This window comes from Paenibacillus sp. J22P90 (assembly GCF_059692195.1).
This window is the reverse complement of sequence record NZ_JCAUAY010000004.1, coordinates 57,672-173,014: the sequence shown is the minus strand read 5'-3', so window position 1 is coordinate 173,014 and position 115,343 is coordinate 57,672. Positions and strand designations below refer to the sequence as shown.

The following is a 115,343-nucleotide window of genomic DNA, read 5'->3' as shown; positions in this document are numbered from 1 at the left end:
GCCGCTGCCAATTGACCACCTCTACCGGTCACTTCCGAATCTTCTCGCAACACCGCATATCGGCTATGTTTCGCAAGCGAATTATGAAGCTTTTTATAGAGATATCATTGAAGATATTGAGGCATTTATTGCAGGATCGCCAGTTCGCACGCTGATTTGAGCACTCCACCGTTGGCTTTCATTAAACAAAAAGAGATACCTCCAACTTACGGGGTATCTCTTTTTCATTATTCCAAAGCATTTTCAAGATTCTTAAATTGATTCGAAAACATCCGAGAATACGTGCCGTCCTTACTCATCAACGAACTGTGATTGCCTTGTTCAGCGATCTCGCCGCGATCAATGACCATGATGGTATCTGCATCCCGAATTGTATTCAAACGATGTGCAATGATGAAGCTTGTGCGCTCCTTCATGATGGCGAGGAGGGCTTGCTGTATATGAAGCTCCGTCCGTGTATCAATGCTACTGGTTGCCTCATCCAGAATGAGAATGGAAGGATCTGCAAGGATGACACGCGCGATGGCAAGCAATTGGCGCTGCCCTTGACTTAGATTTCCGCCATTCTCGGAAAGCGGTGTATCATATCGCTTGGGCAGCCGCGAGATGAAAGTGTCTGCATTCGCAAGCTTTGCCGCTGCAACGACCTCAGCATCTGTCGCATCTGGCTTGCCATATTTAATGTTTTCTTTGATCGTCCCCGAAAACAAAAACGTATCCTGCAGCACGATGCCAAAGCTGCGGCGCAAGCTATCGCGCGTATAGGATTTGATATCCCGCCCGTCAATCATGATTGTGCCGCTAGTCGCATCATAGAACCGGGTCACGAGATTCACGATGGTCGTCTTGCCTGCGCCTGTGGGACCGACGAGTGCAAGGCTGCTGCCTGCCGGCACCTCAAAGCTAACCTGCTTCAGAATCGGCATATCCGGCCGATAACCAAAAGTGACATCTTGGAAGGTTACTTGTCCAATTGGCTTCTGAAGCTCGATGGCGCCAGGTTCGTCTTCGACTTCCTCAGATTCATCTAACACCTGGAAAGCACGTTCAGCTCCTGCAACCCCAGATTGCAGAACGTTATAGGTGTTTGCGATTTCATTGAGAGGCCTTACAAATTGGCGAGAGTAGCTTAGGAAGCTCGCGATGACACCGACGGTGATGTGACCTTTAACAGCCAGGACGCCACCGACAATGGCAACAGAGGAAAAGCCAATGTTATTGATGACGCTGAGCAATGGCATGAGAAAACCTGACCAGATTTGTGCTTTCAAGCCAACCTCATACAATTTTTCATTCACGCTATTGAACTCATCGATCGCTTTCTTTTCGCGATTAAATGCTTTGACAACGAGAAGGCCAGTAATGGTTTCCTCGATATGTCCGTTCAGCTTACCAAGCTGGGCTTGTTGTTCTTTGAAAAGAACGCTTGTACGCTTCGTTATCGTTCTTGCAAGCAAGAACACCAACGGAACGGTAATGAGACTCGCCAGAGTCAATGTAGGAGATAGAATCAACATCATCACTAAGGATCCGACAATCGCGATTGAGCCAGTCATCAATTGTGTTGTTGCTTGGGATATCGAGTTGCTTACGTTGTCAATATCGTTAGACAGCCGACTCATAATATCCCCATGAGATCGTCCATCGAAAAACGCAAGCGGCAGCTTCTGCAGCTTCGCAAACATCGTTTGCCGAAGCTTTTTCACAACACGTTGAGAAAGTCCGGCCATGACCCAGCTTTGCAGGAAGGTAAGTCCGCCATCGGCAATGTACGTCGAAATCAGAACGATCAATACCACATCCAGGACTCGATAGTCAACTCGGCTTCCTGTCATCGCGTCAACGGCTACACCTATGAGATAAGGGCCAGCAAGCGTCAAAACGGAATCTACAAGTATAAAAAGAAAAACAATGGTCAACCATTTTCGTTCATTGCTTAAATAAGACCAGAGCCGACGTAATGTACCTTTAAAATTTTTCGGCTTTACGGCCGGCGCGCGCCCACCGCGAGCAAGAGGGCCTGTGATCATCGGAACGTCCGGGGCTTGTTGACGTGATCCTTCATTCGGCTTCGACATGGTGAGGCAGCTCCTTTCCGAATTGGGATTGGAATATTTCGACATAGACCCGACAGCTCTTCAATAATGTCTCGTGGGTGCCAACACCGACAATTTCACCGTTGTCCATGACTACAATTTTATCCGCATCCATAACGGAGGTAATGCGCTGTGCAATAATCAAGCAAGTGACACCAGAGGAGAATGCCTTGAGCGCTGCTTTAATTTTCGTCTCAGTCGCCGTATCAAGTGCGCTTGTACAATCGTCGAGAATCAAAATGTCTGGTTTCCGAACGAGAGCACGTGCGATAGAGAGACGCTGCTTCTGGCCGCCGGACAAGTTCACGCCGCGCTGACCTAATCTTGTTGCATACCCTTCGGGGTAACCTGCAATAAAGCTATGTGCCTCTGCCATCGTAGCGGCGTGCACAATCTCTTCTTGTGTTGCTTGCTCATGACCCCAAAGCAAGTTCTCTTCAATTGTACCGCTGAATAAAATCGTTTTCTGCGGGACAATGGCAATGCGATCACGCAGCTTGACAGGGTCCAACTGACGGATATCCACACCATCTACGCTGATTGAGCCAGAGCTTGTATCATAGAAACGGGAAACGAGACTCACGAGGCTGCTTTTGCCAGATCCCGTAGAGCCAATAATTCCAATTGTTTCACCAGGAAGGCAGGTCAAATTAATATTTCTGAGCACAGGTTCTCCTGCAGCCCCTTCATAGGCAAATGACACATTCTCAAAATCGATTCGACCTCCTGGACGTTGAGCAGGTAGATCGGCATTAACATCCCATGTCATTTCATTTACTCGATTAAATACTTCGCCAATCCGATTGGCCGATGCTTTCGCGCGAACAAACATATTGAACACCATGGAGATGGTCATCAAGGCAAACAAAATTTGCGTCATGTAGTTAACGAACGCAACGATATGCCCAACCTGCATCTGTTGGTGATCAACTCGCCAAGCGCCAAGCCAAAGCACGGCAACGATTCCGAAATTAACCGTCAATAGAATAGAGGGATTAAATATTGATAGCAGCCTCGACACTTGAATCGATTTATCTTGGTAATCGGTATTGGCCTTTTGAAACTTATTAGCCTCGTATCCAAAACGATTGAACGCTTTGACAACGCGAACGCCAGACAAATACTCCCGCATAACCCGATTGACGCCATCCAGCGCCTTTTGTACACCAACAAATCGGGCAAAGCCTACTTTCAAGTTCAGTGCCACGAGCACGCCGACAATTGGAACGACGATAAGAAGCACAACCGAGAGTTGCGGATTGAGACGCACAGCCATGATCAAACTCCCAATACAGAGGAGGGGGGCTTTAACGAAGATGCGCATTAGACCATTTACAAAGTTTTGCACCTGTGACACGTCATTCGTTAAACGTGTAATTAATGAGGCGCGCTCGAATTGATCAAGGTTCGTAAAGGAGAGTGCTTGAATTTTTTCAAACAAATCTCTTCGAAGCTCCGTACCGAATTTCTGAGAGACATGGCTAGCTACAATATTTCGAAGCGATGCAGAAACAGCCCCGAACGCGGTAATTAGCAGCATCACACCACCCATCCGAAGTACATAATCAAGTCGTTTCTCTGCAACACCTACGTCCAAAATGTGAGACATCATCGTCGGTTGAAGCAAATCGGCAAACGCTTCCATACTGACAAAAAAGACAGCAACCAGAAATAGCTTCCAGTGCTTACTGGCGTATTTCTTCATAAAACCCATCGCGTACACTCCTTTTTCCGTGGTCAACCTCTCACATTGAACGATACTCCGATTTGAGTAATTTGTCATCCATAAATGATGAGAAAGGGAGCGGCAAATTAGTAATTCAACCTCACTGATGTACAACTAATCATAGACATGGTAAAATAATACACAATAAATTGAATTTTTAAATCGGATATAAATTGGTAGTCAGGGGGAATTTGAGGTTGGTTAAAGGTCGTAAGTCATTTCGAGATCGCTTAAATGAGATGGTAGGTACGCTTCGTAAAGAAATTATGCAGGGCACGCTGCAAGCTGGTGATTTTTTGCCCAGTGAAATAGATCTATCGAAAAAGTTCGACTTGAGTAATCTGTCTGTCCGAAAAGGGCTGCAAACGCTTGTAGAGGAAGGCTATATCACGAAAATTCCATCTGTAGGCAATCAGGTCATTGAGCATTTTAAACAACAGGGAAGCCAGATCCGATTTGTTTATCCTGCAGATTTGGAAGAATCGATTCAAATTTCTGCGCTTTTAGATCAATTTGAAGCACGATATCCGCATATTGGAGTTCAGCGCATTGCAGAAAGCAGTGACTATACATCCGTTCTTCGTTCTCGACTGCAGGAAGGGCAAGTGGATGTAGCCTTGTTAAGTGACTCTGTCTTCTACAGCCTAACCTCAGAGCAAGATGCAGCCCATTATTTTGCCCCAACGCCTCCACTGGAAGGACAATATCGCATGCTGGCGCAGAGCTTTAGCAACGAAGGAAGCTTATATGCGTCTCCGTTTGCGTTCTCACCATTAGTGCTTTGTTACAACAAAGCTCATTTCCGGGAGATGTCGCTTTCCATGCCGGATTCAAGCTGGACATGGTCTGATCTAGCAGAGAACGCTAAGCTGCTTACACAGCCGAATACGAAATTTGGTTTCTATTTCTACACGAGGTCTCGCAACCGCTGGCCTTTATTTTTGATGCAAAATGGGGTTGAAGCACCAAGCGATCAAGAAGGATCTATCCAGCGTTGTGTCGATCAAATCAAAGAGGGGCTTCACGAGTACCGTCGTGTATTGGACGGACCCATGATGTTCCCGCATTTTCTAGCCAATGCACCGTTACCGCTTACGCCTGAAGCGCTCTTCGCCCAAGGGAAGCTATCGATGATTATTACGTCATATTTTCATCTCAACCGCTTGCTGGATCTAAAGGGCATCGACTTTGATATTGCACCTATTCCTCGCGGCAAAGAGGCGAAGACACTGCTTATTACGTTCGGATTTGGGATTTCGAATCGTTCGCAAAATAAAGACGAAGCCGCCCTGTTGGTGCAATTTTTAACATCATATGAATCGCAAATCAAGCTTCGGCTGCACACAACGAGCATTCCTGCCCTGCGCAGTGCAGCAGAGTTAGAGGGAGCGGAAATGGCATTCAGTCGCTATACCATGTATCGGGATATCGTGCCAACCTATACCTCGATTAAAGAGATGGGTCTATCATCCGAAAAGCTGGATAAGATCATGGAGGCCGCACAACTCAATTGGTCGATGCTTGAGGATGAGGCGATGTTAAATCAGCGATTAACAGACATTTTGAAACAAATGTAATGCAGTTTATATCCAATTTATATTTATGTTGACATTACAAATAGATTGGTGTAATTTATGGATTAAGAAGTAAATATAAATTACATGTAAATCGGAAGGGGGATTACATGAAACGTCCGATGTCGAGCCGTCTCTTCGACTGGATGAATGTTTGGCTATTGGCCGTGATTTCGGTGACGATGTTATTTCCGTTTTTCTACATCTTCTCGGTTTCATTCACGACACTGGAGGAATATTTGCACAGTGAAGTGCTGCTTTTGCCACGGGTATGGGTGACGGATGCGTATCAGTATATTTTAGGCTCAGATACATTCCTTCATGCCATGTGGATTACAATTATCGTTACGGTGATCGGAACGGTAATTAATTTATTGTTCACCTGCACATTTGCTTACGCGTTAACAAGGAACATGTATGGACAAAAGGTGATGCTGCTGCTAATCCTTTTTACCTTACTGTTCTCTGCAGGCATTATTCCAACTTATCTTGTTGTGAAGGCAACTGGGCTATTAGATTCAATATGGTCCTTAATCTTGCCGGTCGCGATCGCCCCGTTTAATCTGATTGTCGTTCGTCAATTCTTCCTCAATATTCCTAATGAATTGCATGAAGCGGCGGTCATAGATGGGGCGAATGATTTAACCATTTTCAGCAAAATTGTGTTACCTCTATCTAAGCCAGCTTTAGCTGCATTTTGCTTATTCTACGCAGTCACCCATTGGAACAACTACTTCACAGGCATCCTCTACATCAATAATCCTTTTTACTGGCCCATTCAGGTTATCCTACGTCAACTTGTCGTTCAAAGCGATTCCAAAGCATTAACAGGAATGGATCTCGCGATGGTTGAAAATCCACCACCTCCCGAAACGATTCAAATGGCGGCTATACTCGTTGCTACGCTGCCGATTCTGCTTGTTTATCCATTTCTGCAAAAGCACTTTGCAAAAGGCGTCATGCTAGGCTCAGTTAAGGGCTAGCTTCCATTCGTTAATATAAAAAGGGGACGTGACCAATGAATCGTAAAAAGATATTTGTCGTGTTATTGACTACAAGTGTATCGCTTGCAGTAACTGCCTGTTCCTCCACTTCAACGCCATCCACTACTACAGCGCCTGCTGCTTCACCAGCAAATAATAGCCCAGCGCCTACTCAAGCAACAGCGAAGAAAATTACCATTACTACCATGAAGTTGATTAATGGCGATGTTCCACCACAAAACAGCAAAGCCATTCAAAAAATTAACGAGAAATTTAACGTTGATTATCAACCAGCACTGGTGCCAAGCGGTTCCTACGCTGAAAAGTTGAATGTAACGTTAGCGTCAGGCAGTCTTCCTGATGCCACATTGCTGCCTACGGCTGATTTAACAGATCGATATAGCAAATTCGCGAAGCAAGGTGCATTCTTAGCGTTGGATGACTACATTAAAAACTATCCATCCTTTAAACTTGTTCCGGACTATGTGTGGGATCAATTCAGAGTTAATGGAAAGGTGTATGCGATACCGGGCTATAATCCTAATTTCGGTTTTACGGTTGTCGTGCGAAAGGATTGGCTGGACAGCTTAGGTTTAAAGGCACCGACTTCTTACGAGGAGCTTAAGAAAGTTGCGATTGCTTTTACCAAGAACGATCCAGATAAGAACGGCAAAAATGATACATACGGACTCGCGATCGGGAAAGATATCAATTGGCCAATTCCGATGGGCGCCTATTGGGATCCTGATGCATGGTACCACAAAGACGATAAGGGACGTTTCATTCCAGGCATCGTTGCTGATGCACGCAAAGAAATGATTCAATGGTTCAGTGACCTTTATAAAGAAGGGGCCATGACCAAGGACTTTATAACTTTGGATTGGGCAGCGACGAATAAAGAGTTTTATTCTGGTAAAGCAGGGATTTTCATTGGAACTCCTCGCGGGATGTCCGAGCAATATATGGATGGTTTGCTGAAGATTGAGCCGAAAGCACAATTCCTGCCATTAGAGCCGTTCACAGCGCCAGACGGGTCGAAAGGCTTTACCGCCAGCCGTGGTTTTGCGAATATGACTGTCATTTCTGCGCAAGCTGGTAAAGATCCAGATAAGGTTAACCGTATTCTAAGCATGTTGGACTTCAGCCGTAAATATTATCCGAATGACCAAAAGAACGAGAAAAACAAAGATTTTGATTTCTTGAGCGGCGGAATTGGTGAAGGTTATGATCTCGCAGATGGCGTTGGTGTCGTAAAACCAGCATCGATTACACAGGGACTTGTGCCTGTAACATACTTGCTCGATGGTGTTATGGTTCCGGTGAAGGATACGGATGTGGACTATCCTGCCCAATACAAACTTCCTCAGCTTAAAGAATTAACTTCGACGATTTCCAAATCGTATGCACAATTAAAGTTCTATCAAAACCCTAACTATTCGGTCATTTCACCCACAGAGATTTCGAAAGGTGCAGAAATGAAGAAATATCTACTTGATGAGCAGTCAAAAATGATTGCCGGCGTTCGTCCTATTGCAGATTGGAGCAAAATGGTCGAAGAATGGAAAACTAAAGGCGGAGAAGCCATGATTACGGAAATCAACGCTGGCATTAAAATCAAAGATGCAAAAGAAGCCTGGAAATGAGGAAATTAGGCGTCGCTCCATGCGGCGCCTGTTCCTACCATCAACTATTATGGAGGGCTAGCCGTGTACACTTCTCTGGGTCGTCCTTGTAGAAATTTTAATATTTTAGCTAAAACCGTCATGATTGATCCAAAGGATGGAAGAGAAAAGCTGGTACTTTCCAACTTTGTTGCTGGGGGCACTGGATCGCTCATTCTCATCGACACCGAAAGTCACACACATGAAGTTATTCCTCTGCCTGGCGATGAGGGGGCTTGGGGTCTTGTCAATTGGAAGAATGAAAAGCTGATCGTGGGAACTTGCCCGAATTATGCATATCTGCATTGCCTTGATTTGCAAACCCGTGAATGGGCGACACCGTTATCAGACCCAGATGAGAAGTATTTCTGGGATTTAACAGTTGGCTCAGATGGCAATGTATATGGAGGAACCTGGCCAGGGTGCCGGTTGCTTCGTTACGATCCGAACATTCATGAATTGCACAATCTCGGCCGGGTGTCAGAGAACACTAACAATCATTACAGCCGTCCTGTATATGGCGGTCTGCCCGGTACAATCTTTGTTGGCGGCGGCTACAGCGAATCTTTCTTAAAGGCTTATGATATACAAAAGGGTACTTTTCAGCCCATCGATGCACCTGGCTTTGCCGTTCGGGAAGCGAACAGCGAATTCATTTGCTTGGAGAAAGAGAAAGAATTGCAATGGTATGATGCAACTACTTTTACGCGTATAGCGGATCTTGATCCAGAGCGATTAACTCAAAATGCGATCATACTTCCGAACGGTCAAACGTGTTTAGTCATCGCGTTGGCCAATGGACGGTACGCCGGTGTTCGGGGCCAAGATTATTTTATACTTGAAACACGTTCGGATACGCCTATTTTACAACGGATACCTTCTGAGCCTACGCCAACGCGCATATTCACGCTAATGACAGATGCACATGATCGAGTCTGGGGAGCCAGCGGATTCGGTCAAACGATTTTCCGGTATGATCCAGTAAAGGATGAAGCTTGGAACTCGGCAACCGTCTGTAATGCAGGTGGTGAAGTGTATGGCATGGTAGCTCTAGGAGAGCAGCTTTATTTATCTGCGTATGTCGGTGGAGATCACATCATTTACAACCCTGAGCAGCCATGGGACCAATTGAATAATCATAATCCGAAAATGTTAAAAGCAGCCTCACCAGACTATATCAGGCCGGAGGGGCGCAGCGTCATGGGCCCAGATGGCGGCATCTGGACAGGATGGTCAGCCCGATATGGTCAATATGGCGGTGCTTTGAGTCGAATCGATCCAAACACGCAAGAGGTGCACATTTGGGGAGAACCCCTGAGCAACGGACAGCAAGTTTGTGGACTTGCAGCCGATGCTCGCTATCTATATTTGGTAACGAATGGCGGGGCGAGTGGACTTCCGTTTCGTGAAGTCACCTGTGGCTTCGGCGTCTGGGAGCCAGGAGTTGGTCTTGTTCATCAAGCCACTTTCGCAGAAGAGGAGCAAGTCGGTAATGCGATTGCAGCCGGAAGTTTGTACGTTTTCGTTCGAGCTGGCAAATCGATCCATGTCTTTGACCCGAATACATTAGACTTCGTCAATCAGATTCCGACAGAGGAACCGTGCAGTTGGCTGATCCAAGGGGATGGAGAGCATATCCTTGCGTTTTGTGGAAATGAGGCGCTATGGATCAATGAGCGCACGTCACAGATTGTGAAGAGAGATCAACTGCCGGGATCCGTACGGGCAGCTGCTCGCGCTTCATCGGGCGTTATCTATTTTGCCATAGGAGACACATTATACAGCTTAAGAAACACGATAGGGAGGGACACCTCTGTTGACACAATCATTACGCAGAAGACTGTATAAAGATCGATACCTCTTTCTGCTTGCGCTGCCCGGCATTCTTTATTTTCTCATATATAAGTATCTGCCTATGGCAGGCATTGTGATCGCTTTTCAGGAGTATAGTCCCTTTCTAGGCTTTATGAAGAGCCCATGGGTTGGCTTCGATCATTTCCAAGCATTATTTGCTGATAAAGAAATGACGAAGGTGATGTGGAATACGTTGGTTCTGTCCGTTATGCAAATCGCGTTTGCCTTTCCGGCACCTATTTTGCTAGCGTTGATGTTAAATGAACTGCGGAATGATTTGTATAAACGATTCATTCAAACGGTGGTTTATTTGCCTCACTTTTTATCCTGGGTATTCGTCGTAGGTATCTTTATTATCTTTCTGCGTGGCGAGGGACTCATTAACAATTTTCTGGAAGTTTACGCGAATCAATCAGAACCGATTGGCTTTCTTTCGAGCCCAGCCTTCTTCAGACCATTGATCGTGTTGCAAGTCATCTGGAAAGAGGTAGGATGGGGGACGATTTTATTTTTAGCGGCGTTAGCTGGTATTAATCCTGATCTGTACGAAGCTGCCACAATGGATGGCGCGAGTCGCTGGCGTAAAATTTGGCATGTTACATTGCCTGGTATTCGCAGTACGATCATCATTTTGCTCATTATACGATTAGGTCACGTGATGGATAGCGGATTTGAACAGCTGTTCCTCATGCGGAACGCCTACAATAAAGAAATTGCTGAGGTTTTGGATACCTATGTCTACTATAAAGGGATTGACCAATCCAATTATAGCTTTGCTACGGCAGTAGGTTTGTTTAAAGGGGTTATCGGTTGTATTCTCGTGCTCGGCGCAAATCGTATTGCCAAAAAATACGGCGAACAGGGGATATATTAGGAGGGACAAACAGAGATGAACATGGTGAAGCTAGGAATCCTTAAGGATGAGGCTGCGGTTAGGCGCAGGCTAAGTTATGGTCTCAACTGCTATGGCAATTATATGGCAGAGATCCTTTCCCATGCAGGGATTCCCTACGAGTGGGTGGATGTAGCGACGACGAAATTTCTCTCATCCTTCGATATGTTGATTGAAGCTCATCTGGATGAGGAAGCTCATCCTTTTGATGAAGAATTATGGGCCTTTGTAGCACGAGGAGGAAGACTGATCTCTTTCGGAGGCTTGAATAAATGGGCAAAAAGATTAGGTTGTCTGCGAACTCCCCATTTGCCAGTTGGTTATGCTCATGTAGGGTCTGCTCAAAATGCGGGAGAATTGCTGCGTTTTATCAGTGCTAACCCTTGGGCGATTGTGGATGCTCATACGGTAATAGAGTCAAGTGGATCCGTTAAGGCTTACACACCAGATGGGAAAGATGATGGCTATCTGTATTTAAAGTTCGCCGTTGGGCAGGGCGCGATTGAGCGTTGGAGTGTTGACATACCAAAAACGGTTGTCAGTCTTCAGCAAGGAGAGGAACCGATACTCGGAGATGGCGTACCCGCTGCGGATGGGACTGGCAATGTTGACGAGGGGATTCTGAAGGCGGATGATGGCAGCGCTCTCCATTGGGAGTATGATCGTCAAATGACCGAAACTGGCGGGAAGTATTTTGCTAAACCGTATGGGGATCTATGGCGGGAAGCCATCATATCTCGTTTGATCAGCTCTGCGCTGCAGATGGGGAAGACATTGCCTTTTGTCGATATGTGGCCAGATGGCATTGATCATGTATTAACGATTTCCCATGATAGTGATGGCAATCTCACGTCCCAAGCGACGGCAGCCTTAGAATTATTGAGAGAATTAGGCATTCGTTCAACATGGTGTATGTTGGAGCCGGGATATTCAGACGAGATTTATCGTCAAATTAAAGAAGATGGGCATGAACTTGCCTTTCATTATAATGCGCTGGACTCCCAGCGAAGTGAAGCCTCAATACAAGGCAAAACGTGGAATGAGGCTGAATTTGACAGGCAGCTTCAACTATTGAAGCGAACGGCAGTTCTTTCCTCCGTTGTCACGAATAAAAATCACTATACACGGTTCGAGGGCTGGGGCGAGTTGTTCGAATGGTGTGAAAACCAGGGGATTGAAATCGATCAAACCCGTGGACCGAGTAAACCTGGCAACGTTGGTTTTGCCTTTGGAACCTGTCATCCTTACTTCCCAATAGCCAGAAGTCAGGATCAGAATCGCTTCTACAATGTGCTGGAGCTTGGCTTCCTAACACAAGATATGGATTTGAAAGGTTGGGCGGACAGCTCAATCATAATGCCATTCCTAGAGGAAGTAGCCCGCGTGCGTGGAGTAGCTCATTTTCTCATCCATCAGCTGCACATTGAGGCACAGCCTCTTGTTCGCGACTCTTTCCGAAAGTTAGTTAAGGAAGCCCGTAAACGTGGATTTGTTAGCATGACAAGTGAAGAGATTAATGCTTGGGAACGGAAACGGCGCAAAATTGTTATTCATGGATTTGATGCTAAAAATGAGCTTATGGTCGAAGGCGCAATGACGGAAGCTGTCATTTGTGTTCCGATTGCGACTGAAGCTACAAATGTGGACGTACAAAGCGGTTCCATCATTCAGCGATATGGTCATCCCTGTTATAGAAAAATTGGGATCGGAATGGTCGGCGTTTAACGAGGAGGACTAAAAACGAATGCAAACATTTATGGCAAACGTACTAAATATCCTATCCGACGTTATGCTCACGCAGGCAGATGCCATGAAGCGTGGGGCAGAGGTGTTAGCCAATGCATTGGTAGCCAGTCGGCGTATCTATGTTTTCGGCACGGGTCATTCTCATATGTTAGCGGAGGAAGCCTTTTATCGTGCGGGTGGGCTCAAAGATATCATACCCATTCTGGAAACCGGCCTCATGCTGCATGAAGGAGGAACGAAAAGTACAAAGCTTGAAAGACTGGAGGGGTATGCCTCGGTCTTATTAGATACCTATCAGGTTTCGCAGGGTGACGTGCTGATCGTGGCTTCGAACTCGGGCCTTAATGCGGTCCCCGTGGAAATGGTGTTAGGCGCGAAAGAACGCGGGGCAACCGTGATCACGATAACCAATTTAAAGCAATCCATGCAAGAATCGCCAAGGCATTCCAGCCAAAAGCGTGTGTGCGAAATAGCGGATATTGTCATCGATAACTGTGGCGTGATTGGCGATGCCTCTGTGTTTATCGAGGGGCTGCAGCAGTATGTAGGTCCTACCTCCACAATTATTGGGGCATTTATCATGAATGCCATCATCGTTCAAACCGTAACCAATTGTCTGGAACAAGGCTTTGTCCCGGAGGTGTATGTTAGTGCCAATATTGCAAAAGGTGATGCACATAACGCTTCACTTTCAGATCAGCCGTCGGCTGGTAAGGTCGACATATGATGAAGTCGTATGTGGCTGGCATTGACGGTGGGGGTTCCAAAACCGAAGCACTGCTTGTAGATCTACAAACGGGAGAAACGAAACGGTTTCTTAGCGGTGGCATGAACGCACTGACTGATGATATCGAAGTCGCACAGACTCATCTGCAAGAAATCATACGGGAGATGGCAGCCTGGGTTCAACAGAACCATGGAACTCTCCAGCATATTTGCATCGGCTCAGCTTCTATGATTCATGAGGAAGAGCCGGATTGGTCCGTGAATCAACTGGCGGGGTACTTTCCTCAGACGAAGATTAAAGGTGTAACAGATGGTCGTATTGCATTAACGGGCGCTTTAGATGGTTCGCCAGGGGTTATTGTGGTCGCAGGTACGGGTTCTGTGGCCTATTCCTTGGATGCGACGGGGACGCTCAAGCGAAGTGGAGGCTTTGGTCCAATCTTCGGCGATGAAGGCAGCGGCTATGCAATTGGCCGAGATGCGCTGCAGGCGGTTGCCATGGCGATGGATGGCAGAGGAGAATCGACGCTGTTAACGGAGCGACTGCAGCAACTGCTATCTTTTCATAATGAAGCTACGTTGATCGAAAAAGTATATGGCGGGATGACTAGAAAGCAGATTGCTGCACTTGCGCAAGAAGTCGGTAGCTGTGCTCAGGAGAATGATCAGGTTTCTCTTCGGATACTCGGTCTTGCGGCCCAGCAATTGGCCATCCATTATTTACGCTTAATTGAACAATCTCACTGGCCACAGCCCCCTAAGTTGTCCTATGCAGGTGGTGTTTTCTGCATGGGCGCAAGCATATTGAAACCTCTCTGCGATTACCTCGGCACATGGGCAAAGCTCTTAGTGCCTCCGGAGCATGCACCTGTTGTTGGGGCTGTTATGCTGGCTAAGCGGGAATTGGGGGATGCGGGATGAAAATAGGTTTTGCCAAAATGGATATTACACCATCGCTCCCAGTTACGCTCGGGGGCTATGAACATCGGCAACGCCAAGCAGATGGCGTGCATTCGAGACTATATGCGCGTTGCATGGCAGGTGAGTCGGATGGCTTAAGATTCGCACTAGTAAGCCTAGATTTGCTTGGTGTTGATCAAACATTGCGCGAGGCGGTTTGTCGGTTAGCCGCTGAGCGCCTCCATATTTCCCCGCATCAGATTAGCTTAATTGCAACGCACACGCACTCTGCGATCGACGGTCTCCCCGATGTGCTGCACAAAGGGTTATGGACGACTGAATCAGCTCACGTTCCAACCGCTTATAGACAATGGCTAGTCTACTTAATTGTGAATGGGATTAAAAAGGCTCTGGGAACAAGTAGAGAAGTGACTATGCAATGGTCCGTATCTACATGCGAAGGCATCGCTTCAAACCGTCGGGATGCATCCGTGGAGGCCGATTCTGACGTTCATCTATTAAAGGTGTTTGATTCTCAATCACAAGAAACATTGGGTGGACTTCTCCATTTTACGTGTCATCCAACGGTTATTGGTCCAGCAGAAGCTGTGATTTCAACAGACTATCCAGGCGTGGCCATTTCAAATTTAGAACACGCTTATGATGATAGTATTTTCTTATTTGCCAATGGAGCTGCGGGGGATATTTCAACTAGATTTACACGACAAGGAGCAGATGCAGAAGAAGCAGAACGGATGGGCAAAAGGCTTTACAACAGCTTGCAAACAAGCCATCCTATTGCAACCACGATAAGTTATGTCAACTTAAAGAATGAAAGTATGCAAATGAAAGACCAACGTACAGGAGAGATGCTGCTAGCCTATCTTCAGTGGATTGATCTAGGCGGGATGCGACTTTGGCTAATTCCGGGTGAAATTTTCTCCAGTTATGCAAGGGTAGCGAAACAACATCGTCAATTAATTGTTGGTTATGCCAATGGATATATCGGGTATATTCCAGATGAGAAGGCATGGGAGCAGGCCGGGTACGAAGTTGATGTATGCCGATTATCTCAAGATGATTGCGAGCTCTTTGTTCACTATGCAAAAGAGTCGTTTTAGGATGTTATGAAGATGCCTAGTAGCTTGAGAGGGGGGATGTCACAGTACATTGTACACATCACCAAGATGAGACTGTCACGTCGTTAGGTCTTATTCGGTTATGGATTACAATCGCTCAAAGGAGGTTATGAAGAATGAATCGAAAGGTAAGCGCGTCCGTTATTATGCTTTTTATCGTGTCATTGGTATTTGCGGTTTTCCCGGCATCGGCAGCCGATATGTTAATCACGAATTACAGTTTTGAAAGCGGGACGTCCAGCTGGACACAAGCCTACGGCACGACTGGTATAACAGCAAGCACTGAGCAAGAATACACAGGGACGCAAAGCGCCAAGATTGTGGACACGAGTTCAACGGCAAATTTGGGACTTGAAAGTGTGAAGCTAGATGCGACAGCGGGAACGACTTACCTTGCTTATGCAAAAGTTTATGTCGCCAGCGGTAACGTTGACCTGTATTTACGATTTTGGAATAGCAGTGGTTCGGTGATCGGAAACGGGATCGTCAACGTATCGTCGCCAACGAATCAATGGACGACTGCGCAAGTGAAATATACGGCGCCCGCCAATACGACTAAAGTTTCCGTACTGCTTTACTCAGGTATAGCGTCCGTCTCGACTGCGTATTGGGATGATGTTTTGATAACCAAAGAATTTACGAATCTAGGTAATCAAGTTGTTCATACATCAACGCTTGGAACGACTTTCGGTATCAACACAAGCCAAGATAAGATCTATACCGTCGGATCAGGTTCAGCTGGAAGCGATGCGATGATGTCCATCATCGATGCGGATACGAGCGCTGTGGTTGCCAATTATCCACTTACTGGTGCGCTTGGCGCATGGGGGGCGACAACCGCAACCGATGGTAAGATTTATTTCGGGGGTTACTCCAATGGTCACGTCTACCGGTATTCACCAGGCGGTACATCGGTAACTGATCTCGGTTTATCCTACACGGGCGGCGAGAACATCTACGCGGTAACTGCAGGGACAAACGGCAAAATTTATGGCGGTGGGTTTGGGGACGCAGGCTTTTTTAAATATGAACCGAGCACTGGTTTCTCCATGATTAATACGAAGCCTATTTGGGCGAGTGAAGAATATGTGCGAAGCCTAGCCTATGATGCTGCTAACAACGTAACGTATATCGGTACAGGCACGAACGGTGCTTTAGTTCGATTTGATAACACGACCGGCGCGAAAACAAACATTTTACCATCGGCCTATGCGGGTGAAACATTTGTCTATGAGTTGAACTTTACAGGCGGAAAGCTGTTTGCAGGGTTGCGCCCAAGTGGAACGGTATTGGCTTTGAGCATTGATGCGAGCGGAAATGCGACCTTGGACGCGACACTGCCTGCACTCCCATCTCCAGCCAATAACGGAATCTCCTACTATGTGTTCGGCGGTCAATTGTACGCGTATGACCTTGCAGCAAAAACGTCGACCAACCTTGGTGTGACAGCTGATCTTGGTGCCAATAAATATGGCTGGGTTCAACTGGCTGACCAGACGAATTATCCAGGCACCTCACTTGTGGTGTACGGGTCAAAAGATGGCCGCATGAGCCTGTTTAAGTACAACCTTCAAACTGGCAATTCAAGCATTGCTGTTGTCAGCGGGATGCCGGAGCTTACGACGATTATTAATCAAATTGGGGGAGGTTCTGACGGCAAAATCTTCTCGGGTGGATACTTGGATGGCGGTATTGGCCGATATACGCCGATGCGAGGCGATGCCAACGAAGGTTACCCTGACGAAAACTATGCAGCACCTTTTCAAACATACAGCTTCTTAGCGTTAAATGGTTTGACGTATTTTGCTTCTTATGGAAGTGCGAAGCTGTGGAAGTTCGACCCCACGTTGAGTTGGTCCACCACCAATCCGACCCTGCTTTTTGATCAAAAAGCTGATGGCATGGATCGTCCTGTGGTTATGATCAGCGGTGGTGGTAAAATTTTCATGGGCAATGTAGCCGAGTATGGCAGCTTGAAGGGTGGATTAACGATCTATGACCCCGTTAGCGGCACGCGTACTTTGAAAAAAGATATCGTCACGGATCAAAGTGTAACTGCTCTGGCTTATCATAACGGTAAGATCTACGGAGGGACGTCGATTAAAGGCGGCAATGGTGTACCTCCAACGCAAACGCAAGCGAAGCTTTTCGTGTACGATGTGGCTACCGCAACGAAAAGTGCTGAATACACGCTCCCAGTTTCCGGTTTGACAGGCATCACGGGTATGAACACAGTCGACGGCAAAATATGGGGCATGGCTGAAGGGTATTTATTCATCTTCAATCCTACCACGAATACGTTTGACTACTTCCAACAAAAGTTCCCAAGTGTGGATTATAACGGAGCAGGTACGTGGGTGGATGCCACATTGCTCACTGTCTCCAAAGATCCTAGTTACGTATACGGCACGATCAATGGAACTTACCTGTTCAAAATCAATCGTTCCACGAAGGCCGTAACGACGATTAGCAGCAGTGGCGCCTATTTCTTGGCTGCTGATGCGTATGAGAACTTGTATTATCTGTTGCCTGGCCATACGGAATTGATGAGATACGCTTATTAGAAGAAACCTAAGCAGTTCCCACGGTTGATGTGGGCTGCTTAGGTTTTTATTTTGTGGGTGATCGTGTAAAATGACAGCATATAGTTCTAACGTTGAAGGAGTCGATGACCGAGATGAAAGCTATTAAAGTACGTCCTTTTGTGCCATCAGGTGCAGATTACCCACTTGCCATTCAATTTTATTCAGACCTTGGATTCGAACAAATATACTCTGCAAATGATCTTACGATATTTAGGTTTGACGAAACCGAATTTCACTTGCAAAACTATCAAAACGTAGAATTGCAACAAAACTATATGTTGGAATTATGTGTCCAGGATTTGGATGGTTGGTGGCAGCATATTCAGAACACAGGGATCGTAGAGAAATATAAAACTAGAGTAAAGCCTCCCCAAATTCAACCCTATGGTAAGCGCGCAATTCACCTTATAGACCCTGCTGGCGTACTTTGGCATATAACGGAATAATACGAGAAAAGGCTGCCAATATGGCAGCCTTTGCGCTTGTAACGCTAGTTTTTACCTATCATTAAAATGCTCTGCAAGGGAAGAATGGCTGTCTATCTATTAGAAAAATAGCCAATAAATCAAATAGAACTAAAGGAAGAATGAAAGGGAGAAAGGAAATTTGCGCATCTTTACCTTTTCGTGCCGGCTTTAAATAGACTTGATTGCTATCTACTTTCACAATGGTTCCTTGGAATGTGCCTTGTGTCGTTCGGATCACAACTTCTCGATTGAGGTACTTTTTACACATCTTATAAGATTCTGTTCGCTTCAAAATGAAGACCCCCCTTCTAGCTTTATTATTCTAGTATATGTTCGTCCACTAGAAGGAGTGTGTGTTATATTCAACTATTCATTTCATTCCTATTTTTATATTGTTGAGGCGTCAACCCAGTCTTTATCTTAAATAATCGACTAAAATAGCGCAGATCCTGATAGCCAATCATTTCGGCTATTTCTGCACAACTTAGCAGTGAATTGCGCAGCAGATCGCAGGCACGATTCATTCGTTGCAACAGGATATATTCATAGGGAGACACTCCTAAAGTGTCGGTAAAGACAGTCCGATAATGACTAACGCTCAGATGTTCCAGGTCCGCCAGCTGATTTAATGTCAATTGTTCATGAAAATGCTCATGTGATAGGCCTTACATCCATGCGCCTTTTGCCACGGGAATTGTTTTGCCGCCGACATGAATCGTAATGTGCTCATTATCCATGTATGCGCGTTGATACAGAATGGAAGGGCGATTCACTTCGAAGCCTTGTTCCACGCGAATATCGATGGCGTCTTTGCCGAAATAACGGTGTTTGATTAAGTAGCCAGCCAAGTCCCCATTCGCACTGCCCGTTGCTGGGTCTTCAGGAGCGCCATAATAATCTCCGAAAACTCTAGAGTTTAACTGGTTGCTGCTATGATACGTTTTCGGGCAAAAGACGAGGATCATTTTAGCTGTAAGCTGCTCGATTAATTGGAAATAGAGCTCACGATTTACTTTGCACAATTTCACTGCTTCAAGATTGACTAGCGGCACGATAAGCGCAGCCAAGCCTGTTGAAACCTCTTGAATCGGAAAGCGGGTATCGATGGAAGAGAGGGGGAGGCCAAGCATACTTGCAACAATCTCTGCATCGACAATCTGACCGAAAATTGGTCTCTGTTGCTGCATCCACGCCATTCCGCTCGTATTTGTATCGAAAGTGACGGGAATTGTTCCGACTTTAAGCTTAAGTTTGATCTGATCCACTGGCTTTCCGATGATCTCATTTTGAATGACGAATGCTGTGCCTAGCGTTGGGTGACCTGCGAAGGGAACTTCCTCACTCGGTGTGAAAATACGAACTTCATAGCCTTCTTCAGAGGGCTTGTCCGACAGTATAAACGTTGTTTCCGAGTAATTTATTTCACGCGTAATCGCGAGCATTTCTTCGGAAGTTAAGTGTGCTGCATGTCTAAAGACAGCGAGTTGGTTGCCTTCATATTTATTTTCTGCAAATACATCAACAATGGAAAAGGTAAGGGGATTAACGGTCATATCCTCAGCTCCTATCTACGAAATCATATATTGAATCTAACATAAATTTGATCAAAACCCCCTAAAACTGAGAATTTCGACGAATCGTATTAAATGCTATGCAAAAGGAGTGAGTCACAATGGCGACTAATTACAAACGTTTCCTTCAACATCAAATCGAAAAAGCGAAGTCCAGCGCTTCAGAATTTATTTCTTCAAGAAGTGATGAACCTAAAGAAGGCATCATAGAACTCAATCCGCAATCTTATGTGGAGCTTCAAGCAATTGCAGACATGCAGCAAACAACGGTGGAAGCGATAGTCAACGATATCCTTGTCCAATATTTAACAAGCGCCACACACGAGTTAACTCCCATTTCAGTTGATCAAAAAGAAGAGAACCCGCTGCTATATTTGGATGCGATTTGTAAAAGACAAGATTAAGGAGATCTGACATATGAATGATCACGTGAGTACGCACGATGCTATTTTTATAGATGATACAGCTTTAGCCGCACTAATGAACCCTGAGGACCCCCGGTATTTGAAAGCTCGTTCCTTATTTCTCGATTTTCATGATCTTGAACGTAATTACGTAACGACCAATTCCATTATATTCGATCTTCATGAATGGCTTCGCAATGAGTACAGCTATGAGCAGGCGGAATATTTCTTAAACGCGATTGAAAAAGCCGTGAGTAAAGGCAAGCTTGCGGTGATCTCCAGCGGACACGAATTTGAGAGAGAATCGCGCAGACTCATTATCGATAGACCCGAGCTCCGGTTCTCGCTCAGCGAAGCCTATACAGCTGTGACGATGTCCTATTATCAAGTAAAACGCATCTTTACATTCAATCGGAATCTCAAAATGCTCGCTCAATTGGATAAAGATATTCGGATCATCCCATCTCATTAAAAGATTTGATTGACTTTACTATGTTTACCTTAAACAGATCTGTGACATTCACCTCTATTCTGAATAGTTTAGAGAAGTTGAATTCGCCCGCGAAGTGCAGCGGGTAAACCGCGAGTTTCCACATTCGTATAATTTGTTATTCGGTACGACGTGCTGTTCATGTGGCGTGGCATATGACCGTGGAAGTTTGTTGAAGTATTGATGAGAAATGTGAGAGTGCTGCCTTTTGGGCAGCACTCGTTGTGTTTGTAGTATATAGATCAACCCAACCTAACGCATTTATTCACTGCTCACCAACACTTTTTTCTCCCAGGCTCGGCTTCTCCAGCGGAAAAGTAACACAATCCCTCGCAACGCTTCGTCCAAGATGAACACACACCACATACCAACTAACCCGTATCCCAAATGCAGGCCTATCCAATATGTGAGCGGAACACATAGTCCCAGGATTAGACTACCGCCAATTAGGAGTATGAATCGCGCATCACCCGCAGCTCGCAGGGCTTCTCCTATAATAATGTTCAAGCAACGGACTGGCTCTAGAAGAAATCCAAACGTCAGCAACAGAGCACCTAATGTAATGATTTCAACGTTGTCGGTAAACATACCAATCAACTGTTTCCTAAACACTACGGTCAAAGTGACCGCGGTAAGCGAAAGAAATAGGCTAAGCAGCAAACTGCGAAACAATTGCTTGTAAGCTTCCTCTTTTTCACCTGCACCTACCAATCGACCAATGATGATTTGAGTCCCGCGACCCAAGGAAATGGCTAGCACCATAATGAACGTCATAATATTTTGCGTATAAATCCGAGTGGAAAGCATCTCAGCTCCAAGCTGAGTGATAAAATATGTCGTCATCAGTTGACTTATTGAGTAAGTGAGCTGACTTCCGGCAGTGGGAATACCGATGGATAATATTTTCTTCATTTCTGTGAATCTCGCTTTGAAAAAGTCCCTGAAGGATAAATTCAAGCGAACGATTTTTGTTAAAATCATGCTATAGATAACTAGTCCCAGCAATTGGCTGAATACTGCCGATATAGCGACACCGGGAATGCCGAGCTTTGGAAAGCCGAAAGGACCGAAAATAAATAAAATGCTGCCTGTCAAATTGATGAGATTGATTCCTAGGCTGACCGACATTGTATATCTTGTGTAACCATGCACCTGTGTTATGGCTGCAATGGTTAGATTGATGGCTTGAATAAATAAGGCACTTCCAACGATAGAAAGGTATATGCGCGCCTGCTCTAGTGTCTCTGGTTCCAGACCGAAAGGCTGGAGCAGCTGTTTGCTGAAGAAAACGATACACAAGCTAATCAATAAGCCGAAAATACTATTCAGCGTGATGGCTCCAGCGGCGAACTTTTTGACATCTTTAATTTTATTCGCGCCTAAATATTGTGAAATAACAATGGCCGATCCGGTTGAAATGACTTGGAGCAGCAAGAATAAAAAAATAATGAGCTGATTACTAACGCCTACCGCTGCAACAGCTTCATCCGACACATGACTCACGATAAACGTATCAGAGATTCGCATAAACACTTGAAGTGACGATTCAATAAATATTGGCCATGTAATCGCAAACAAGCTTAATTTCTTAGAATACGTCATGGGGGAAGGACTCCTTCGATACTACACGATATGGATCTTCTCTTTATCTTGAGGTATGACGGAACCGTTTTCATTGCAAAAGTTGGGCAAATGATTGCTTAAATTGACTCGTAATGGAAGCTTATCGAAATACAAGAAAGTCAGATGATTCATTTCCTGTTTATGGTAAGATTAAGTAACGTTAATTATGAAATGATAGATTCAAACATTAAACAAGGTAGGTGCTTTTATGCTATTGATCAAAAGAATTACGGATAGTGATATTCTAGGTTCTGAAATCCCTGAAATTTTAGATTACGTATCGCGATATGGATCTAGAGGTGTTTTAGTTGATGACAAGTTGAATGTTGCGATGATGTATATGTCAGAAATCAACTTATACAAGCTACCTGGCGGAGGGATAGATCAAGGCGAGAATAGTGAGGATGCATTTTTACGGGAAATCAAAGAAGAAACAGGGTATGAAGCTGAAATTATTCATGAATTAGGCTATATCGAGGAACATAAGAACAGAAATGATTTTATGCAGTTTTCCTACTGTTATATTGCAAAAGCGCACAATTATCTTAGTGATACAAACCTAAGTGAAAGCGAAATGCAACTTGGCATGAAGGTTGAGTGGATGACACTAAACGCTGCGTTAGAAGTGATGAATGAGTCTGCTTTAATTTGTGATGATTATTCGACTAAATTTATGATTTTACGAGAAAAAGCTATACTTGAGAGAGCGGTTGACATATTAAATGCAAAAGATAATGGGAAATAGATCATATTCGAGAGAAGGAGGTAATAAATTCTGAAGATACACGGTAGAGAAGTTGTATTCAAAGCTTTATCTGGAAGCATTAATAGAAATCTGAATGATGAAAAATCCGACAGAGATATTAAATTATTTGTTTTGCCAACATTTGAAGATCTGTATTCTGGAGTGGTCTATAAGAACTTTACTACTTCTGAATCTGAAGATGTCGAGATCCACGATGTTAGAAAGCTGGAGAAATTACTTTATAATTCCAACTTAACATTCTTAGAGCTGCTATATTCAGTAGAAATTGAGACATTCAATATATATGAAATAAATAAGATTGTTGAAATGAGAGATGAAATTTCTAGGATAAACTTAAATAATTTATTCAATAGCTGCTTTGGTATGTACCATGGACAAATGAAGGATTTACAAAATCCAAACTCGGACTTGCAGAGGGCAATTATAAATAAACATGGCTACAACACAAAGAAGGCGATGATGTCACTTCATTTTTTAAATTTTATTCAGCGTTTTTATGATACGGATTTTGCTGATTTTGCATCATCCATTTATTATGAAAATTCTGAGAGAGAATTTATGCTGAACATTAAACAAGGTGGATTAACATTTGAACAATTTTCAGGTTTGATAACAGATATGGAGAAAAAGGTTTTGCAGCTAGAGCCGCTATATACGATGCATACACCAAATGAAGAAACAAATAAGAAACTACAGCAATTACTTAGGAATTTAGTGTTGGGTCAACTTTTGACCTTTAAGGAACAAGAGGATTGTTGAATCAATTGTTGAAATAAGTAGAAGATATAAAAAAATTAGGGGTGAAGATTTGAATCCAAAATTCAATCATTCAAAGTTCGTGGTAAGAAAACAGATTCTTTCTTTAGTTGGCGCTAAAATTGATATTTTCGATATGAATGAAAGGGCAATTCTGTTCTCCAAGATGAAAGCCTTCAAGCTGAAGGAAGACATCCGTATATACGGGGATGAAACTATGCAAAAAGAGTTGATCAGCATTCAAGCGCGAAGTGTTATTGATTTCTCCTCCATCTTCGACGTAGTTGATGTTGAAACTGGTCAAAAGGTTGGTTCTTTGCGACGCAAAGGAATGAAGTCGATCTTCAAGGATGAATGGGCTATTTTTGGTCCTAATGATTCGGAGATCGGATTAATTAAGGAAGATAATGCGCTGTTTGCTCTTTTGCGAAGGTTTCTGACGAATTTGATTCCTCAAAATTACATCATAGAGATGAACGGAACTATGGTCGCGGAATTCAAACAAAATTTCAACCCGTTCGTCCAAAAGCTTGACCTTGATTTCTCCGCAGACAACAACAAGCTTGATCGTCGCTTAGGCTTAGCCGCCGCGGTGCTATTGATCGCCGTAGAGGGTAATCAGGGATAGTAGCATCCGGGAATCTATATGGATTAACATTGAAGAAGGCTGCCGAATCCATGATCGGCAGCCTTCTCAATATGTCGCCTATTTACTTAGGCAGATATTTGAATGTTTGTTTTACGTTTGCGTATTAGCATGACAACTAAATATGTGCCATAGAGCAAGTAGCAGATATTCAGCACTGAAACAACAAAAACTTCGTTTTCAGATATTGTTGGGTTCGTCAACTGGGCCATTGCATCAAACATAAAGTGAAAGATGATTAACGGGACAATGCGAGCTGTCATTTCAATCAGTAAGGCTAAAATGAGGCCGATGAGCAACGCGTTTATGATCTGGAGTAAAATCGACAACCAGTCTCGGCCATTTAAAGCGTTGGCCATATGTAGAATACCAAAGAAAATAGAAGAAAACAGGATGTAAAACAGTGAACCTTTTTCCTTTACCTTTTTCCAAATGATCCCTCGAAAGACAGACTCTTCAGTATACCCGACCACAAGAGAAAAAAGGACAATGATAACAACCTTACCTAAAGACAATTCGAAATTCAATCCGCCAATCACAGGTTGAACAAAGACAATGATACCGAGCGGAACATAGTACAGCGCCGCTTTATGGTTTCCTTCTGCCAGCCGTTTGAAGCCATAGTCGGACATCGTACTGCCTTTCCTTCGCATGTACAGTGTAACAGCGATCGCCATGATAAAGAATGCACATCCTTGGGCAACCATCATGCCAGTATCACCCAAGCCTTGAATAGTCGCTATTGCAGATGCTACAGAAATCAATAGAGTCAGCACAATGCCAAGGAAGAGCGAGAATAGTACTGGCCGACCCTTGGATGGTTGGTCAGACTTTATACGCATGCTATACACCTCTTTTATCAAAATGTAAACAATTCCCATTATACTGAGAAATGGATAAAAAAGGAATATTTAATTGGACGTTAAGGTAACTATGCTATGATTGATTTAAAAGGATTAGAGGTACCCACTAGGAAACTGAACTTTTACACATTGGAGGGGAGTAAATGTATTTTAGATACCATGTAAATTACAGTAGCCCAAAGACAAATATGCCAGTGGGCTTATTTGTTGCAGTCTGGCATTTAGTTGATAATAAAAGAATGACGGATGAAGAAATACAAATATATTGGGAACAACGTAAATACTTTGAAAAAGCGCTTCCTGTCCCACCTTTTTATTCGGATGGTAATTCCATTGGAGCAACAACTTGGTTTAAAGAAAATGATAAAGCTAAAAATTTAGTAGAGGAACTAGACTTTTATTTTAAAATGCTGAAGAAGTACAACGTTGAACTTGTTAGGACAACGAGTGCAAATCCTGGGAAAATAATTTATGAAGACGATTTTCAAGTTGGAGTGATAAAACCGGAGGGATCGTAGAGTATGCATATACCAGGTATCCGATACGAACGCTACAATGTAGAAGATTATAAAATCGCTAGAGATTTACTAAATTATGATATCGACGCTGGTGCTGACATTGTTCGATTGCTTGCTAAAGAACCGGAATTATTCATTAGCGTATTTGTAGAAGATAAGCTTGTTGGCATTGCACAAGTGAATGAGCCTTCAACACAGTCCTATTTAACTGTATTTGTTGCTCCGCAGTTTCGTAGGCAAGGGATAGGTTCTGCAACGGTCAAGTATGCTGAATCCAAGTTGCAGGCTGGTGGCACACAAAAAGTAAGGAGCTCTTACCGGGCTGGAAATCAAACATCTCTTGCGTTTGCGCGCAAGCTTGGATATGATAATTACTTTTCATCGAGTTTTATGCAACTAGCTGGCGGACCATTTCCCCTAGAGGAGCTTCCGGTGAGGCAGTACACAGACGATGACTATCTTATCAGTCAATCGCTGTATGCCACAGCATTTCATGAAATGCGCGTCCGTGTCGGGTACTTTCCTGATTCTGTGATTGCGGAGCCCAGTGAAAAAGAAAGAAGTGAATGGAAAGAGGAGGCAGGAGATCGCTTTATCTACGAATTGAATGGGGAAATTGTCGCCCTTGCCCATCTATATGGTAATGTATTAAGTAGTATTTCTGTCCGTACAGACCTTCAGGGTCTTGGAATCGGTAGAAAATTCGTTAAGTTTATATGCAACGAAATCTATCGGCGCGGGAATGAAAATGTTGACCTTTGGTGTGTTACAGGGAATTATGCTCGAAGTCTATATGACAGTCTTGGATTTAAAGAAAAGTATACTACGGAATTCTTGCGTAAAACGCTGTGATTGTTAATGGAGGAAGAACGATGACTAATACTTTAAGACCTAGAAAAATAATTTTAGATCTAGCAGTTACTTTAGATGGTTTTATTGAAGGGAAAAATGGGGAAATTGACTGGTGTATTATGGACGCTGAAATGGGATTTACTGATTTCTTAAATCAAATTGATACCATTTTATACGGAAGAAAAAGTTACGATTTATGGGGTCAATTTACTCCAAACATAGAAGATATTGATCCTGCTGAAAAAGAACTCTGGGAATTAGTACATAGTAAAGTTAAGTATGTGTTCTCTAGATCAAAACAAGCGACGGATGATAAAGCCATTTTCATAAATGATCATATTCTTGAAGAAGTGAATAAGTTAAAGATTATGCCTGGAAAAGACATGTGGCTATATGGCGGGGCAAGTCTGATTACGACTTTTATCGATTTAGGGCTTGTTGACGAATTTAGATTATCGGTTCACCCGGTTATTTTGGGAGAAGGGAAGCCTTTGTTTACGGATATCAAACAGAGATTGAATCTAAAGTTGGTGCAAACTAAACCGTATTCCTCTGGCGTTGTACAACTAATCTATCATTTGGATGGGAAATAAATAAGGGACTGGTTAACCTCACGCTTTCTTCAACTTCTGCATCCATTTCCGCTTAAACTTCAAGCGATTGTCTTCTTTCGGAGACCAAGATTTCGGATCAGAAAATGCGTCCATCATATGACCGATTTCAATGGCAGATATTCCGAGACGTTTGGCGATGAGGGGGACCATAATTCTACCCGGCACGCTGGCGCCGACCATCACAAGATCGATGTCGTTCCGGTGTTTGCTGAGTTTTTGCATCGCCGAACCGATTTCTTTATAGTGATTGAGGGGTATGGTCATTACCACGCGCATATTGTTTGAAGCTAATTGTTTGGTAGCCATGGGGGCCGCACGCCCGATAAGGGCTACACGATGATTACGAATCAATCGCTGTAAGTACCCATTTTCGTACAGTTGATCGTTGATAAATGCATCGGTCATGATCACAGGGCGCCAGCCAGATCGCTTCATGTACAATTGAATAAGTGGTATGCTAGGCCCGAAGTGGGATACGCCAACAATATCAGCATCGCGAACTGCTTGATCTAATTCCTTCAGCAATTTACGAGAAGGGGGAAGATCAACGCCTAAAAATGCTGACACTTCATTCAACGTGTTTAATTCTCTCCGTGCAAGCAGTTTCGCCACCATATCCCCGATCCGAATGATCGAAATCGGTTTTTTCAACCGAATCGATTGCTCCAGCCGCTTATACACGTAAGTAGGACCGACCGTTTTGCGCCCATAACGTGCTTCTATGATTTTTCTACGTGTTGATGCGTTATAAATCATGCCATATATTCTCCCTTTTTATTAAAATGTAACTACAGATCTATCTCTCGTATCATATGTAAATGTATTTTCCAAAGGGCAAGATACTGTCCTAACTTTAATCGTCAGTTAAGAAAATAGGTGTCGAATACTATTTCCGTATTTGGGACGGTTGCATCGATTATTTAGAAATTCAATTATCCGTATGCAAACAAAATCCCGGCGGGAGCTCCTCGCTGGGATTTTTGTGATGGCTATTTTGTTTTTTTGCGTGGGTTCTTTTTCACCAGCTTTGGCAAATGCTTAATGCTTTTGATCATGCTGCCTTTGCATAAGGGACACTCCGGATTTAACGAAGTAGCCAATTCTTCGCGCATCCATGCTTTACAGCTGTTATCTTTGCATCTCCATATGGGCATAGGGGATAATTCCGGTTTGGTTAATTCGGATTCCAATGATTGCACACCTCCTGCATGACTTAACCTACCCGAATGGAAGAATCTTCATTCAACGGAATTAACCTTATGCGCGAGTAACACTTCCGCATCACCTACAATATGATGGGTCTAGACATACATTTAGAAGAGGTGAGCCGATGGCAGTCGTAAAAGCCAGGCAGCAGGATATTGATATGTTGGCAAGGTTGCTTCGCGCCGAAGCTGTGGGCGAAGGCGAACAGGGGATGTTCCTTGTTGGCAATGTGGGCATTAATCGAATCCGAGCGAATTGCTCCGATTTTAAGAACATCCGAACCATCCCGCAGATGATCAACCAGCCGCATGCCTTCGAAGCGCTGCAGCATGGGATGTACTATCAAAATGCTAGAGAAAGAGAACGCCGTATTGCACGTCGGGCAGTAGAAGGGGAGAGGCAGTGGCCAGCGAAATTCTCACTTTGGTATTTCCGTCCGGGAACGTTCGATAATCCCGGGCCATGTCCGCCGACCTGGTACAATCAGCCACACGCGGGACGATACAAGAAGCACTGCTTTTATGAGCCAACTGCGAAAGAATGTGAAAATGTATATAACACATTTTAATCGGATTAAAGGATCAAAAAAGAATGGCATAAAAAGGGCAGCCGATCGAGTGATCTGCTGCCCTTTTTCGCTACTATTAACACCTTACATGCTTACGTTTAAAGCCAATCTGACCTTTACTTATCGCTTTTTGAATATTAGGCAAGGCATGGATAACACTGCTCTTATTACTGCTGTTCGTTGTTTCAACTTGACCTACTGCCTCAGCTGTCTCTACCGCCTTTTCATGCAACGGCGTATAGGAGGTTGCCACTGTGAAGATAAAATTATTCATCGAATATTTCGCTCTATTAGGAGCAGTGTGAATCGTATTTTTTACTAAATCAAGCATTTGGGCTAGTTTGCTTTCAGAAAACTCATGATCAGGGCGATTACCCAAAAGCCAGCAGTAACAACTCCAGCCCGCTGACATTCTCAGTTCCTCGCCGCTTGCGATCCATGCATCGGCAACTTCCTGTGCAATATCCGCTTCTGCCAAGGTTACAGATACCACATAATCAGACAGCATATAAAAATAAGCCGCATCGATCCAACGATCGAAATCTGCTTTCGTCATCGCTTTGGGATCAGCGATAATGCCTGCAAAATACATGGCATCATAGTTGCCAGTTTGGTACAATTCCTCCGCCAAAGGTTGATTTATTTTCGTTTTCTTGAAAATGGGCTTCATAGCGCCTGTGGCCACACCAAAAACCGGTTCTTGCGCGCCATTGGACATATACATTTTTTTGGTGCGTTCTTTGCCGAGAGCCTCGAGCTCTTGCATAACCGATTCTAAGTTCATTTTTACACGTCCTTCAAAGATTAAAATAATAACTCAAACGGACTAGAATTAACGATTGTTCTCATCATCATATCAAACTTCTAAATACAATAAAAGTAAGTCATGAGTCATGTGAAGAATGATATATAAGAGATATTTTCTGAAAAAATACATAACTGTCCCCTAGTAGGTGCCGCGAAAGTCTTTCTGGACTTGTGGGCACTTTTTTGTTGTATGCCTGTTTCATAACCTTGACATAACATGTTGTCTAACATATAGTTGTCTAAACAACTATTTACAAGAGAGGTTTGTACATGTCAACAGAACCCCGCAAACTGCCAATCGGATTCGCCATGGGCGTTACGCATCGGAAGCTGACCGCTCTGTTTCAACAGCGACTAAGCGAATATGGGATTACGCCTGAACAGTGGTCGGCGCTTAATCAGATCGACCGTGCTCAAGGATTAATTCAGCGAGAAATTGCCGAACGGACCAGCAAGGACAAGCCAACGACGACAAGGATTTTGGATCATTTGGAGAAGAAGGGGCTAATCTATAAAAAAGCAGGCGACCGAGACCGTCGATCGTTTCTTGTCTATAGCACGGAGCTTGGACAATCCATTATCCGCGAAACGACACCTATTGAAGACAGTGTGACTGCGGAAGTAAAAGCGTGCATATCGGATGAGGAATACGACACGATGATGGAGCTGCTTCATCGCATTCAACTTCATATTGAAGGGAAGCTTGGACAGACATATCAGGTAGAAGACTGAAATATTGATCGGAGATGAATTAACCGTGCAGCAAGAGCAACAGAACACACCTTTATGGACGAGGTCGTTCATCGCGTTAACCTTATGTTTTTTTCTATTATTTTTAAGTTTGCAAATGCTTTTATCGTCTTTCCCAGCGTATGTGAAAGATGAATTTCATGCAGGCAACATCAAGGTCAGCCTGGTGACGTCTGTATTCGCGATGGCGGCCATCGTATCGCGCTTTGCCACGGCAGCGCTCATGCAGCGTGTGTCGCGGATGAAGCTGCTGCTCGCGGGCCTTATTATCGCTGCGGCAACGACGGCGCTTTACTCCACCGCGGGCTCTTTTGCCACGTTATTGTCTCTGCGCATTGGTTACGGCATCGGTTTCGGGATGGCAAGCACGATACTGCCGACACTCGTATCCCGTATTATCCCGTTGCGCCGAATGGGCGAGGGAATCGGTTATTTCGGATTATCGACGAGTCTTGCCATGTCGATTGGCCCGTCGATTGGGCTGAATGTCATGAAACAAGCCGGATTCATGCAATTGACGATGATCGGATTGATTACATCCGTGGTGATCTTCCCGGTGTTGTGGTTGTCCCGTTCTAAACGGGAAACAATCCCTGCTGAGCAAACAGTGCCTGTTCAAGAAGTCGTGAAGCCCACTGGGGCATCGAAGCCGAGATTCAACAGGAAATTGTTATTTCCCGCAATGCTGAATGTGTTATTGTCCATTACGTATAGCGGTCTGCTTAGTTTTCTCGCATTGTTCGGCGATTATGTGCATATTGAGCAGGTCGGCTTATTCTTTTTATTCAATGCCGTCACGATTATTCTTGTTCGACCGTTCTCAGGACGTATCTTCGACCGCTTCGGTCATGCGTCAGTGCTTATTCCCGCGGGGCTGTTCGTCACAGCCAGCATGGTCGTGCTCTCGAATACACATGCCATGCCTATGCTGATCCTATCCGCGCTGCTCTATGGCGTCGGGTTCGGTGCTATTCAGCCCACGATTCAAGCCTGGATGCTGCGATCTTCCGATCCGAAACAGTATGGCATGGCAAACAGCATGTTTTACAATTCAACGGATCTCGGCGTTGCGCTCGGCGCCATTCTCCTTGGTGCTATATCATCGGTAACTAATTACTCCGTGATGTATAGATACTCGGCAGGTATCATGGCCATGTTCGTCGTGCTCGGAGCACTGCAGTATTTCATGGCGACTAGACGTGTTAGAAATAGGAGTGACGTTGTGGTTGGTTCATGAACAAATAAGGTAGTTCTCGTCCTTAGTTGGATGGGAATGCCTTTTTTTATTTATCTAGAAGAGGGATTACGAGAAGGAAATGGAAAGATATTGTAATGTAGGAAGCGAATTTTATTTGCATTTTAAAAACAATAAGAGGAGAGTACAATGTCGCAAGCAAAGAAGAGAATCATGATCATAGGATCTGGCGGGTCAGGAAAATCAACTTTTTCAACTAAACTCTCTGAAATCTTAGGATTACCTTTGTTCCATTTAGATGCTTATTATTGGAAACCGGGGTGGATCGCTACGCCCAATGACGAATGGGATGAATTTCTAAAAGAACTCATTCTGAAAGATGAATGGATTATAGATGGAAACTATAACAGAACATTAGATTTAAGAATTTCTAGAGCGGATACAATCATTTTCTTTGATTTACATCCTTTGATTACGACATATAGAGTCTTGAAACGAAGAATTAAATATCATGGAAAAACTCGACCTGATCTGAATGAGGGATGTCCGGAACAATTAGAATGGGCATTCATTAACTGGGTATGGCATTTTAGAAAGCATAGCAGACCAAAAATACTCGAAAAACTAAACCAATATGAAAAGGATAAGAACATAATCATTCTTAAAACACTACGGGAAGTTAGAAATGTAATGAGTCAATTCCAAACCTAGGAGGAGCCATGGCAGAGCCAATTATTGTTGTTCCATATAACGAAAAGTGGAAAGAGGAATTCATTCGTACTGGAAGCTTACTTAGGCAAGTATTAGGAGATATTGCGATTCGTATTGATCATATCGGCTCGACATCGATTGTTGGACTAGATGCGAAGCCGATCGTGGATATCCAAATTTCTGTTCAAGAACTTGAGCCTATGAGTTATAAATCACGCATGGAGTCGATTGGTTACGTGTATCGAGATGACAACTTAGATAAGACGAAACGTTATTTTCGTGAAAGTGACGGAATGAAGAGAACACATATACATGTACGTGAAACAGGAAGTTGGTCAGAACAATTCGCTTTATTGTTTAGAGACTTTTTACGTACGCATAAGGAATTTTGTGATCTGTATATAAAAGAGAAATACTCTTTAATGAAACGATACGGGCAAGCGCATGAGCGTCATCTATATGTTGAAGGCAAGAATCCCATTATCTGGAGGATAATGAATGAAGCAAGTCAGTGGAGCCAGAGGACTGGATGGAAACCTGGGAAAACTGATATATAAACTGTTGCCGAAATGCATACAGTTGTGATAGGATTTAACGACTGACACAGAGATAAAGAGTCGGATAAGGATTGAAGAATAGGAGATCTGCTGTCGTATGACCAAAGAAAATAAGCAGAATGTGTTTCGACTAGCTATGCTGCTAGGCATATTTTCCACACTCGGGCCTTTTACCATCGATATGTATTTACCGGCGTTTCCGGAGATTGTGAAGCAATTTGATACGACAGCTTCGCTGGTCCAGGTTAGCTTGACTGCTTGCTTACTAGGACTCGGCATCGGACAGCTCGTTATGGGGTCGTTGAGCGACGTCTATGGTAGACGCAATCCGCTCCTGATCTCCATGGCTGTCTATGCTGTTGCCTCGTTAGCTTGCGCAGTTTCGCCGAATATCGGAATGCTGATCACATTCCGCTTCGTACAGGGATTTGCCGCTTCCGCGGGCATTGTCATTTCCCGTGCGATCGCACGAGACCTTTACAGTGGTCATGAACTCACAAAATTTTTCTCATTGCTTTTGCTTGTCGGGAACTTGGGTCCACTCATGGCACCAGTTGCGGGAAGTGGGGTTCTTTCGATCACGACTTGGGTTGGTGTATTCGTATCCCTTGGACTGTTAGGGATTTTCTTATTTACGATGACCAAATGGAGGCTAAAGGAGACGTTGCCACTTGATCGCCGCAGGCCAAGTAATTTCGTGGAGCAGCTACGAAACTACGGTTCGCTTTTGCGAGATCGTCAGTTTGTGGGTTACATGCTCGCACAGGGCATTATGATCGCGGGGGTGTTCGCATACGTTTCAGGAACGCCATTTATTTATCAAAATATTTACGGGGCCTCACCGACGGTGTTTGCTCTTTTGTTCGGATCGAATGGGATTAGCCTGATCATCGGCTCTCAAATCGTCGGGCGGATGTCACATCGTGTATCGGAGCACGCTTTCCTTCTTTTGGGCTTATGGTTAGCCGCTTTGGCGAGTGTCATTGTATTAATAGTGGCCATCTTTCATGGACCGCTGTTTGCATTGGTCATTCCACTATTTTTCTTCGTGGGAGCCATCGGTATTACTTCAACGGCAGCTTTCCCGCTTGCGATGGAGAGTCAGGCTCATATGGCGGGCAGTGCTGCAGCGCTGCTCGGGGTCATACCATTTTTGCTTGGAGCGATCGTATCTCCGCTAGTCGGTATTGCAGGTGAAGATACCGCTGTTCCGCTGGGTGTAATAATTTTAATGACAAGTGCCGTTTCGATGCTGGCTTATTTCTTCTTAGTAAGAAAAGGCTCGCGTGGCGTTGCATAATGTAGGAAACAAACAACCAGTCCACCACTACATCGTGAGGGACTGGTTTTATTTTTATTGATCATAAATGATTTGATTGAAACTTGTACACTCACGCAAAAAGTCTACAGGAGGCCCGATACATGCTCGACCCGTTAAGATAATTCTAAAGTGACCTCTGGCAATTTCTCCGAATTCCATTCGTAACGACAACTCTGCAAGGAATAGACCAAATTCTCCGCCGATCGTAAGTGTTGGGTTCGTTAAACTTATCGTTCCTGAGAACACAGGAGCCCCAAACACTTTGAGCGTGATTTTAATGTTTACTGCCCTTGGATCAATATCTAATTCCAAACTTAACCCTGGAATCAAACGCACAGGAACACAAATATGACCTGTAGGACATGAAACCGGCGGTGGTTGAATTAATCCATCCACAATGCGTATGCTCAGCACAAGATTCTTTTTGATTAAATTAATTTGTTTAAGCATCAATCTGAATTGCTTTTTGGTGTTTTCATCATACATACTGCATGCAAGTAGACTCCGTATCATTTTTTGATTAAGAAGCATATTTCGGTAGATAACTTTAAGTTGATTTTTAATGACTTTCAAGGTATTTACATCGTATTTTTTGCGTGAGAGAACTAGTTTGGTTCCAATCGTGTGCTGATTAACAAGAACTCTAGTATTGATAAATTTGAGTTGTTTTCTGAGCACTAATAAAAGGCTTTTATTTCCTGATTGTCGAAATCTACGAATATTCTCTCTATTGCGAAGTACGCTATTGTTAATTGATATAAGCTGAAGTTGAATCTTTCTTAACAATGCTGCATCATTTTTGTTATTTGTCAATGATTTCACCCCCTCGCGATATATTAATGTATGTAAAGTTTCTAGTTTTGATATAGTTGAATTGCTGATATTTTAATAGGAAATATTTTCATTGCCTACCATTACACGGCACCTGTAAAATAGTCTTATAGTTTTATATATGAGAACTCATATTCATATAGGGGCCGATACCTTTAATAAAATAAAAATGTATGCTGTCCCAGGTGCCGAACAGACCATGGATCGTCTTGGGGAGCTATTGGCGAGTAAGGCTTGATTTTATATGAAGGAAAGAAGATGTGGAGGGTATTCTTTGGAAAGAAAACTATTATTCATGATCTGCTTGTTGGCTATGATGCTCCCCGTAAATTTGACATATGCTCAAACTAATTCACTCGGAAATAAGCAGATTATTCTAAAGTTGGACAGCTTTGAAGCTAAGTTGAATGGGCAAACGACTAGTTTGACAGTGCCTCCGACTCTAATCGGCAACACGACAATGGTTCCATTACGATTCGTGAGTGAAGCGCTTGGAGCCGAGGTCATTTGGAAAGAAGAGAAGCAAGAAATTACAATTATGAATCAAAAGGATCTTATTACCTTAGCGATTAATGACAAGAAAGCTACTTTTGGTGGAAAATTAGTGGGTTTGGATGAGGCACCTATCATGAAAAATGGCTCAACATTAGTTCCGTTACGATTCATTGCAGAGAGCTTGCATCAAAAGGTAGATTTCAATACAGCGACAAAAGAGATTACTTTACAAGTTCTGGCCACTGCTGCTCCAGTTACCCCTGCAAAAAAGCTGCTAGCCAAACCTTATGTTGACAATCTTAGTCAAATGTTAGAGTTTGTGGCCTATGGCGGCGGACCTGGGACGAAAACCAAAACTCTTAGTATGGTAACAACTGACGATCATCGAACTTTTGTATTAGCAAATACATTTTGTGATTCGGGAAGTTATTATTCGTATTATCACGGTAGCAGTTGCGGTTCTAGCACCTATGGCATTTATCAGTACAACGCAACTAACGATGACGGTCTGCAGATTAAAATGATTCTAAACGATAGTTTTAATTTTCAATTCTCGGACTCGGCCAATCAAAAGCATTCCATTACCTTTCCTGAGTTAATTCCAGCCAAGCTAACCTATGATGATATTGGAGAAAAGTTGTACTTGCTCTCAACTGTAAAGGGCAGCTTTGATAATGCTAAAATTACTCAAGTTGTCCATGAAATTTACCCTAATGTTGAGATGGTTGCGTATCACGCTGCAGATAGCACAAATAATCAGAATGTGAATTTTTTCGTGACGCCAGATGGTCAACATTTTTACTTCAGTGATGCGACTCAGAAAAGTATTGTCAAGGCAGACAAAGGTGGACCAGCCAATTGGATCGGAGAGCTACTTTTACCTGAGAACATTACGAAAGAAAATATCATTTCTGTGGTCAATCAAGATTCGATGTATGTACTCTATAAGGATTTGAAATCGCTGTATAAACTTCTTCCTGGCGGGTCCATGCAACTTGTATCTAAGCTTGAAATCGAAAAAATAACTTCGATAGCAGCTAGAGACGGTTATTTCTACTACTTTGCGGATAATAAACTATTTAAACTAAGCACAGATGGAACTAGCATCCAAATAGTGGATTTGTTAAAAACCACTGTGAACACAAAACTCTATAAACCATCAACAAAAACTTATGAAGAATATGGCGTCAGACTTGCTGAAGCCGTGCCTTTCAATGTGGAGTTCTTTTCTTTGGATGAGAACGGAAATGTTATGTTTATGGACGGGAATATTGGGGTTTTAAGACGAGTTAATTTGTATCAGTGATTTTGAATAATGGGGAAAGCCTGAGAGATCAGGCTTTTTTTACTAGCTATTAAGGAGGAACTATGAAAACATACATCTACATGGTGAGACATGCGGAGTCACCATTTATTGAAGGCATGGAAAGGACAAGAGGACTCTCAGACAAAGGGAAGCTAGATGCTGTTAAAATCAGTGATATTTTAAAAGATGAAGATGTTGAGATTTTTATATCTAGCCCTTATGAAAGAGCGATTCAGACGATAAAAGTTGCAGCTGCAGCAAATGAAATTGTTCTATTTGAAGACCTCAGAGAGAGGGAAATCGGTCAGATCTCGGAAATGAATTTCAAGGAAGCCAAGCGCAAAGTGTATACGGATATTCATTTTTCATTTGATGCTGGTGAATCGACTGTAACAGCACAACAAAGAGCGGTTCATGTGTTAGAAAATATTTTGAATACATATCAGGGAAAGAAAATTGTCATGGGTACGCATGGCGACATCATGACATTAATGATGAATTATTTTAATGATCGGTTTGATTTTGAATTTTGGGAATCGACGTCGATGCCAGATATTTATAGATTGGAATTTGTAGGAGATAAATTAGTTGAAGTTGTGAGACTTTGGGAAGATTAAAAGCATCTTTTAAGAGCCATTTAAAGAAAAATAATATTTTACAATGAAAGGAAAAATAATGATAGTTGAAATGATAAAATTTATCTTCCCAATTGCTTGGATTCTTTATGGGTTATTCGTAATCTTAAAATCTAAAAGTGCGTTGAAAAGACAACTAGGCGTAAATTACAAACCTAAAAGCAAAGAACATTTATGGGCAGATAAAATGATGGCTAGGGTTATAGGAGTTTTCATAGTTATTGGAGGAGTTGTAATTGCTATAGTTATGATTAGAACCATTTAAAATTTAAATGAATTGAGGTTTCATATGACAAAAGATGATTTTAATTATTTTAAAGAAGAATCGTTTGAATGGACAGGTGTAATGAAGTTCTATACAAATTCTTCATTTGAGAAAAAGAAAGGAAAATTATTCAGTATTGAAATTTTGGTTGATGCAAATTTAGAAAAAATAGATGTTCAAATGCTCCATAGCTTCGGAAGAGGTTGGACTTGGGGAGAAGACAGAAGAATAAAAGCATTCAAATTAATTAATGACATGATAAAAGAAAATCGAGTTTATTATGAATTTGAGATAATTAGGAAAAGCCAAAAATATGATGAAGTCAAATATTTTTTGTTTGATGTTGCCTCATATCTTCTCTTATCAAAATATGAAATATGCGATATTAAAGTGAAAGAGTTGGTACAGAATTAAAAATCTAATCCTCCAAATAACAGGAACATACGTTTCATTATTAGGGCGTTCGTGGTAATATATGTATATCTACTTCTTGGAGGCGACATGAATGACATCGTACAACGAAACACTTATTATCATAGATAGATACACTAATAATTGGAACGATTATGAATTTACAGATTCAAATTGGACAAGTCCAATATCGGAAGGAAAAGCAACGGCAGCAGAAATAATTGGACACTTATTGAATTGGGATAAGCTTCTAATCTCAAGTGTAATACCGTCAGTAGTAAGGGGGGGAGGAATAGAATTTCCCGAGTTTGATTCTTTTAATAAGTTAAGCTACGCGTATGCAAGAAACATGCCAAAAAATGATTTATTAAATGAATTCTTACAAACTCGCAAAGAACTACGTGAATTATTATTAGAATCTAAAGAGGCTATTGAAAGACCAACGACAGCAAATGGTGTAAGTCATTGCCCACACACTGGTAAACCTTATACTTTGATTTATATTATCGAGGAATTTATTGAACATGATGAGCATCATCGTAAACAAATTAACTCGGTAAGATAATTAAATGAGGATAAGCGTCATGAAGGGATTTACATATGGAAATTCGTAGTTTTCAATTATCAGAAATTCATTACGATTTAATAAAATATGTCGTTTTAATAGCAGAGTATAATGAAAAACTAATGATAATCAGGCATAAAGCCAGAACAATATGGGAGTTGCCTGGAGGGAAAAGAGAGGAAGATGAGCTTGTTCTAGAGGCAGCAAGTCGTGAGTTGTTTGAAGAAACAGGTGCCTTGAATTTTGAGCTAATTCCTTTCGGTATATATTTGATGAATGGTAGTTATGGTATGAATTTCTATGTGAAGATCGAGGAGTTGGGTGAGTTACCTGACTTTGAGATCGCTGAAATAAAATTAGTTAGGTCATTACCAGATGACTTGAACTATGGCGAAATATACTACAAGATGTATGCTCAATGGAAAGCGATTGCGAATAAGAACGAGTTAAAGAAGTATAGAGTGAAGTATAAAGAAGCAGAGAACAAATATGATTTTTGAGCGGTTATTTCGTCCCAAAATGAAACTTTATTCGTAATAAAGTGTCTATATCGGGAGGATGGAAATTTAACCCATAACCGATAGAGTAGGGGATTGATTGCAGCTATGGACAATTATTGGAATCACAACACAGCATTTCACCAAGAGTTAGTGGAAAGTGCAAAGGTAAGGGGCGGACGGGTGCTCGATATCGGGTGTGGTGACGGATTACTGCTTCAACGGCTCGCGCCTTTCGTCCAGCAAGTTGTCGGTATCGATCCCGATCCGAATGCTATTGCTTTTGCACAAACTCGACTTGCCACTACATCAAATGTATCCATATTAAACGATGACTTTCTCACTATGCCAGTACCTGCTCAAGAGGAGCTTTATTCAACGGTCATCTGTGTAGCAACTTTACACCATATGGATTTGAGAAGCGCATTGTTAAAAATGAAACAAGTTCTCGCACCTGGTGGTCGACTTCTTATTGTTGGTTTAGCAGCTGATAAATCTTTGATGGATTTGGTCATCTCCGGAGTTCTTCTATTCCCAATCCGTCTCATGGACCGACTTCATGGGGGGATGAAAGATCCGAATGTGCGCATTGCAGAGCCCAAAGAATCAATAAAGGAAATTCGGGTAGTGGCACGTGAAGTGCTTCCGGGGGCAAAGATTCGAAGACGGTTCTATTTCCGTTACCTTTTTTCCTGGGACAAGCCTTAATTTCAAAGGAATTTCCCCATTTCCTTGCATTTTTAACCTTCCTATCGGTAGGGAAGAAGTGGTACGTTGGTTACAAGTGACTTTCATATCATTCCTACTTGTGAGGTGCCTGCATGCCGATTCACTATGATGAAACCCATCAGTTGTTCCATCTGATAACGGAAAAAACAAGTTATGCTTTTCAAGTTACCCCATGGGGGCTGCTTGCTCACACGTACTGGGGAAAAAAAGTGCGCTCCGACTACTTGCACCGGAATTTAGTGCTTCGTGCCCGAAGTACGGTCTCGCCACGGCCCGATCCCTCTGAACCAGCGTACTCCCCCGATACAATTCCTCAGGAATTTCCGGCATACGGGGCTGGAGATTTTCGATCTCCTGCTTTTGAAGTCCATCTCGCTAATGGCTCTTCCGTCACCGATCTGAGATACCGTTCACATCGGATAATAACTGGAAAGCCTAGCTTAGCGGGTTTGCCGTCTACGTATGTAGAATCGGAAGAGGAAGCGCAGACGCTGGAGATTGAGCTTTACGATTCATTAATTGATTTGTCGGTGTTTCTGACCTATAGCGTATACGCATCGTATGATGCGATCACTCGTTCTACTCGTTTTGTCCATAACGGTAACGAACCATTGAGACTGCAGCGAGTGCTAACAATGAGTGTCGATTTGCTACATTCTGAGTTCGACTTCCTGCAATTATCAGGCGCTCATCTGCGGGAAAGAGCCATATATCGGCGACCTCTCACTCCCGGTGGACACACGGTTGAAAGCAGACGCGGCGTTAGCGGGCATCAGCAGAATCCATTCGTTGCTCTTTTGTCCAAGGGTGCAAATGAAGACACTGGCGAAGTATACGGGTTTAGTCTCGTATACAGCGGCAGCTTTCTAGCTCATGCGGAAGTGGATCAGTTCTTTACTACGCGAGTACAGTTAGGAATTAATCCGTTTGATTTCAGCTGGCTGTTGATGCCAGGTGACTCCTTTCAAACGCCAGAGGCGGTGCTTGTGTTTTCTGATCAAGGATTAGGCGGTATGTCCCGTATATATCACCGGTTATATCGAGACAGACTTTGCCGTGGCTCACATCGCCACAAGGAACGTCCAATTTTAATAAATAATTGGGAAGCCACATATTTCGATTTCGATGCCGCTAAGCTCGAAAACATCGCGAAAGAAGCCTCTAAGCTTGGCATAGAGTTGTTCGTGCTTGATGACGGTTGGTTCGGTAAACGCAGCGACGATCATTCTTCCCTCGGTGATTGGGTTGTTGATAAGAGCAAATTACCAGACGGCCTCAAAGATCTGGCTGATCGAATTGCGAAGCAAGGGATGCAGTTTGGACTTTGGTTCGAACCGGAGATGGTCTCACCGGACAGTGACCTGTATCGGCAGCACCCCAACTGGTGCTTGCATGTACCTGAACGGCGGCGGACGGAAAGCCGAAGCCAACTGGTGCTTGATATGTCTCGCGCTGATGTTGTCGAGTATGTAGTTGATGCAGTCTCAAATGTGCTTCAAAGCGCGCCGATTTCCTATGTGAAGTGGGATCTTAATCGTAATTTCACAGAGATCGGTTCACAGCTTTTGCCGAAGGAGCGACAAAGGGAGACGGCACATCGGTACATGCTCGGTTTGTATCAGGCGCTCGAACGAATTACAGCTAAGTTTCCTCACATTTTATTCGAAAGCTGTGCAGGTGGTGGTGGTCGCTTCGATCCAGGTATGCTGTACTATATGCCGCAAACATGGGCGAGCGATAATTCCGACGCAGTGAGTCGCTTACAAATTCAGTACGGCACTAGTCTCGTGTATCCGCCGGTGACAATGGGCGCGAATGTGTCCGTGGTGCCAAACCATCAAATTGGCCGAACGACGCCTCTGCACACTCGCGGCTATGCAGCAATGTCAGGATCATTCGGCTATCAACTCGATTTAACGAAGCTGTCGGAAGATGAGAAATCTGTGATTGGCATGCAAGTTGCATCCTATAAAGATTTCAGAGGAATTGTGCAATTTGGTGATTTCTATCGCTTACTGAACCCTTTTGAAGTAGGTGAAGCTGCGTGGATGTTTGTAACGGATGATCGTCAGGAAGCGGTAGTATTCTACTTTCAAGTGCAAGCTGCCGTTGCAGGTCCTATCAAAAGGATACGGCTTAAAGGTCTTGACGAACGGCTCGATTATTGCCTTTTGTTCGGGGATCCGAGCGGGGGAATAAGTCAAGTTGACATCTTCGGAGGTGACTATCTCCAGCGAGTAGGTTATGTTCTACCAGCTCTCAAGGGAGATTACCAAAGTTTATTTTTCCGTTTAAAAGCTGCCGATTCAGAGAAAGTGGATAATCATTAGGGTAAAGATGGCTGCCGTCATTGGCAGCCTTTTTCATTGTGCGGACAGCTGAAAGGAACTGAGACTGAAACTTTCACATTTTAAATTCGTACAGAATTGTAAAAATTTTCTTTGGCAGGTAGGAGAAGATGGATATGATTCCAGATTGGCAACAAGCTGAGGAAGCATTAAGAGGCGTAGAGATCGTTGGCTATGAAGACAATAAGCCTGTTTCTATCGTATTTTGTTCAGAGGATTTGCATTGCATTGGGGTTGGTACGGATGCGGTGGTCTTTTATTACCCGAACACCCCTAATTACGCATTTAAAGTTTATTCCGATAAAGCTTTAGAAAAGAAGGATGTAGAGGCAGGCATATATGAACGATTAAAGGGATCACCTTATTTCCCGCGATGTTACGGAGTCGGCCCTAATTACTTGGTCTTAAGTTTTGAAAAAGGAGTTACCTTGTTCGATTGTCTCCTGCAAGGTGTTTGTGTGCCTAAGCAAGCGATCCAAGACATTGAGGATGCCCGCGAATTTGTCCGAAATCAAGGGCTGAATCCAAGGGACATTCATCTTAAGAACGTGCTTTTGCATGAGGGAAGAGGCATAGTGTTAGATGTATCCGAGTATATCAAAGAAGGTAACGATAATCGTTGGGAGCACTTAGTCTGGGCTTATAACCACGTTTATCCGCTAATAAGTGATGTGCAAGTGCCTTTGCGGATTTTGGAAACCATCACCAACTGGTATAACCGAATTGATTCTGCAAGTTTTCGAATTGAAGACTTCACTAGGCGAGTGAGTCGGCTTTTCTTTTCGGATCGTAAGTGAACTGGCTAGCAAGGGAGAGAGGTATGGATGGCTTACATACGATTAATTGCTTTAGTGATGGCGTTTGAGGTGCTCATTTCGGTTGTAGTTGGGCTTGGTATATACGTTGGATTTTCCGTATTTCCCTATTCTCAGTCTTTAGCGACGCCTGGTGCTTCTATGGGGACAGGTGGATTTACTGCAACCATTCCACTCTATATGCCGTCGCTTATGGATCTGAAAATCCCATATTCCTATCTCCAAGCAGGGACACAGGTATGGGGGATCTCGGCCTTCCTAGCATCGGCGGCATTAATTAGCGTACAAAGCTTTGTCCGAGCTATGTATCTAGGTGGTCTAAAAGGGTGGGTTCAGAGTCGTAAACAAGTCCCGCTGATGGCGTGTGGACGCAGGTATTTCGGTGATATGATCGCATGGTCGATTTTTCAAAACGTCGTAGGTGCGTTGACTATATTCCTCGCTGCTGTCTTTTTGCCAATAGGGCTTATAGTAATCATTGTTCTCATGATGTATTCCCTTACGCCATACTTAATTGTCCTCCAAGATCTCACTTTTAGTGAGGCAATGGCAAAAGCTCCTCGTTTGTTTCGCCGTTATTTCAGTACATTGCTGCCGCTTGCGCTGTTGGCTCTGTTTTGCACGCTATTTGTAAGCTTATTTCGATCGCTGACATCGCCTTTGGGATATGCGGTTCCGTTGGTTGCTTATGCATGTGTTGGAACTTTACTGATTGGCGAGCTCATGTTGCGGCTGTCCGTGAAGCTAAAGTTGGAAGGCGAAAAGGCACCGGAATTGCCTTATGGTGAAGTTCACAGTCATAAAACGCTTAACGTAATGATTGTGCTGCTCGTACCGGTACTCATTGTGGCTGGTGTTTTTGCGTCTTTTGGCAGGCATTTAAGTGTGTTTGAATTTGGCAGTAAAGAGCGGATCGATTGTATATCCTACAATACTAACTTCTCCGATGTATTCTATGCATCACAACACATGTATACTTCATACGAGTGGCAGCCAAAAGATTACCGGATTGAAATCGGACTGCCTGATTTTTCAGAAAGAATGCCTGATGAAATTAGAGGGATTGCTACTATTACATGGCAGGTGAATGAGGAAGTTCGTACTGTAAATGGGAATTCAACCCTTATCGATGTAAAGCCAAATATGCAAAAGAGCAAGTTGATGTACCGTCTTGTCAAGGAGACTGCGAAGGATGGTAGTATCTACTACTCGAGTTTGAATGGCTCTTCATCGATCCTGCCAGGGGGTGAACGGCCGCGCGAGCCGTTGTCTGTTCAAATCATGGTAAGTGAGAACGGCAAGCATATTTTTGTGATGCAATACCCATCGCGTTTTGATTTCTCCAAGGTGTTCCGTGTTTCGGATGATGGTAAGTTCTTGCTCCCAGGAACAAGCCAGGTCAATCCTTTGGATTTTCACTTTTATTGGTTCACTGCAGATCAGAAGGCGGAGAATGTATTCGATATGCTGGCTGCAAAAAATAAAATGAACTATCTTTCAACGCTTAATCGAGCTTACCTCGCGCTTGCTTGTGCCATGCAGGAAGGAGATGGGCAGATGGTTGTAAAACTGCTCGACACAATGCGGCAGGCAGGCGTCAACGTGAAGGCACCTAACTGGGACGCTGTAACTTGGACACAAAACTTGAGAGACAGATATGCATCTGTCAATTTTCAGAGGACTCTGGAGTTACTATCAAAAGCTGGCGTACAAGGTGGTTATGAAAGTAAAGAACTCTTAGACAAAAGCGACGAAAAGACTCGAGTTAATCGGCTTGAAGTCATGTTCCCAGATAGCATGCTGCCAATTACGTACAAGGAATCGAAGGCAGATGGTAAGCTGCAGTCCATCGAGGTTATGGAGGAGTAATCGCTTCGAAGATGCGAACACTAGAAAAAGGTTGCTGATACCAATGGGTCAGCAACCTTTTTTACCACATAAGAATTTATAAGTTTCCGAGGCTCGGAAATACAAATTCTTATTGGCGATATAAAACCACCTTTAAAACGCGGTCGCTCATCCTCGAAGGACTTCGATAGAAGTTTTTCTCATAGGGGAGAAAAGTTGTGAATCAGCAGTTGCCCTTACAGCCTGCAAGCAATGATGTATTACGTTTCTGTTAAGCGACACTTACGACTTGGAACTGGTTTTAAGCTTACAATATGTGGCAGGATTGTTGGGTTGTTTCACGAATTATGTAATAACAGCTTGCTAAGGAGTGATTACATTGACCATTCATGCCGTCTTTTTTGACTTGTTTGAAACTCTGATTACTGAATTTACAAACGGTAAGAGATTGTCAAAGCGGAGCTATAATTATTCTGAGTTGCTAGGTATTACTAATGATGAGTTTAAGTTAGAGTGGAAGAATCGACTGGAGAGAAGAATGATCGGAGAGATTCTAAATTACAAGGATGTTATCACAGATATCTTACTTTCTCGTGGGCTAGAGCCCAACAACGTATCTATAGATTATTTGTACAATGAAAGAATAAAGGAAAAAAAGATTCCTTTTGATGATATTGATTCAGATGTGATTACGCTCCTACAATTTTTAAAAGATAAAAATATTAAGCTTGGACTAATTAGTAATTGCACGGAAGAAGAAGTGAAATACTGGGGAGATTCCAAACTTGCAAGTTACTTTGACGATGTTATCTTTTCATTTGAGGTAAACTGCTGCAAACCAAGCTCAGAAATATATGCATTGGCCAGTAAGCGATTGGACGTCAAACCTGAGGAGAGTATTTTTATCGGAGATGGTGGATCGCAAGAGCTGTTTGGTGCATATAACGCAGGATTCAAGGTGTACCATGCCAAATGGTTTAATACATTTATAGAAAGTGAATTTATAAAGTTGAAAAGTCCGATTCAATTGATTGAGGAAATAAATATTATATTCTAAAAAGGAACGGAGCAAACAAGTGGGAACATGGGGATTTGGCATTTTTGAAGATGATTTTACATTAGATATTAAAGATTATTATAACCAATTTAAAGATGAGAAAATTTCTACCATTCAATCTGTGGCAAGATTAAAGAGATTGTACAGTGATATATTGACTGACAAAGATCTTGGACCAGATTTAGCACCTTTATTCTATATTGGTATAGCAGCAACTTTATGCGAATCAAAGGAGTTACTCGAAGAAATAAAACATAAAGCAATTGAACATATTCTAGCTGGTAACGGATTACAACTTTGGAAAGAAGTGGGCATTATCTCACTTATGAGGAGGAAAATAGTGCTTTCAAAATTTAAAAAACAATTAATGAGAAGCGAATGCATTCAAAATCAAAGTAAAATCGACGAAGACGATTTATTTTCAGAAAGATTTGATCCGAATAATCAAAAGTACTATATTTATACGATTACATTTGCATCAGGGAAGAAGTTATTTGGGAATACCGTCCATAGGGAACTGAGAGAGAAATATTTCGAAAGATTTCCTTTAAAATAAATAGTTAATTTGCATGATAAATAAGAAATCATCATTTCAAGAGGTAAACAAGTTTAAATGATTATACTCAAATTTAGACTATAAATATGTTAGAATCTATATAAATAAACATTACCGTATACCGAAAATGGGGGAACAAGGTTCATATGATTTCTAGAAGACAATTCGTCAAAAGATTACTCGCAGCCGCGCTGGCATTAACCGGTGGGGGTGCCCTGGTCAAGCAATTGATGAACAGCCCTGAGACAAAAGATAAAGTAGTCGAAGCCTTGGAACAGAAAGACATCCCCCAAGCATCCATTCAACCGGATCCAGTCGCTACTCCCGACAAGCGGTTATTGCTCTCATTTTTCCTTCTCAGCGATGTGCATATTTCAGACAATGGTACCTCTACGATTACCGATAAACTTCATTCAGCTTTGAAAGATATTACTCATTTCGAATCTCCAGTAGATACGATCGTTTTTGGAGGGGATATCACGGATGTAGGCCGCGAGGTCGATTACAAACTTTTCCGAAAAGTACTAGACAAGTACAAACTACCGCCAATTTATGCCAATATGGGCAATCACGACTATTACGACATTTGGATAAACAATAAGGGCGACTGGTCCGCTGAAACGGTGCCTAATGGCAAAACCGACGCGATGGCCCGTGAACGGTTCATGAAGTTTTTCGGTTATAAAGATAAGCCTTATAAGGATGTCTGGATCAATGATGTTCATCTGATTATGATGTCCCAAGAGAATTATGTGCAGGAGAAACCAGAGGTAGGGGAGGGTGCTTGGTATTCGGATGAGCAGCTTGCTTGGCTGGAGAGTACGATGAAAGCGCATTCGGATGGAAAGCCAGCTATCGTCTTCATCCATCAGCCGCTTCCGGCGCCAGATACGGATGGAAAACCTCCTCAGTTGCTTAGAGCAAGGGAGTTTCGGGCCATTTTAAAGCCGTATAAGAATGTATTTGTGCTGTCCGGGCATACTCATCGTAACTTTGCAACGGAGAGTCACTACAACACACAGAATTCATTTCACTGGTTCAATAATGCCTCCGTCGGCAAAACACGCAGTACAGACAATTCAAATGTAGCACAAGGCATGTACGTTCAGATCTACAACAACGAAGTGGTGGTTCGAGGTCGTGAGTTTTCCAATCAGACGTGGATCGAATCTGCGAATTACAAAGTAGCTATTGTTTAATACCATACACAACGGAGGTTTGAAAATGGAAATTAGAAGAGTTGGCTCCCAACCTTCGGGCAAAGGATCGTCTGACTATTTTACCGGCACAGTTCGTCTCGATCCTCTCATTGAAACAGCCGAACCAGCACGGGTAGTTAGTGCAAGTGTAACGTTCGAGCCAGGTGCACGGACAGCATGGCATACGCATCCACTGGGTCAAACGCTAATCGTAACAGCGGGCAAAGGACGGGTTCAACGCTGGGGGGGAGAAATCGAAGAAATTAGTCCGGGCGATGTGGTTTGGTTCCCACCAGGGGAGAAACATTGGCATGGAGCTTCGCCCACGACAGCAATGACTCATATAGCGATTCAAGAGCGTCATGACGGCAAGACGGTAGAATGGTTGGAAAAAGTCACTGACGAGCAATATCAATCATAAACCTTGAATTAGATTTTTAAGTAGGACCTATCGGAGATTAATTCGATAGGTTTTTTAATTAATGAAGATTATCTTAATAGGGAAAGCGTAGAGAGTGGCTTTTCTTTGTATGATATTCCATATACTATTGAGTATGATTAGATTCAACAGAGTAACTTATTGAGAGAAAAAACAAGGCAACAGGGAGATAACCATGGAGTCAAGATTTCAGCAATTAGTCGATCACGTATATGATGTGCAAAAAAAAATAGGAGCGACAGCTGCAGGGTTATGTGTCCTTCAAAACAATCGAATTGTACACGAGTCTTATTCAGGCAAACACGATGAAAACGAAGAATCGCGCAGTGTTGATGCAAATTCACAATTTAACGTAGGTTCTGTGCGCAAAACCTATCTTGCATTAGCCATTAGTATGTTAATTGAACAAGGTATGATCGAGAGTATTGACGATCCTTTATCCCGGTATCTTGACAACTTACCTGAGTTTACATCTGAAGTTACGATCCGACACCTCATAACACATACACACGGACTAATGGAACGAGAAGGAAAGCTTATTCGTGAGTTTCCTGCAGGCACAGGATGGGCTTATCGAAATACCGGCATTGCAATGTTATTCGAAATAGTATCGCGACTAACCGGGATGACATTGAGTAAATTCTTAAATAAATCTGTTTTCGAGCCTTATGGTTTCCGTGAAACAGGTTGGTGTACCACCCAGAATGAGCAACTCATATACAATTATTATTCTCATCGAGTTAACTGGGTCGGTCCAAACGACAGCTCAGCTGGAGACCAGAGCAATCTTTTCGTTAGCGCCCGCGACCTAGCAAAATGGGGACAACTTCATCTTCGCCAGGGAGCTGACTGTGATGGCAGACAGATCCTGCCAGTTAGCGTATTTGAGCGTGTGACTGCTCTCCAAACTCCTAAGAACGTTCCAGCTCAACAGCCACGCAATGGATACATCTGGTGGCTGCAGCACGATTCATATTTAAACCAGATTGGCGAACACGTGCCTGCTGGCTCCTATCAAGTGCTCGGCATTACGGGATGCGCAGTGTTAGTCATTCCAGCCTATAATGTGGTAGCAGTACGGTTGTATAACCAGTTAACTAATCCTGGGGATTATGATTATCTCGAGGATATAAGGACCTTTGGCAATTTGGTGACTGATGCTGTGAAGGACGTGAGGTGAACAATCTGGTTGAACCGCAGAGTTTTGGCGAGAAGATTAGCAATCATGAATACCAAATACGTCAAGGATGTTACGCAGTAATTGTTAATGGCATTAAACATCAGGTTGCTGTAATTATAACTGCTAAAGGAGCGTATTTGTTACCAGGAGGTGGGTTAGAGCAAGGAGAGACACATCACGAGTGTTTAAGACGCGAACTGTTAGAGGAAACAGGTTATGAAATAAATATTGGTGTTTATATTGGTGAAGCTCAAAGATTTTTTATTACTCCTCAAAATGAACATGTATTAAACATTGGATTTTTCTTTTTGGTGGATATGAAAACCAAAATACAAGACCCAAATGAAGCTTACCATGAGTTAAGCTGGATAAGCTTAGATGAGGTTGATCATTTATTTTTTCATGAACATCAAAAATGGGCTGTACAGAAGGCAGTTAACTTACTATTAGACTCTGACGAGAAACAATAACTTAATATAATAGCGCAACAGCAGCCTCCAAGCATTGTGGGGTTGCTTTTTTGATCTTTCAGAATATAATAATTCCCCTTAAAATGGTAAAGCTAAACCGAGGTGATTTTATGAAAAGAAGATTTATCTTGTCGTTAGGCTTTATGTTCGTGATTAGTTTGGCAATAGGACAGTTTACCGAAGCTAGTCCAAATGAAGATAATAAGCAGGATTCAATTGAGTGGATTGCTTTTTGGGACTTTCCGCATTCGCGAGAAAAGCAATTAGAGCTTATGTTGACTACAGAGTTACAGAGACGTACGTTGCTTGCTCTTCAAGAGAAAAAATACTTAAAACCAGGAAAAGAGTTCTTATATAGTTTCGAGCCTTTTGAAATAACAAATATGAAGAAAGATTTCAACGGTTTCACTGAGTTAACAGTTTTCGCGACGGTTAGCGAGGTTATTAATAATGAAAAAATGAAAGCTGAAACCTATCAAATCAGATTTAAACACAATTATGACAGGGGCTTTGTTGTCATTGATTGTAGTAGAGTTATAAATAGTAAATAATTCCTGTTTTCAATTATAGTGACTACATGCTAAAGTAAAAACGCCTAGCTTCGTAATGGAAAGATTAAGCAATGAATTCTATTATTGTATACAATAAACGAAATTGGAAGTGGAAAAAATGAAAGCAAAGAATTTTGCATTAGTAATGTGTGCTGCTACATTAGGATTAAGTTTAATTATGGGACCAACACCTGTAAAGGGTGCAATGAAGAGTCCTATTGTATTTTTAGACGGTGCACAGATGCAGTTTGAAGTTCAACCGGTCATAGTGGAGGGAAGTACTTTAGTTCCAATGAGAAAGATATTTGAAGCTTTGGGAGCAGTTGTGAATTGGGATGCGAATAATCATACCGTATCTGCCACAAAAAATGGCATGGAGCTGACCTATCAAATCGGTGCAACATCTGCAAAAATTAATGATGAGTTTGTTCCATTATCAGTTCCAGGTCAAATATCAAATGGCAATACATTGGTACCACTGAGATTTATTAGTGAGGCGTTGGGATGTAAAGTTGATTGGATAAGTGACTCGTACAGCGTTATGATCAAGTCACCATCTGATAAATTCAATAAAACTGAAAAGGATGAATCAGATAGGTACATACATATTCATAATTTAACTCAACAAGGTTTTGCTCAAAATTATGGAGAGTGGACTTACTATTCAAATATGACTGATAGTAATAAAATCTACAAAATATCAAATGATGGAAACAAAAAAATAAAATTAACGGATCAGTCAGCTCGACTTATTACTGAAGAAAATGGATATATCTATTTTGTTGACCAAGGTGATTCTAAAATTTACAGAATTTCAAGTGATGGAAGTGTTCCAGCAACTAAAGTAACTGATGATCGAGTTTCGTTTTATCAGGTTTATGGCGATTACATCTACTGGGTAGATGCTATACAGAAAGTATCTAAACCGAAAAATCTTAATAAAATGAAGTTAGACGGGACAGAAAAAGAAATTCTTAGTGAAGGAGTCACACTCCAATTTTCTATTTTAGACAATAAGATATATGTTGGAAACTATGAAGGTAGTGTCACTCATATAAATGAAATGAATTTAGATGGTACAGAAAAGAAGAAAATAACTGATTTAACCACAATCGGTGATTTTCAAATAGTAGGAGCATCTTTATATTTTGGGTATGAGGAAATATGGGAGATGAAACTAGATGGATCAAAGGAATTGAGAAAAATAGATGTGGTTAAGCCTACGAATTATTTTGTAGTGAATGAATGGATCTATTACGCTAAGTTCACTGGTAATACTGCCTATTTATATAGAATGCGTTTGGATGGTACGGAGAAAACAAAATATCAACAAAGTGGTGTTCAACTATTTAACATAGCGGGTGATTGGATTTATTGCCTTATTCCAGACCCAGCGCAACCATTTACATTTAAAAAAGTCAAATTCAAAGTCGACGGTGGGGAAAGTATCCCAGTTAACTAATTACATTTAATTTAAAAAGGGGGCTTGCTATACGATGCAAGCTCCTTTTTTTCTTCCAAATAACAGACTGTATAAAGGAATTTTCTTTCTATGTGGTAAAATAATCTTATCAGGGAAATGGAGGGGATTTTATGACAATAGAATCTCAAAATGATATTGAAGCTCTAAAGAAAATTGGCAAAATCGTTGCAATGACGATTAGTGAAATGAAACGAAACGCACGTGTAGGAATTACGACAAGGGAATTGGATGAAATAGGAGGAAAGTTTTTGAAGGGGCATGGGGCTGTGCCGGCACCGAAAAAAACATACAATTTCCCAGGCAACACATGTATAAGCATTAACAATGAAGTTGCCCACGGTATACCGGGAAATCGAATCATTCAACCTGGTGATTTAATAAACATCGATGTTTCGGCAGAATTGGGAGGCTATTATGCGGATGCGGGACATTCTTTTCCGATATCTCCATTCAACCCAGCATTAATGCATCTCTGTCGATACACACACAATACGATGATGAAAGTCATCTCTTCACTTAAGCATGGAGTAAAACTGAACGAAATTGGAAGGATTATTGAACACGAGGCTAAAAAAGGCGGCTACAAGGTGATTAAGAATTTGTGTAGTCACGGTATTGGGAAATCCTTACATGAAACTCCAACAGAGATTCTTCCTGTTTATAACAAGCACGATAATCGTGTATTGAAAGAGGGTTTAGTCATTACGATTGAGCCTTTTTTATCAACAGGTGCGGATTATGTCGTTGAGCAGTCAGATGGGTGGACTTTATGTCTACCGCACGACGGTTTTGCCGCCCAACATGAGCACACCATCATTATTACAAAGAATCAACCCATCATTGTGACAGTAGCTTAGGATATCAGAACAAAAGTGGAGATTTCGCAAATGAACACGATCGCATAATAAGCAGGGAGCAGATTGCCGCGGCAGTCTGAGGGGGAGTAGCTTGTGAATATTAATAAAATTATAGTAACAGGACGGATGTTCAAAGATTTAGAACAAATAGCCTTACTGGACACGAAGAGAGAGTATTTGTTTCTTCCAGAGGCGGATGTAAGCCCAAGTCACTTCGATTGGGCTGATAGTTATGTGGCATTTAAACCGACGGAATCGTTTCAATTCGGCAACTTGCGGTGGGTTCATGCGCTTGGGGCTGGCGTTGATTCATTTTTATATCAACGTGAATGGAAAAAGGACGTTTTATTAACGCGAACTGTCGGCAGTTTTGGGCAGAAAATAGGAGAATACTGCTTAAGTTATATTCTTGCCGATACACAGCGACATGATAAGTTTCTGCAGAATCAGACCCAAAGACAATGGCTACCTTCACAGCAAAAGCTTCTGCAGCAGCTGAACATCGTCATTTTCGGTACTGGAACAATCGGCATGGAAGTGGCGAGGATGCTTAAAACATTCGGGGTATCCGTATACGGAATATCTCGCAGCGGCGCATCGAACTGTCATTTTAATAGGGTCCATCCGATTACCGAGATGCACTCGTTGTTAGCACAGGCCGACTGGGTTATTAACACGCTGCCCTTAACATCAATCACCGAAAGGTTATTCGATAAATATTTGTTTTCTAACATGCACGGTGCAGGCTTTATAAATGTTGGCCGAGGAGCTTCGGTGGATGAAAACGCACTTCTCGGGGCAATTGAACGAGGTCAGGTGCGTAGTGCTGTTCTAGACGTGTTTAGAGAGGAACCTTTGCCCGCACAATCGCCGATGTGGGATCATCCGAATGTGATCATTACTCCACATATTTCCGCCATAACTGGGGTGGATGAAGCGATGGACAGCTTTTTCGCAGTGCTTAGAGAAATTGATAGTGGACAAGAACGGATTAGCCATTCGGTGGACATCAGTCGAGGATACTAGATTTTAGATCAGGACGCCTTCCTATCTTTTTAAACTTCATGTACACTATTGGTAGAAATTATCATCCTAATAGAGATGGAAGGGACGGGTGGAATCTAATGAAAATGAGCGGCAATACTGTTCTTATTACGGGCGGGTCTTCGGGCATTGGCTTCGAATTTGCAAGTCAGCTGCTGAAGCTCGGGAATACTGTTATTATCACGGGGCGGGATCAAGCAAGGCTTGATGAGACAAAGAAAAAGCTGCCAACGGTACATACGTTTCAGAGCGATGCGGGGGATCCTCAAGCGATTGCAGCATTGTATGCAGCGGTGGTGAACCAATTTCCGAAGCTCAATGTTTTGATTAATAACGCAGGGGTTATGCGAAAAATAAATCTTCATACTGCGGGTAATGACCTGGGGGATTTGAACAACGAAATCGAAACGAACCTCAGTGGTCCGATCTGGATGGTGCAGCAATTTTTACCGCATTTGAAAACGCAAGAATCGGCTGCGATTATTAATGTCTCATCAGGTCTTGCGTTCGTACCTCTTCCGATATCACCCATTTATTGCGCAGCGAAGGCCGGTATTCATTCCTATACGCTTTCGCTCAGAGCACAACTGAAAAAAACCAAGGTCAAAGTATTCGAGCTGGCTCCGCCATTAACAGAAACTCCGCTGGTGGATTCATTCGATTCAGCAGATATGTCAGGTTCAAAGGCGATGCCAGTCGCGGACATGGTTAGTTTTGCGATCAAAAGAATAGAGAGTGACCAATACGAAATCCGGCCTGGCCAGAGCAATGCATTAAAAATGATGAACCGGATTGCGCCGAGTTTTATTTTTAGCCAGCTTAGTAAGACTGTGGACAAAATGTTGAGCAAGCCGTAACTATCAAACACCACCACAAGTTGGTTGGTGTTTTTTGTTAGCGGCGTAGGGAACTTTACTCTTCCCATTTGGAATGAAGGACATGATGGCAAAAGTTGGGGCGTTTATATCCCGGAAGAAGCATTTCACATACGTCGGCGTTAATCGTCCCGTATGTTGTTTCCGGTTTGTCTTTGAAGCCTTCCAAGAATGTATGCAAGATGTTTTGTTTGAACTGGTTGCGAGGAAAAGCCTCGACGACTTGCTGCCGCGCTTCTGCTGAGATATGATCGAAATTCTTCCCGACCACATCATATCCTACGCCAAAATTCATAAGCGCCACTTCAGTTTCCTTATATTCGACGATACCGATCGTTGTATGCAGGGCAACAGCATCCCATACAAGCCTGATGGAGTCTATAGGGACGCCACGACTTTGAAGGAAATCGCGGGCAGCATTTGCTCCATCGACTTCAAAACGTTTGTCCGTGCTTCGGAATGTGGTAGTAAGACCGATATCGTGGAAAAGCGAACTGATATAGAGCAATTCAGAATCGTATTTCATTTGATTGAGATTACCCTTCATAGCTGCAAACAGATATACCCGATTTGAATGGTTCCACAAAAGGTCGTTGCTGTACTCACGCACTAATTCAGCAGCTTCAACGGCTAGCTTACTATCGGGAATATTTATATCAGCGATTGAAATACTCATCTATATTTCCCCCTTAAATTTTGTTTTAGATTGTACATCCAAGTAGACAAATGAAGGAACAATTTTGTGACAATGAAGTTTGTCTAGATGCATAATGATTTATACACGGAGTAACTCTGGAAACGCCGGAACAATTCCTCAGCATGTTAATTCATTGAAATAAGAGGACTTAGATCGAAACTTATTTGATGTATGGGAAAATAGAGATTGTGAGTTGATATTTTAAGAAAGTGATAAAGCCGAACTATCGGCTTTATTTGTGTTTATAGGAACTTTTTGGGAATTCAATCGTCTAATCAATCGGCAGGTAATTAATGTTAAAGAGGTGAAAGCGATGAAAAAGAAGTTACTTGTATGCATGATGGCTGTTTTAATGTCTTACGGAAGTTTGGCACACGGGGCTACTGAGGATACCCACTGGGTGACGAAGGAGCTAACGGAATATAAGCAATACATTGTACCCTATAGAGATAATGCTTCGACTTCGACACAAGGGACAATTAGTCTGAAAGAGTGGGAGTCATTTCAAAAAAATGTGCTCGATGCATCCAAGTTAAATAGCCCCATTTTGCTCGATGATTGGGCGACAGCGCTAAAGATGGCGATGGCGTTGCCGGAGAAAGAAAGTGAAACTTGGATCAACATGTATGTTCATGGTCTTGGACAAGGAACGGAGATTACTCGAGAAAATGCGGTCGGTGGAATGGTAAAGCTATTGAGCGGGTCTTACATTAAGGGCAACGGATCAGGGGAAGGATTAAAGTCGGCAAAAGAACTGTTGGACTATCCGGATATCAGCGAAATGCAGAGAGGTCTGGTTGAGACTGCGTATGCACAAGGGATTTTGGATGCCTCCGTGCAAGATAAATTTAGACCAAGAGATAAGCTTACGAATGCCGAAGCGATATCTATGATGTTTCGGGTCATGGGAAAATTGGCGTATAACATGCCGATTTTACCGGCTAACCATTGGCTCACTGGAGAGTTGGAGGCTGCCTACCACAGCGGTAAGCTCCCCAAGCCGATGCTTAAGGTTTTGCGTCGCACTTTCCAAGATCCATTGAACGCGGATCGCAACATACCTGTTGGTTTATGGCACGATTTACTGCTTACAGGACTGCCGGTGCCTGCTTATATCAGAGAGAAAGCGTCTATGTATACACTTGCCTATAATCAAGATGGCGGTATTCTTAGGGACAGAGCGGTAGTCGGTATAACGAAGCTTGGAAAAAATCCAAGAAGCGCAACTTCGGAGGAAAAAATAAATGCTGAAAAAGCATTTACGGATTATCGATTTGCTTTTGATTCCGATAAAATTGCTGTTGCGTACGGAGATGGCCTACTAGAGGGGAAAACTGGCCAAAGCTTCGGCGACCACAGTTACCTTACCTACGCGGAAGCGGCTGCTCTTGCAGTTCGGGCAAGCTTGAGAGAGGCTTTGAACGATATACCATTACAAATTAATGAAGAGGCCGCATATCAAATTGCCAAAAAGCTGGATCCAGACGCCCAAGCTCAATGGAAAGCAACTTTCAAGAAGAGTCTGGTGCTTTACGATAATAAGAAAAGACAAATCTATGACGGCTGGGTTGTGGAAGCAGTCTACACGGCTGGCAACAAAATGGTTGTATATTTGGATGCGAGAACTGGTGAAATCATGGTCGTTTCGGAGATTGAGGCAACATAAACTGGAGTGATCTAGAATGAATTGGAACTTGAAATTCACAAGTTCGGTATTCTTAGTGATTGCATTTGTTACAATCCTATGGGCATGCAGTGAGGATACCCAGAAACAGCCAGTTGTAACTACTGAAGAAAGTTTGACCCCGATTCAAACACAAGATAGAGCAACACCAGACCCAATCCCGATTATAGAACCGAACAAAGCTGATAAACCATTGAAAGCAAATATCAAGGAATCGTCCAACGGTTTTCAAATCGAGTTCATCGACGCTGGAGATGCCCATGTCATGCAAACCATCTCCACACCACGAAAAGATGCCATTGTCCATGTAGTAAGGAGAAATGAAGCTAACAGTGAGGAAAGTTGGTACCGTAAAGATTTGCTTCTTGTCAGACCAGCTTCTAAAGAAGTGCAAACGGTTATGTTGATGCATGCTCGAACAGACGATTCATATACAACGGATTCAATCACGAATATATTTGGTTTCCTGGACGAGGAAAACGTTGTATTTACAGCTGTTCATGGAAGTACAGGAACAGACACTTCCTATAACATTGAAAAAATGAATGTTTATACAGGCGAGAAAACTGTGATGTTCACACGCCAGCCGGAAAATGCTACTCCAGATTTTTTCACGCCAGGTTGGCTAACAAACAGCAAAGGGAAATTAGTCATCCCCACCTTTTCCAAAGGGAAATTACATGTATTTGATTTAAAGCAGCAAACTGCTATATCTATCGAAAATCGCTTTCCCAGCACTTGGCCGATGTATTCGATTTTCCGATCCCCAGATGGGGAACGGTTTTGGCATGCAGGAAAGTTGTATGATTTAGATGGACGCCTCCTGACAGAGCTAAAAGAAACAGGAAACTACAGATTGGCTATACATTGGAGTCCGGACAACCAATTTTCCGCACAGCATTATGCCTTTAAAGATGGGGACGAACATCGGATGTCCGGTGGTGAAAGCGACATTTTAGCCCCTCAAGGCTTGGTGTTCATCGATCGGCTTGGAAAGGTCAGTCAACGACTAGAAACGAAAGGTGACATCCATATTGAGTTGGTCGGCTGGATTCCAAAGAAACAAACTGCAATAATCGAATACTACCAAATTGACAGAAAGAAACCGACCGACGAGCAAAAAATAACTATAACCTACAAAGCTTTCGACATAGTATCTGGACAGACAAGAACACTCACTGCAGCAAACATAGAGAAGTTGAATGCAATTGAACGGGCCGAAACCTGGTCTCCCTTTTCGAGTTCATTTGAGTATATGTTCTTTGTTGATTTGGAAAGTGGAACGTATTGGCGATCCAGTGAAAAAGCTAATTACTTGAATCAGCCTGAGGATGGCGGTCATCGTTGGAGAACCTTTGATTACGAAAAAGGAGAATCCGTGATTTATCATTTAGATCCTTTAAAGAAAAAGATTGATCGTGTATTCGAAGAACGGACGATCAATCCCGGTGAGTTGCTTTTAAATAAATGGTTCATTTCCGCTGAAAATGAAGGTTTGTCTTATAAGAAATTGAACTAACGGCGAAATGAACGATTATGGGTGGCGAAGATCCTATAAAAAGCACTGCTCCGAATCTCGGGCAGTGCTTTTTTCTATTTCTTGGAATAAAGCAACATAAAAACACACAAAATAAAGCACCAGATTATGGGAAGGGAGGGAAGTGACATGGAACCAAGCATTCCCGTAGACGTGAGTGAAAGTGTTAAGTTCAACCACGATTCATTACGACATATTTTCCATAATTGTGCTGATATCGTATTTAGGCCGTTAAAGCTCACGGATCAGTCGGATATTCTACTTGTTTATATCGAAGAGTTAACAGACTCGGATAGATTGGAACAGATTATTTCGGCCTGTATGATTAGTCGTGATTCGGATCGACTGACACAGTATACAGTTGTTTATCAGGTATCGGAAATTGTAGCAAAGGTTTTGAAAGGCTGTACGGCCATTTTTTTAGACGGCAAGCCTTTTGCATATATCGCAGATCTGACCGCATTTAAACAACGTGCCATTGGTGAACCCTCCAATGAGGCCTCGATTCGCGGTCCGCGCGAAGGTTTCACCGAAGATTTAAAAACAAATTTAAGCATGATTCGCAGGAAAATAAGTCATCCCAATTTGAAGTTTGAAAAGCATCAAGCTGGAGAACTAACCAATACAGAGTTTGTCGTTGCTTATATCGAAGAGAAGGTCAAACCGGAGTTGCTAGAAGAAGTCAGAAGTAGACTACATACTTTTCGCTCTAGTCAACTGCTCGATTCCGGTTATATTGAAGAATTTATTGAGGACAATTCCTTTTCCTTTTTCCCGCAAATCCAAAATACAGAACGCCCGGACACCGTATCCGCGAGTCTATTGGCAGGCAGAATAGCGATTATCGTCGACGGTTCTCCAAATGCACTATTGCTGCCTATGACATTTTGGGCAGGTTTTCAAGCAGCAGAGGACCACTATGAACGCTTCTTATACGTCTCAGCAGTCCGACTTATCCGTTTCCTGTTAGCTATTATGTCTTGCTTACTTCCTTCCGTCTATGTTGCACTTACGACGTTCCATCCACAGATGATCCCACTTGCGTTAATGCTCAGCATTTCAGTATCAAGAGAAGATATTCCTTTTCCAACCGTGATCGAAACTTTGTTAATGGAACTGATGTTCGAAGGGTTGCGGGAGGCTGGGCTTCGGTTACCTAAAGCAATCGGTTCAGCCGTGAGTATCGTAGGGGCACTGGTTATTGGAGAAGCGGCTGTTCAAGCTGGATTTATCTCAGCTCCAATCGTGATGATCGTTGCGGGCACGGGAATTGCATCATTTGCTTTCCCAAGCTATAGTTTGGCATTGCCGTTTCGGATTCTGCGGTTTCCACTTCTCATATTAGGTGGATTCCTTGGTTTGTACGGTGTCGCCATCGGAGTCACGTTCGTCATGATTCATCTCGTGTCGCTGAAGTCGTTCGGAGTTCCTTATTTGGCACCAGCAGCACCTATTGGGAAAAAATTCTGGAAGGATACACTTATGCGCATGAATAAACGATACCTATCTCCGCAACGAAAACAATGAAGATAATAAAGCTAATTCTATGTTTGATACTGACGATATTCATTTCCGGATGTTGGGACAGGAATGAAATTAATGACTATGCTTTCTGGATTGGAACTGCCTTAGACATTTCGGAAAGTGGAAAACTGTATAAAAGCGCTCAAGTCGCTGTTCCCGCTGGTTTCAAGAGCACCAGAGATGGAGGCGGAAGTGGGCAAAGAGCAAATATTGTACTGACAGCAACTGGAAATTCAATCGTTGATTTGACACAACAAATTCAAGATAAACTCCCTCGAAGAGTTTTTCTAGGGCACCGCAGATCTATTTTCATTGGCGAAAAGCTTGCGAAAAAAGGTATTGTCGATATTATGGATCAATTTACACGAAATACCGATACGCGTATGCGCACAGATATTTTCGTCGTGAATAATGGAGAAGGCAAAGATGTATTGAAAATTAACAGTCCGTTTAACCAATTCTCAGCGATTGTGGCTGTTGATCAAGACCGATTTTGTCGTTTAGGGGACACAGCGTTACGAGATGTCTTACTCGATATTGGTCGGGATGGCATCCGGCCTTCTATGCCAATGGTTGAAATTACACCTAATAATCCACTAGAGAAACATGAGATTATCGAAGTTAAATCCGTTGCTATCTTTAACAAACAATTGCAAATGGTCGGGGAAGTGACCGGGAGAGAATCCCTGGAAATGTTTTGGGTTAAAGGCGTGTTAAAAGATCAATTTATTACAGAAGAAACGGGTGAAGGCAGTATCTCTCTTTACGAATCTAACTTGAAAAAATCTATGCGTACAGAAATTGAAGGTAATAAAATCAAAGCCTACATTAAATTGGTAGGGACTGGAAGAGTCCTTGAAAATAACACCAATATCGATGTTTCTGTTTCCGCAGAACGTATACCTTTAGAACGTATGCTTAATGAGATCAAAGCTAAGAAAGTAGAAGAAACCATTAAAAAAATACAACTTCAATTTGGACAAGATGTGTTTGGAATTGGTGAAGAAATTCACAGAGAACATCCCTATCGCTGGAAGGAACTTCGGAATAACTGGGATCAGACATTCCCAAATGTTGAAGTAGCCGTTGATGTCAAATTGAAAATTCAAAATTCGGGAGATATTGGCAAGCGCATCCCAGGAATAGGAGATAGAAAGTGAAAATTTCGCCATGGCAGTTGTTTTGGATGCTCACTACATTAGAAATTTCGATGAGCATTTGGCTCACTGTATCTCCCTCCATCGAGATTGCTAGGCAGGATGCATGGATCTCGCTTGCATTGGCAGGTGTTATTGGACTCTGTATCACCTTGATTTTAGTTCGAATTTGTCAACGGCATTCTTCAAACACATTGGTGGAATTTGCACAGAAGCTTTTGGGAAAATGGGTCGGACGGCTGATAGGGGCATTGTACATTTTGATGTGGTTTACAGTTTCAGCAGATATATTGAGAATCTTCTCTTTATTTATTAAGCAATTTCTATTTCACGATACACCGATTTGGGTCATCGCAGCACTTATGGTTGCTGCAATGGTTTATATAAACTACGCAGGAAGCATTGAAGCAATTGCGCGTTTTAGTGAAATGGCTGGCCCATTACTTCTTGTCGGCATATTAATTACTTTTGGATTAAATATAACGAATTTACACCCATCACTTATTTTACCTGTATACGCGGACTCTGGCGCATTTGCAATTTTGAAGGGTTCATTTGTGAATGCATCATTTCTAGGTGAGTCCATGATGATCATGATGTTGGCGCCTTTTATTGCCAATTCACAGAAAATGCTTAAACCTACACTGCTCGCAATTTGCGTTCCATCCTTGATTGCCGTGATTACGGCTATTTTTGTTATCATGACATTTGGGACCAATATCGGATCAACCTTAATATTTCCGTATTTTAGTATGGTCCGATTTATCAATTATCTAGAATTTATTCAAAATATGGATGTCTGGATCATGTTCATTTGGATATTCAGCGTATTTGTCAAGTTAGCCATTTACATGTTCATCAACAGTTATGGAACAGCACAATTGCTTGGTATTAAAAATTGGCGGATATTAATCGGATTTGTTGCAGTGGTCATTTTCACGATTTCCTTAGTGCCTGCAAACATCATTGGGCTGTTGGATTATGCAAAATTCGTTTGGATTATCTACATTTTTCCGATATTCATTGTTGGATTACCGCTCATTTTATTGCTTGTTAGTCATCTAAGAGGCCAGTCACTCGCACATGAGCAGAAATAAATACAGATGAAATCTAATTGAAGGTGGCGTAACTATGTATGAGTAAAATGTTCTGGTTTCGAATGGCAATGATGTTGGCTCTATCCCTTATGTTGACAGCTTTCAGCACAAATCCCAACGCTAATGGTGGGAAGGTGCAAGCAACAGAAAAGAACGCTATCCGTCCATTTCGTGTCCATGTTCCCGAATCGGAGATTACAGATTTGCGTAAGCGTATAAACGCGACGAAATGGCCTGACCAAGAAACGGTCAAGGATGCTTCTCAAGGCTTGCAGCTCGCAACGATGAAAGAACTTGCACGGTATTGGGCGACAGATTACGATTGGCGCAAAGCTGAGGAAAAGCTCAACTCGTATCCTCAATTCATTACGGAGATTGACGGTTTGCCCATTCATTTTATCCATGTACGGTCACCTCACAAAAATGCGCTTCCGATCATTATCACGCATGGGTGGCCAGGCTCGGTGCTCGAGCAGATCAAGCTCATCGATTTGCTGACGAATCCCACAGCGCACGGCGGGAAAGCCGAAGACGCATTTGATGTCGTCATTCCGTCGATGCCTGGCTACGGTTTCTCCGGTAAGCCGACGAGCACTGGCTGGGGCCCCGAGCGAATTGCCAGCGCATGGGCAGAACTGATGAAGCGCCTCGGCTACACCCGCTACGTTGCCCAAGGCGGCGACTGGGGAGCGATTGTCGTTGACCAGATGGGATTGCAAGCACCTGAAGGTTTGCTTGCGATCCACACCAACATGCCTGCAACGGTCCCCGCTGACCTCGACAAGGCTCTATTGATTGGCAGCCCTGCACCAGCAGGTCTATCGGCTGATGAAAAGCGTGCTTATGAGCAGCTGGCCCGAAATACGAAGCAGGCCGAGTATGCAAGCTATATGGGCTCGCGCCCGCAAACCTTATACGGGATTGCTGATTCACCCGTCGGACTCGCCGCGTGGCTGCTCGACCACAATGATGGGGAAGGTCAGCCAGCGGAGGCGATCCTCAGAGGTTTGAAACGGACGAAGAGTGAAACGGGTGAGCTTACACGTGACGAGATTCTCGACAATATCACACTGTATTGGCTAACGAACACGGGGGTTTCTGCATCCAGACTGTATAATGAGTTTAAGGGAGGTTATTTTAACGCTAAGGGCGTTATGATACCTGTGGCCGTGAGCGTTTTTCCAAACGAGATTTATCAGGCGCCGCGGAGCTGGTCAGAGAAGGCTTATCCCAATCTCATCTATTACAACAGACTTGACAAAGGTGGTCATTTCGCTGCGTGGGAGCAGCCAGATCTTTTTGCTAGGGAATTGCGGAACGCGTTTAGGTCAATGCGTTGATTCGAAGGGAGTTGCTTGAGGCAGCTCCTTTTTTATTTTTTTATATATATCAAGAAGTTCACGCGAAGGTAATTTATGGTAATTAACGAAATATAATGGTGTGTATAAGCGTAACCGGCTGAAATGAGGAATAAAAATGAAAAGAAAAGTAGTGTTTATTATTTTCCTTGTAATTATTTGTACATCGCTAAGTATGAACATTATGTTTTACTACAACAACCATAAAATGAAAGATTCTACCATCCAATACAATCAAAGCGTAGAACAGAGTTTTCAGCAATTATCAGACAGATTATCGAATACAAATCAGATCGTTGAAAATTTGAAGTTAGAAAATGAAAATTTAAAAAAGAATAACGCTGAAATAATAGGTAAGATACATACCCTAGAAACGAATTCCATGATGCAACTTGAAGACGAATCAAACATACAAAAAATCAATAAAATTCTCGATCAATTGCCAGAAGTATCAAAAAGAATGGCTTTCATTAAAGAGATTAGGACTGAAAAAGACAACTATCATCTAATTTTAGATTATGTGCAATGGTTTTCTGGAGATGATGCAAAACAGGCAGCTAAAAATGATAACGACCCTAACGCTGCTTCCTTAAATAACAATTTTTACATTCGAAATGAAAGTGTTGAAAATGAACAAGTAGTCCTGGGTAATGACACACTGATATATGTTTTAAACGGAGCCATGTTGAATTCCATAGAATTTAAGGAATTTACTTCAGAAAAGTCTGAACTAACTAATCGGCTATTCAATATTCTTTTCGTAAATGACAAGATTACAATCATAGAGGAACAATATCGGCCCTAAAATTGCAGATTGGCTTTTCACATTTTATAATAAAAGGACTTTAAACAGACATCAAGGGGATACAGATGAAAAGAATACTAGTAATTAGCGATATTCATGGCGAACTTGAGAAATTCGAAGCTTTACTTACAGCTGCGCACTACGATTCCGAACACGATCAACTGATCTTACTAGGCGATTACGTGGATCGCGGGCCAGACGCCAAGGGTGTTATTGAGAAAGTTATGGCATTAAAAGATGCAGGAGCACGCGTGTTAAAAGGTAACCACGAGGATTTAATGATCAAAGCCTTGACGACGCAGGATGAACGCGCTTGGAAACGCTGGGCACAAATCAATGGCGGCAATACGACTTTGAAAAGCTATGGGTTTACCGAAGACGATTTTGCTGTTGATGAGAACGCAGAGTCGTTTATAAAACCAACACTGCACTCGGAAGTTTTATCAAAGCATTTGGCATTCATATCGGAATTGGAGCACTACATTGAAACGGATGAATATATCTTTGTCCATGCCGGAGTGCAGCCAGGTACGCCTGTGTCCGAAACGGATCCTTTTACACTGATGTGGATTCGGGGCGAATTTCATACAGGATATACCGGTGAAAAAATTGTGATCTTCGGCCATTCTTCCACTGATACACTGTATGGCGACGATGACAACTACAATGTCTATTTTGGTGTGAATCGCATCATCGGTATAGATGGTGGCGCTGTCTATGGGGGACAATTGAATTGTTTGGAATTGCCGAGTCAAGTGGTGTATTGCGTAAGGTAAGTGATTGTGATGAAATTGGCGGCTGACATTGATCAGCTGCCTTTTTCATTTTTTTATTTTTATGCCTAAAACTAATACACATTTTTGGGTATTTATGCTATTTTAGTAAGGTGAATATTACATCGCAATTAAGTTCGTCTAAGTGTCCCACTTTGCACCAAAAAAGAAAGGATGTGCAGATTCTTGTCTTATGTGACTCCAGCCCAAGATGTACACTATAGTGATTTAAATATTTTCACTGCATATAAAATCTATGAGATTGTGAAAGAAAACGAAGATACTTTTTTATTAATGAATGATAAAGGAGAATTAGATGAACTCCATAAATCATTGATTCATGCAAGGTATCCTACTTATAAAATGGCTGTCATACATAACAATCTCTTTCTTTATATATGTTTTAAAAATATTGAAACAATTCGCAATACAATATTGAAAAGAAAGCGAATAATTAAAATTAAAACATTTAAGTAAAACAATCCATTATTAGCACAAACCGATTGGATTGTGCTTGAAAGTTATTAATACATTATTTGAGGATTTTTTTAGTACCCTATAAAGTCATTAGCAAAAAACGTAACATCCTCATTAAATTCTAATTGTTCGTTTATTCTTGATTCGATTACTGTAACTCTCCAATGAAAACCATCCTCAGTAAACACCAATCTAGCGTTTTTAATTTCATATTTCCCCGCCCCCAAATGAGAGTACACTTTCTGCTTTGCTTCTCTTTGTAGGATAACAATCCCCACCGAACATATAGCCATTAATACAAGCAACCGCCACAGAATTTTCTTCATCATTAAACTCCTGGGATAATCAAATTTAGATTAAGCTTTCATTGTACCTTTTTTAAATTCTTTAAACTTTCCTGTTTCAGTTCATTTTTGTTTTATTCATTGTAATTATCCCTTCTCCAAATTAAATTGCCTGTGGAATAAAGACGATTTACTCTTGAAAAAAGGTTATTTTTATTTTAAAAAGGTTCAAAATACAAACAACTTATCATGTTACTTGGATGCTGGTTATAAATAATAACCGAGGAACAGATTGCTGCGATTACAAAGTTCAGGGTATAGGTTATAATTGGAAACTAGTATGGGAAAATTTTTCTCACATAACGGCAGGTTAACGCTGTCATTTTCAACAAAATAAAGAGTATTCATTCTTTTGAAAGTATGGGAGGCTATGTGAATTGGGTGAAAAATTAGCTAAAAAAATGTTTACGATGAGCTTTGATGACGGAACGATTCAGGATCGACGTTTTATTAATCTAATAGATACATATAATTTGAAATGTACCTTTAATTTGAACTCTGGATTATTTGGACAAGTTCATACGATTGTGCACCAAGGCATTGAAGTATGTCACGATGAAGTTCAAGCATCCGAAGTAAAAGAATTATATAAAAATCATGAGATTGCGGTCCATACTGTAACCCATCCAAATTTACTTCATTGCTCGAGAGAGAAGATTATTGAAGAAGTTAATCAAGATTATAAAAGTTTAACGGAACTTTCAGGTAAAGCTATTATAGGTATGGCCTATCCCGGAGGTCCTTACTATAATGAATTTACCATTGAAACAATCCTACAAAATACGCCTATCCGTTACGCTCGAAATATTAATTCTCACTACACTTTTAAATTGCCAAGTAAATTCATGGAATGGCAGCCAACCTGCCATCAAAATGATGAACAATTGATACATCTTGCTGAAAAATTTGTAGAAGCAGAAGCTCAAGAAGATATGTTGTTTTATTTATGGGGCCATAGCTTTGAATTTGATAAATATAATAGTTGGGATAGTTTTGAGTATTTTTGTAAGATCATAAGTGGCCGTAAGGATATAAGTTATATGACGAATGGTGAAGTTTATCAGTATTTGAAGCTATCTTCGGTGGGATGATCTATAGTAGTTAAAAACAGTATTTTTTGGGGGATGCTTATGCAACGAATTTCTGCAGAAGAAGCACGTTCTTTTGGTGTCGAAACTAAGTTTGACGTTATGGAAAATGGGGAGCGAAGATTTAGATTGAATTGTTCAGTGGATGGAAGCTCGTATTGTCGGACAGTAGCTGCAGAGAGGGGAGCTTGGCAGAATAGCCACTATCATAAACTAGTATCTGAGTTTTATGTTGTTCAAACAGGATGGATCGTGTATGCAGAAAGAAAAGAGGCTGAACTACATTTGTGCTTATTAAGGGAAGGAGAAAGTGTGACATTCAAGCCGTTAATTCATCATAACATCTTTTTATCTTCAAATTCGGTCATACATACTTTAAAATTTGGACCCCCTGCAGAAAATGACTGGTTCCCTTCCTCAGAGTTAGACAAGTTGACCAAACATTTGGATCCAAATGATATTTTTGTATTGAGTTAAACTATAGTTCAATTTTCTCTCTTATATTCGAATTGTAGTTATCCTTTACGATTAAGTAATTTAGCAATGCCACCAACAATGAAGCCCCAGACCGCATTGGTAATAAAGACACTTACGAGGGCAAACGGATTAGTTAAAGGTCCTTGTAATTTCCCGTCTAAAATAGGAGAAAAGATACTGCTGAGTATTATGGCGAAGCATGCGTAACTCAAGGCTGCACCTACAAGAATGGCAACAGGATTAGCCATTTTTTTCATTAGGACGATCACAAGCCAAGCCAAGGAAATAAGGACCGTCATTAGAATGCTTCCGAATTGCTGCCCAATGATGTCCATTACTCCCGTCATTTTCATGATGGGTCTTACCAATGCTAGAGCCCCTAGTCCTAGGATAAGAGGCCAGTTTTCTTTTACTATATTTTTTGTTTTCATTGAAGATCATTTCCTTTCTTGTGATTTTGTTGTGGAGGCAACCTGACCCTTTTTTATCTTCCCAAATGGTTTGAGGTAAGTAATGAAAACCATCAGAATAAGACATAATAAATTAAAACTAGACACGATGATGATGGACGTCCATCTCTTCTCGAATGTAGGGTCCTGCAAGGTAGCAAACCCCATCTCATGAATCATATCCCCGAGTGATGCTGTCCAATTGTCCAGGAACAGGATGCCAATCATGATTATCATAATAGTGACAACAAGTTTTATGAGTACCCAGTAATGCTTGACCAGTCCCCATTGCGTCCACACGGACAACAGGATGCCTGTCAACAAGCTCAGCAATGCCGGATACTTGAGCAGATTCTCGTCAATGACTTCCATACTGGCTAGCGTATATGCTAACTGGTCACCATTTTCCGCACCATGCAAGTAAATGCCTAACAGCAGCATGCCAAATGTTCCGCCAATCCACGATGCAATCGACACAACGTGTAATGAGACGAGTAAGCTTTTTTTCTTCTGACTAAGTTTGTAAGCCATGTAACAACTTCCCCCAATTCGTTATCTTCGGATAGTCTTGTGCTTCGAATTAAACTTTAACAAAGAAATGTTGTGAACTTGTTGCAATTGTTTGCACTTTTTATACGATTTATTCGAACGTGAGAATCCTCGTATATAATGAGAGGGGAGAGCTATATAAAGAGAGGGATCCTGATGGCTGAAACACTATTAATTGTAGATGATGAAGAAAAAGTTTTAGAGTTTATGAGTTCTTTCCTGAAAAATGAAGGATTCCATATTGTCACAGCTCGAACGGGAACGGAAGCTCTGGCGAAGGTGAATGAAGTGAATCCTGCATTAGTAGTGCTGGATTGGATGATGCCGAATATGAGCGGCCTGGATGTATGCCGCGAATTACGAAAAAAAAGCCGGGTCGGCATCATTATGGTCACTGCCAAGTCTGATGAAATGGACAAGATTATCGGTTTGGAAGTAGGGGCGGATGATTATATTACCAAGCCGTTCTCTCTTAGAGAGCTGCTTGCGCGAATACATTCAGTCTTGCGGAGATTAGATCATAGTGCTCCTGCCGAGGAGGATTTGGTGAGAGGGGAATTAAACATTTCTACTGTGCAATGCCGTGTCTGGAAGAATGGCGTAGAGATAAGTATGACTCCTACCGAATTCAAGCTACTATTAACACTCGCGGTTAAACCAGGCATTGTCTATAGCCGTCTTCAGCTATTAAAAGCAGCTCTGGATGACGATTTTATAAACGTTGAGCGAACGGTAGATGCGCATATTAGCCGTTTACGAAAGAAGATCGATGACGATATTTCGAATCCAACCTACATCCAAACCGTATATGGCTTCGGCTATCGCTTCGGAGGCCAATAATGAGGTTTCATAAAAAGATATTCTTAACGATGTCTTTAACTATTGTGGGTATAAGTATCGTATTTATTACGCTTACACACTATATCGTGAAGAAGTCTATTGAAGTGGGTATCCAAGATGCGAGGAGGAACGAAGTTACTTTACTTTTGTCCGAGATTACGAATTATTATCATTCAAACGATCAATCGTTTGCCGGGATCGATAAAAGGGATTTCTTACATCAAGTGAACCGTGAAAGCCCAAGCATTCTCATATTGGATAACCATAATCAAGTCCTGAGTCATCAGGGAGAGGCCCCCTTGAAATTGATAACTCGTTTAGGGGTCGGTCAAAAAATCACTGTAAATGAAATTACAGTTGGTCAATTGTATTATTATGACCCTGAGGTAGCTAAATCCAATAAGATCATGATTGGTATTCCAATTTCCGTTGTGATTATTTTAATTGGCAGCGGAGCACTGCTGATTCTCATTTCCCTTATTATTGCTTATCAATTATCCAAGTGGCTGGCCTCTCCGCTGAAGGAGCTTCTCCCGGTGATCGAACAAGTAGGCAATGGTGAACTTGGTGTACAGGCTGAAGTTATCGCCAATGATGAATATGGAAAGATTGCAGATGCCTTCAATCTGATGTCAACAAGACTAGAGAAAGCAGAAGATGTACGGAGGAATCTTACAGCGGACATCGCCCATGAACTGAGAACACCTCTTACCATAGTTGGAGGAAAGATGGATGAATTACAGCAAAAGGGGCAACCGGTACCGCCCGAGATGTTGCTTCCTCTGCAGGATGAACTAATTCGTCTGAATCATCTCGTTGAGGATTTAAGAACCTTGTCATTAGCTGAATCAGGAAAATTAAAATTAAATAAAACAGCTACGGATATGGCCGGTTTAGCCGAATCACTCATCTCAGACATGGAGCCTCTAGCGGAAGAAAAAGATGTTTCGATTCAATTGAAAGTAGCAACTGAGCGAACAATCATCACTGTGGACCCAAATCGGATGAAACAGGTGCTTATTAATTTACTTTCGAATGCTATTCGCTATTCATCCTGTCAAGGAACAATTTATATCCAAATTCGTAATGATACCGATCAACATCTTACAATGATCGTACAAGATTCCGGTGTTGGAATTGCTCCTGAACATGTACCTCACCTTTTTGATCGTTTTTATCGCACCGATGAAGCGCGTACAAGAGATAGTGGGGGGACAGGCTTGGGTCTGGCGATAGTCAAACAATTTGTCCTCTCGCACCAGGGGACAATTGAAGTTGAAAGTACGCTAAATGAGGTAACGCGATTTATTATTAAACTGCCTTATTGATGGAAAGTGCATCTACGTTGAGCTGGATATAACGGTGTTGATTGTTGAACTACGGATATCGATAGTTAAAAAACACAATAAAACCCACCAATAATTGGTGGGTTATGTTTCATAAAAAGCAAACTTAATCTGAACAATATACAATGAGCGGTTAAAGCTTACTCTTCGTGTTCTTCACAAATCAGGCTTTTAATGGAGTGGCGAGTTATAATCACTCGGTTAATTACACTTGCAAACGTATCGTTAACAATTAACTCAGCATAATCCTTTCCAATGCGCACCAGAAATAATTCGAATTCTACGCCAAATACATATCCAAACGGGAAGGGAGGACCTGTTAATTTTTCGATTAGTGTTAAATTTTGAGGTACGCGCGTCAATCCCCCAACATTAAGCTGGATTAACTCAGAAAACTTTATTGTTTTTACACCTGGCTCTATTGCTCTTATAAAGTCTATAGTAACAAAATCATTCCCAACCCTTATGATTGTTCCATTACCATGATTCGTACCAGGCGTTCTTGCAACTACAAAAACATCTCGGCCAATAAACTGTTGAAGTCTTGTGCGTAATAATATGTTTTGTGGAAGCGGGCATCCGGGGAATCTTGGATTTACAGTCATAGCATATTTCCTCCCTTAGCTTACAGTGCGCTTTTTAATAAACACTAATATTACGTTATGTACTTAGCTGTAAACTGGAACAAAGGCGGGTACACAATTTGGATTAAAGAATTTCCCTAAGAGGCTCACCGTATGACTCTGACTACGAAAAATATGGCACCCGAATGGGGTGCCATTACTATTCATTCGTTATCAGCCCATGGTTGTCGAAACGAAACTACTGTCTCCCCGGTTCTAATAGCCTGTTCAATCAGCATGCCGATATAGTGATCCTGAGAAGCCTCTGGAAGACCATAAAATCCGGGTCCTCCCTCGGCATAAACCGCCATCTTCTTCAAACAGACTGCAATAGCGATTTCATCGTCATACAACCTAGCAAGTATGTAGGGGTTTTCATAAACCCATTGTTCTCCCGCCATAATTCCTTTAAGGAAATAGCCTTCTGCGTTCTCATACTCACCTTTATTGATGCGCTTTAATTCCATTTGAATCTGTGTGCAAGAAGGATCTTGGATGCTAATCCGATTATCAAATATTTCCCCACGTTCCCCCCTAATACATAGATGATTTGAGCGGGTCCATGAACGATGTTGATCCTTGGTGAAATCGTAAATCCCCAGTTTTCCACCAAAATCCAACCAAGCTATATCTCTTTCAGATTTGATTAATTTATCTTCGGTTGGCGGACCACTTCGGTTCGGCCCAGCGACCCAATCTGATTCAAATCTCATTCCCTTAATTCTGACTTCTTCAAAGCGCACACCTAGCATTTTCCGAATTAAACTTACAGCATGATAGTACTGAGAAATTGATACTGTCACTTGATTAACATTGCCTAACTGTCCTGACATAATAATCTTATGTCGGGCTTCTTGTATCGGATGGAATTGATATTGTTCCGCAACTTGAATTCGCGCGCCTTGTCGAGTAAGTTTTTCATGTATCAGAAGTAAACCATCTAAATTAGGTGCAGGAGGTGTCTCTGTAAGTACGGGTATTCCTCGTTCCGCCAACTGCAACATATAATCGACTGCAGCCGACGCATTAATAGATAGTACAACAAAGTCCTGTTGTTCATTCTGCAAGAGCTGATCCAGTGTTCGATAAGTGGTCACTCGCCATAAGTTTTCCATTTCCTTACCTTTGGATTCGTCGCGAATGACCATTCCACTCACACAAAATTGCTCTGGTAGCGCCTGTGCAATTCTTAGAAAATACTGTGCGCGAAAGCCTGCACCGCCTATAATGCTGAATCTTATTGGTTTCCCCATCAATTACACAGCCTCCTTCAGTCGTAGCTTCGTTTTATCAAATACAAATTTAATAGTCAAGGCTATAGTATCAGTATAACTGATTCATAATTTTAATCACCGTTATTCTGAAATCTAGGATTGCTATGGGGCAGATTTGTTTAATTGTGCAATTATGAACACTTCATTGCGTATGTATAAATAATACAATTTATGGATGGGCTTCGACCGCGACTATCATTTCGTTGTTCAACCAAAGGGGCGTGTGTTAGTTGGAAGAAGAAACCAGATTAAAAGTAAATAAGGATTGGTCAGAACGATTCGATTGTGATATTTCATCAATGACTATTCCGAACGTTATTGTTCGTGAACACTCCAAGGCTTTGAAAGGATATAATGGTATTTATTGCTTTTTTAATGGAACGACATGCATTATATCGTCTCCCACTAAGTATACCTCATCAATAAAAAGGGCCATCAGTGGTAGACATCCAATGGAAACTTTTGATGCGAATTTTATTGTACAGTCTATTGATATAGGTAAATACAAGGTTATTGGTCCTGCATTTCAGGGATATATTGATAGGACTTCATTTCTTGAAATATCTTCCCCTGAAGTTGAAGAACTTGTAACTTCAAATCAACGATCTCTACTTAATGATTTACGTAAATCTTGCTCTGAAACAGAGTGGGAGCATAGCTCCATAGAAATCAATCGGCAACCAATCCTAGCAATCATATCTGATGAAAGAATTGTAGCAGCTGGTTCTTGGATAATAGAGGAATCTGGTTTTCTTAGTATAGGTATTTTAAGTCACCCAGATTATCGAGGTAAAGGACACGCGAAAGCTGTTGTGAGTGCTTTAACTAGGAAAGGGTTAGAAGGTGGTTTCATAATGCATTATCAAACTTTAATGTCGAATAGTTCGTCAGTAGCTATTGCTAAATCGCTGGGATTTGATAAATTAGCATGTACTTTGGCTATAAGGATTCTTGAGTGATTCTTAAATTGGTTTTAGTCGTGATTATATTAATTGGTTAGTTATACTAGTACTAATGGAGAACGTTAGTTGAATAACCAGAGAGCAGATCGCCGCGGCCGGCAGCTGCTCTCTTTTCATTGTATTGACGGGCAGGATATCGTGGAAATAAGTGGAATTTTATATGGAAGGGGGTGTAGGTTCGGGAGAACCCTCAGGTGACGCGGATTCCCGTCTCGTTCGTGCTTTTTTCCGAGCCGGACGGATCGGAGGAGGATGTGCTTCTGAAAGAGGGCGCTGCTGGACAATTACCTGGAATGCGGTCAGCAGGAGGTCTTCCGTCAGGTGGTCGCCGAAATTTTCGATTGAAAAAATTATGCAACTACTTAAATAATGAATGAAAGAAGGTATAGAAGGTGATACCGCCGATTGATTTTGTTCAAGAATTTAAAAGCATTTATAATAGTATTCATTAATCTGGGAGCAACGCATTTTACTAACGTAGGGGCAAATTTGTGAAGGGCATCAAAAGTTTCTGGTTTCAACAATCAGGACATGTTCGGAGCTTTTTCTAATTCCTGTTATAATGAAAGCTAGTATCAATGAAGGCTTGCAGTATTTTTCCATGAATAACGAATAGATTTAGATAGGATGGGGACATGGTTTACAAAAAATGGTTTAGTTATGCAGGGTTAGTAATCGTCGCCGCTATTTGGGGTGCGAACTTCGGGGTATCCCGATATGCGATGGAAACGTTCGATCCAATCTTGTTCACATTTCTGCGCTTCGGCCTGTCGGTGCCCATCTTTTTCCTATTGCTTAGATTGAAGGAGGGAAACGTAGGCATTCCTTTAAAGACAGGAGTGCAACTGGCGCTGATCGGTCTAATTGGGATAACGGTTTTGGAGATTGGCGTTATGTATTCAATTAAATACACAACGCTAGCTAATTCTTCGCTACTTAATGTTGCACCGTGGCCGATTTTTGCGGCTTTGTTCGCCCCATTGTTCATGCGTGAAGCGATATCATTACGGCTTGTTGTAGGCGGCGTCGCCGCAATTATCGGTGTCTGCCTCATCATTCTCGGAGGTAATGAAGGGTTCAACCTCGGTTCGGACAATATGATCGGTAATATGCTGGCGTTCGGAGTCAGCATAGTGGGGGCGCTGTTTAACGTTGTCTGCATGCCTTTGATGAAGCGGTATTCTGCCCTGCGTGTGAGCACTTGGTTTATCCTGTTCGGCAGTTTGTTTATGTTCCCATTTACAATTGGCTCTTGGGGCGAGGTTTCCTGGGGAGATCTTGGAACAGTTAGCTATATTGCCATCCTTTATAACGTACTGATCAGCACCGTGTTAGCGTTCATCGTATGGAATGCATGCATGTTCAAGATCGGGGTGACACGAGCGAATTTCTTTCGATACGTCGTACCAGCATCTGCTGTGATTACGGGTTATTTCTGGTTCGGCGAGGGAATTTCAGGCTCGCAACTGTTTGGCGCCTTGTTCATGGCTACAGGTTTGGTGTGGATTAGCTTTGAGAAGCGGAAACCTGCAGTGAAAGCCAATACGACTGGACCGAAAATTACTTAATGAGTGCGAACCAGTATCAATTGGTGAAGTGAGATGGGATCAGCAACTGCAGATCCCGTTTTCTGTGTGATCTAGTACATTACTTTTCCATGGGTACTATAGATAGTTAAATATGGCCGATCCAAGGAGCTAAGACAGGAATGAAAAAGATCCTTATTATTGGAATTGTTGCTAGTGGTAAGACGACATTGGCTAAACGCTTGTCTAAGGAAATCAGTGTTTCCTATTACGAACTTGACTCCATAGTACACCATAAAACACCTTCGGGAAGATATAAACGTTCTGCGGAAGAACAAATCGAAGTTATAAATGAAATCGATAAAAACGGAGCATGGATATTTGAAGGAACAGATAGAGACTCCTATCAGATATTGTATCAAATGGCAGATACAATCATATTTCTTGATACTCCATTATGGAAGCGAAGGATCAGAATCCTAACACGATTTCTTAAGCAAAAACTTGGTTTTGAAAAGTGCCACTATAAGCCAGATATTATGATGTTGAAGATGATGTACAAATGGACTAGGGATTTCGAACAAAATAGAGTCAGTTTTGAAGCAAAGTTGAGAATACACAATGAGAAAGTGATCAGGTTAAGAAATAATAACTATCTGGATTTGACTAAAAGAATAATAAGCTAAAAGATAACGATAGTTCCGCGATGGCAGCGGGCCAAAGTGATCGACCGCCGTTTCCATACTAACTGGCAGTTTACTTCAATCTGCAAGTTTTATTTCGAACAATTTGATAAATGATCGGGAGTGACTAATGAACATACGTCTGTTGAATGACTGTGATGCCCAAGTGTATAGAGAAGTAAGATTGCGTGCATTAAAAAATGACCCCGATGCATTTGGATCAACGTATGAGCAAGAAAAAACTAAACCACGAACAGTATTTCGATGAAGACTTGATGATTTTAAGATTGCGACTTTTAACCTAAAGGTGAACTATAAGTGCAAAACAAGGGACAGATCGCCGCAGCCGGCAGCTGTCCCTTGTTTCATTGAAGTATCGGACAGATTAGCGTGGTGAACTTAAAACTATTTCCACTTATTTCCGTCTATAATTAAGTAGTCAATCAATAATCATAAGGGGGCATCACTTGCCTAAGTTAATTGGTGCAGCAGCAGTTATTTTGGATTCTGAGGGTAGAGTATTATTGGTAAAACATAGCTATGGCAAAAATAATTGGGATCTGCCTGGAGGAAAAGCTGAGGAGAATGAGTCAGCGGAGGAAACTGCAAAAAGAGAAGTTCACGAAGAAGTAGGGCTAGAAGTTGGTATTGGGCAATTAACTGGTATTTACTACGATCCGAACTATGACATGCATCATTTTGTTTTCATTGCGAATAACGATACTAATCAAATACCTCTCCCAAGCTCGCCTGAAATTTTAGAATGCAGATTCTTCTCAAGAAATGAACTTCCTAAACCGATTAGTGATTTCACTTGTAAGCGTATTGAGGATGTATTAAATCATGAAAGACAGCATCTTTTCCATACTGTGGGACCAAGACAGTGGATTGAATAGTGAACTACCGGCTAACGCTAGTTGAGTGGCATAAGTAACAGGAGATGGAGCTTTTGGTTAGGAATATCGCTAAAGCAATTATTGAATACGATAATAAGCTACTGTTTATTAAGAAAAATCTTGATAATGTAGGTGTTTATTATACATTACCCGGCGGCGGGCAAGAATCTGGCGAGACAATTGAAGATACAATTCTACGGGAACAGAAGACAAGATCACACATTTACAGAATGATGTTGCACAGATTGGATTTGAATGGATTGATATATCAACAGTAATTGAGTCTTTACAGCAAGACGAAGTAACGAATGATTTTACGTTTCCGCAGACTCTTCGAGATTTTTTAATTGAATATTACATAACCCGTAGAATAAAACCATATTCAAAATTTATTTTTTAAATCGCACTGTATTCAACTACCGGGTAACTATAGTGGAGGAGACTGTATCGCGGCAGCTCCTCTTTTTTCATTCAAGTAAAGGGTAGGATAGTTCCAATACGTAGAAACATATAATTGGTAATGCATAATGGATTCTGGTCAAAACAAAAGACTGCAAAGGGAGGAGGATTACTTGCCGAAGCATGGTTTATATGTAAGTCCATTCTAAGAGACGAGGTGAATAGACCATGACTGATTATACGAAAAGTAACCGCGTGCATTGGAACGCCCGTACCGCAGTCAACGCAGCCAGAAACGATATCAATGGGTTCAAAGCAGGCAAATCCACTCTGAATCCGATTGAACTCCAGGAACTGAACGATGTAGCGGGTAAGTCGATGCTGCACCTCCAATGCCATTTTGGTTTGGATACGCTCTCCTGGGCTCGTCTTGGTGCTCACGTTACCGGGGTAGATTTCTCCGAGGATGCAATCGCGCTCGCAGAGCGTTTAACTCAAGAAACAGGTTTAGACGCGCGTTTTATATGCACGGATATATATAAGTTGCCTCAGGTACTCGAAGATAAATTCGATATTATCTATACGACAGGGGGTGTCTTGTTTTGGCTCTCCGATCTGGGTCAGTGGGCGAAGATCATCGCGCATTTTCTCAAACCAGGTGGCATCTTGTACCTGCAGGAGGAGCATCCTTTTCTCAATGTCTTTGATGATGGTGCTGATATGACGGATTTGAAGACACGCTATCCTTACTTTCATACAAAGGAACCAATTCAGATCGAAGGTCTACTGCCTTATTCTGATCCAGCAGCCAATCAGCGAAGTGTTGAATATGTCTGGAGCTTCAGTTTCAGCGATATTCTGAATGCTCTGATTGCTGCTGGTTTGCAATTGGACTATCTCCATGAATTCTCCCATGGCGGCAACCAACGTTTCTCGTTCATGGCGAAGGGCGTGGATGGATGGTGGCGATGGAGCGACCCCGCCAACCATATTCCACTTACGTTCTCGTTGCAGGCCACAAAGAGATGATGAAAACATCAAAGTGCGTCCTCCTATCCCCTTTGGTGTGATCAAGCAGCAATCAAACCAAATGAAAAAGCTTTCATTTACGGAAGTTTCGTGTTGCTTTTCTTTCTCACTCACATTTCATTGTTAAGTGCGAATATGAGGACATTTCAGGGTCATGGAAGCGAATCAGTTCTATTAGTCCATAATAAGTTGGAAGTGATATCTTCAACTTCTTATTGTGTTAACTGAGAACGAAAACAAGCGATGAACCGAGATCTATCGCTTGTTTTTCGTTTCTATTCGCTCAGCTCAACGATCCTGGCAGTTTAATGGAGCAACGCTAGTTCATAGGAATGAAGTGTTCACTTCATACAACAAAAATTGACACCCCTTTGACCATCAACGCTCACATGAACATAAAAAAGCACCATCGAATGATGATGTTTTTAACCTGCACCAAATTTAGTCAAAAGCATTTTATACCATATATTATATTGAGGTAATTCTTTTAACTGTGGATTTTTTTCAACAAGGGATTGAAGAAAAGTTCTAATGCTTTCAATACATCCAATAACGAAGTCCTCATGGTTAATAACGTTAAAAGGAGATAAAGGTATTTCTTTGGAAGAAGTAACTTTTTCCCCATCATACCAAATGGGGGGTTCATCCCACTCCCCACGAAGTGCAATAATAACGTTTTCTCCTTTATCGTCAAGAACACAAACAATCGTTTTGTTGATTTGACCCGTGTGTTCCTCAATAATTGCCATTTGTTCTTCCTTCAAAAAAGAAAGAGCTTTTGCAATAGCTTCAATCATGGGGATTAAAGGAGTTGATAATACTTTGTAAGTGTAATTCCTAAAGAATGATTTCCCATCAATTAAAATATCTAATCTGCCCCAATAGGAATAATCAACATCGCCTTCTGTAAAATAGTCTACAATGTTACACTCTGATTCTGGTAAAAATACAAGTTCAAAATTCAACATATCTGACCTCAAGACCTATACAAGATTTTATATTTTTACCATCATAACCACTATTATGCATACTGGAATTATAAATTAACCAGGGATAAGGTTCCCCGTAATGTATCTAAACACAAGGCCACTCTTGACATGAACAGTATTTCGATTAAAACACAAATTACCCGCAAGAGAAGCACTTTTTCAAGTGTCCATCATACGGGTATCTTAATCTGCAATTATTAACTAGAAACTTTTTAGGTAAGTGCTTATTTTACAATGTTTAGTCGTTTTCTTTATAGACAATACCTATGAATACTATTGGACCATTTACAAAAGCAACATTATCGCTCGATAAAACAGGGTCTACTTGTGCGGTGAGAATGTATTTCGGGTCATCATTTTTTGTTTTATCTACATGGAAAAAACTTGTAGTCTGGGCTCTCTTTTCACCATCATCAACACCGATACCATCCTTAGTATTATAAATTTCGTCACCAGTGATATCCTTTCTCCGAATTCTCCATATTACTACAACATCATCATTAGGTTCACTACTCCAACCAATTGTTGCTTTTAATTCCACACGGTCATCCGAATCAACATCTTTTAATTTAATGTCTGCTAATATTACTTCTGAAGTTTTGGATAAAGTGAAAACCGGTGTTGCCTGAAATCTTTCAACTGGCTCATCATGTTTAAAAAATTTTACTAGTCCTGACATTGATTTCTCCCCCTCCTTTTCCTGTATACTAAATAATATGCTTGATTCTACTAAATTGCATGGACGAATCATAGAAGGCAATAATTGATTCCTATAGTTCAACATTCACGAAACTGCCCGTTCGCAGCTGAGAATATAAAAATATGCTATTCGCCAAATTAACTGTCAATCACGATAAATGACAGGTCAGATCATTAAGCTAAAGGAAAACTTTAGCATAATAAATAGAAAGCAGTTCGCCACGGCCGGCAGCTGCTCCCTGCGTTATTGAAGTATTGATATCGTTTCAAAATGTAGGTATACGATTAAAAAATAACATATCTTCGATATCTTCCACTAGACAAGCAATAAATGAAATTCTGAGCAGTACACAACCTCACCTAGACGGAGGCATATGCGAAGCCGATTAATTCGACTGGGGGGAGTTTCAGGGGCAACCCGATCATTGGGCGGCAATGTAACTGTAAGGGATGGGGAACTAATCGTCTGACGAATAAGAGCGCGGACTTTTGCTACATTCTTCGAAAAGATCGCGCTCGTTAATTTTTCGGCATAATTGCTATCCTGGGCGATTCTTCTGTATAACGGAATTAATGTTTTGGCCAATGCTCGAACATGGGCAGGGCGTAACGCAGAACGTCCGATTACGAGAGTGAAGGCATTGCAGAAATTCGTCAAGAATGCAGCGCCTACGCAAGCAGAGAAATTCCCCGGTGTTCCTGCCGATAATCGAAACAATTTATTATCGCTAAATGAAAACGGACCAAGGGTATTCTCTAATAAATCAAGCAACTGTTCCTCCTTTCCAAGCTTCAGTACACGAGTTAATGCGAGTGCGAAGCGGGGATTCGCAACAATGCGATTCAATAGAGTGCTCATCAGCTTTACAGTTGCAACTAAGTTTTTCCTATATAAATCCATGTTAATTTCTTGTGAAGGCTTTACACGGGCTAGGATTTTTGTTCTATGGGTGGAACTGGTATTGTTTATTCGTCTTCCGATGCGGAATATGTTCTTCCTGGTATCATACTGTACGATATAAGTCGCGTTGTTTCTTAGTTTAAATAATCTCTGGTTGGACTCCGTTAATTTGAAAGCCGGTTGGGGATCGTCTTCAAATGCTTCTAAAGTGACGGAGAGGTTGCGTCGAATCCGTGTTCCACGTTTTACGATTATTTTTTGGTCTAATTTTAGAAATCCGAAAACATCATCCGTAAAACCAATTTCATTCGGAGATACAAAGGTGTTGTTCGTGAATTGATCTATTGTTCTTATGAGCATTCCAAAACCTCCATATATGAAATTACTTCAAATTATGTACGGATTACTTGGATTGCTACTACTAATGCACAGTTGCTACTTTAGGAATATGAGGGGGGATTTACAAATTTATACATACCTTTCGTTTGATTAAGAAACCTTCAAATACTAGATTTGCTATAGTTATTGGCATATTACTTTGGATTGCCGTCAGTTCCCTTTATGGCGAGCCGTACGTAGGCACTGAATGGTATTGTCGTCTCATTAAAAGGCAATGTTATATCATAATGAATAACCCACAGCCCAGATTACGCTAACGTGGAACTTTAGTTGAATGGAGAAGGCAGCCGTCTAATTGAACGGCTGCCTTTATTCAAATATCGGGCAGGATTCCTCAGTAAAGGCAAAAAAAAAATCCCCCTTTTTAAAGGAGGACTTTGCTTATTAAAGAGAAGCAAACAAAATGACAACTTGATTATATCAACGTGAGACCGCGCTAATCAACTGCCAATATACGGAAAATGATTTTTGATCCTATCCGTGTTAGAATGAAGCCATTCATTGTTTAGTAAAGGAGGGGATGATCCCCGTGAATCACTTAAAATTTCTCGAAGACATGGAAGTCGATCCTTTTGAATATAATCCGATCGATGAACTGTTTAATAAATATGTTAATAATCGTTTTGCTGGAGATATTGAGGAACGGAGTTTTATGGAGGCTTTGATCGCTGTTCAGTCTGAAATGCTGAAAAAGTATGCGAAGGAAGAAGAAAAGGTCAAATGGCTGTTTAAGATGTTGGGCGATAAGAATTTAAAGCTTAAACTCGAAAAGGAATATGCTAAACAGTTACCTAAGAAAATACGGAGTATGCACTAGACAAGAGCTTTTTGCGTTGACAGATTATCTCTTAGGAGATTAACTAGATAAAATGTGTTAATAAAGATAGCGAACATTCCTTAGGGAATACGCTTTGAACGGTAATAAAAGATTCGCCCGTGCGGGTGGTTCTTTTTATTGAGCGATCCGAGACAGCCATTTCGATAGACTAAACTTGCTCAGTGATAATATACATCAAGTATACTGTGGCGGTTTAACTGTCGGACGAGGAGCGTTCACTATGAATGTGGCTGAGCTTAAGCGATTTATCATTTCAATCGAGATTAAAGCATTAGAGAAAGCATTAGTTGATGGAGAGGGTGAGAGTCAAATCGCCGATTTGATCCGAGACAGGATCGAAAACCTCAAGCGAGAAGGAGCGTGGATTACTCAGTTTGACGATGGGTTGCCGACCTCTCGATTCATATCGTCTGACCTCGTCATTCGGAGCGCGGTCACGGGCGACGTCGACACAATACGTGACGTCTATCGCCGAGCTTCACTAACAAACAAAGATGATCACCAGCTAGTCGCCGCTCATCCCGAGTGGCTCGTGTGGGATGTCGCGATGCTGCCATTCGCGAATGTTGCTGTTGTTGACGGGCGGGTCGTCGGCTTCGCATCAGCGCGTCCGGTCGACGACTTCCTCGAACTCGAGGATCTGTTCACTGATCCTGACTATAAGAGACAAGGCGTTGCCAGTTCGCTAATCGCTGACATTGCACGTCGTGATTTGCGAATAGAGGTGTCCACTAAACACGCGAAGGCGTTTTATGAATCGGTAGGGTTTGTCGTCATCGGCGTCGCCAACTCAAACGGCGGACCCCTGCTACGGATGCGCCTCGATGTTAGACGTAATCGGACTTGACGAGCATTTGATATAAACTATATAAAACAGCCATCTGGAGTATACACAAACAAAAACCCGAGGGAAAGCATCCTCGGGTTTTTTGCCATTTGGTACGAATGTTGTTAAAAGACGCACATATTATCATAGCTATCCTGGAGATGGCGATATCATCCAATTCGATCAAAATGCATGATAACTCGGTTATTGATTTTCCTTATATTCAATTGTTAGCCCTTCAACATGTCGTTTGCTCATCTTCTTACGCTTCTTTCGAGTGTCTTTCGATTCGAAAACGATGTCCATATCGTAGTCTCCTTCTGGGTATAACTTACTGCGCTCGATATATAGAGACAATCTCTTGCGGTTGATGCGAACTTTCTCCTTCTGGATTTGCACAGTAATGTTTCCACGATGATCCGGCTCGCTGCAAACAATACCTGTACGGCGCAGCGAGTGCACCCAAACGCAGTCGCCAATAGCAAAATTAGGCATTGGCGCACGCTCCCTTTTTACGTTCAACGGGACTTTTACAGGCGTTTCTCCTGTAACCGTCGAAGCGATTATAGGCGCTTCGGGTGACCGTTGCGTCGCCTCGTATGTGATCTGCTTCGATCTCTCGATCAGCGCAAGCGGCATACCGAGCTTTTGCGCGATATAGAAGGCATAGGAGGAGCCCGCTTGACCAATCGTCAACTTGTATAGGGGCTCAAGCGTTTCCGCGTCGAATTCCATACGCGCATTCTCGAAGCCGGGCGCAGCGTCGGCAAATTTCTTAATCTCGTTAAAATGCGTCGTCGCCATAACCGTTGCCCCACGGCGGTACAGTTCCTCAAGCACTGCGATCGATAGGCCGATTCCTTCGCCAGGGTCGGTTCCTGAAGCAAGCTCGTCGAGAAGGACCAGTGACGATGGTCCAGCCTCCTTGAGGATGCCAATCACGTTTTTGACATGCGAAGAGAATGTGCTGAGCGAATTTTCAAGACTTTGTCCGTCTCCGATATCGACCATAACGGATCTATACACAGCAAATTCGCTTCCTTCTCCTACCGGAACGAGCAAACCCGACTGCACCATAAGTGTCAGTAGACCGACGGTTTTCAGTGAAACGGTTTTGCCTCCCGTATTGGGTCCTGTAATAACAAGCGCGCGAAAATCGTCGCCGATGCGGATATCAAGCGGCACGGAATGCCCGCCGAGCAGCGGATGACGTCCGTTGAGCACGGAGATCCGACCGCAATCGTTTAGTTTGACCGTTCGTCCGTTGATTGTTTTCGCGTATTTAGCCTTTGCGAACATAAAGTCGTAATGTCCAATCGTCTCCAAATTTATTGAAATGCCATATTTATTTTCCTCAACCAGATCCGTAAGATCACTGAGTATCTTTGTTTCCTCCGTGGTCTCCTCGGCCTGTAGGTGCATAAGTTCAACATACAAGTCAGCGATATCAACCGGCTCAATAAATACAGTCTGACCGCTTGCCGACTCATCTAGCACGGCACCGCCAACTTGTTTGCGGTACTCCTTCTTCACGGACAATACGTACCGGCCTCCTCTCGTCGAGATGACGCTTTCCTGCAAATAGCTGCGGTATTTGGACAATGCCGTGTCGAGTTTTTTACGGATTCGGTCGTCTAGTATGTTCATCTTTTTACGGACACGCGACAAGGCAGCGCTCGCCTCGTTATCGATTTGACCGTTGCGGATACAGCGCCGGATCTCGGCCAGCAGTTCGCGCAGGTCATAAAGGGATAGCGCGTATGAGGTGATTCGCGGGGTGACGGATTCCTTCTTTTTCATAAAGCTCTTAAGTTGCTGTGTACTTTCGATGAATCTGGCGAAGTGCATAAAGTCCTGCGGCGTAAAAATAAATCCTTTCCCGAACGTGCCTATAAGCGGTTCAATTCCTTCTAGGGACGGGATAGGCACACTAGCACCGTAGGCAATGACACTAACCGCTTCTTCGGTCTCTTGAAGTAGTGTTGCGACCATGGCCATCTCGATTTTTGGTTCCATGTTCTCAATATGGGCGCGGCCCAAATAACTCATGGCAAAGTCGGCTAGACGCTGTTTAATGCGATTGTATTCCAAATTTTGATAAATGGACTTGTTCAAATAAATGCCTCCTTTTGGGTACAAAAAAAGGGACTGGAAACAACAATCGTTTCCAGTCCCTTAGGGAGAAACTGATGTTCTTAACAGCATCAATTTGCAACCTGCCAGTAGAGCACGACAAAACAAACCTGTTCAATTGAACGGTTTACTCGCGTACGCCAAACAAAACAGATTGCAGTATGAAATTGCTAGTTAAGAACGACCTCAGACATTAAAATCTCTCCTTTAAATTACTCTACTGCTAGTATACCCTTATCATATGCGAGTGCAGTCTGGAAATCCTGGGAGAAAATAACTTAAATCAAACTTTCCATGAGATAAAACGTTATCGAGGTTTTCAATAGGAGGTTTACGTAATTCAGGAGAGAATATTAATAATACAAATAATGGATATTCGGATCGCGTAGCGTATGCAAAACAGTTAAAATGCTAAAACGAAGACCATTATTACGCGGCTGCCGTCTTAGCACTACTTCAATGGAAGCGTTGCAACTCGGATATGAAGAAGCAAAAAAGCATATACAAGAAGAACCATTGCTTATTCATATGACAAGCACAGATAGCAGTCTTGTTCCTCAGGAGATGACTGGATATGACAAAGATGGACGTACCATGTGGAAGGCTATAGAGCTTAAAGATTAATGGCGCTTGTCCAAATACCCAACTTTTTGTAATAGTGTGAGACTGGACGAATATAAGAACTGCTGATCAAAGGAGGTTTTTATTGAATATGGATCAAAAAAGAAATTTACTTTACGGAATATTTGCTGGTGTAATTCTTCTATTATTAAATAATCCGATTGCCTTTCATACTATACAAAAACTTTTTGATAGCATGCCAATCGCTTATATTACAGTTAGAGGCATCCTCTATATTTTATCTTTTATTGGTATTTTAACGGTGGCTTTTTGCTCAATAGAATTGATAATAGAAGTATATAAATTCAGAAAGCAAAGATGAGTTTTATAGATCCGCCTCCCTAAAGGGAGTATCGATTCTTCTAAGTTAAAATCAACAAAAAAAGGAATTATCAATTTTCTCTAAGGAAGGAAGATCATACTGGAATCTTTGCAGGATTTGCAACGAATGAAGGCATTGATTTACAAATACGGATTACGAATATCGAATGATCCATGGGAGGCTGAAGATTTAACGCAAGATACGTTGTTGAAGGTTCACCGTATCCTAGATGCGAATCCTCTAAAGCCGATTTCGAAAGCATACTTATTCCGGGCTGTAAGCAATGCTTGGAAGGATAAATGGAAGCGTAATAAAGGCCATATGTGGATGCTAGAAAATTCTGTGCCCGAAGTGGCTATTAACGATGAGGGACTGACGACGAGAGAGCTGTTGGAAGTACTAGCACATCGGCTATCCCCTAGATCTATGGTAATTCTGTTATTCAGGGATGTGTTTGATTTCACAGCAAAAGAGACAGCAATCTTTCTTTCCTCTACCGAAGAGGCTGTACAAGTTGCTCTTAGTCGTGCACGATTCAGGCTGAGAAAAATCGCCTTACAATCGAGGGTGAGCGAGGTCCGTTCGAGATCGAATGATTCATCAGAGCAGTGGGGACCTCTTGATTTCGATGAATTGGTTAATGCATTTCGTAGACGAGATCCGAGGGCGATTTGCCGTGTATATGTAGGACTCGCAAAGCGAAGGGTACGTATAAGCAGCCTACTATGGGTGGATGGCAAACTTGTTTTCTATATTGATGATCCAGATGGAAACAGATTTATGGTGACGGAATAATTTTTTTCCACGGAGGATGTTTGGTTTTTATAAAGAATGTCGTTTATTTCGTGTAGAAAATATTCATATATTGGAGGATGCAAAATGGGAGTGCAAACATTAGGGTCAGTATTTGTACGTGTGACTTCTCTAGAGAATTCGATTCCATTCTATTCCGCTCTTGGGTTGAGATGCCGTGGAATCGAGAATTGGGATCCAGGTCGTGGAGCAACGTTTTTCTTCAGCCAGGATAACGGCGGATGGCCGCTATTGACTTTAGTTGAATCGGAGCAAGTTCAAGTTTTGGATTATCATAGTTACAATCTGAAGGCATCAAATGTAAGGGAAATGTATAGAGACTTGGATCTGAGCGGGTACAAGTTAAAGCCGATCGAAGAGTGGACCTCGCCATGGAATCATCATATTATGTTTGATGTCTGCGATCCCGATGGTCACATTATTAATATTATTGAAGTCATACCAATTGAAAACAAAGCATTATAGCTTTGATGACCATTTTCAGTCAAAGTCATTTTTCAACGAACTGACAGTTTAGTTGAAGATAGGATATACTATAATTCGATCGTATTAAAGGAGGAGCATACAATGGAGAAGGTAATCCCTTTCTTAATGTTTCAAGATGGCAAGGCAGAAGAAGCGATGAACTTTTATACTTCACTCGTTGAGGAGTCAGAAATTACAAGAATTGTTCGGTATGGTTCTAATGAAGCCGGAGTAGAAGGAACGGTAATGCAGGCTACTTTCACATTAAAAGGGCAGGAGTTTATGTGTATTGATAGTTATGTTAAACATGCATTCTCCTTTACACCTTCGTACTCAATATATGTTGTTTGTAATACGGAAGAAGAAATTGATGAGCTTTATGGGAAACTTATAGATGGTGGACAAGCTCTAATGCCATTAGGTAATTATGGATTCAGTGAAAAGTTTGGTTGGTTGAACGACCGCTTCGGAGTCTCGTGGCAAATCAATTATCTAAATAAATACTAGTATTACATGTATCTGGAATTTCCTTAACAGCCAATCTAAATGATTGGCTGTTTTTGTTCAAGTCCCTTACTGCGATAGAGGAAATTCATACCCTAATGCGAAATATAGATAGATCACATGCATAGAAGCATTCTTATCATGCGAGGGGGATAAATGAAGTTGACGGAAGCTAATAAGCGCCATATGGAACTTGTGAACAAAGCAACTCAAGCGGTAGATCAAGCCGCCGAGTTGGTCGTTGATGACTTTAGACTTGGCTATCATGTTATGCCACCGGCAGGTTGGATGAATGATCCCAACGGGCTTATTTATTGGAACGACGAGTACCACGTGTTTTATCAGCATTACCCCTACGAGCCCAAATGGGGACCGATGCACTGGGGGCATGCTAAAAGCAAGGATTTGGTGAATTGGGAGCACCTTCCCATCGCATTAGCACCATCCGAAGCGTATGATAGCGGTAACACGGGCGGTATTGGCTGCTGGTCGGGGAGTGCAGCTGATCATAATGGCGTACTAACGTTAGTGTACACCGGGCATGTTGATGGACGAACACCCGTGGAGGTTCAGTGTATTGCATCAAGCAAAGATGGGATTACGTTTACAAAATCAGAGGCTAATCCTGTCATTGCGTGTTCACATGAGGAGGGAGGTTCTGGCTTCCGGGATCCGAAAGTGTGGCAGCATGAGGGTCAGTGGTACATGGTGATCGGTTACGGTAGGGATGGTTTAGGCAAAACAGTCATATACACTTCATCGGACCTTCTGTCATGGCGCTATCTCGGGATTGCGGCGGAGAGCGATGGGACGATGGGGGATATGTGGGAGTGTCCTGATTTATTTCCACTCGGTAGACGGGATGAGCATGTACTCATCATTTCGCCAATGAATATGGGGGCAACTAAGACGTTGTATCTCACGGGCAAGCTATGCTACGGAACGGGGAAATTCAATCATTATTATGCTGAGCGATTGGATTACGGATTCGATTTCTATGCACCGCAAACGTTGGTGGACGGTAACGGACGGCGCATCCTCATCGGCTGGATGAACATTTGGGGTGCCCAAATGCCCGAGCAAGCTCATGGTTGGATGGGGGCGTTCACGCTTCCTCGCGAGCTGACACTTGCGGATGATGGCACACTTCGGATGCAGCCTGTCAAGGAATTAGGTAAGTTGCGCAAGCAACATCACCGGGTGGATGGACGCAAAATCGAACAAGGCGAAGTTACCCAGTTAGATGTAAAAGGCACTCAGCTTGAGCTTGTTGCTGAATTTAACGTATCGCAATCGGAGGGCGTGTTCGGACTTCAACTTCGATGCTCAGAGGATGGTACCGAGTATACGGAAGTGTCTTTCACGGTAGCAGATCTGACTCTTCGTGTAGATCGTACGCATTCAGGTCAAGGTGAGTCGACCATGAGTGAAGTGCGAATTCATCCTTTGGAAGACGGCTGCATCAAGTTGCATATTTTTATCGATCGATCTTCCATTGAATTATTCGCGAATAATGGAATGAAAACGGTCACGAACCGCATCTATCCGAAAAAGGATAGCCTTGGTGTTAAGCTTTTTGCTAGAGATGGTGGAGCTTTCATGGAAGGGCTAGATGTGTGGGAATTATAGATCAGAAATGGGTTATGTCTTTCGAATACTTATGTAAACGTTATCAAAAGAAAGAGTGATTGGATGAAAGCTCGTATCATATCCGTTGGCCTATCCATTGTAATGGTGTTAACTGCGTGTCAATCACAGAATGTAACCAAAGTTCCCCGCAGCCAGCCGGACGTACAAACACTTTCATGGGTCCACCATTTTGATGAGGAGGGGGCTCGGAAATGGCTAGATATAGGGACGCAGCTATTCAGTAAGCAAAATCCTTCTTATTCATTCGCGCTTACCGGAGTGGATGGGGGCAACTATCTGCGTTTGCTGCGTACTTGGGCAATTTCGGACAATATGCCGGATATGTATATGATCGATAATTTGGACACAGCGATGGATTTTATTCGCTCTGGCTATGCAATGGATTTAAGTAATCAGCCGATTCTAGCTCACATTGACGAACGTTACCTAAGCGGCGTGAAGTCAGCCGATGGTCGTGTATGGGCGCTGCCAATTGATGTGAACGGTGTTGGTGTGATTTACAATAAAGACGCATTTGCCAAAGCGAATATTAAAGAGCCGCCGAAAACATGGAAACAATTCATCGAAGCTTGTGAAGCTCTGCAAAATGTGGGGATTACCCCGATCGCAGCAGGTTATAAGGATGCATGGACGATTAGCTGGGATCTCGCGGCAGATATGTTGGCGAATCAATATGCTTCTAATCCAACTTGGATTGCGGATATTGAAGCAGGTAAAACCTCCTTTAAGGACAATCAAATCCAGTTCAAAGAGATTTTGCAGCGATTCGGTGAGCGTCTGAAATACGTCAATAAAAAACCATTCGAAACAGACTGGAATCAGGCGCAAATGCTGCTTGCCGAAGGGAAAGCAGGCATGATCATTAACGGCACTTGGACAGTGGATGGAGTGAAATCCAAAAATCCAGCGAGTAATTTGGGCTTATTCGCATTTCCTTATTCGACAGATCCGCAAAAGGCTTTATTCGGTTTGAAATCCACAGGCGGCATTGTCGTGAATCCTAAATCGCCTCATAAAGATGCAGCTATAAAAACGTTGGAGCTCTTTGCAACGCAACAAATGGGCAACGTTTTTCAGACAAATAAGAAAGCGCTTTCCGTCATCAAAGGTTTACCTAAAGATTTTGACCCAACCTATATCGAATTAGATTCAAGCTATATACAAACCGGTAAAACGTTCGATTGGTCCAGTCTCTATATTGATTTTGTGAACCAAGATCTGCAGAAGGTGTTTCTTAACGCAATTACGAAATTCATCATAGACCCCACTCATAATATGGACACTTGTATTCAAGAGCTGGATCAAGCGTTTAATCAAAATCGTCGACCCTCCAAATGAGGTTGGGTAAGGAGCAACGATGAATGAGAGCTTTTCAACCGTTATCAAATCGTTTCAAGGATTTTCGAATTCGTACGAAGTTTTTCCTTTCTAATATGATTCTCATTCTGTTCATCTCTACAACCGTTGGTGGGGTAGCGATTTATGCTTCAACCAAGTTTATTGAAGCGAATACGAAGGATCTCTCTATGCAAGTTATCCATCAAGTGTCGGACAATATTGAGAACAAAGCGAAGGAAGCTTTCACCTCCTCTGTCTATGTGCTCAGTGATACGAATATTCGGCATATTGTGGCTGAACAAGGGGAAGAGGTAACGAGTGAGAGCTATCCGGCCTTCCGGAGTCGAATGGAATTTCTGCTTGCGCAATATGGCAATGGTAATCCTTATCTGAATGCCATCATGATCCAAACGAACACAGGACAATTGTATTGGTGGGAAAATAAGAAAGGGTTGGATCATACACTGAATCATGATGCCGTTTCGACCATGACATTGAAAGCGGAGTCATATCTTCAGGCACAAAATCTTAGCACAGGTTGGACACCTTCCTTTCGTGAGCGAAATGAAGTGTTTCTGATCAGAGATTTTGTTGATGTAAACCACATTGATCGCAGCCTAGGAACCATTATTTATAGTCTAGATTCGAGCTTTTTTCTTTCGCTAGGCAGTGGGAGTTCCATTATTAAACAGAGCAATGTCGCCATTCTCAACCCAGTAAACGAATTGCTTGTAGGTGGAGGAAGTCCTGAAACGGACAAACTCATACGCAACAGTATAACAAATATACTGAGTGAACAGGATGCAGCCATGGCTACGGTGGAATTCGCAGGCACGGATAGCCATTTATTCGTCCAAGAGCGAACACCGACCTTGGGATGGCGTGTGCTTTGTTTTATTCCAATGTCTGTTTTACTCTCGGGTACGCAAATATTAGTTTTTGTCATTATTTTGGTTTCATTAGTTGCGGTACTCATCTCGACGGGAATTGCAGCCATTCTTTCCAACTCCGCTACGCGAAATATTAAGATTTTGGAGCAGACGATGCGACGCGTAGAAGATGGCAATTTTGATGTACGAATCGTTCCACTGGGAAAAGATGAAATCGGAAGTTTATCACTCCGTTTTAATTTCATGTTGGCTCGAATTAATGAGCTCATTAATATTGTCTACAAGGAGCAAATCGCGAAGCAGCAAGCGGAATTTACGGTGTTAAGAAGTCAAATTAATCCTCATTTTCTATATAACACTCTCGGCACGGTGAAATGGTATGCGCGCATGAACGAACAACCAGAGATTGAGCGCATGATCTCCTCCGTTATCGACTTATTGAAATCTTCAGTACGACGGGTTGGTGAATTTCATAGCTTAGACCAAGAGTTGACTCTGCTAAAGAATTATGTGTTTATCCAAAAAATTGGTTATGGAGAAGCTTTTCAAATGCATTTTGAGGTGGATACGTCATTACTGGCATGTGAAGTCCCTTATTTTATCTTACAGCCATTGGTCGAAAATGCGATCCTTCATGGCATCGAGATGTCGAAGGGGATAGGTGAAATCCGAATAACCGCGACGGTGGTTGAGCGAGATGTACTACTTACCGTAGAAGACAATGGGAAAGGGATGGATGCCGAACAGGTCGCGAATATCCTGCATGTTGGCTCTCAAAAAGAATCAGTTCCAGGTGTGACAGGTATCGGCATTCACAACGTTCATGAGCGAATACAGCTCTATTATGGGCCGCATTATGGTCTTAGCTATGAGAGTGCTTTAGGATTGGGTACCAAAGCCATTGTTCGTATTCCTTTTAAAATAAAACGTTAAGGGTGGGCTTAGTATGTTGAACGCCATGATCGTTGAAGACAATGCGATCTATCGCTATGCGATCAAATCGATTATTCGTTGGGAAGATTACGGCTTTCAAATCGTGAGCGAAGCGCTAAATGGTGTACATGCCTTAGACTTATTGCATCATCAACATGTCGATTTGATCCTAACTGATATATCCATGCCCGAAATGAATGGGATCGATTTGATTCAGAAGGTGAAGCTACAGGATGATTCGATTAAAATTGTCGCGCTAAGCTCCTTTGATGATTTTCGTTTCGTGAAGGAGGCGCTAAAGCTTGGTGCTGAGGACTATTTACTTAAGCATGATCTGGAACCTGAATCTCTGCAGCAATTACTCCTGCAAATGAAAACGAAAATTGAAGCGGAGCTTCATCTAAAGAGACAAGCAGCTATTCGAAATGAGAATCTGCAAGAAATGTGGCATTTACTAGGACGTAAACTCATCTTGGGCGAATTGAAGACGGTTGATGAAATGGAGGATCAAGCCAGAGCGATACGCTTCCCAATTCCTACGGGTCCTATTGCCATTATGCTATTTGAAGGTGAGATTAACGCTCTTTCGACTAATGCCCTGCAATTTGAACTGGGGGAGCCCTCCATAGTAGTTAAGATTTCAGAGCATCGAACCGTGCTCATGGTGCATTTTCCAAATGAACATAGCGAACGAAAATGTAGAGAAGATCTGAAGCTGCAAGCTGCTTTGTATAAGAAGAATAATTGTGAACCTAGTACGCTGACAGTAGCCATTAGTTCAATCGGACATGATTTGCAGGATTGGACGATATTGTTTTGTCAAGCAGAAACGGCCCTCGAACAAGCGATCTATGATGGGGTCGATCAAGTTTATTTCTATTCGGATAGAAAGCCTAGAGAAGCACAAGGTCTAGAGGTTTCGATGAAAGCCTATGCGTCTGCCATACAAAGCGGTCAATTTGAAGAAGTAGAGAAACAAACTGAGTTTTTCTTTGATATGCTTTTGGCAAGAAGGTTATCGTTAGAGGAATTGAAAGTTGTCATCCATGAAGCGACTATATTAACGAAAGCAGCTGCGATCGGGAGAGGTATGTTTTCTTCAAGTGCGGAGGCAACCTATCGACACATTATTCGTGATCTCGAAGCCTTCCCTACGTTAAAGCAGCTCAAGCAATTGTTCCAGAAATGGCAGAAAGAACTAAATTATGAATCGATGGGGAACACGCCTTTCCGGAAAGAAATACAAGCCGCTATTGCTTACATAGAAGAGCATTATGCAGAGGATATCACCGTAGCCAAGTTGGCAGAAAGTCTTCATCTTAGTGCTAATTATGTATCCAATTTGTTCAAAAGTGAGACAGGATTACGCTTCATAGAGTATTTGAATCGCTATCGAATTCGTATGGCCAAATCCATGCTTCAGAATCCTGCCTTGAAGGTATATGAAGTCGCAGAAAAAACAGGCTTTCAAGAAACCTCTTATTTCTGTAAAGTGTTTAAAGAGCTTGAAGGCAAAACAGTCAAAGAATTTAGATGTGAGTCCTAGAAATTGTGTGAAAAATATAAGAAATCCGTGAAATATTGAAGGCATGGAGTTGTGAATTGCGTTATAATTCACAACTTTTTGCTTTTTTATGATGTTCTGAACATTCGTGTTTTCTTATGTATTTAAAAGTTTATTTGAATGAAAGCGCTTTATATTTTATCTATACTGGCAATAGGGACAACATGAAGCCTGCTTGGCGAATGAAACGGGTTTCATTTTCAAATGGGAAGTAGATTTTAACCAACTGAGGGGGGATAACGAGTGCAACAATCCATCAGCCAAAATCAAGTCATTCAGTTATCACCTGATATGCTGCGGATCGATGGCAAATCAGAAATCATTCTTTGTGCTTCTTTATTTTACTTCCGACTCCCACGGGGGGTGTGGAAAGATCGCTTGCGTAAAGTGAAAGCCTATGGTTATAACGCAATTGATGTATATTTTCCTTGGAATTATCATGAGACCGAAAAAGGGGTATGGGATTTCAGCGGAGAGAAAGATGTTGCGCAGTTCCTTCATGAGGCTTCGGAAACTGGTTTATGGGTGATCGCAAGACCAGGACCGTATATTTGTTCCGAATGGGATGGGGGCGCATTACCTGCCTATCTATTTATTGAAGAAAACATGCGCATTCGAGACAATGATCCGCATTTCTTAACGCATGTGGCTAGATGGTATGAGCAGATTCTACCCATTCTTCAGAAGTATGAACATGGGCAGGGAGGTTCCATCATCGCTGTTCAATTGGAGAATGAGCTTGATTTCTACCCATGTGAGGATCCCAAAGGCTATATTTCGGCGCTGAGAGATTTAGCCTTACAGCATGGCATCAAGGTTCCTTTGATCGCCTGTGCAGGGCAAGGCGGTTTGTTCCAAGCATCCGGGTTCGCTGAAGGTGTTGTGCCCACTTGTAATTTTTATCCGAATGATCGTGATCCTTCTTTTGAAGAGAGAGTTCACTATTACAGAGAAGAATTAGCACACAGGGGCTATCCTTTACTTGTAACCGAAACGAACCGCTCGCACTTCTTGCTGCGAAGATTACTTTCAGCGGGAGCCAAATTGTTAGGTCCTTATTTGCAGGCGTCAGGGACAAACTTTGGCTTTACGAATGCCGCCAACAATTGGGGAGATCCACTTTCGTTCCTTACGTCGGATTATGATTTCCATGGCATGATTACGCCAGAAGGGCATATTCGAGAGGAAGCGTATGAGGGCAGGCTGCTGCATCATATCATTCAAACCTATGGCACCTCGTTAGCTGAGGCAACGCCTAGTGAGCTTAGCAATCGACTAGCCTTAAAGCAAGGTGGCGAGCTTGTATTCGACTTGAATGTATCGGCACTCGATTGCCCGATTTTGCCACTTCATGTGCCTTTACAAACATGGGGGATTGCTGGTGGTGGCTACCTCGATTACGCAACGACTGAACTGATGCAAGTGAAACATATAACGAATGAGCAGCGTACGCTTTTCATTTTCCATTCGGAGGGAGTAGGGGAAGTTCGATTCAGCTTCGCTTCGGAGTTTGAAGTAAAGACTGCCGAGATGAAAGTTCATGATTCCCAATCTGAACAAAGCGTAACCTTATCCTTTCAATCCTCGGAAAATGAAGCTAGAGCCTTGATCCACTTAGCAGATGGACAAATTCTTGAAATCATCGGGATGAGCCGAGCTCGTGCGCTTCGTTTGGAAGGCATCGATGGGGATGGAAAGCTGCTCATTGAAACTCCTGCGGTACAAGCGAAGGAAAGCGAGGGAGTGGAAACAACATGGCGGCTAAGTAAGGTTAACCCAATACTTTCCTTTTCAGATGAGACGTTCCCCCTAGGAGACAATGCCGATCATTTAGAAAAGCTCGGAATTTACCGTGGATTCGCTTGGTATAAAGCACAATTGTCGCAGTCTACTGACTACCAGGGCCTTATCCTACAGCGAGCCAGTGATGTAATCTCACTCTATACTGGGGAAGAATATTTAGGGACTGTTGCACCAGGCGGAACAAGTCGCTATCTGCCGATACCTGATGGCATACAAGTTATGACTGATCTAACAGCCCGTGTAGAAATATGGGGACATACTAATTTCCACGATACGACGCTTCCCGGCCTTCATTTAAACAGTCTGAAGGGAATCACCGGCATGATCGGCGTCACGTCGACTAGAGATTTAAACCAAAACTGGCGATTCAAGCTCCTGCAATCCGGTGAAATCAAAGATGATTATGCAGCAACTGATGTAGACGACGGGCAGTGGCCGATGGTGAGCATAGGAGGTTGGTTATCAGCAAATCTGCCTGCCCATCACTGCTATCGCAAGCAAGTTAAGCTGACGGACACAGCGGATCGTTGGATACTTCATACGCCAGGAAACTTCAGCCAAGCTTATGCCTATGTAAATGGCCATTCACTGGGACAAGTGAATCCGCATGATCCGTTTCTTGATCTTACGCCATTCGTAACTGCGGGAGAAACAGCGGTCATTACACTGTTTTTCGATAAAACGTACATTGCTTTGAGCGGACATATCACACTATACGAAGGTACATCGGCGAATCATTGGACCTTAGCGGGTTGTCAGGAGCATGGGTTATTGCAGCATGCTCAGAGCACACACCTCAATGCGAAGCCTGTTACAGAAGCGATTGCGATGAAACCAGGAGCCGTGGCATGGCTCTACGGAGAACTCGAAGATAGCAACCAGGGCTTAGGCTGGCGAGTATATGCCAAGGGTCAAGATATGAAGTTGACGGTTTTCTTCAACGGACATCTGGTCGGGCGTTTATGGACCAAAGGCGGTGCAAATCGACCGATTTTCCGTGGCGGAAGCGATGAATCCTTTTATTTGCCTGGAGCTTGGTTCCTTGAGCAAGAAGAGGGGAATGAACTTGCTATTCTGTTGGAAGCAGTAGGGTTAGATAACGATGCAATCTTGGAGCCATTCCGATTCGTCCCTGTCTCCGCCAGCTAATATGAAAGGAGCTTACGCATGAAAACTGCCACCCCATCACGGCAATTCGAAAGCGTGTCACCCAGTGTCAAAAAGCAAACGACATCGTTGCGTAGATTGTGGTCACATCGCACCTTATTGCTCATGTGTGTACCCGCTATCTTTTTTTTCTTAGTAATGTCATATCTTCCCATGCCTGGGCTGTATCTTGCCTTTATCAACTATAACTACTCGGCCGGTATATTCGGCAGTGACTTCGTAGGGTTCGATAATTTCAAATTTCTAGTGACTTCAGGCGCGTTGTGGAAGCTAACGTCCAATACCATTCTCTATAATCTTGCATTTATCGTATTCGGCAATATTTTGCAGATCGGCATTGCGATTTTACTCAATGAGCTTCGTAAAAAGTGGTTTAAGAAAGTCACGCAATCGCTTATGTTTCTGCCTTATTTCATCTCATTCGTCCTAGTTGGACTCATTGCGTATAACATTCTCAGCTACGATTTCGGTTTGCTGAATGGGATTCTGAAATCGATCGGATGGGATCCTGTTAAAACATACTCCAACCCCAGCATTTGGCCCTTTATCATTGTCATCACCTATTTGTGGCAGTCCACTGGATATGGCTCCATCGTGTATTTCGCCGCCATTATGGGCTTAGACTCTGAGATCGTGGAAGCGTCAGAAATTGATGGCGCTAATGCGTTACAACGGATTCGCTATATTGTGCTTCCATGGCTGAAGCCAACCTTCATTATTTTATTTCTTTTCTCATTGGGGGGGATCCTCCGAGGCAATTTCGGCTTATTCTACAACTTGGTCGGAGCTAATAATACAGCGTTGTTCGATGCGACAGATATTATTGAGACGTTCGTGTTCCGTTCCTTAATGAACAATTTTAACTTCTCTTTAGGAAGCGCTGTCAGCTTGTATCAGTCTGTTTTTGGCTTCTTCATCGTCATTACAGCGAACTGGCTTGTGAAGAAGGCTTCACCTGATAACACCTTATTTTAAAAAGGAGGGACATCCCGTGGAGCAAGTCATCGCTCGTCAGAGGGGGACGGATTTTTCGTCCGTGGCCATACGACTATTCGGCTACATCTTTATCGCTTTTTTCGCTCTATGCTGTCTAGTCCCATTTCTTGTCGTACTAGGCACTTCATTCACCTCAGAGAAATCGATCACGCTGCATGGCTATAATTTATGGCCCAAAGAATTTAGTGCTTTTGCTTATAAAATCGTGTTTGAGAATCCCGGTATTATTCTTGGCTCATATGGTGTGACGCTGGGGATTACAATCGTGGGAACTACCATTGGGCTGTTCGTCGTCGCGATGACGGGATATTCCTTGCAGCGTCCAGATTTTCCTTATCGGAATCGGATATCCTTTTTCATCTACTTCACAACGTTATTTCATGGGGGAGTCGTCCCGTTCTACTTAATCATGACACAATGGCTGCATCTCAAAGATAACTACTTAGCGGTTCTGCTGCCAGGACTGATGAGCCCGTTTCTCATTATTATGATGAAAAGCTTCGTCACATCGATTCCTCATGCCATTACAGAGTCAGCCAAAATGGATGGAGCCGGCGATTTTAGAATCTTTACGAAGCTAATCTTGCCGATGACGACACCCGCTTTAGCTACGATTGGATTGTTTATCGCCCTGGGGTATTGGAATGAATGGTACAATGCCATGCTGTTCCTATCACCAGATTTAAAATATCGACCGCTGCAATTGTTTCTCTATAATGTGGTCACCAGCGCTGATTTCATTAAAAATTCATCCGTCTCTTCCAATGTTCAGCCCAGAGATATGCCGCTCGAGTCCATGAAAATGGCCACAGCCGTTGTTGCAACTGGCCCCGTCATCCTGTTTTACCCTTTGGTCCAAAAATATTTCATCAAAGGTATCACCGTTGGTGCTGTTAAAGGCTAACGTTAGGCATAAACCAAAAATGAAAATGGGGAGGCAATTCCATGTTCAAGAAAAAGAAAGCGCTTAGTATTGCACTCGCTGCGACGCTCGCAGTAAGCTTGACAGCCTGTACGTCTAACAGCACTTCTTCAGATTCGACGGCACCTGCTACAGCTGCTGGTGGTAAAATCGATACGTCTGAGTTTCAAACGATTTCTTATGTGATGTTAGGCGACAAGCCGAAGAATGGTCAGTTTGAGAAAGTCATGGAAAAACTCAATGCCATTTTGAAACAAAAAGTGAATGCTAAATTGGAAATAAAATGGGTGGAGTGGGCTGATTGGCAAACGAAATACAATTTATTACTCGCGTCTGGGGAGCCTGTAGATCTAATTACAGTAGCAACTGACTGGTTGGATACGTGGCAAAATGCGCAAAAAGGTGCTTTCCAGCCACTAGATAAGCTCCTGCCAACCTATGCGCCGATTACGTGGAAAGAAGTACCGCCAGAGAACTGGGCCGAGACGAAATACAAGAATCAGATCATGCTAATCCCTGAAGATCACTATACGCAATGGGTAAATCACGGTTTCCAATATCGTGGTGATTGGGCGAAGGAATTCGGTATAACGTCACCAATTACGGATTGGAAGATGCTGGAGAAATATTTACAAGCTGTCAAGGATAAAAAGCCTGGTGTGATTCCTTGGGATACGAATGGCACATCTGGAGGCAATATTGGCGGGTATATTAACTCCTACACGGATGCGATTGAACTTCCAATAAATACGGGATTGTTCGCACTTGTTTATGGCAAATCCTATAATGACAAGTACAAAGCGTACAGCCCGTTCCTGGATGATACATTTATGGATTTTGCTAAAATGATGAAAGACTGGGGCGACAAGGGCTTCTGGCGCGAAGATGTTTTGAACTACAAAGGCGATAACCGTGCGCTACTTGAAGCAGGAAAAACGTCCGTAGATCAGCATCACACACAAACTTACCTCGGCGAACGTATCAAAATGGATAAGCTGCAGCCAGGCTCAGATCTGCAATTCTTCCCATTCTCGGCGACTAAAAATAACCTCGTCTCGATGTCGATCACACATGGTGGTACGTCCATTGGCGCGAAAAGTAAGCATCCAGAACGTGCTTTGATGGTTTACGAGTTGATCCGTCAAGACCCTGAAATTTATCGTTTGATGAACTATGGTCTTGAAGGCGTGCAATATGTTGTGAAAGATGGCAAACGCTTCCGTCCAGATGGATACGATGTCCAAAGAGATGATTTCTACTCTAACTTCTGGGGCGGCCGTATTGATAAGAACGAAATTCCGAATGGTGAAGACTGGTCTGGAAAAGGTGCTTTGTATGCTTCTTACGATAAAATTAAAAAAGCTTATCCGTATGGCCGATTTGTTTTCGATAAAGCCAACGTCACGAATGAATTGACAGCGATTACACAAGTAGTCGGATCAAAAGGACCTGCAATTCTTTACGGAAAAGCTGGCGACCCTGTAAAGGCAGTAGAAGATTTCCGAGCAAATTTGAAAGCTGCTGGTTTTGACAAAGTGATGACAGAAGTCCAGAAGCAATTGGATGAGTTCAAAAAAATGGTAGAAAGCACGAAATAAACGAATCCACACATCGAAGGTCTGTTTGAGAACAGGCCTTCGATCTTTCGCTTTTCATTTCGACGTAACGGAGTGTGAGCCCCTGGAAACCATTACAGTTTACGATATTGCTAGGGAAGCGAACGTTTCCGTCGCGACGGTTTCCCGAGTTCTCAATGATACGGCACCTGTACGAGCTTCCACTAGGCAGAAGATTATGGCGATTATTGAAAAACATAAGTTTCAACCGAATGCTTTAGCTCGCAGTCTGGTTAATAAGAAAACCGGCATGATCGGCGTCTTGTTTCCGGATAGCAGCAATATGTTTTTCCCCGAGGTGTTCGGAGGGGCGGAGCGAGCTGCACAAAAGCTGGGGTATACCCTTTTTCTATGCAACACCTTTAGTGACTACAGCAGAGAATCCGAATATTTAAATTTGCTATGTGAAAGGCAAGTAGATGGACTTATTCTGATGGGAGGACGTATTAATGCACGGCATTGTCCAGCTTCGCTCGTGCAGGAAGTGGTGGACATTCGCAGGAAAATCCCCATTGTTTTGATCAATGGCACACTGCCAGGACATCCGTGTCATCGAATAAAAACAGACGAATACTTAGGCACAAAGCTGATTGTTCAGCATCTGATTGATCAAGGCCATCGTCAAATCGGTTTTTTAGGCGGAAGCGCAGCTACGACAACGACGGTGGAGAAGCTGCAAGCTTACCGGCATACGCTAGAGGCGAATCAACTCACTTATCGTAAAGAATGGGTTCGCATGGGGAGTTTCTCAATGTCCTGTGGCCATCAATTAATGGAAGTATTTCTTGCCATGTCCAATCGTCCTACTGCTATTTTATGTATAAATGACTATGTGGCAATAGGTGCTATGAAAACAGCACTAGCACATGGGTTACGAATTCCGGAGGATATTGCGATTGCAGGGTTTGATGATACGCAATTGTCCTCAGCGATGAATCCCGAACTTACGACGGTTTCGCAGCAAAGTCAGCAGCTTGGCAAGCAGGCGATGTTGATTTTATCCAAATTGATTCAAAAAGAGAAGGTGACGAAACTTACAGTATTAGCGCCAAATCTCATCATAAGGCAGAGTACATAAGGAGAGGAGGGAATAAAATGGAATTAAATTCCATAAATAACAATCGAGAAAAGCTTCCTTTAGGTATTCTTCGATCCATAAAGGCTGAATCTTGGCATGAAAGCAACGCCGTATGGCATATCATTTCAAGTAGAAATCGTGCAATAGAGCTGAATTTCAGCTATGGCCCATCCTTTGTCATGCATAAGGATAAGGATTGGTACGTGTTGCCAATGGAAGACGGTAGTACCGATCTGGAGGGAAATTCCATCGCTTGGGTTTTGCCTGAAGATCCAAACTCGGTAGATACCTCATGGTTAATTAAAGCAGAAGGAAAGATCAGGATTACTGCCATTGATACCCAGGGGATTCAGGTGCATATAGCTTCGGATTCGTGTCAGTTGATTCCCTATGAGAGTAGGCCCTATGCCGACTGTTTTGGTGACCGGTTCACGTTTGATTTTGAGCATGGTGAAGCGCTTGGAAAGACGTTGGCGGCTTTTTATTGGGGAACGATGCTGCTTTCCGTAGTTGAACGAACGAGAGCTGCTGCCTATCCAGATTCCGATGGCTTTGTCTTAAGCACCCTAATGAAGCATGCTTATGCGGGGACTTACCCTGATGTGGATCACGAATTTCAAATCAAAGGGAGAATGGCTTGGGGCAATCAGCTTGATACGGCAGTTATTCGTCGGATGATGGAGTTTCAACTCAAACTTATGAAAGAAGATCCCGAACGGTTGTGGAGAAATCCATGTGCTGTTCAGCCCGACGGAACTAGGGAGTATCACGTGCGGCGCAGCTCCATGGACGGGAAAACGAATGCGAACATGTTCCTTATCACTGGAAATGTCGAGATTTTGGAATCAGCATGGCTCTATGTAAGCTTAACGAAAGATAAAGAATGGCTCAGCGCTCATATCGAAGAACTTGAAGGGGCGGCAAGTGGCATCGAAGACAATATTGACCGTCATGGCCGACTTTGGTCGGATGTCTACTACGAGGATCAAGTCATGAAAGATGGGCGGGAATCATTAGCAACTGCGCTTGCCGCCTATTCGTTGCAGCTGCTTGGCAAATTAGAGTTGTATATTGGACGAAAAGATAAAGCTGATTTTTACAATCAAATCGCAACTCGGTTGTCTGAAGTTTTGGTAGAGCCCCTACCTAACGGATATTGGGATCCGCAGCATCGCCGTTTCGTCGATTGGGTTGATCGAAGTGGTGTTGTACACGATCATATTCATTTATTGGCGAATATTTTGCCAGTTATGTTTGGTTATACGACCCTAGAGCAAGAAGAAGCTGTCGTGGCATTGATGGATGCCAAGCGGGATGAATTCCAGCGTTTCCCGAGCTTTGTAGCAGCTGAAATCGAGCAGTATACCTCGTCCGAACTTGGCGATGGCGGTCCTTATGACTTATGTGCAGCAGGGCGATATTGGTGCTGGGACGCGGCGTACTGGTCATGGAGAAAAGATGGAGCCATGTTAAGTCGACAATTACATCAAGTCATGAAGCAGGCTGAAGTAGATAGCTATATCATGGGAGAACGCTATGATATGAACCATGTGTATTATATTGACGACAAGAATTGGCACGGTGCTGGCCATTACTACGAGTATCCATGCGTATTCTCATGGGTATTATTGCATGAATATATTGGTATACGATTCACATTGGAAGCTGATTTGAGGGTAGAGCCAAAGCTGCAATCGTTCGGACGCGTGGAATTACGGCAATCCCATTTTCAATTAGCTTACGCGTATACGCCAGAAGGGTTTACTTTGACTAATTTATCTAAATCGGAGCGTTCATTCGAGGTTGATCTTTCCGCGATTTATTCGGGTTTTTCATGTAGAACGATAAGTCTTGGTGCGGGGGAGGAGGTTTGTATTTTTGAGTAGATCAGCTTTGAACCATTACAAAAGGAGCTAATTCGAATGGAATATACAATTATCGAATATGACCCTATTTTTGCGGAACAAACAGTTAAGATGTGGAGAGATAGTAAGAAACAAGCGCTTGGTCAAGAAGAACTACATCCTTTTGAAAATCATGTATATTTTCTGAATAACATTTTGGTTAATACCAATAAGGTATTCCTTGCAATTGATGCTTCAGGTGAGCAAGTAGTAGGCATACTAGCATGTAATGAGTACTGGGTTAATCAGTTATACATTCACACGCAATATCAAGGAAGAGGGATCGGGGGTAGACTCCTGAACCTCGCCAAACAGCAATCTGCAGGCAGTCTATGGTTATACACCTTTGAAATCAATAAGAAGGCACAGAGATTTTATGAAAGAAACGGATTTAAGATTATTGGCAGAGGAAATGAGAATGAAGAGCAGCTTGATGATATCAAGTATGAATGGACAAAGTTTTGAATAAAATGGATGATGAAAAAACCGCTATCCTAGCACGTGATCCTTCACATGCCGGTTTAGCGGTTTAAACTCTTTTACATACTTTTCTTATGTAACTCACTCGAAGGTCGCGTCCAACTGCGGTATTTCCGGTAGCATCGGCGCACAACGTGCAGCAGGAACTCCGGAAACGGCACCTTACGCAACCAAGGGAAATAAAAGCGATCGTAGGCGCGCTTTAAATCGTCCCACATGGAGCAATAGTCTTCTTTTAAGAAATCCGATACGTCGACGACCAAGCCTCTGCCGTTATGCTGCATCACATTTTTGCCATGCACATCATGCGGTGTCAGTCCCCGGCTAACTGCATACTTCAGCGCTTTATCGATATCGTGCAGCACTTGCCGCGGAATCGGGATGCCGCGCAATACAGATTGATATAGCGTAACGCCCGTCAGTCGGCGCAGTACGAGATAAGTGTCACCCGCATGCAGGCATTCGGAGTAAGCTGGGTGCTTGCCCAGCCGGCGATATATTTCTTTTTCATCCTCTAAACCTGGTCGTCCTGGCGCATACACCTTCACCACCAATTCTGGATAACTCGGATGCATCAGCACAGCCGCATAATTACCTGCTCCAATAAGCTGCCACGGCTCAGGGACACTATAAACGACGATCGGGTCATAAGACCGCTCACTGGCAATCTGCAAATTCGGAAGCAAATGTGCTTCAATTAATTCGATCCAGCGCTTTTGCACGCACATGTCTCCCTAATCTATTATTTGGTGGTATTATACAAAAATAATCAGCAATTTGCTAGAACAAATAATTACCGTTTGAAGTAACGGGAGTTTAGTTATAATTGTTCTCTATAAGTTAATGCTAGTCACATTTTGATATTATATAGGAATCGGGGGAGTATCCCTCATAATTAACAGCGAGGAATGAAACTTAATGAGCCAGGAAGAAGTGCTAAAAGGCGGTAATGTAAATCATATCGTCCGTATGGCGAACACGGTTCGCCGCCCAATAGGTAATTGGAGTGCCAGTGTTCATCAACTACTCAAACATTTGGAAGAACAAGGATTTGAGGGAGCACCCAGATTTCTCGGAATCGATGAAGCTGGTCGTGAAGTATTGACTTTTATACCTGGAGAAGTTCCAGGGAACCTTTATCCAAAACTTGAGCCTTATATGTGGTCAGATGAGACGCTTACTGGCTTGGCACGTCTATTGCGTCGTTTCCATGATGCGACTGCAGGATTCATTACCAATGCAGAGGACAAGTGGCAGCTTAGCTATGCCGACAATGCTGAACACGAAGTGATCTGTCATAATGACGCAGCCTTGTATAATGTAGTCTTCCATAATGGGGCTCCTGTGGCGCTTATTGATTTCGACATGGCAGGGCCGGGTCCATGTATGTGGGACATTGCGTACAGTCTTTACACATCCGTTCCGCTTGCGAGCTTCGCACCTGACCATTCCGCTGGAGCAACGTTACCATATCAAAAAGAAATACACGCCACAGAGCGCCGTCAGCGAATTGAGTTGTTTTTTGAATCGTATGGAATTCCCGTCCCTAATACGCTAAAAGATTGGATTATTCAACGTTTGATGGTACTGTGTGATACGTTGAGAAATGGTGCTGCTAACGGGAATGCCGCCTTTCAAAAAATGATTGATGAGGGGCACTTAGCCCATTATGAGAGAGAAATTCGTTTTGTAAGTGATCAATTCCAAGATTGGATTTAAAATTGAAAATATTCAGGCATAGATATGTCTTATTTATAGTATATCGTAAATAAAAGAATGGCTCCGCGATAGGACAGAAACGACCTTGTTTAATTAGCAGGAGGTTACTATGAAAATAACATCTGTTAAAACGAAGCTTATTTCAGTACCATTCTCGACCCCCATTCGAGTATCGACGTTTTTCATTTCTAAAAGAAATGCCATCATTGTTGAGATTGAGACGGATGAAGGCATTACCGGAATGGGATATTTGCCCATCCTGGGTCAAGGCAGCGAAACGATCAAAACATGTTTGGATCATGACATTGCTGATTTACTAATTGGAGAAAACCCGTTGTATCGGAACAAGATATGGGAGAAGCTCTGGTGGGCGTTGAACATGATTGGCCGCAAGGGAGTTGCACTATACGGAATTTCCGCGGTGGATATTACCCTCTGGGATTTGGCCGGGAAGCTTCAGAACGCATCCATCCATACGATGCTTGGGCCATTTACGGATCAAGTTAAAGCCTATGCAAGTGCTGGATTCATGGGATTAACAGAAGGGGAGCTCGTCGAGGAAGCAGAAAGTTATATTGCTCGAGGATTTAAAGCTTTTAAGATGAAAGCAGGGTTCCCGGATTTAAGAATCGACCTAAAAAGGGTGGCCGCCGTTAGAAAAGCGTTAGGTACAGATATCGACATTATGGTTGATGTGAATCAGGGCCTAGATGTAGCAACTGCCATTCAGTTCGGAAGAGAGCTGGAAAAGCTCGGGGTATATTGGTTCGAAGAGCCAGTACCTGCAGACGATATTATTGGTCATGGGGAGATCGCCAAGGCGCTGGATATACGGATTACGACCGGTGAGACCGAGTATTCACGATATGGGTTTCGTGATCTGATCGACAGGAAAGCCGGAGACATTCTGATGATTAACCTCAGATCAGGAGGGATTACCGAAGCGGTTCGCATCGCCAATATGGCAAGCGCACATCGAATCCCGGTCACTCCTCATCTAGCGTGGGAGCTTCAAGTCCAGATCTTTGCCGCCATCCCCAACGGAGTCTACATCGAGTACATGAATTGGTACGATGATTTATTTGAAGAGGTACCACAAATCAAGGATGGTATGGTAACTGTATGGAATCGCCCCGGGCATGGTTTGAAATTCCGTGAAGAGATTATACGGAAGTACGTTGTCAATTAGTTCTTAGTGAGAACAAGGGAAGGGTGACTTCACGCGATTTTTAACAGTGAAAGTCACCCTAAGAATAATGAGACAAAATAATCACCTCCCTAAATTCAGATGTTAAGTCTATATAGTATAAGGGAATATTTTACAAATTCTTGTACGTAGTTATAGTTGATAAGTGGATTTTTTAATAGTTTTTAAGATTTGATAACTAAGCAAAGGGCTGCATCTATGCAGCCCTTTTTTATCGCAATACAACAACATTTAAACACAACACAGGGCAAAGACATTAGGATAGCAAGAGGCTACAATGGAATCAAACTCCAATGATAATAACACGACAAGCAGCGAAGTATACTACTCAATTACATTTACATGGAGGAGGAATGTAATGGTAGGATGGATTTCTCAACTCGAATAAAGAAAGCGCATTTATTAATGTACGATGGACAAGCAGCATTGTTGAGATAAAACCGTGTAAGTAGATACATGATCTATCCCCCTGTCGATCAGGGGGTATATTTTATTTTTCAAAAAGAAAGGTGTGTCATTCATGGCAGAAAAAAAAGAATTGCCGACGGGTATTCCGGAAGAGGTGGGTATTCCATCAACTTCCATCCTACATTTTATTAATCGCTTAGAAGCTAACCAATTGTGTATGCACAGCTTTATTATTTTGCGTTCGGGAAAAATAGTGTCGGAAGGCTACTGGAAACCTTTTACAGATAATAAAATGCATCGTATGTATTCTTCCAGTAAGAGCTTTGTTTCCGTAGCCATAGGGTTGATGGAAGGAGAAGGGCTGCTGTCTCTAGATGATCGAGTGACAACATATTTCCCTGAAAAGCTTCCCCCCGAGGGCGTACATCCTTATATCGAAAAGATGACGATACGCGATCTGCTGATGATGGCATCAGCCCATGACAAGTCGACCTTCAAGCAAGTGAATGTTGCTGACTGGGTGAGGACTTTTTTTACAGTTCCGCCAACGCATCTGCCTGGCACCGTTTTTTCGTATGATACATCCGCGACAGTTACACTTACTGCGATTGTAGAGAAAGTAAGCGGCATGTCTTTGCTGGCCTATATGCATCCTCGTGTGCTGACGCCTATCGGTTTTTCAGAAGATGCTTATTGTTTAAAAACCCCACTAGGGGTTTCTAATGCGGGCTCAGCCATTTTCTGTACCTCGCGTGATCTCGCTAAATTTGCCTTGACTTGCATGCAGGAAGGCAAATTTGAGGGTAAACAGTTACTTCCTGCGGACTATATGAAAGCTGCAACGTCCTACCAGATCGATAGCACCAATTCGATTTTCAATTTTATTGATAATCAGCAGGGGTATGGTTATCAGTTTTGGAGAACTCGCAATAATGGGTTTTGTTTCCTGGGTATGGGAGGACAGCTGGCTATCTGTTTGCCTGACAAGGATTTGCTAATTGTTACGACGGCAGACACGCAACCGAATCCAGCGGGCATACAAACTATTTTTGATGTGATCTGGGATGTTATATATCCGCAGCTTTCAGACAAACCACTGCTGTCAGACGAGGAATCATATAGGAAGTTGTGTGACAAAACGAGCAATCTTTCTATTTTGCTTCCAGAGGGACAGTTATCATCTTCAGTTACAGAACGCATCAACGGAAATTCGTATCAATTAACAGATAATCCAATGAACATAAATACGTTAAGATTCGTTTTCCATGAAGAAGAGGGGATAATGGAATTTGAAAAGCCTGATGGTAAGCATCAGATCGCTTTCGGTTTTGGAAAAGCCATTGCTCATAAGTTTCCTGGATACGATTATGACTGCGTAACAGCTGCTGCATGGAAGGATGAACATACCCTCTATTTGAATCCAATGATTATAGATGAAACCTTTGCACAAATAAGAATGACCATTTGTTTTAAAGATGACACCGTTACAATCGTTATGAAAAAGTTTGCAGAGCGATTTTTAGATGAATATTCCGGCTTTGCCAGTGGTTATAAAGTGAACGGTAATACACAAGTCATCGCTGAACAAACATTTGATAGACCGAAGTAAGAAAAAGGGTGCCCTATCCGCCACATGCGGCTAGGGCATCCTTTTCTATGTTATCTGGTAAGTAAACGTCCCATTTGGGGAATACAGATAACAGGCAAAACTAGTTACCTGAGCCGTCAATATGGGAAGAATACCTGCTATATCTCTACTTAGAGTTGAAGCTAATACTTTATTCTTACCATTTTGACACTGAGAGAGGAGACGAACAGTTGGATTCACTTTGGTAGGAGTATGCATTGGCATTACTGATACTAATCGGATAAAAATCGTGCACATGCGAATTAAAGTCAGATTCGTAAAAAAAGGCGGTGTTTCATGCATTTCGACTGGATTTGGAAGGCAATCTTCATTATTACCGCGGGCTCACTACTTCTCCGACTTGTTGGACGAACGTCAATTGGGAAATTAACAATTACCGACGTATTGCTATTGCTGATTCTTGGTCCGTTACTCATTCGACCTATTGAGGATGAGAACTTATGGACGACCTTTGGCACGGCGGTCATTCTCGTGTTGACAGTATGGATGATTAGAGCTTTGCTTAATCGATATGCGCCTATTCGCGCTTTATTGATCGGCAAACCAATTCCTATTATCATGAGTGGAAAGGTGGAGCAGAGTGCAATGGAATCGTTGAACCTTACAAATGAAGTTCTTAACGCGCAGCTGCGCATCGCCGGAATCTACGATCGAGATGATATTGAATTGGCAACTATTGAGGTCGGTGGTCAGCTGACAGTTAGGTTGAAACCGCATAAAGTGCCTGCAACGAAGCAAGATATTGAACAACTGAAACAGCTTATTGAGTCCAGGCTTCCTGTAAGTGTGCAGAAAGATTGAATAGATAACTAGTCGAAATAAATAAAAAAGACCAGTCCAACACAATCAATATGGTGTGGGATTGGTCTTTATATTTTGATATTCATTCTATTTGATGCTTCTTCCCGCCAAAAGCCAGCTTCAACAAAGGCGGCGTTACTAACGTGGTCAAGATAACTACGATAAGCAGAGGTGTAAAGTAAGCTGGATCTAATAATCCAGAGTCAAGTCCGATTGCCGCGATGATGAGGGCTACCTCGCCGCGTGACACCATGCCGGAACCTATCCCGAATGAGGATTGCCAACTGAAACCTGTCAGTTTGGCTCCAAGGCCGCCACCAACCAATTTAGTAATAATCGAGACAATAGTCAAAACAATAATTAACCAGAGATGGCGGCCAACGCCTTCCAACGTGACAGATAAGCCGATACTAACGAAAAAGATGGGGACAAAGATCGCATAGGCAATTGGTTCAAGTTTCTCTTCCACGGTATGCTTATATTTCGTTTGCGATACGGCGATGCCGGCTGCGAAAGCCCCAATCATCCCCGCAACACCTAGATATTCGGCGAGATAGGCGAACAAGAAGCAAAGGATCAGCGCGGCGCTGATAACGGCTTCGGTAGCTCGAAGTGGTGCTAACCAACTCATGATCCACGGGACGACTTTCCAACCTAATAGGAGTATGCCTCCGAAGAACAGCGCTTTCTTGAGTAAGACCGCAGAGAGCGAGACATCTGACCCTCCCATCATACTTAGGAGGATGGCGAGCAGCACGACAACAAGCACATCGTCGATGACCGCAGCGCCAAGCATAGTGGTACCTTCCCGGCTATTAAGCCGGTTTAAGTCTTTCAGCACCTGAACCGAAATACTGACGGACGTTGCGCTTAACAATAAACCAAGAAACATGGCTTGCGATGTCGTGAATCCAATACTTAATCCAGTGATATAACCGCCTGCGAACGGGAAAAGCACCCCGCCAAACGCAACCGCGAAGGAGGAGGTGAGGTTACGGCGCAGCTCCTGCAGATCGGTTTCCAGACCTGCGATAAACATAAGCAGCAGTACGCCGATTTCGCTCAGCTCATCGATCAACTCTCCGCTCTCAACCCAACCCAGTACAGCCGGTCCCAAAATAATACCCACGATGAGCTTCCCTAATACAGCAGGCTGGCCAAGTCGTACACTTAGATCGGATGCCAGCTTAGTAGCTAATAAAATGATCAGCAATTCGAAATATAAGGTCATTTGAGTGCTCCCGTTCCTTGTATATCTATTTTGACCTGAACATCAAAGGTAGCTTTGGGATAAATAGCTTGCCATTCTTCCCAGTCTTTCTCTCTTCCATGCCTAGTAGCTCTATAAAGCAAGCCGAAGCCGAGCGGATCGACATCATTTTTTTGTAACTTTTTCAGCAAATTTGTATATTTCATGATCTCACCCTGTGCAGCAGTTTGTTCTAACTTGTTCCAATCGTCCTCAAATATACCGACTGCGGATTGTTCTACATATCCCTTCATAGAGACAAAAACACGAATCATAGGCAACTCTTTGTCGCTGGTATCGATGACAAACTTTCTAGTCACTTTTCGAATGGCTAAAACAAATGCCTGCTCACTTGTTTTGGTGATGATATCGAAAAATGGATATTCATTGAGTAGTTCATTAAAGACGCGAGATTCAACTGGGTCCATAATGATCGTTTTCACCTTCTGTTTATCCAGCACGGCTACCTTATTAATATTGTGTGTGTCTTTTTCAGCCTCAATGACGGGTAAGAAGGGATCCATGCCTTTCTCCGTGGATCGCCGGTAAAAATCAAATAAATATTCATTATTCGTAAGCGGCGATCTTGCTCCCTTATCGGAGAAGCTTAAGTTTAAATCGCTTCCGGGCGTTTTTTCGGATTTAAGATTCAATCTCAGAACAGCTTCCGCATTGGGGCTTCCCATGGCTATGATACCTAAACTAGGAATGTCTATTCTCCGTGCTAACCAATCAAGAGGCTCTTGAATACTCTCTATCGCAAAAGATTGACCTATAATACTGATTGACGTATGGCTAAAATCAAGTTGTTTTGGAATCTTAGCAATGATCAGTCTTATTGCACTTGGTATCGATTCGGCATTGACGCTAACAACCTGTGAATGAGTCCCGCCAGGTTCAACTTTTGAAGCAGGCAAAGCCAGTTTTAAGGATACCCGAATAGGCTTAATTTCTTCATTTGATTTATCGATGCCAATTGCCATGACAAAAATTCGTTTATCGATATCCTTATAGGAGCAGCCCCAAAGTAATGACAAGGCAGAACATAGAAGGAGCAGGCGAATGATGTTCATAGGCTTCGCCGCCTTTTCATCCCTACTAGCGCCGCCACAATCACGACCAGTAGCAGTTCGGTATAAAACCGTATTTCTAGCCAGGTAATGGTATATTTAAAAATTTCTTTTATCGTGAAGAAGTAATAAAAGAGCATCGTAAGTATAGCATAAAGGGTCATTGTTACCCAGGAAATGAGTTGTGCTTTGCGTGGCTTTGTCAGCGATTCTATCGAAAAGCATCCTTTCAACAACTCTATTCCAACATGCAATGTAATCGTCGCGTACATGATGAACAGGAACAAAATAGTAACCAAGAAAACAAGAAGACCGCGTTCGAAGATCCCTAGTTCTAACTGCATGTCATCAATAGCGCTCATAGCCGGGTTCAAATAATCTCCTGCCCCAACAGTGCCATGATAGCCGATTGAAGACATAAATAAAATGCATATATACTGTAAGCTTAAGAATAGGAGCAGGGTGTAAAACTTCCCATTTATTTTGCTTGAGATCGTTCGATTAAATATCGTTAAGCCCACAAATCCGGAGAAAATAATATTCGCTGTTGTGATAACTTTCCATTTCGGCAGTACGAAAGCATAATCAAACATGGCTCTAACTGCATTCCACTCAAATCCATAGCTAAATATGGATTTTATCGTGACAAAATAAATGAATGGTGAGGTCATCAAAATAACCAACTCTAAAGTACTTAGGATCGTTTTACTAGATCTGGTGGCCCCCCAAGCTGCTGCAAGAAAGAAAAATGCGATGAAAGTGATCGGACTCGTTCGCGGCAGGAGATACTGATTAATGATTAATGCAGAATAGCCTAGCATGAGACAGCCTTTGGAAATAATCATGATTGAAAAAAAGATCAAGAGAGGAACTCTGACCCAACCGGGCATAAACATCCGAAATATTTCAGGGAGACCTTGATTTGGAAAATAGCGCAACGACTTACTCATCATGAGTAGAAATATCGTGCCTGGAATCGTGCAAATTGCGATGGCCATTATGCTTCCAGTGAATCGGTTTTCAACTAAATAGGTGATGGCAAATAAGGAACTAACGGTCAGAATATTACACCAAAAGACATAAAAAGCATACCGATTCATGAATTCGATCCTTCTTCCCAACTATCTTTTACATTTTACCGAATTTTTCCTTTTCCCCGATGAACACTTTCAAGTAAGGCTTCCCGAAGCTTTTCAAATCGTTCAGATAAATGATCATACCAAATAATCCGACAACAACACCTACAATACCAAAGCAACTCGCTAATATGACAAAAGGATATTTCATGATCCTGATCGCAAAGCTCATCGCATTGATTGGAACGACAAAATTGGCTATTGCAATGGCCGATGTCACGATAATCATGATGCTGCTTACCAGGTTAGCCTGTTGAGCAGCCTGCCCTAGAATCAATCCGCCAACCGTAGTGGCTGCCGCACTAATGGATTTAGGCAGACGAATACTCGCTTCAATTAGAGCTTCGGTCAAGAACATCATGATTAAAACTTCGATATAGGATGGATAGGGGACACCTTCTCGGCTGCCGGCGATTGTAAGGGCAAGCTGTACACGAAAAAATTCGGGATTGACGGATACCATGGTAATATAGAGGGCAGGTAGCAGCACGGTTATTAAAATGCCTATATAACGAAGTATCGCCATGGATGTGCTAATCCAAAAGAGTTGAAATACATCATCCATAGAAGAAATGAAATCGAAAAAAACAGCAGGGGCAATCAGAGCATACCCAGTCCCTTGGACAAGTATGATGATCTTGCCTTGCGTCAAGTTTAACGCGACACGATCTGGTCTTTCTGTAATCATCATCACGGGAAATAAAGAAAATTTACGTGCTGTTAGAAGTTTTTGAAGATGTGTAGCAGAAAGAATAACATTCGGTTCGACAGAAGCGAGTCTTGCTCGAATATCAGTCAAAACTTCTTTATCTACGAGTTGGTTGTCGTAAATCAGCGCAATCTCAGTTTGCGGCAGTTGGCCGACCTTCGTGTTTTCATAAACAAGATGAGAAGAGGGATAGCGATGTCGAAGAAGATTGATATTGGTGTTCAAGTCATCGCTGAACGAATGCTGGGATCCATAAAGGGCAGTTTCTGTGCTGGAATCCCCAAGTTCATTATTTACAATTTTGTTCGCGCTAAAAAAGATGAGCTCATTGTCAATGAACACACAGACATGACCGCTCATCAATTTGGTAAGGACATCTGGTTTAATGTCCGGTTTTACAACACCGGGAAGTGATATGAGATAATTCCTAATTTCATCTTTATTCGTACACGCCAAAATTGGACGAACAAGATCGTTTTTGATGTTCTTTTCATCACAAATGCTATCTAAATAAATGAGTTCCAGATCAATACCTTGGATATGTATGTATTCTGATTTCAAATCACTCGAAGAACCTAATTGATTTTTAACAAGAGTTTTAAGGGCTTCAGTCATGGAGCAGCATCCTTACTTGTGGTCTTCTCACCATCTTGTCCTTTTTCGGAATTGCTCAAACATAACGATGGATTTAGAGATCATAAGGGTTGGTGTGGTGGATTTGGCACCGGAACTTTTCGGCTTTGGATCAAAAATTAAGAGAACAAGCCCGAGGAAAGCATCCCTTGGGCTTGTATAGACTGTTGAGTAGAATCTCACTCATGCTATTTATTATGTTCCGCAAGGTAACCTGGATGATCATAAGCACCACCAGGATCGATATGAGTCACACCTTCCCAAATGTTCGGCACTTTAACCTGATCAGGATGTT

115 protein-coding genes and 1 pseudogene (2 of these 116 cut by a window edge) are annotated in these 115,343 nt (G+C 42.5%); 89 read left to right on the top strand and 27 right to left on the bottom strand.

From position 1 onward, the window contains the following. Positions 1-160: the final stretch of a D-2-hydroxyacid dehydrogenase family protein gene (locus tag AC58UX_RS15030; RefSeq protein WP_497253992.1), read on the top strand. Its footprint begins 797 nt before the window's first position; the window shows 160 of its 957 coding nt (coding positions 798-957); its start codon lies beyond the left edge, outside the window; its stop codon occupies positions 158-160. Between the two features lie 67 nt (positions 161-227). Here the strand turns inward: AC58UX_RS15030 and AC58UX_RS15025 are convergent, their stop codons facing one another. Together AC58UX_RS15025 and AC58UX_RS15020 are read right to left on the bottom strand one after the other, a co-directional pair. Next, on the bottom strand, positions 228-2,030 hold the full coding sequence (locus tag AC58UX_RS15025; RefSeq protein ID WP_497254864.1) for an ABC transporter ATP-binding protein: 1,803 nt from the start codon (positions 2,028-2,030) through the stop codon (positions 228-230). A gap of 31 nt (positions 2,031-2,061) precedes the next feature. After that, the gene (locus tag AC58UX_RS15020) at positions 2,062-3,810 is read right to left on the bottom strand and encodes an ABC transporter ATP-binding protein (RefSeq protein WP_497253990.1); all 1,749 of its coding nucleotides are present in this window, start codon (positions 3,808-3,810) and stop codon (positions 2,062-2,064) included. A gap of 209 nt (positions 3,811-4,019) precedes the next feature. Here AC58UX_RS15020 and AC58UX_RS15015 point away from each other — a divergent pair, with 209 nt between their 5' ends. The 11 genes from AC58UX_RS15015 to AC58UX_RS14965 all read left to right on the top strand — a co-directional run bounded on the left by AC58UX_RS15015 (position 4,020) and on the right by AC58UX_RS14965 (position 18,328). Next, positions 4,020-5,399: an ABC transporter substrate-binding protein gene (locus AC58UX_RS15015; RefSeq protein ID WP_497253988.1), complete on the top strand. Its 1,380-nt coding sequence runs from the start codon at positions 4,020-4,022 to the stop codon at positions 5,397-5,399. A 107-nt stretch (positions 5,400-5,506) separates the two neighbouring features. Next, entirely contained in the window at positions 5,507-6,379 is an 873-nt protein-coding gene (locus tag AC58UX_RS15010) for a carbohydrate ABC transporter permease (RefSeq protein WP_497253986.1), read from the top strand. Between the two features lie 35 nt (positions 6,380-6,414). After that, positions 6,415-8,022 (top strand): extracellular solute-binding protein, encoded by a 1,608-nt coding sequence (locus tag AC58UX_RS15005; protein ID WP_497253984.1) that lies wholly within the window; start codon positions 6,415-6,417, stop codon positions 8,020-8,022. 63 nt (positions 8,023-8,085) lie between these two features. Next, on the top strand, positions 8,086-9,888 hold the full coding sequence (locus AC58UX_RS15000) for an NHL repeat-containing protein (protein ID WP_497253982.1): 1,803 nt from the start codon (positions 8,086-8,088) through the stop codon (positions 9,886-9,888). Next, positions 9,857-10,768 (top strand): ABC transporter permease, encoded by a 912-nt coding sequence (locus AC58UX_RS14995; protein WP_497253980.1) that lies wholly within the window; start codon positions 9,857-9,859, stop codon positions 10,766-10,768. The genes AC58UX_RS15000 and AC58UX_RS14995 overlap by 32 nt, the downstream gene beginning before the upstream one ends. A 15-nt stretch (positions 10,769-10,783) precedes the next feature. Next, the gene (locus tag AC58UX_RS14990; protein ID WP_497253978.1) at positions 10,784-12,511 is read left to right on the top strand and encodes a polysaccharide deacetylase family protein; all 1,728 of its coding nucleotides are present in this window, start codon (positions 10,784-10,786) and stop codon (positions 12,509-12,511) included. 19 nt (positions 12,512-12,530) lie between these two features. After that, positions 12,531-13,259 (top strand): SIS domain-containing protein, encoded by a 729-nt coding sequence (locus tag AC58UX_RS14985; RefSeq protein ID WP_497253976.1) that lies wholly within the window; start codon positions 12,531-12,533, stop codon positions 13,257-13,259. Next, complete coding sequence (locus AC58UX_RS14980; RefSeq protein ID WP_497253974.1) at positions 13,256-14,179, top strand: N-acetylglucosamine kinase; 924 nt, start codon at positions 13,256-13,258, stop codon at positions 14,177-14,179. Before AC58UX_RS14985 ends, AC58UX_RS14980 begins: the two co-directional genes overlap by 4 nt. Beyond that, the gene (locus AC58UX_RS14975; protein ID WP_497253972.1) at positions 14,176-15,279 is read left to right on the top strand and encodes a neutral/alkaline non-lysosomal ceramidase N-terminal domain-containing protein; all 1,104 of its coding nucleotides are present in this window, start codon (positions 14,176-14,178) and stop codon (positions 15,277-15,279) included. The genes AC58UX_RS14980 and AC58UX_RS14975 overlap by 4 nt, the downstream gene beginning before the upstream one ends. Before the next feature lie 134 nt (positions 15,280-15,413). Then, positions 15,414-17,861 (top strand): carbohydrate binding domain-containing protein, encoded by a 2,448-nt coding sequence (locus AC58UX_RS14970; RefSeq protein ID WP_497253970.1) that lies wholly within the window; start codon positions 15,414-15,416, stop codon positions 17,859-17,861. A 113-nt stretch (positions 17,862-17,974) separates the two neighbouring features. After that, the gene (locus tag AC58UX_RS14965; protein ID WP_497253968.1) at positions 17,975-18,328 is read left to right on the top strand and encodes a VOC family protein; all 354 of its coding nucleotides are present in this window, start codon (positions 17,975-17,977) and stop codon (positions 18,326-18,328) included. A 61-nt stretch (positions 18,329-18,389) separates the two neighbouring features. On the opposite strand, the gene AC58UX_RS14960 is transcribed toward AC58UX_RS14965, so the two are convergent. From AC58UX_RS14960 to AC58UX_RS14950, 3 genes and pseudogenes are all read right to left on the bottom strand, one after another. Next, complete coding sequence (locus AC58UX_RS14960) at positions 18,390-18,641, bottom strand: hypothetical protein (protein WP_497253966.1); 252 nt, start codon at positions 18,639-18,641, stop codon at positions 18,390-18,392. A gap of 70 nt (positions 18,642-18,711) precedes the next feature. After that, positions 18,712-18,993 (bottom strand): annotated as a pseudogene (locus AC58UX_RS14955) (helix-turn-helix transcriptional regulator); the annotation flags it as partial. A 21-nt stretch (positions 18,994-19,014) separates the two neighbouring features. Next, a complete protein-coding gene (locus AC58UX_RS14950; RefSeq protein ID WP_497253964.1) occupies positions 19,015-19,902 on the bottom strand; it encodes a PhzF family phenazine biosynthesis protein in 888 nt (295 codons plus the stop codon). Between the two features lie 119 nt (positions 19,903-20,021). On the opposite strand from AC58UX_RS14950, the gene AC58UX_RS14945 reads away from it, so the two are divergent. Further along, positions 20,022-20,324, top strand: coding sequence for a hypothetical protein (locus AC58UX_RS14945; protein WP_497253962.1), 303 nt, complete (start codon positions 20,022-20,024; stop codon positions 20,322-20,324). Positions 20,325-20,337: 13 nt separating this feature from the next. Further along, positions 20,338-20,796, top strand: a complete 459-nt coding sequence (locus tag AC58UX_RS14940) for a type II toxin-antitoxin system VapC family toxin (RefSeq protein ID WP_497253960.1) — start codon at positions 20,338-20,340, stop codon at positions 20,794-20,796. A 279-nt stretch (positions 20,797-21,075) separates the two neighbouring features. Here the strand turns inward: AC58UX_RS14940 and AC58UX_RS14935 are convergent, their stop codons facing one another. Further along, positions 21,076-22,416 carry an MATE family efflux transporter gene (locus tag AC58UX_RS14935; protein WP_497253958.1) on the bottom strand — a complete coding sequence of 447 codons (1,341 nt, stop codon included), beginning with the start codon at positions 22,414-22,416 and terminating at the stop codon, positions 21,076-21,078. Between the two features lie 229 nt (positions 22,417-22,645). Here AC58UX_RS14935 and AC58UX_RS14930 point away from each other — a divergent pair, with 229 nt between their 5' ends. From AC58UX_RS14930 to AC58UX_RS14920, 3 genes are all read left to right on the top strand, one after another. Further along, entirely contained in the window at positions 22,646-23,182 is a 537-nt protein-coding gene (locus AC58UX_RS14930) for an NUDIX hydrolase (protein WP_497253956.1), read from the top strand. A gap of 27 nt (positions 23,183-23,209) precedes the next feature. Continuing rightward, on the top strand, positions 23,210-23,962 hold the full coding sequence (locus tag AC58UX_RS14925) for a DNA polymerase beta superfamily protein (protein ID WP_497254862.1): 753 nt from the start codon (positions 23,210-23,212) through the stop codon (positions 23,960-23,962). Positions 23,963-24,125: 163 nt separating this feature from the next. Next, on the top strand, positions 24,126-24,587 hold the full coding sequence (locus tag AC58UX_RS14920; RefSeq protein ID WP_497253954.1) for an LURP-one-related family protein: 462 nt from the start codon (positions 24,126-24,128) through the stop codon (positions 24,585-24,587). A gap of 86 nt (positions 24,588-24,673) precedes the next feature. Here AC58UX_RS14920 and AC58UX_RS14915 read toward each other — a convergent pair whose 3' ends face one another. Next, positions 24,674-25,447, bottom strand: coding sequence for a CPBP family intramembrane glutamic endopeptidase (locus AC58UX_RS14915; protein WP_497253952.1), 774 nt, complete (start codon positions 25,445-25,447; stop codon positions 24,674-24,676). Between the two features lie 164 nt (positions 25,448-25,611). On the opposite strand from AC58UX_RS14915, the gene AC58UX_RS14910 reads away from it, so the two are divergent. The 3 genes from AC58UX_RS14910 to AC58UX_RS14900 are packed head-to-tail and all read left to right on the top strand — an operon-like array spanning position 25,612 to position 27,431. Continuing rightward, a complete protein-coding gene (locus AC58UX_RS14910; protein WP_497253950.1) occupies positions 25,612-25,986 on the top strand; it encodes a hypothetical protein in 375 nt (124 codons plus the stop codon). Positions 25,987-25,989: 3 nt separating this feature from the next. Then, positions 25,990-26,838: a GNAT family N-acetyltransferase gene (locus tag AC58UX_RS14905; protein ID WP_497253948.1), complete on the top strand. Its 849-nt coding sequence runs from the start codon at positions 25,990-25,992 to the stop codon at positions 26,836-26,838. Between the two features lie 20 nt (positions 26,839-26,858). Beyond that, positions 26,859-27,431 carry a dihydrofolate reductase family protein gene (locus tag AC58UX_RS14900; RefSeq protein ID WP_497253946.1) on the top strand — a complete coding sequence of 191 codons (573 nt, stop codon included), beginning with the start codon at positions 26,859-26,861 and terminating at the stop codon, positions 27,429-27,431. Positions 27,432-27,449: 18 nt separating this feature from the next. Here AC58UX_RS14900 and AC58UX_RS14895 read toward each other — a convergent pair whose 3' ends face one another. Both AC58UX_RS14895 and AC58UX_RS14890 read right to left on the bottom strand, forming a co-directional pair. Further along, a complete protein-coding gene (locus tag AC58UX_RS14895) occupies positions 27,450-28,208 on the bottom strand; it encodes a GT-D fold domain-containing protein (protein ID WP_497253944.1) in 759 nt (252 codons plus the stop codon). 233 nt (positions 28,209-28,441) lie between these two features. Then, positions 28,442-28,606, bottom strand: a complete 165-nt coding sequence (locus tag AC58UX_RS14890) for a cold-inducible protein YdjO-related protein (protein ID WP_497254860.1) — start codon at positions 28,604-28,606, stop codon at positions 28,442-28,444. 176 nt (positions 28,607-28,782) lie between these two features. Between AC58UX_RS14890 and AC58UX_RS14885 the strand changes: the two genes are divergently transcribed. After that, positions 28,783-29,226 carry a cell wall hydrolase gene (locus tag AC58UX_RS14885; protein ID WP_497253942.1) on the top strand — a complete coding sequence of 148 codons (444 nt, stop codon included), beginning with the start codon at positions 28,783-28,785 and terminating at the stop codon, positions 29,224-29,226. A gap of 76 nt (positions 29,227-29,302) precedes the next feature. On the opposite strand, the gene AC58UX_RS14880 is transcribed toward AC58UX_RS14885, so the two are convergent. After that, positions 29,303-30,010, bottom strand: coding sequence for a DNA alkylation repair protein (locus AC58UX_RS14880; protein WP_497253940.1), 708 nt, complete (start codon positions 30,008-30,010; stop codon positions 29,303-29,305). 293 nt (positions 30,011-30,303) lie between these two features. On the opposite strand from AC58UX_RS14880, the gene AC58UX_RS14875 reads away from it, so the two are divergent. From AC58UX_RS14875 to AC58UX_RS14855, 5 genes are all read left to right on the top strand, one after another. After that, a complete protein-coding gene (locus tag AC58UX_RS14875; protein WP_497253938.1) occupies positions 30,304-30,765 on the top strand; it encodes a MarR family winged helix-turn-helix transcriptional regulator in 462 nt (153 codons plus the stop codon). 25 nt (positions 30,766-30,790) lie between these two features. Continuing rightward, on the top strand, positions 30,791-32,020 hold the full coding sequence (locus tag AC58UX_RS14870; RefSeq protein WP_497254858.1) for an MFS transporter: 1,230 nt from the start codon (positions 30,791-30,793) through the stop codon (positions 32,018-32,020). Positions 32,021-32,167: 147 nt separating this feature from the next. Beyond that, on the top strand, positions 32,168-32,689 hold the full coding sequence (locus AC58UX_RS14865) for a DNA topology modulation protein (protein WP_497253936.1): 522 nt from the start codon (positions 32,168-32,170) through the stop codon (positions 32,687-32,689). Between the two features lie 8 nt (positions 32,690-32,697). Next, positions 32,698-33,246, top strand: a complete 549-nt coding sequence (locus AC58UX_RS14860) for a GrpB family protein (protein ID WP_497253934.1) — start codon at positions 32,698-32,700, stop codon at positions 33,244-33,246. A gap of 97 nt (positions 33,247-33,343) precedes the next feature. Beyond that, positions 33,344-34,546, top strand: coding sequence for a Bcr/CflA family efflux MFS transporter (locus AC58UX_RS14855; RefSeq protein WP_497253932.1), 1,203 nt, complete (start codon positions 33,344-33,346; stop codon positions 34,544-34,546). A gap of 54 nt (positions 34,547-34,600) precedes the next feature. On the opposite strand, the gene AC58UX_RS14850 is transcribed toward AC58UX_RS14855, so the two are convergent. Next, entirely contained in the window at positions 34,601-35,380 is a 780-nt protein-coding gene (locus AC58UX_RS14850) for a hypothetical protein (protein ID WP_497253930.1), read from the bottom strand. A gap of 292 nt (positions 35,381-35,672) precedes the next feature. Here AC58UX_RS14850 and AC58UX_RS14845 point away from each other — a divergent pair, with 292 nt between their 5' ends. The 21 genes from AC58UX_RS14845 to AC58UX_RS14745 all read left to right on the top strand — a co-directional run bounded on the left by AC58UX_RS14845 (position 35,673) and on the right by AC58UX_RS14745 (position 55,005). Further along, the gene (locus AC58UX_RS14845; RefSeq protein WP_497253928.1) at positions 35,673-37,199 is read left to right on the top strand and encodes a copper amine oxidase N-terminal domain-containing protein; all 1,527 of its coding nucleotides are present in this window, start codon (positions 35,673-35,675) and stop codon (positions 37,197-37,199) included. A gap of 62 nt (positions 37,200-37,261) precedes the next feature. Further along, positions 37,262-37,816, top strand: coding sequence for a histidine phosphatase family protein (locus tag AC58UX_RS14840; RefSeq protein WP_497253926.1), 555 nt, complete (start codon positions 37,262-37,264; stop codon positions 37,814-37,816). Positions 37,817-37,859: 43 nt separating this feature from the next. After that, entirely contained in the window at positions 37,860-38,099 is a 240-nt protein-coding gene (locus AC58UX_RS14835; RefSeq protein ID WP_497253924.1) for a hypothetical protein, read from the top strand. 24 nt (positions 38,100-38,123) lie between these two features. Further along, the gene (locus AC58UX_RS14830; RefSeq protein ID WP_497253922.1) at positions 38,124-38,513 is read left to right on the top strand and encodes a hypothetical protein; all 390 of its coding nucleotides are present in this window, start codon (positions 38,124-38,126) and stop codon (positions 38,511-38,513) included. Positions 38,514-38,604: 91 nt separating this feature from the next. Then, the gene (locus tag AC58UX_RS14825; protein ID WP_497253920.1) at positions 38,605-39,075 is read left to right on the top strand and encodes a DinB family protein; all 471 of its coding nucleotides are present in this window, start codon (positions 38,605-38,607) and stop codon (positions 39,073-39,075) included. Between the two features lie 35 nt (positions 39,076-39,110). Further along, a complete protein-coding gene (locus tag AC58UX_RS14820; protein WP_497253918.1) occupies positions 39,111-39,575 on the top strand; it encodes an NUDIX hydrolase in 465 nt (154 codons plus the stop codon). Between the two features lie 105 nt (positions 39,576-39,680). Beyond that, on the top strand, positions 39,681-40,280 hold the full coding sequence (locus AC58UX_RS14815; RefSeq protein WP_497253916.1) for a class I SAM-dependent methyltransferase: 600 nt from the start codon (positions 39,681-39,683) through the stop codon (positions 40,278-40,280). A gap of 113 nt (positions 40,281-40,393) precedes the next feature. Further along, a complete protein-coding gene (locus AC58UX_RS14810; RefSeq protein ID WP_497253914.1) occupies positions 40,394-42,631 on the top strand; it encodes an alpha-galactosidase in 2,238 nt (745 codons plus the stop codon). A gap of 134 nt (positions 42,632-42,765) precedes the next feature. Next, the gene (locus tag AC58UX_RS14805; RefSeq protein ID WP_497253912.1) at positions 42,766-43,446 is read left to right on the top strand and encodes a serine/threonine protein kinase; all 681 of its coding nucleotides are present in this window, start codon (positions 42,766-42,768) and stop codon (positions 43,444-43,446) included. A 27-nt stretch (positions 43,447-43,473) separates the two neighbouring features. Further along, on the top strand, positions 43,474-45,333 hold the full coding sequence (locus AC58UX_RS14800; RefSeq protein WP_497253910.1) for a hypothetical protein: 1,860 nt from the start codon (positions 43,474-43,476) through the stop codon (positions 45,331-45,333). A gap of 358 nt (positions 45,334-45,691) precedes the next feature. After that, a complete protein-coding gene (locus AC58UX_RS14795) occupies positions 45,692-46,369 on the top strand; it encodes an HAD family hydrolase (RefSeq protein WP_497253908.1) in 678 nt (225 codons plus the stop codon). A gap of 19 nt (positions 46,370-46,388) precedes the next feature. Further along, the gene (locus tag AC58UX_RS14790; RefSeq protein WP_497253906.1) at positions 46,389-46,925 is read left to right on the top strand and encodes a hypothetical protein; all 537 of its coding nucleotides are present in this window, start codon (positions 46,389-46,391) and stop codon (positions 46,923-46,925) included. A 146-nt stretch (positions 46,926-47,071) separates the two neighbouring features. Next, positions 47,072-48,124, top strand: coding sequence for a metallophosphoesterase family protein (locus tag AC58UX_RS14785; protein ID WP_497253904.1), 1,053 nt, complete (start codon positions 47,072-47,074; stop codon positions 48,122-48,124). 25 nt (positions 48,125-48,149) lie between these two features. After that, positions 48,150-48,545: a (R)-mandelonitrile lyase gene (locus AC58UX_RS14780; RefSeq protein WP_497253902.1), complete on the top strand. Its 396-nt coding sequence runs from the start codon at positions 48,150-48,152 to the stop codon at positions 48,543-48,545. A 193-nt stretch (positions 48,546-48,738) separates the two neighbouring features. Beyond that, positions 48,739-49,743, top strand: coding sequence for a serine hydrolase domain-containing protein (locus AC58UX_RS14775; protein WP_497253900.1), 1,005 nt, complete (start codon positions 48,739-48,741; stop codon positions 49,741-49,743). Then, positions 49,740-50,213 (top strand): NUDIX domain-containing protein, encoded by a 474-nt coding sequence (locus AC58UX_RS14770; protein WP_497253898.1) that lies wholly within the window; start codon positions 49,740-49,742, stop codon positions 50,211-50,213. Before AC58UX_RS14775 ends, AC58UX_RS14770 begins: the two co-directional genes overlap by 4 nt. Before the next feature lie 110 nt (positions 50,214-50,323). Beyond that, positions 50,324-50,764: a hypothetical protein gene (locus AC58UX_RS14765; RefSeq protein ID WP_497253896.1), complete on the top strand. Its 441-nt coding sequence runs from the start codon at positions 50,324-50,326 to the stop codon at positions 50,762-50,764. A gap of 118 nt (positions 50,765-50,882) precedes the next feature. Then, positions 50,883-52,226, top strand: coding sequence for a DUF5050 domain-containing protein (locus AC58UX_RS14760; protein ID WP_497253894.1), 1,344 nt, complete (start codon positions 50,883-50,885; stop codon positions 52,224-52,226). 131 nt (positions 52,227-52,357) lie between these two features. Further along, entirely contained in the window at positions 52,358-53,104 is a 747-nt protein-coding gene (gene map, locus AC58UX_RS14755; RefSeq protein ID WP_497253892.1) for a type I methionyl aminopeptidase, read from the top strand. 93 nt (positions 53,105-53,197) lie between these two features. Then, positions 53,198-54,130 (top strand): D-2-hydroxyacid dehydrogenase, encoded by a 933-nt coding sequence (locus AC58UX_RS14750; RefSeq protein ID WP_497253890.1) that lies wholly within the window; start codon positions 53,198-53,200, stop codon positions 54,128-54,130. A gap of 104 nt (positions 54,131-54,234) precedes the next feature. Next, complete coding sequence (locus AC58UX_RS14745; protein WP_497253888.1) at positions 54,235-55,005, top strand: SDR family oxidoreductase; 771 nt, start codon at positions 54,235-54,237, stop codon at positions 55,003-55,005. Positions 55,006-55,060: 55 nt separating this feature from the next. On the opposite strand, the gene AC58UX_RS14740 is transcribed toward AC58UX_RS14745, so the two are convergent. Further along, complete coding sequence (locus AC58UX_RS14740; RefSeq protein ID WP_497253886.1) at positions 55,061-55,699, bottom strand: HD domain-containing protein; 639 nt, start codon at positions 55,697-55,699, stop codon at positions 55,061-55,063. 334 nt (positions 55,700-56,033) lie between these two features. Here AC58UX_RS14740 and AC58UX_RS14735 point away from each other — a divergent pair, with 334 nt between their 5' ends. The 9 genes from AC58UX_RS14735 to AC58UX_RS14695 all read left to right on the top strand — a co-directional run bounded on the left by AC58UX_RS14735 (position 56,034) and on the right by AC58UX_RS14695 (position 66,132). Further along, positions 56,034-57,386 carry a hypothetical protein gene (locus tag AC58UX_RS14735; protein WP_497253884.1) on the top strand — a complete coding sequence of 451 codons (1,353 nt, stop codon included), beginning with the start codon at positions 56,034-56,036 and terminating at the stop codon, positions 57,384-57,386. Positions 57,387-57,402: 16 nt separating this feature from the next. Then, a complete protein-coding gene (locus AC58UX_RS14730; protein ID WP_497253882.1) occupies positions 57,403-58,923 on the top strand; it encodes a hypothetical protein in 1,521 nt (506 codons plus the stop codon). Between the two features lie 147 nt (positions 58,924-59,070). Further along, the gene (locus AC58UX_RS14725) at positions 59,071-60,468 is read left to right on the top strand and encodes a spore germination protein (protein WP_497253880.1); all 1,398 of its coding nucleotides are present in this window, start codon (positions 59,071-59,073) and stop codon (positions 60,466-60,468) included. Next, positions 60,465-61,625 carry a Ger(x)C family spore germination protein gene (locus AC58UX_RS14720; RefSeq protein WP_497253878.1) on the top strand — a complete coding sequence of 387 codons (1,161 nt, stop codon included), beginning with the start codon at positions 60,465-60,467 and terminating at the stop codon, positions 61,623-61,625. Before AC58UX_RS14725 ends, AC58UX_RS14720 begins: the two co-directional genes overlap by 4 nt. Continuing rightward, complete coding sequence (locus AC58UX_RS14715) at positions 61,622-62,719, top strand: GerAB/ArcD/ProY family transporter (RefSeq protein ID WP_497253876.1); 1,098 nt, start codon at positions 61,622-61,624, stop codon at positions 62,717-62,719. The genes AC58UX_RS14720 and AC58UX_RS14715 overlap by 4 nt, the downstream gene beginning before the upstream one ends. A gap of 38 nt (positions 62,720-62,757) precedes the next feature. After that, a complete protein-coding gene (locus AC58UX_RS14710) occupies positions 62,758-64,059 on the top strand; it encodes an epoxide hydrolase family protein (protein ID WP_497253874.1) in 1,302 nt (433 codons plus the stop codon). A gap of 136 nt (positions 64,060-64,195) precedes the next feature. Then, positions 64,196-64,882 (top strand): hypothetical protein, encoded by a 687-nt coding sequence (locus AC58UX_RS14705; RefSeq protein WP_497253872.1) that lies wholly within the window; start codon positions 64,196-64,198, stop codon positions 64,880-64,882. Positions 64,883-64,947: 65 nt separating this feature from the next. Beyond that, entirely contained in the window at positions 64,948-65,658 is a 711-nt protein-coding gene (locus AC58UX_RS14700; protein WP_497253870.1) for a metallophosphoesterase family protein, read from the top strand. 183 nt (positions 65,659-65,841) lie between these two features. After that, on the top strand, positions 65,842-66,132 hold the full coding sequence (locus AC58UX_RS14695) for a hypothetical protein (protein WP_497253868.1): 291 nt from the start codon (positions 65,842-65,844) through the stop codon (positions 66,130-66,132). A 71-nt stretch (positions 66,133-66,203) separates the two neighbouring features. Here the strand turns inward: AC58UX_RS14695 and AC58UX_RS14690 are convergent, their stop codons facing one another. Next, complete coding sequence (locus AC58UX_RS14690) at positions 66,204-66,458, bottom strand: hypothetical protein (RefSeq protein WP_497253866.1); 255 nt, start codon at positions 66,456-66,458, stop codon at positions 66,204-66,206. A gap of 395 nt (positions 66,459-66,853) precedes the next feature. On the opposite strand from AC58UX_RS14690, the gene AC58UX_RS14685 reads away from it, so the two are divergent. Then, positions 66,854-67,567, top strand: coding sequence for a polysaccharide deacetylase family protein (locus AC58UX_RS14685; protein ID WP_497253864.1), 714 nt, complete (start codon positions 66,854-66,856; stop codon positions 67,565-67,567). 39 nt (positions 67,568-67,606) lie between these two features. Continuing rightward, entirely contained in the window at positions 67,607-68,041 is a 435-nt protein-coding gene (locus AC58UX_RS14680) for a hypothetical protein (RefSeq protein WP_497253862.1), read from the top strand. A gap of 38 nt (positions 68,042-68,079) precedes the next feature. Here AC58UX_RS14680 and AC58UX_RS14675 read toward each other — a convergent pair whose 3' ends face one another. Next, the gene (locus AC58UX_RS14675) at positions 68,080-68,472 is read right to left on the bottom strand and encodes a hypothetical protein (RefSeq protein WP_497253860.1); all 393 of its coding nucleotides are present in this window, start codon (positions 68,470-68,472) and stop codon (positions 68,080-68,082) included. A gap of 6 nt (positions 68,473-68,478) precedes the next feature. Further along, positions 68,479-69,021: a hypothetical protein gene (locus AC58UX_RS14670; RefSeq protein WP_497253858.1), complete on the bottom strand. Its 543-nt coding sequence runs from the start codon at positions 69,019-69,021 to the stop codon at positions 68,479-68,481. A 174-nt stretch (positions 69,022-69,195) separates the two neighbouring features. Here AC58UX_RS14670 and AC58UX_RS14665 point away from each other — a divergent pair, with 174 nt between their 5' ends. Continuing rightward, positions 69,196-69,879: a response regulator gene (locus AC58UX_RS14665; protein ID WP_497253856.1), complete on the top strand. Its 684-nt coding sequence runs from the start codon at positions 69,196-69,198 to the stop codon at positions 69,877-69,879. After that, positions 69,879-71,207, top strand: a complete 1,329-nt coding sequence (locus tag AC58UX_RS14660) for a sensor histidine kinase (RefSeq protein ID WP_497253854.1) — start codon at positions 69,879-69,881, stop codon at positions 71,205-71,207. The genes AC58UX_RS14665 and AC58UX_RS14660 overlap by 1 nt, the downstream gene beginning before the upstream one ends. A 158-nt stretch (positions 71,208-71,365) precedes the next feature. Here the strand turns inward: AC58UX_RS14660 and AC58UX_RS14655 are convergent, their stop codons facing one another. Together AC58UX_RS14655 and AC58UX_RS14650 are read right to left on the bottom strand one after the other, a co-directional pair. Further along, the gene (locus AC58UX_RS14655) at positions 71,366-71,830 is read right to left on the bottom strand and encodes a hypothetical protein (protein WP_497253852.1); all 465 of its coding nucleotides are present in this window, start codon (positions 71,828-71,830) and stop codon (positions 71,366-71,368) included. Positions 71,831-72,012: 182 nt separating this feature from the next. Further along, positions 72,013-73,101, bottom strand: coding sequence for a Gfo/Idh/MocA family protein (locus tag AC58UX_RS14650; RefSeq protein WP_497253850.1), 1,089 nt, complete (start codon positions 73,099-73,101; stop codon positions 72,013-72,015). A gap of 251 nt (positions 73,102-73,352) precedes the next feature. On the opposite strand from AC58UX_RS14650, the gene AC58UX_RS14645 reads away from it, so the two are divergent. From AC58UX_RS14645 to AC58UX_RS14615, 7 genes are all read left to right on the top strand, one after another. Further along, positions 73,353-74,081 carry a GNAT family N-acetyltransferase gene (locus AC58UX_RS14645; RefSeq protein WP_497253848.1) on the top strand — a complete coding sequence of 243 codons (729 nt, stop codon included), beginning with the start codon at positions 73,353-73,355 and terminating at the stop codon, positions 74,079-74,081. Between the two features lie 197 nt (positions 74,082-74,278). Next, positions 74,279-74,461 (top strand): hypothetical protein, encoded by a 183-nt coding sequence (locus tag AC58UX_RS14640; protein ID WP_497253846.1) that lies wholly within the window; start codon positions 74,279-74,281, stop codon positions 74,459-74,461. Between the two features lie 258 nt (positions 74,462-74,719). Next, the gene (locus AC58UX_RS14635; protein WP_497253844.1) at positions 74,720-75,652 is read left to right on the top strand and encodes a DMT family transporter; all 933 of its coding nucleotides are present in this window, start codon (positions 74,720-74,722) and stop codon (positions 75,650-75,652) included. Between the two features lie 140 nt (positions 75,653-75,792). Further along, positions 75,793-76,296: a EutP/PduV family microcompartment system protein gene (locus AC58UX_RS14630; protein WP_497253842.1), complete on the top strand. Its 504-nt coding sequence runs from the start codon at positions 75,793-75,795 to the stop codon at positions 76,294-76,296. Between the two features lie 464 nt (positions 76,297-76,760). After that, positions 76,761-77,189, top strand: coding sequence for an NUDIX hydrolase (locus tag AC58UX_RS14625; RefSeq protein WP_497253840.1), 429 nt, complete (start codon positions 76,761-76,763; stop codon positions 77,187-77,189). Between the two features lie 53 nt (positions 77,190-77,242). Further along, the gene (locus tag AC58UX_RS14620; protein WP_497253838.1) at positions 77,243-77,467 is read left to right on the top strand and encodes an NUDIX hydrolase; all 225 of its coding nucleotides are present in this window, start codon (positions 77,243-77,245) and stop codon (positions 77,465-77,467) included. A gap of 349 nt (positions 77,468-77,816) precedes the next feature. Next, a complete protein-coding gene (locus AC58UX_RS14615; protein WP_497253836.1) occupies positions 77,817-78,617 on the top strand; it encodes a class I SAM-dependent methyltransferase in 801 nt (266 codons plus the stop codon). A gap of 425 nt (positions 78,618-79,042) precedes the next feature. On the opposite strand, the gene AC58UX_RS14610 is transcribed toward AC58UX_RS14615, so the two are convergent. The 3 genes from AC58UX_RS14610 to AC58UX_RS14600 all read right to left on the bottom strand — a co-directional run bounded on the left by AC58UX_RS14610 (position 79,043) and on the right by AC58UX_RS14600 (position 81,566). Further along, the gene (locus AC58UX_RS14610; protein ID WP_497253834.1) at positions 79,043-79,585 is read right to left on the bottom strand and encodes a hypothetical protein; all 543 of its coding nucleotides are present in this window, start codon (positions 79,583-79,585) and stop codon (positions 79,043-79,045) included. 259 nt (positions 79,586-79,844) lie between these two features. Further along, entirely contained in the window at positions 79,845-80,285 is a 441-nt protein-coding gene (locus AC58UX_RS14605) for a hypothetical protein (RefSeq protein WP_497253832.1), read from the bottom strand. A gap of 336 nt (positions 80,286-80,621) precedes the next feature. Next, the gene (locus AC58UX_RS14600) at positions 80,622-81,566 is read right to left on the bottom strand and encodes a hypothetical protein (RefSeq protein WP_497253830.1); all 945 of its coding nucleotides are present in this window, start codon (positions 81,564-81,566) and stop codon (positions 80,622-80,624) included. A 568-nt stretch (positions 81,567-82,134) separates the two neighbouring features. Between AC58UX_RS14600 and AC58UX_RS14595 the strand changes: the two genes are divergently transcribed. Beyond that, a complete protein-coding gene (locus tag AC58UX_RS14595) occupies positions 82,135-82,422 on the top strand; it encodes a hypothetical protein (RefSeq protein ID WP_497253828.1) in 288 nt (95 codons plus the stop codon). 175 nt (positions 82,423-82,597) lie between these two features. Beyond that, positions 82,598-83,290 carry a GNAT family N-acetyltransferase gene (locus AC58UX_RS14590; RefSeq protein ID WP_497253826.1) on the top strand — a complete coding sequence of 231 codons (693 nt, stop codon included), beginning with the start codon at positions 82,598-82,600 and terminating at the stop codon, positions 83,288-83,290. Between the two features lie 183 nt (positions 83,291-83,473). Here AC58UX_RS14590 and AC58UX_RS14585 read toward each other — a convergent pair whose 3' ends face one another. After that, on the bottom strand, positions 83,474-85,384 hold the full coding sequence (locus AC58UX_RS14585) for an endonuclease MutS2 (protein ID WP_497253824.1): 1,911 nt from the start codon (positions 85,382-85,384) through the stop codon (positions 83,474-83,476). Between the two features lie 477 nt (positions 85,385-85,861). On the opposite strand from AC58UX_RS14585, the gene AC58UX_RS14580 reads away from it, so the two are divergent. From AC58UX_RS14580 to AC58UX_RS14505, 16 genes are all read left to right on the top strand, one after another. Continuing rightward, the gene (locus tag AC58UX_RS14580; RefSeq protein ID WP_497253822.1) at positions 85,862-86,026 is read left to right on the top strand and encodes a hypothetical protein; all 165 of its coding nucleotides are present in this window, start codon (positions 85,862-85,864) and stop codon (positions 86,024-86,026) included. 88 nt (positions 86,027-86,114) lie between these two features. Next, positions 86,115-86,345 (top strand): hypothetical protein, encoded by a 231-nt coding sequence (locus AC58UX_RS14575; RefSeq protein WP_497253820.1) that lies wholly within the window; start codon positions 86,115-86,117, stop codon positions 86,343-86,345. A gap of 126 nt (positions 86,346-86,471) precedes the next feature. Beyond that, positions 86,472-87,140: an RNA polymerase sigma factor gene (locus AC58UX_RS14570; RefSeq protein ID WP_497253818.1), complete on the top strand. Its 669-nt coding sequence runs from the start codon at positions 86,472-86,474 to the stop codon at positions 87,138-87,140. An 84-nt stretch (positions 87,141-87,224) separates the two neighbouring features. Beyond that, on the top strand, positions 87,225-87,623 hold the full coding sequence (locus AC58UX_RS14565) for a VOC family protein (RefSeq protein WP_497253816.1): 399 nt from the start codon (positions 87,225-87,227) through the stop codon (positions 87,621-87,623). A gap of 102 nt (positions 87,624-87,725) precedes the next feature. Continuing rightward, on the top strand, positions 87,726-88,130 hold the full coding sequence (locus AC58UX_RS14560) for a VOC family protein (protein WP_497253814.1): 405 nt from the start codon (positions 87,726-87,728) through the stop codon (positions 88,128-88,130). Positions 88,131-88,283: 153 nt separating this feature from the next. Next, entirely contained in the window at positions 88,284-89,756 is a 1,473-nt protein-coding gene (locus AC58UX_RS14555; RefSeq protein WP_497253812.1) for a glycoside hydrolase family 32 protein, read from the top strand. Between the two features lie 63 nt (positions 89,757-89,819). After that, positions 89,820-91,115 carry an ABC transporter substrate-binding protein gene (locus AC58UX_RS14550; RefSeq protein ID WP_497253810.1) on the top strand — a complete coding sequence of 432 codons (1,296 nt, stop codon included), beginning with the start codon at positions 89,820-89,822 and terminating at the stop codon, positions 91,113-91,115. Between the two features lie 23 nt (positions 91,116-91,138). Further along, entirely contained in the window at positions 91,139-92,938 is a 1,800-nt protein-coding gene (locus tag AC58UX_RS14545; RefSeq protein WP_497253808.1) for a sensor histidine kinase, read from the top strand. A 13-nt stretch (positions 92,939-92,951) separates the two neighbouring features. After that, positions 92,952-94,484 carry a response regulator gene (locus tag AC58UX_RS14540; protein ID WP_497253806.1) on the top strand — a complete coding sequence of 511 codons (1,533 nt, stop codon included), beginning with the start codon at positions 92,952-92,954 and terminating at the stop codon, positions 94,482-94,484. A 261-nt stretch (positions 94,485-94,745) separates the two neighbouring features. Continuing rightward, positions 94,746-97,454, top strand: a complete 2,709-nt coding sequence (locus AC58UX_RS14535; protein WP_497253804.1) for a beta-galactosidase — start codon at positions 94,746-94,748, stop codon at positions 97,452-97,454. Positions 97,455-97,577: 123 nt separating this feature from the next. After that, positions 97,578-98,447, top strand: a complete 870-nt coding sequence (locus AC58UX_RS14530; protein WP_497254856.1) for an ABC transporter permease — start codon at positions 97,578-97,580, stop codon at positions 98,445-98,447. Between the two features lie 16 nt (positions 98,448-98,463). Continuing rightward, entirely contained in the window at positions 98,464-99,372 is a 909-nt protein-coding gene (locus AC58UX_RS14525; RefSeq protein ID WP_497253802.1) for a carbohydrate ABC transporter permease, read from the top strand. Positions 99,373-99,413: 41 nt separating this feature from the next. After that, entirely contained in the window at positions 99,414-100,988 is a 1,575-nt protein-coding gene (locus tag AC58UX_RS14520; protein WP_497253800.1) for a DUF3502 domain-containing protein, read from the top strand. A 25-nt stretch (positions 100,989-101,013) separates the two neighbouring features. Next, positions 101,014-102,084, top strand: a complete 1,071-nt coding sequence (locus tag AC58UX_RS14515; RefSeq protein WP_497253798.1) for a LacI family DNA-binding transcriptional regulator — start codon at positions 101,014-101,016, stop codon at positions 102,082-102,084. A gap of 17 nt (positions 102,085-102,101) precedes the next feature. Next, the gene (locus AC58UX_RS14510; RefSeq protein WP_497253796.1) at positions 102,102-103,970 is read left to right on the top strand and encodes a glucosidase family protein; all 1,869 of its coding nucleotides are present in this window, start codon (positions 102,102-102,104) and stop codon (positions 103,968-103,970) included. Positions 103,971-104,006: 36 nt separating this feature from the next. Next, positions 104,007-104,453, top strand: a complete 447-nt coding sequence (locus AC58UX_RS14505) for a GNAT family N-acetyltransferase (RefSeq protein ID WP_497253794.1) — start codon at positions 104,007-104,009, stop codon at positions 104,451-104,453. Between the two features lie 74 nt (positions 104,454-104,527). Here the strand turns inward: AC58UX_RS14505 and AC58UX_RS14500 are convergent, their stop codons facing one another. Further along, positions 104,528-105,190: a serine/threonine protein kinase gene (locus AC58UX_RS14500; RefSeq protein ID WP_497253792.1), complete on the bottom strand. Its 663-nt coding sequence runs from the start codon at positions 105,188-105,190 to the stop codon at positions 104,528-104,530. Positions 105,191-105,386: 196 nt separating this feature from the next. On the opposite strand from AC58UX_RS14500, the gene AC58UX_RS14495 reads away from it, so the two are divergent. The 4 genes from AC58UX_RS14495 to AC58UX_RS14480 all read left to right on the top strand — a co-directional run bounded on the left by AC58UX_RS14495 (position 105,387) and on the right by AC58UX_RS14480 (position 110,251). Next, positions 105,387-106,187: a phosphotransferase gene (locus tag AC58UX_RS14495; RefSeq protein ID WP_497253790.1), complete on the top strand. Its 801-nt coding sequence runs from the start codon at positions 105,387-105,389 to the stop codon at positions 106,185-106,187. A 109-nt stretch (positions 106,188-106,296) separates the two neighbouring features. Further along, positions 106,297-107,376, top strand: a complete 1,080-nt coding sequence (locus tag AC58UX_RS14490) for a mandelate racemase/muconate lactonizing enzyme family protein (protein WP_497253788.1) — start codon at positions 106,297-106,299, stop codon at positions 107,374-107,376. Positions 107,377-107,914: 538 nt separating this feature from the next. Then, positions 107,915-109,411, top strand: coding sequence for a serine hydrolase domain-containing protein (locus AC58UX_RS14485; protein WP_497253786.1), 1,497 nt, complete (start codon positions 107,915-107,917; stop codon positions 109,409-109,411). A 315-nt stretch (positions 109,412-109,726) separates the two neighbouring features. Then, positions 109,727-110,251: a DUF421 domain-containing protein gene (locus AC58UX_RS14480; protein ID WP_497253784.1), complete on the top strand. Its 525-nt coding sequence runs from the start codon at positions 109,727-109,729 to the stop codon at positions 110,249-110,251. A gap of 82 nt (positions 110,252-110,333) precedes the next feature. Here the strand turns inward: AC58UX_RS14480 and AC58UX_RS14475 are convergent, their stop codons facing one another. The 5 genes from AC58UX_RS14475 to AC58UX_RS14455 form a co-directional block, all read right to left on the bottom strand. After that, positions 110,334-111,482: a cation:proton antiporter gene (locus AC58UX_RS14475; protein ID WP_497253782.1), complete on the bottom strand. Its 1,149-nt coding sequence runs from the start codon at positions 111,480-111,482 to the stop codon at positions 110,334-110,336. Continuing rightward, positions 111,479-112,573, bottom strand: coding sequence for a Ger(x)C family spore germination protein (locus tag AC58UX_RS14470; protein WP_497253780.1), 1,095 nt, complete (start codon positions 112,571-112,573; stop codon positions 111,479-111,481). Before AC58UX_RS14470 ends, AC58UX_RS14475 begins: the two co-directional genes overlap by 4 nt. Next, positions 112,570-113,670, bottom strand: coding sequence for a hypothetical protein (locus AC58UX_RS14465; RefSeq protein WP_497253778.1), 1,101 nt, complete (start codon positions 113,668-113,670; stop codon positions 112,570-112,572). The genes AC58UX_RS14470 and AC58UX_RS14465 overlap by 4 nt, the downstream gene beginning before the upstream one ends. Before the next feature lie 28 nt (positions 113,671-113,698). Continuing rightward, positions 113,699-115,030, bottom strand: coding sequence for a spore germination protein (locus AC58UX_RS14460; protein ID WP_497253776.1), 1,332 nt, complete (start codon positions 115,028-115,030; stop codon positions 113,699-113,701). 206 nt (positions 115,031-115,236) lie between these two features. Then, a protein-coding gene (locus tag AC58UX_RS14455; RefSeq protein ID WP_497253774.1) for a phosphodiester glycosidase family protein crosses the window boundary here: on the bottom strand, positions 115,237-115,343 show its final stretch. The gene runs 1,156 nt beyond the window's last position; the window shows 107 of its 1,263 coding nt (coding positions 1,157-1,263); its start codon lies off the right edge, out of view; its stop codon occupies positions 115,237-115,239.

Excerpts from the sequence above, each read along its gene's own strand:
- AC58UX_RS15025 (WP_497254864.1), bottom strand. The coding sequence starts at position 2,030 with ATGATCACAGGCCCTCTTGCTCGCGGTGGGCGCGCGCCGGCCGTAAAG.
- AC58UX_RS15020 (WP_497253990.1), bottom strand. The coding sequence starts at position 3,810 with ATGGGTTTTATGAAGAAATACGCCAGTAAGCACTGGAAGCTATTTCTG.
- AC58UX_RS15010 (WP_497253986.1), top strand. The coding sequence starts at position 5,507 with ATGAAACGTCCGATGTCGAGCCGTCTCTTCGACTGGATGAATGTTTGG.
- AC58UX_RS15005 (WP_497253984.1), top strand. The coding sequence starts at position 6,415 with ATGAATCGTAAAAAGATATTTGTCGTGTTATTGACTACAAGTGTATCG.
- AC58UX_RS14990 (WP_497253978.1), top strand. The coding sequence starts at position 10,784 with ATGAACATGGTGAAGCTAGGAATCCTTAAGGATGAGGCTGCGGTTAGG.
- AC58UX_RS14985 (WP_497253976.1), top strand. The coding sequence starts at position 12,531 with ATGCAAACATTTATGGCAAACGTACTAAATATCCTATCCGACGTTATG.
- AC58UX_RS14980 (WP_497253974.1), top strand. The coding sequence starts at position 13,256 with ATGATGAAGTCGTATGTGGCTGGCATTGACGGTGGGGGTTCCAAAACC.
- AC58UX_RS14975 (WP_497253972.1), top strand. The coding sequence starts at position 14,176 with ATGAAAATAGGTTTTGCCAAAATGGATATTACACCATCGCTCCCAGTT.
- AC58UX_RS14970 (WP_497253970.1), top strand. The coding sequence starts at position 15,414 with ATGAATCGAAAGGTAAGCGCGTCCGTTATTATGCTTTTTATCGTGTCA.
- AC58UX_RS14965 (WP_497253968.1), top strand. The coding sequence starts at position 17,975 with ATGAAAGCTATTAAAGTACGTCCTTTTGTGCCATCAGGTGCAGATTAC.
- AC58UX_RS14950 (WP_497253964.1), bottom strand. The coding sequence starts at position 19,902 with ATGACCGTTAATCCCCTTACCTTTTCCATTGTTGATGTATTTGCAGAA.
- AC58UX_RS14945 (WP_497253962.1), top strand. The coding sequence starts at position 20,022 with ATGGCGACTAATTACAAACGTTTCCTTCAACATCAAATCGAAAAAGCG.
- AC58UX_RS14940 (WP_497253960.1), top strand. The coding sequence starts at position 20,338 with ATGAATGATCACGTGAGTACGCACGATGCTATTTTTATAGATGATACA.
- AC58UX_RS14935 (WP_497253958.1), bottom strand. The coding sequence starts at position 22,416 with ATGACGTATTCTAAGAAATTAAGCTTGTTTGCGATTACATGGCCAATA.
- AC58UX_RS14930 (WP_497253956.1), top strand. The coding sequence starts at position 22,646 with ATGCTATTGATCAAAAGAATTACGGATAGTGATATTCTAGGTTCTGAA.
- AC58UX_RS14920 (WP_497253954.1), top strand. The coding sequence starts at position 24,126 with ATGAAAGCCTTCAAGCTGAAGGAAGACATCCGTATATACGGGGATGAA.
- AC58UX_RS14915 (WP_497253952.1), bottom strand. The coding sequence starts at position 25,447 with ATGCGTATAAAGTCTGACCAACCATCCAAGGGTCGGCCAGTACTATTC.
- AC58UX_RS14910 (WP_497253950.1), top strand. The coding sequence starts at position 25,612 with ATGTATTTTAGATACCATGTAAATTACAGTAGCCCAAAGACAAATATG.
- AC58UX_RS14905 (WP_497253948.1), top strand. The coding sequence starts at position 25,990 with ATGCATATACCAGGTATCCGATACGAACGCTACAATGTAGAAGATTAT.
- AC58UX_RS14900 (WP_497253946.1), top strand. The coding sequence starts at position 26,859 with ATGACTAATACTTTAAGACCTAGAAAAATAATTTTAGATCTAGCAGTT.
- AC58UX_RS14895 (WP_497253944.1), bottom strand. The coding sequence starts at position 28,208 with ATGATTTATAACGCATCAACACGTAGAAAAATCATAGAAGCACGTTAT.
- AC58UX_RS14890 (WP_497254860.1), bottom strand. The coding sequence starts at position 28,606 with ATGCCCATATGGAGATGCAAAGATAACAGCTGTAAAGCATGGATGCGC.
- AC58UX_RS14885 (WP_497253942.1), top strand. The coding sequence starts at position 28,783 with ATGGCAGTCGTAAAAGCCAGGCAGCAGGATATTGATATGTTGGCAAGG.
- AC58UX_RS14880 (WP_497253940.1), bottom strand. The coding sequence starts at position 30,010 with ATGAACTTAGAATCGGTTATGCAAGAGCTCGAGGCTCTCGGCAAAGAA.
- AC58UX_RS14875 (WP_497253938.1), top strand. The coding sequence starts at position 30,304 with ATGTCAACAGAACCCCGCAAACTGCCAATCGGATTCGCCATGGGCGTT.
- AC58UX_RS14865 (WP_497253936.1), top strand. The coding sequence starts at position 32,168 with ATGTCGCAAGCAAAGAAGAGAATCATGATCATAGGATCTGGCGGGTCA.
- AC58UX_RS14860 (WP_497253934.1), top strand. The coding sequence starts at position 32,698 with ATGGCAGAGCCAATTATTGTTGTTCCATATAACGAAAAGTGGAAAGAG.
- AC58UX_RS14855 (WP_497253932.1), top strand. The coding sequence starts at position 33,344 with ATGACCAAAGAAAATAAGCAGAATGTGTTTCGACTAGCTATGCTGCTA.
- AC58UX_RS14840 (WP_497253926.1), top strand. The coding sequence starts at position 37,262 with ATGAAAACATACATCTACATGGTGAGACATGCGGAGTCACCATTTATT.
- AC58UX_RS14835 (WP_497253924.1), top strand. The coding sequence starts at position 37,860 with ATGAAAGGAAAAATAATGATAGTTGAAATGATAAAATTTATCTTCCCA.
- AC58UX_RS14830 (WP_497253922.1), top strand. The coding sequence starts at position 38,124 with ATGACAAAAGATGATTTTAATTATTTTAAAGAAGAATCGTTTGAATGG.
- AC58UX_RS14825 (WP_497253920.1), top strand. The coding sequence starts at position 38,605 with ATGACATCGTACAACGAAACACTTATTATCATAGATAGATACACTAAT.
- AC58UX_RS14820 (WP_497253918.1), top strand. The coding sequence starts at position 39,111 with ATGGAAATTCGTAGTTTTCAATTATCAGAAATTCATTACGATTTAATA.
- AC58UX_RS14815 (WP_497253916.1), top strand. The coding sequence starts at position 39,681 with ATGGACAATTATTGGAATCACAACACAGCATTTCACCAAGAGTTAGTG.
- AC58UX_RS14810 (WP_497253914.1), top strand. The coding sequence starts at position 40,394 with ATGCCGATTCACTATGATGAAACCCATCAGTTGTTCCATCTGATAACG.
- AC58UX_RS14805 (WP_497253912.1), top strand. The coding sequence starts at position 42,766 with ATGATTCCAGATTGGCAACAAGCTGAGGAAGCATTAAGAGGCGTAGAG.
- AC58UX_RS14800 (WP_497253910.1), top strand. The coding sequence starts at position 43,474 with ATGGCTTACATACGATTAATTGCTTTAGTGATGGCGTTTGAGGTGCTC.
- AC58UX_RS14785 (WP_497253904.1), top strand. The coding sequence starts at position 47,072 with ATGATTTCTAGAAGACAATTCGTCAAAAGATTACTCGCAGCCGCGCTG.
- AC58UX_RS14780 (WP_497253902.1), top strand. The coding sequence starts at position 48,150 with ATGGAAATTAGAAGAGTTGGCTCCCAACCTTCGGGCAAAGGATCGTCT.
- AC58UX_RS14775 (WP_497253900.1), top strand. The coding sequence starts at position 48,739 with ATGGAGTCAAGATTTCAGCAATTAGTCGATCACGTATATGATGTGCAA.
- AC58UX_RS14765 (WP_497253896.1), top strand. The coding sequence starts at position 50,324 with ATGAAAAGAAGATTTATCTTGTCGTTAGGCTTTATGTTCGTGATTAGT.
- AC58UX_RS14760 (WP_497253894.1), top strand. The coding sequence starts at position 50,883 with ATGAAAGCAAAGAATTTTGCATTAGTAATGTGTGCTGCTACATTAGGA.
- map (WP_497253892.1), top strand. The coding sequence starts at position 52,358 with ATGACAATAGAATCTCAAAATGATATTGAAGCTCTAAAGAAAATTGGC.
- AC58UX_RS14745 (WP_497253888.1), top strand. The coding sequence starts at position 54,235 with ATGAGCGGCAATACTGTTCTTATTACGGGCGGGTCTTCGGGCATTGGC.
- AC58UX_RS14740 (WP_497253886.1), bottom strand. The coding sequence starts at position 55,699 with ATGAGTATTTCAATCGCTGATATAAATATTCCCGATAGTAAGCTAGCC.
- AC58UX_RS14735 (WP_497253884.1), top strand. The coding sequence starts at position 56,034 with ATGAAAAAGAAGTTACTTGTATGCATGATGGCTGTTTTAATGTCTTAC.
- AC58UX_RS14730 (WP_497253882.1), top strand. The coding sequence starts at position 57,403 with ATGAATTGGAACTTGAAATTCACAAGTTCGGTATTCTTAGTGATTGCA.
- AC58UX_RS14725 (WP_497253880.1), top strand. The coding sequence starts at position 59,071 with ATGGAACCAAGCATTCCCGTAGACGTGAGTGAAAGTGTTAAGTTCAAC.
- AC58UX_RS14720 (WP_497253878.1), top strand. The coding sequence starts at position 60,465 with ATGAAGATAATAAAGCTAATTCTATGTTTGATACTGACGATATTCATT.
- AC58UX_RS14710 (WP_497253874.1), top strand. The coding sequence starts at position 62,758 with ATGAGTAAAATGTTCTGGTTTCGAATGGCAATGATGTTGGCTCTATCC.
- AC58UX_RS14705 (WP_497253872.1), top strand. The coding sequence starts at position 64,196 with ATGAAAAGAAAAGTAGTGTTTATTATTTTCCTTGTAATTATTTGTACA.
- AC58UX_RS14700 (WP_497253870.1), top strand. The coding sequence starts at position 64,948 with ATGAAAAGAATACTAGTAATTAGCGATATTCATGGCGAACTTGAGAAA.
- AC58UX_RS14690 (WP_497253866.1), bottom strand. The coding sequence starts at position 66,458 with ATGAAGAAAATTCTGTGGCGGTTGCTTGTATTAATGGCTATATGTTCG.
- AC58UX_RS14680 (WP_497253862.1), top strand. The coding sequence starts at position 67,607 with ATGCAACGAATTTCTGCAGAAGAAGCACGTTCTTTTGGTGTCGAAACT.
- AC58UX_RS14675 (WP_497253860.1), bottom strand. The coding sequence starts at position 68,472 with ATGAAAACAAAAAATATAGTAAAAGAAAACTGGCCTCTTATCCTAGGA.
- AC58UX_RS14670 (WP_497253858.1), bottom strand. The coding sequence starts at position 69,021 with ATGGCTTACAAACTTAGTCAGAAGAAAAAAAGCTTACTCGTCTCATTA.
- AC58UX_RS14665 (WP_497253856.1), top strand. The coding sequence starts at position 69,196 with ATGGCTGAAACACTATTAATTGTAGATGATGAAGAAAAAGTTTTAGAG.
- AC58UX_RS14660 (WP_497253854.1), top strand. The coding sequence starts at position 69,879 with ATGAGGTTTCATAAAAAGATATTCTTAACGATGTCTTTAACTATTGTG.
- AC58UX_RS14655 (WP_497253852.1), bottom strand. The coding sequence starts at position 71,830 with ATGACTGTAAATCCAAGATTCCCCGGATGCCCGCTTCCACAAAACATA.
- AC58UX_RS14650 (WP_497253850.1), bottom strand. The coding sequence starts at position 73,101 with ATGGGGAAACCAATAAGATTCAGCATTATAGGCGGTGCAGGCTTTCGC.
- AC58UX_RS14635 (WP_497253844.1), top strand. The coding sequence starts at position 74,720 with ATGGTTTACAAAAAATGGTTTAGTTATGCAGGGTTAGTAATCGTCGCC.
- AC58UX_RS14630 (WP_497253842.1), top strand. The coding sequence starts at position 75,793 with ATGAAAAAGATCCTTATTATTGGAATTGTTGCTAGTGGTAAGACGACA.
- AC58UX_RS14615 (WP_497253836.1), top strand. The coding sequence starts at position 77,817 with ATGACTGATTATACGAAAAGTAACCGCGTGCATTGGAACGCCCGTACC.
- AC58UX_RS14610 (WP_497253834.1), bottom strand. The coding sequence starts at position 79,585 with ATGTTGAATTTTGAACTTGTATTTTTACCAGAATCAGAGTGTAACATT.
- AC58UX_RS14605 (WP_497253832.1), bottom strand. The coding sequence starts at position 80,285 with ATGTCAGGACTAGTAAAATTTTTTAAACATGATGAGCCAGTTGAAAGA.
- AC58UX_RS14600 (WP_497253830.1), bottom strand. The coding sequence starts at position 81,566 with ATGCTCATAAGAACAATAGATCAATTCACGAACAACACCTTTGTATCT.
- AC58UX_RS14580 (WP_497253822.1), top strand. The coding sequence starts at position 85,862 with ATGGAAGCGTTGCAACTCGGATATGAAGAAGCAAAAAAGCATATACAA.
- AC58UX_RS14575 (WP_497253820.1), top strand. The coding sequence starts at position 86,115 with ATGGATCAAAAAAGAAATTTACTTTACGGAATATTTGCTGGTGTAATT.
- AC58UX_RS14570 (WP_497253818.1), top strand. The coding sequence starts at position 86,472 with ATGAAGGCATTGATTTACAAATACGGATTACGAATATCGAATGATCCA.
- AC58UX_RS14565 (WP_497253816.1), top strand. The coding sequence starts at position 87,225 with ATGGGAGTGCAAACATTAGGGTCAGTATTTGTACGTGTGACTTCTCTA.
- AC58UX_RS14560 (WP_497253814.1), top strand. The coding sequence starts at position 87,726 with ATGGAGAAGGTAATCCCTTTCTTAATGTTTCAAGATGGCAAGGCAGAA.
- AC58UX_RS14555 (WP_497253812.1), top strand. The coding sequence starts at position 88,284 with ATGAAGTTGACGGAAGCTAATAAGCGCCATATGGAACTTGTGAACAAA.
- AC58UX_RS14550 (WP_497253810.1), top strand. The coding sequence starts at position 89,820 with ATGAAAGCTCGTATCATATCCGTTGGCCTATCCATTGTAATGGTGTTA.
- AC58UX_RS14545 (WP_497253808.1), top strand. The coding sequence starts at position 91,139 with ATGAGAGCTTTTCAACCGTTATCAAATCGTTTCAAGGATTTTCGAATT.
- AC58UX_RS14540 (WP_497253806.1), top strand. The coding sequence starts at position 92,952 with ATGTTGAACGCCATGATCGTTGAAGACAATGCGATCTATCGCTATGCG.
- AC58UX_RS14530 (WP_497254856.1), top strand. The coding sequence starts at position 97,578 with ATGTGTGTACCCGCTATCTTTTTTTTCTTAGTAATGTCATATCTTCCC.
- AC58UX_RS14520 (WP_497253800.1), top strand. The coding sequence starts at position 99,414 with ATGTTCAAGAAAAAGAAAGCGCTTAGTATTGCACTCGCTGCGACGCTC.
- AC58UX_RS14510 (WP_497253796.1), top strand. The coding sequence starts at position 102,102 with ATGGAATTAAATTCCATAAATAACAATCGAGAAAAGCTTCCTTTAGGT.
- AC58UX_RS14505 (WP_497253794.1), top strand. The coding sequence starts at position 104,007 with ATGGAATATACAATTATCGAATATGACCCTATTTTTGCGGAACAAACA.
- AC58UX_RS14495 (WP_497253790.1), top strand. The coding sequence starts at position 105,387 with ATGAGCCAGGAAGAAGTGCTAAAAGGCGGTAATGTAAATCATATCGTC.
- AC58UX_RS14490 (WP_497253788.1), top strand. The coding sequence starts at position 106,297 with ATGAAAATAACATCTGTTAAAACGAAGCTTATTTCAGTACCATTCTCG.
- AC58UX_RS14485 (WP_497253786.1), top strand. The coding sequence starts at position 107,915 with ATGGCAGAAAAAAAAGAATTGCCGACGGGTATTCCGGAAGAGGTGGGT.
- AC58UX_RS14480 (WP_497253784.1), top strand. The coding sequence starts at position 109,727 with ATGCATTTCGACTGGATTTGGAAGGCAATCTTCATTATTACCGCGGGC.
- AC58UX_RS14475 (WP_497253782.1), bottom strand. The coding sequence starts at position 111,482 with ATGACCTTATATTTCGAATTGCTGATCATTTTATTAGCTACTAAGCTG.
- AC58UX_RS14470 (WP_497253780.1), bottom strand. The coding sequence starts at position 112,573 with ATGAACATCATTCGCCTGCTCCTTCTATGTTCTGCCTTGTCATTACTT.
- AC58UX_RS14465 (WP_497253778.1), bottom strand. The coding sequence starts at position 113,670 with ATGAATCGGTATGCTTTTTATGTCTTTTGGTGTAATATTCTGACCGTT.
- AC58UX_RS14460 (WP_497253776.1), bottom strand. The coding sequence starts at position 115,030 with ATGACTGAAGCCCTTAAAACTCTTGTTAAAAATCAATTAGGTTCTTCG.